The organism is Streptomyces sp. NPDC056296, from assembly GCF_042268605.1.
Lineage (GTDB): Bacteria > Actinomycetota > Actinomycetes > Streptomycetales > Streptomycetaceae > Streptomyces.
Window position 1 is genome coordinate 56,237 of the sequence record NZ_JBHJRX010000001.1, and the last position, 111,008, is coordinate 167,244.

General features: G+C 71.4%; 109 protein-coding genes and 1 pseudogene (2 of these 110 running past the window's edge). 32 read left to right on the forward strand and 78 right to left on the reverse strand.

Translation table 11 applies throughout. The features are described from left to right. Together ACFCZF_RS00265 and ACFCZF_RS00270 are read right to left on the reverse strand one after the other, a co-directional pair. Nucleotides 1-1,044, reverse strand: the 5' end (the start) of a protein-coding gene (locus tag ACFCZF_RS00265; protein WP_376669751.1) for a DUF5682 family protein. Its footprint begins 1,854 nt before the window's first position; only the first 1,044 of its 2,898 coding nucleotides appear in the window; it begins with the start codon at nucleotides 1,042-1,044; its stop codon lies beyond the left edge, outside the window. A 102-nt stretch (nucleotides 1,045-1,146) separates the two neighbouring features. Continuing rightward, entirely contained in the window at nucleotides 1,147-2,346 is a 1,200-nt protein-coding gene (locus tag ACFCZF_RS00270; RefSeq protein WP_376669752.1) for an AAA family ATPase, read from the reverse strand. Between the two features lie 131 nt (nucleotides 2,347-2,477). Here ACFCZF_RS00270 and ACFCZF_RS00275 point away from each other — a divergent pair, with 131 nt between their 5' ends. Next, entirely contained in the window at nucleotides 2,478-3,857 is a 1,380-nt protein-coding gene (locus ACFCZF_RS00275) for an SWIM zinc finger family protein (protein ID WP_376669753.1), read from the forward strand. Between the two features lie 45 nt (nucleotides 3,858-3,902). Further along, nucleotides 3,903-5,525 (forward strand): DUF5691 domain-containing protein, encoded by a 1,623-nt coding sequence (locus tag ACFCZF_RS00280; RefSeq protein WP_376669754.1) that lies wholly within the window; start codon nucleotides 3,903-3,905, stop codon nucleotides 5,523-5,525. A 557-nt stretch (nucleotides 5,526-6,082) separates the two neighbouring features. Here ACFCZF_RS00280 and ACFCZF_RS00285 read toward each other — a convergent pair. Further along, nucleotides 6,083-6,499, reverse strand: coding sequence for a cobalamin B12-binding domain-containing protein (locus ACFCZF_RS00285; RefSeq protein WP_375907231.1), 417 nt, complete (start codon nucleotides 6,497-6,499; stop codon nucleotides 6,083-6,085). Between the two features lie 464 nt (nucleotides 6,500-6,963). Here ACFCZF_RS00285 and ACFCZF_RS00290 point away from each other — a divergent pair, with 464 nt between their 5' ends. Then, nucleotides 6,964-7,911, forward strand: a complete 948-nt coding sequence (locus tag ACFCZF_RS00290; protein WP_376669755.1) for an esterase/lipase family protein — start codon at nucleotides 6,964-6,966, stop codon at nucleotides 7,909-7,911. A 240-nt stretch (nucleotides 7,912-8,151) separates the two neighbouring features. Further along, the gene (locus ACFCZF_RS00295) at nucleotides 8,152-9,843 is read left to right on the forward strand and encodes a M23 family metallopeptidase (RefSeq protein ID WP_376669756.1); all 1,692 of its coding nucleotides are present in this window, start codon (nucleotides 8,152-8,154) and stop codon (nucleotides 9,841-9,843) included. Between the two features lie 79 nt (nucleotides 9,844-9,922). On the opposite strand, the gene pcrA is transcribed toward ACFCZF_RS00295, so the two are convergent. Further along, entirely contained in the window at nucleotides 9,923-12,409 is a 2,487-nt protein-coding gene (pcrA, locus tag ACFCZF_RS00300; protein WP_376669757.1) for a DNA helicase PcrA, read from the reverse strand. 462 nt (nucleotides 12,410-12,871) lie between these two features. On the opposite strand from pcrA, the gene ACFCZF_RS00305 reads away from it, so the two are divergent. Next, complete coding sequence (locus ACFCZF_RS00305; RefSeq protein ID WP_376669758.1) at nucleotides 12,872-14,062, forward strand: NlpC/P60 family protein; 1,191 nt, start codon at nucleotides 12,872-12,874, stop codon at nucleotides 14,060-14,062. A 27-nt stretch (nucleotides 14,063-14,089) separates the two neighbouring features. After that, nucleotides 14,090-15,112, forward strand: a complete 1,023-nt coding sequence (locus tag ACFCZF_RS00310) for a tellurite resistance/C4-dicarboxylate transporter family protein (protein WP_376669759.1) — start codon at nucleotides 14,090-14,092, stop codon at nucleotides 15,110-15,112. On the opposite strand, the gene ACFCZF_RS00315 is transcribed toward ACFCZF_RS00310, so the two are convergent. Continuing rightward, nucleotides 15,090-15,443 (reverse strand): hypothetical protein, encoded by a 354-nt coding sequence (locus tag ACFCZF_RS00315; RefSeq protein ID WP_376669760.1) that lies wholly within the window; start codon nucleotides 15,441-15,443, stop codon nucleotides 15,090-15,092. The two genes, ACFCZF_RS00310 and ACFCZF_RS00315, sit on opposite strands and share 23 nt — an antisense overlap. A 328-nt stretch (nucleotides 15,444-15,771) precedes the next feature. Between ACFCZF_RS00315 and ACFCZF_RS00320 the strand changes: the two genes are divergently transcribed. After that, nucleotides 15,772-16,830, forward strand: coding sequence for an NlpC/P60 family protein (locus ACFCZF_RS00320; protein ID WP_376669761.1), 1,059 nt, complete (start codon nucleotides 15,772-15,774; stop codon nucleotides 16,828-16,830). Nucleotides 16,831-16,860: 30 nt separating this feature from the next. Here the strand turns inward: ACFCZF_RS00320 and ACFCZF_RS00325 are convergent, their stop codons facing one another. Beyond that, the gene (locus ACFCZF_RS00325; RefSeq protein ID WP_376669762.1) at nucleotides 16,861-17,607 is read right to left on the reverse strand and encodes a LuxR C-terminal-related transcriptional regulator; all 747 of its coding nucleotides are present in this window, start codon (nucleotides 17,605-17,607) and stop codon (nucleotides 16,861-16,863) included. Continuing rightward, complete coding sequence (locus tag ACFCZF_RS00330) at nucleotides 17,604-18,893, reverse strand: PspC domain-containing protein (RefSeq protein ID WP_376669763.1); 1,290 nt, start codon at nucleotides 18,891-18,893, stop codon at nucleotides 17,604-17,606. Before ACFCZF_RS00330 ends, ACFCZF_RS00325 begins: the two co-directional genes overlap by 4 nt. A 180-nt stretch (nucleotides 18,894-19,073) precedes the next feature. Between ACFCZF_RS00330 and ACFCZF_RS00335 the strand changes: the two genes are divergently transcribed. Further along, nucleotides 19,074-20,507, forward strand: coding sequence for a PspC domain-containing protein (locus ACFCZF_RS00335; RefSeq protein ID WP_376669764.1), 1,434 nt, complete (start codon nucleotides 19,074-19,076; stop codon nucleotides 20,505-20,507). Next, nucleotides 20,494-20,739 (forward strand): hypothetical protein, encoded by a 246-nt coding sequence (locus tag ACFCZF_RS00340; protein ID WP_376669765.1) that lies wholly within the window; start codon nucleotides 20,494-20,496, stop codon nucleotides 20,737-20,739. Before ACFCZF_RS00335 ends, ACFCZF_RS00340 begins: the two co-directional genes overlap by 14 nt. Nucleotides 20,740-20,805: 66 nt before the next feature. Here ACFCZF_RS00340 and ACFCZF_RS00345 read toward each other — a convergent pair whose 3' ends face one another. After that, nucleotides 20,806-21,324, reverse strand: a complete 519-nt coding sequence (locus tag ACFCZF_RS00345; RefSeq protein WP_376669766.1) for a DoxX family membrane protein — start codon at nucleotides 21,322-21,324, stop codon at nucleotides 20,806-20,808. 172 nt (nucleotides 21,325-21,496) lie between these two features. Beyond that, nucleotides 21,497-22,792 carry a hypothetical protein gene (locus tag ACFCZF_RS00350; RefSeq protein ID WP_376669767.1) on the reverse strand — a complete coding sequence of 432 codons (1,296 nt, stop codon included), beginning with the start codon at nucleotides 22,790-22,792 and terminating at the stop codon, nucleotides 21,497-21,499. 238 nt (nucleotides 22,793-23,030) lie between these two features. On the opposite strand from ACFCZF_RS00350, the gene ACFCZF_RS00355 reads away from it, so the two are divergent. Next, a complete protein-coding gene (locus ACFCZF_RS00355) occupies nucleotides 23,031-23,996 on the forward strand; it encodes a DUF4429 domain-containing protein (protein WP_376669768.1) in 966 nt (321 codons plus the stop codon). A 107-nt stretch (nucleotides 23,997-24,103) separates the two neighbouring features. Next, complete coding sequence (locus ACFCZF_RS00360) at nucleotides 24,104-24,601, forward strand: pyridoxamine 5'-phosphate oxidase family protein (protein ID WP_376669769.1); 498 nt, start codon at nucleotides 24,104-24,106, stop codon at nucleotides 24,599-24,601. Between the two features lie 9 nt (nucleotides 24,602-24,610). Here ACFCZF_RS00360 and guaA read toward each other — a convergent pair whose 3' ends face one another. Next, nucleotides 24,611-26,191, reverse strand: coding sequence for a glutamine-hydrolyzing GMP synthase (gene guaA, locus ACFCZF_RS00365; RefSeq protein ID WP_376669770.1), 1,581 nt, complete (start codon nucleotides 26,189-26,191; stop codon nucleotides 24,611-24,613). Nucleotides 26,192-26,534: 343 nt separating this feature from the next. Between guaA and ACFCZF_RS00370 the strand changes: the two genes are divergently transcribed. Together ACFCZF_RS00370 and ACFCZF_RS00375 are read left to right on the forward strand one after the other, a co-directional pair. Further along, on the forward strand, nucleotides 26,535-26,822 hold the full coding sequence (locus ACFCZF_RS00370; protein ID WP_121748747.1) for a chorismate mutase: 288 nt from the start codon (nucleotides 26,535-26,537) through the stop codon (nucleotides 26,820-26,822). 680 nt (nucleotides 26,823-27,502) lie between these two features. Beyond that, on the forward strand, nucleotides 27,503-28,525 hold the full coding sequence (locus ACFCZF_RS00375) for an LAETG motif-containing sortase-dependent surface protein (protein ID WP_376669771.1): 1,023 nt from the start codon (nucleotides 27,503-27,505) through the stop codon (nucleotides 28,523-28,525). 82 nt (nucleotides 28,526-28,607) lie between these two features. Here the strand turns inward: ACFCZF_RS00375 and ACFCZF_RS00380 are convergent, their stop codons facing one another. The 8 genes from ACFCZF_RS00380 to ACFCZF_RS00415 all read right to left on the reverse strand — a co-directional run bounded on the left by ACFCZF_RS00380 (nucleotide 28,608) and on the right by ACFCZF_RS00415 (nucleotide 44,146). Continuing rightward, complete coding sequence (locus ACFCZF_RS00380) at nucleotides 28,608-30,398, reverse strand: GMC oxidoreductase (protein ID WP_376669772.1); 1,791 nt, start codon at nucleotides 30,396-30,398, stop codon at nucleotides 28,608-28,610. Nucleotides 30,399-30,471: 73 nt separating this feature from the next. Then, nucleotides 30,472-32,085 carry a succinic semialdehyde dehydrogenase gene (locus ACFCZF_RS00385; RefSeq protein WP_376669773.1) on the reverse strand — a complete coding sequence of 538 codons (1,614 nt, stop codon included), beginning with the start codon at nucleotides 32,083-32,085 and terminating at the stop codon, nucleotides 30,472-30,474. A 104-nt stretch (nucleotides 32,086-32,189) separates the two neighbouring features. Beyond that, complete coding sequence (locus ACFCZF_RS00390) at nucleotides 32,190-33,908, reverse strand: protein kinase (protein ID WP_376669774.1); 1,719 nt, start codon at nucleotides 33,906-33,908, stop codon at nucleotides 32,190-32,192. A 115-nt stretch (nucleotides 33,909-34,023) separates the two neighbouring features. Next, nucleotides 34,024-34,953, reverse strand: coding sequence for a serine/threonine-protein kinase (locus tag ACFCZF_RS00395; protein WP_376669775.1), 930 nt, complete (start codon nucleotides 34,951-34,953; stop codon nucleotides 34,024-34,026). A gap of 116 nt (nucleotides 34,954-35,069) precedes the next feature. Beyond that, the gene (locus tag ACFCZF_RS00400) at nucleotides 35,070-36,830 is read right to left on the reverse strand and encodes a serine/threonine-protein kinase (protein ID WP_376669935.1); all 1,761 of its coding nucleotides are present in this window, start codon (nucleotides 36,828-36,830) and stop codon (nucleotides 35,070-35,072) included. A 145-nt stretch (nucleotides 36,831-36,975) separates the two neighbouring features. Beyond that, nucleotides 36,976-40,113, reverse strand: coding sequence for a protein kinase (locus ACFCZF_RS00405; RefSeq protein ID WP_376669776.1), 3,138 nt, complete (start codon nucleotides 40,111-40,113; stop codon nucleotides 36,976-36,978). Between the two features lie 153 nt (nucleotides 40,114-40,266). Continuing rightward, nucleotides 40,267-42,279, reverse strand: coding sequence for a protein kinase (locus ACFCZF_RS00410; protein ID WP_376669936.1), 2,013 nt, complete (start codon nucleotides 42,277-42,279; stop codon nucleotides 40,267-40,269). A gap of 160 nt (nucleotides 42,280-42,439) precedes the next feature. After that, nucleotides 42,440-44,146 (reverse strand): glycerol-3-phosphate dehydrogenase/oxidase, encoded by a 1,707-nt coding sequence (locus ACFCZF_RS00415; RefSeq protein WP_375907164.1) that lies wholly within the window; start codon nucleotides 44,144-44,146, stop codon nucleotides 42,440-42,442. Nucleotides 44,147-44,453: 307 nt separating this feature from the next. Between ACFCZF_RS00415 and ACFCZF_RS00420 the strand changes: the two genes are divergently transcribed. Then, nucleotides 44,454-45,662, forward strand: a complete 1,209-nt coding sequence (locus ACFCZF_RS00420) for a nucleotide sugar dehydrogenase (RefSeq protein WP_375907161.1) — start codon at nucleotides 44,454-44,456, stop codon at nucleotides 45,660-45,662. A gap of 551 nt (nucleotides 45,663-46,213) precedes the next feature. On the opposite strand, the gene ACFCZF_RS00425 is transcribed toward ACFCZF_RS00420, so the two are convergent. The 4 genes from ACFCZF_RS00425 to ACFCZF_RS00440 all read right to left on the reverse strand — a co-directional run bounded on the left by ACFCZF_RS00425 (nucleotide 46,214) and on the right by ACFCZF_RS00440 (nucleotide 50,593). After that, entirely contained in the window at nucleotides 46,214-47,338 is a 1,125-nt protein-coding gene (locus ACFCZF_RS00425) for a GuaB3 family IMP dehydrogenase-related protein (RefSeq protein WP_375907158.1), read from the reverse strand. 126 nt (nucleotides 47,339-47,464) lie between these two features. Next, nucleotides 47,465-48,973 (reverse strand): IMP dehydrogenase, encoded by a 1,509-nt coding sequence (guaB, locus tag ACFCZF_RS00430; RefSeq protein ID WP_376669777.1) that lies wholly within the window; start codon nucleotides 48,971-48,973, stop codon nucleotides 47,465-47,467. 139 nt (nucleotides 48,974-49,112) lie between these two features. Beyond that, on the reverse strand, nucleotides 49,113-49,700 hold the full coding sequence (locus tag ACFCZF_RS00435; RefSeq protein ID WP_019329587.1) for a sigma-70 family RNA polymerase sigma factor: 588 nt from the start codon (nucleotides 49,698-49,700) through the stop codon (nucleotides 49,113-49,115). Between the two features lie 281 nt (nucleotides 49,701-49,981). Then, a complete protein-coding gene (locus tag ACFCZF_RS00440; protein WP_003948568.1) occupies nucleotides 49,982-50,593 on the reverse strand; it encodes a response regulator transcription factor in 612 nt (203 codons plus the stop codon). Between the two features lie 390 nt (nucleotides 50,594-50,983). Here ACFCZF_RS00440 and ACFCZF_RS00445 point away from each other — a divergent pair, with 390 nt between their 5' ends. Further along, a complete protein-coding gene (locus tag ACFCZF_RS00445) occupies nucleotides 50,984-51,316 on the forward strand; it encodes a WhiB family transcriptional regulator (protein WP_121748736.1) in 333 nt (110 codons plus the stop codon). Between the two features lie 60 nt (nucleotides 51,317-51,376). Here ACFCZF_RS00445 and ACFCZF_RS00450 read toward each other — a convergent pair whose 3' ends face one another. Continuing rightward, nucleotides 51,377-52,297 (reverse strand): LysR family transcriptional regulator, encoded by a 921-nt coding sequence (locus ACFCZF_RS00450; protein WP_376669778.1) that lies wholly within the window; start codon nucleotides 52,295-52,297, stop codon nucleotides 51,377-51,379. Between the two features lie 91 nt (nucleotides 52,298-52,388). Here ACFCZF_RS00450 and ACFCZF_RS00455 point away from each other — a divergent pair, with 91 nt between their 5' ends. Together ACFCZF_RS00455 and ACFCZF_RS00460 are read left to right on the forward strand one after the other, a co-directional pair. Then, the gene (locus ACFCZF_RS00455; RefSeq protein ID WP_376669779.1) at nucleotides 52,389-53,057 is read left to right on the forward strand and encodes an MOSC domain-containing protein; all 669 of its coding nucleotides are present in this window, start codon (nucleotides 52,389-52,391) and stop codon (nucleotides 53,055-53,057) included. Between the two features lie 41 nt (nucleotides 53,058-53,098). Further along, the gene (locus tag ACFCZF_RS00460) at nucleotides 53,099-53,872 is read left to right on the forward strand and encodes an SDR family NAD(P)-dependent oxidoreductase (protein WP_376669780.1); all 774 of its coding nucleotides are present in this window, start codon (nucleotides 53,099-53,101) and stop codon (nucleotides 53,870-53,872) included. A gap of 70 nt (nucleotides 53,873-53,942) precedes the next feature. On the opposite strand, the gene ACFCZF_RS00465 is transcribed toward ACFCZF_RS00460, so the two are convergent. From ACFCZF_RS00465 to ACFCZF_RS00475, 3 genes are all read right to left on the reverse strand, one after another. Beyond that, complete coding sequence (locus ACFCZF_RS00465; protein WP_376669781.1) at nucleotides 53,943-54,149, reverse strand: DUF397 domain-containing protein; 207 nt, start codon at nucleotides 54,147-54,149, stop codon at nucleotides 53,943-53,945. Beyond that, nucleotides 54,146-54,274, reverse strand: a complete 129-nt coding sequence (locus ACFCZF_RS00470) for a hypothetical protein (protein ID WP_376669782.1) — start codon at nucleotides 54,272-54,274, stop codon at nucleotides 54,146-54,148. Before ACFCZF_RS00470 ends, ACFCZF_RS00465 begins: the two co-directional genes overlap by 4 nt. An 81-nt stretch (nucleotides 54,275-54,355) precedes the next feature. After that, nucleotides 54,356-54,538 carry a hypothetical protein gene (locus tag ACFCZF_RS00475; protein ID WP_376669783.1) on the reverse strand — a complete coding sequence of 61 codons (183 nt, stop codon included), beginning with the start codon at nucleotides 54,536-54,538 and terminating at the stop codon, nucleotides 54,356-54,358. A gap of 183 nt (nucleotides 54,539-54,721) precedes the next feature. Here ACFCZF_RS00475 and ACFCZF_RS00480 point away from each other — a divergent pair, with 183 nt between their 5' ends. Both ACFCZF_RS00480 and ACFCZF_RS00485 read left to right on the forward strand, forming a co-directional pair. Next, nucleotides 54,722-55,966 carry a hypothetical protein gene (locus tag ACFCZF_RS00480; RefSeq protein ID WP_376669784.1) on the forward strand — a complete coding sequence of 415 codons (1,245 nt, stop codon included), beginning with the start codon at nucleotides 54,722-54,724 and terminating at the stop codon, nucleotides 55,964-55,966. Nucleotides 55,967-56,064: 98 nt separating this feature from the next. After that, nucleotides 56,065-56,412 (forward strand): ATP-binding protein, encoded by a 348-nt coding sequence (locus ACFCZF_RS00485; RefSeq protein ID WP_376669785.1) that lies wholly within the window; start codon nucleotides 56,065-56,067, stop codon nucleotides 56,410-56,412. A 125-nt stretch (nucleotides 56,413-56,537) separates the two neighbouring features. Here ACFCZF_RS00485 and groL read toward each other — a convergent pair whose 3' ends face one another. From groL to ACFCZF_RS00505, 4 genes are all read right to left on the reverse strand, one after another. Next, nucleotides 56,538-58,163, reverse strand: coding sequence for a chaperonin GroEL (gene groL / locus ACFCZF_RS00490; protein WP_376669786.1), 1,626 nt, complete (start codon nucleotides 58,161-58,163; stop codon nucleotides 56,538-56,540). Between the two features lie 118 nt (nucleotides 58,164-58,281). Further along, a complete protein-coding gene (groES, locus tag ACFCZF_RS00495) occupies nucleotides 58,282-58,590 on the reverse strand; it encodes a co-chaperone GroES (RefSeq protein ID WP_003974211.1) in 309 nt (102 codons plus the stop codon). Between the two features lie 284 nt (nucleotides 58,591-58,874). Next, the gene (locus ACFCZF_RS00500) at nucleotides 58,875-59,594 is read right to left on the reverse strand and encodes a polysaccharide deacetylase family protein (RefSeq protein WP_376669787.1); all 720 of its coding nucleotides are present in this window, start codon (nucleotides 59,592-59,594) and stop codon (nucleotides 58,875-58,877) included. After that, complete coding sequence (locus tag ACFCZF_RS00505) at nucleotides 59,591-60,532, reverse strand: polysaccharide deacetylase family protein (protein ID WP_376669788.1); 942 nt, start codon at nucleotides 60,530-60,532, stop codon at nucleotides 59,591-59,593. Before ACFCZF_RS00505 ends, ACFCZF_RS00500 begins: the two co-directional genes overlap by 4 nt. Here ACFCZF_RS00505 and ACFCZF_RS00510 point away from each other — a divergent pair. Together ACFCZF_RS00510 and ACFCZF_RS00515 are read left to right on the forward strand one after the other, a co-directional pair. Further along, a complete protein-coding gene (locus tag ACFCZF_RS00510; RefSeq protein ID WP_376669789.1) occupies nucleotides 60,515-61,852 on the forward strand; it encodes a methyltransferase domain-containing protein in 1,338 nt (445 codons plus the stop codon). The genes ACFCZF_RS00505 and ACFCZF_RS00510 overlap by 18 nt on opposite strands. Before the next feature lie 141 nt (nucleotides 61,853-61,993). Next, nucleotides 61,994-63,283 (forward strand): RNA-guided endonuclease InsQ/TnpB family protein, encoded by a 1,290-nt coding sequence (locus tag ACFCZF_RS00515; RefSeq protein WP_376669790.1) that lies wholly within the window; start codon nucleotides 61,994-61,996, stop codon nucleotides 63,281-63,283. 44 nt (nucleotides 63,284-63,327) lie between these two features. Here ACFCZF_RS00515 and ACFCZF_RS00520 read toward each other — a convergent pair whose 3' ends face one another. From ACFCZF_RS00520 to tsaB, 6 genes are all read right to left on the reverse strand, one after another. Continuing rightward, nucleotides 63,328-64,356 carry an LCP family protein gene (locus tag ACFCZF_RS00520; protein ID WP_376669791.1) on the reverse strand — a complete coding sequence of 343 codons (1,029 nt, stop codon included), beginning with the start codon at nucleotides 64,354-64,356 and terminating at the stop codon, nucleotides 63,328-63,330. A gap of 119 nt (nucleotides 64,357-64,475) precedes the next feature. Continuing rightward, complete coding sequence (locus tag ACFCZF_RS00525; RefSeq protein ID WP_375907109.1) at nucleotides 64,476-65,534, reverse strand: LacI family DNA-binding transcriptional regulator; 1,059 nt, start codon at nucleotides 65,532-65,534, stop codon at nucleotides 64,476-64,478. 117 nt (nucleotides 65,535-65,651) lie between these two features. After that, nucleotides 65,652-65,912 (reverse strand): hypothetical protein, encoded by a 261-nt coding sequence (locus ACFCZF_RS00530; protein ID WP_375907107.1) that lies wholly within the window; start codon nucleotides 65,910-65,912, stop codon nucleotides 65,652-65,654. Further along, complete coding sequence (tsaD, locus tag ACFCZF_RS00535; protein ID WP_376669792.1) at nucleotides 65,909-67,012, reverse strand: tRNA (adenosine(37)-N6)-threonylcarbamoyltransferase complex transferase subunit TsaD; 1,104 nt, start codon at nucleotides 67,010-67,012, stop codon at nucleotides 65,909-65,911. The genes ACFCZF_RS00530 and tsaD overlap by 4 nt, the downstream gene beginning before the upstream one ends. Further along, nucleotides 67,005-67,490, reverse strand: coding sequence for a ribosomal protein S18-alanine N-acetyltransferase (rimI, locus tag ACFCZF_RS00540; RefSeq protein WP_376669937.1), 486 nt, complete (start codon nucleotides 67,488-67,490; stop codon nucleotides 67,005-67,007). Before rimI ends, tsaD begins: the two co-directional genes overlap by 8 nt. Nucleotides 67,491-67,540: 50 nt before the next feature. After that, entirely contained in the window at nucleotides 67,541-68,194 is a 654-nt protein-coding gene (gene tsaB / locus ACFCZF_RS00545; protein ID WP_375907101.1) for a tRNA (adenosine(37)-N6)-threonylcarbamoyltransferase complex dimerization subunit type 1 TsaB, read from the reverse strand. A gap of 171 nt (nucleotides 68,195-68,365) precedes the next feature. On the opposite strand from tsaB, the gene ACFCZF_RS00550 reads away from it, so the two are divergent. Beyond that, the gene (locus ACFCZF_RS00550) at nucleotides 68,366-68,920 is read left to right on the forward strand and encodes a hypothetical protein (protein WP_376669793.1); all 555 of its coding nucleotides are present in this window, start codon (nucleotides 68,366-68,368) and stop codon (nucleotides 68,918-68,920) included. A 22-nt stretch (nucleotides 68,921-68,942) separates the two neighbouring features. Here the strand turns inward: ACFCZF_RS00550 and ACFCZF_RS00555 are convergent, their stop codons facing one another. The 4 genes from ACFCZF_RS00555 to alr form a co-directional block, all read right to left on the reverse strand. After that, nucleotides 68,943-69,122 carry a hypothetical protein gene (locus tag ACFCZF_RS00555; RefSeq protein ID WP_376669794.1) on the reverse strand — a complete coding sequence of 60 codons (180 nt, stop codon included), beginning with the start codon at nucleotides 69,120-69,122 and terminating at the stop codon, nucleotides 68,943-68,945. A 179-nt stretch (nucleotides 69,123-69,301) separates the two neighbouring features. Beyond that, a complete protein-coding gene (gene tsaE, locus ACFCZF_RS00560; protein ID WP_376669795.1) occupies nucleotides 69,302-69,835 on the reverse strand; it encodes a tRNA (adenosine(37)-N6)-threonylcarbamoyltransferase complex ATPase subunit type 1 TsaE in 534 nt (177 codons plus the stop codon). 90 nt (nucleotides 69,836-69,925) lie between these two features. Then, complete coding sequence (locus ACFCZF_RS00565) at nucleotides 69,926-71,170, reverse strand: alpha/beta fold hydrolase (RefSeq protein ID WP_376669796.1); 1,245 nt, start codon at nucleotides 71,168-71,170, stop codon at nucleotides 69,926-69,928. Nucleotides 71,171-71,294: 124 nt separating this feature from the next. Next, the gene (alr, locus tag ACFCZF_RS00570) at nucleotides 71,295-72,461 is read right to left on the reverse strand and encodes an alanine racemase (protein ID WP_375907086.1); all 1,167 of its coding nucleotides are present in this window, start codon (nucleotides 72,459-72,461) and stop codon (nucleotides 71,295-71,297) included. A 112-nt stretch (nucleotides 72,462-72,573) separates the two neighbouring features. Between alr and ACFCZF_RS00575 the strand changes: the two genes are divergently transcribed. After that, entirely contained in the window at nucleotides 72,574-72,945 is a 372-nt protein-coding gene (locus ACFCZF_RS00575) for a holo-ACP synthase (protein ID WP_375907083.1), read from the forward strand. Nucleotides 72,946-73,043: 98 nt separating this feature from the next. After that, entirely contained in the window at nucleotides 73,044-73,715 is a 672-nt protein-coding gene (locus ACFCZF_RS00580) for a formylglycine-generating enzyme family protein (RefSeq protein ID WP_376669938.1), read from the forward strand. On the opposite strand, the gene ACFCZF_RS00585 is transcribed toward ACFCZF_RS00580, so the two are convergent. Next, complete coding sequence (locus tag ACFCZF_RS00585; RefSeq protein WP_376669797.1) at nucleotides 73,697-74,299, reverse strand: helix-turn-helix domain-containing protein; 603 nt, start codon at nucleotides 74,297-74,299, stop codon at nucleotides 73,697-73,699. The genes ACFCZF_RS00580 and ACFCZF_RS00585 overlap by 19 nt on opposite strands. A gap of 72 nt (nucleotides 74,300-74,371) precedes the next feature. Between ACFCZF_RS00585 and ACFCZF_RS00590 the strand changes: the two genes are divergently transcribed. Together ACFCZF_RS00590 and ACFCZF_RS00595 are read left to right on the forward strand one after the other, a co-directional pair. Then, a complete protein-coding gene (locus ACFCZF_RS00590) occupies nucleotides 74,372-75,859 on the forward strand; it encodes an NAD(P)H-hydrate dehydratase (protein ID WP_376669798.1) in 1,488 nt (495 codons plus the stop codon). 41 nt (nucleotides 75,860-75,900) lie between these two features. Next, nucleotides 75,901-76,356, forward strand: a pseudogene (locus ACFCZF_RS00595) (ASCH domain-containing protein); the annotation flags it as partial. Between the two features lie 7 nt (nucleotides 76,357-76,363). Here the strand turns inward: ACFCZF_RS00595 and ACFCZF_RS00600 are convergent. Together ACFCZF_RS00600 and ACFCZF_RS00605 are read right to left on the reverse strand one after the other, a co-directional pair. Further along, nucleotides 76,364-77,359, reverse strand: coding sequence for a hypothetical protein (locus tag ACFCZF_RS00600; protein ID WP_376669799.1), 996 nt, complete (start codon nucleotides 77,357-77,359; stop codon nucleotides 76,364-76,366). A gap of 80 nt (nucleotides 77,360-77,439) precedes the next feature. Next, nucleotides 77,440-77,862, reverse strand: a complete 423-nt coding sequence (locus ACFCZF_RS00605; RefSeq protein WP_376669800.1) for an ATP-binding protein — start codon at nucleotides 77,860-77,862, stop codon at nucleotides 77,440-77,442. Between the two features lie 218 nt (nucleotides 77,863-78,080). On the opposite strand from ACFCZF_RS00605, the gene ACFCZF_RS00610 reads away from it, so the two are divergent. Continuing rightward, nucleotides 78,081-78,932, forward strand: coding sequence for a helix-turn-helix transcriptional regulator (locus ACFCZF_RS00610; RefSeq protein ID WP_376669801.1), 852 nt, complete (start codon nucleotides 78,081-78,083; stop codon nucleotides 78,930-78,932). Between the two features lie 7 nt (nucleotides 78,933-78,939). Continuing rightward, complete coding sequence (locus tag ACFCZF_RS00615; protein ID WP_376669802.1) at nucleotides 78,940-79,161, forward strand: DUF397 domain-containing protein; 222 nt, start codon at nucleotides 78,940-78,942, stop codon at nucleotides 79,159-79,161. On the opposite strand, the gene glmS is transcribed toward ACFCZF_RS00615, so the two are convergent. Both glmS and ACFCZF_RS00625 read right to left on the reverse strand, forming a co-directional pair. Then, nucleotides 79,122-80,969: a glutamine--fructose-6-phosphate transaminase (isomerizing) gene (gene glmS / locus ACFCZF_RS00620; protein WP_375907057.1), complete on the reverse strand. Its 1,848-nt coding sequence runs from the start codon at nucleotides 80,967-80,969 to the stop codon at nucleotides 79,122-79,124. The genes ACFCZF_RS00615 and glmS overlap by 40 nt on opposite strands. A gap of 150 nt (nucleotides 80,970-81,119) precedes the next feature. Beyond that, the gene (locus ACFCZF_RS00625) at nucleotides 81,120-81,911 is read right to left on the reverse strand and encodes a hypothetical protein (protein WP_376669803.1); all 792 of its coding nucleotides are present in this window, start codon (nucleotides 81,909-81,911) and stop codon (nucleotides 81,120-81,122) included. 228 nt (nucleotides 81,912-82,139) lie between these two features. Between ACFCZF_RS00625 and coaA the strand changes: the two genes are divergently transcribed. Together coaA and ACFCZF_RS00635 are read left to right on the forward strand one after the other, a co-directional pair. Continuing rightward, nucleotides 82,140-83,108, forward strand: a complete 969-nt coding sequence (coaA, locus tag ACFCZF_RS00630; RefSeq protein ID WP_219184275.1) for a type I pantothenate kinase — start codon at nucleotides 82,140-82,142, stop codon at nucleotides 83,106-83,108. A gap of 31 nt (nucleotides 83,109-83,139) precedes the next feature. Further along, a complete protein-coding gene (locus tag ACFCZF_RS00635; RefSeq protein ID WP_376669804.1) occupies nucleotides 83,140-84,081 on the forward strand; it encodes a DUF389 domain-containing protein in 942 nt (313 codons plus the stop codon). Between the two features lie 111 nt (nucleotides 84,082-84,192). On the opposite strand, the gene glmM is transcribed toward ACFCZF_RS00635, so the two are convergent. The 4 genes from glmM to ACFCZF_RS00655 form a co-directional block, all read right to left on the reverse strand. After that, nucleotides 84,193-85,551, reverse strand: a complete 1,359-nt coding sequence (glmM, locus tag ACFCZF_RS00640; RefSeq protein ID WP_376669805.1) for a phosphoglucosamine mutase — start codon at nucleotides 85,549-85,551, stop codon at nucleotides 84,193-84,195. 200 nt (nucleotides 85,552-85,751) lie between these two features. Then, nucleotides 85,752-86,276: a 30S ribosomal protein S9 gene (rpsI, locus tag ACFCZF_RS00645; protein WP_153178381.1), complete on the reverse strand. Its 525-nt coding sequence runs from the start codon at nucleotides 86,274-86,276 to the stop codon at nucleotides 85,752-85,754. A gap of 42 nt (nucleotides 86,277-86,318) precedes the next feature. Further along, the gene (gene rplM, locus ACFCZF_RS00650; protein ID WP_003974239.1) at nucleotides 86,319-86,762 is read right to left on the reverse strand and encodes a 50S ribosomal protein L13; all 444 of its coding nucleotides are present in this window, start codon (nucleotides 86,760-86,762) and stop codon (nucleotides 86,319-86,321) included. A gap of 207 nt (nucleotides 86,763-86,969) precedes the next feature. Beyond that, on the reverse strand, nucleotides 86,970-88,175 hold the full coding sequence (locus ACFCZF_RS00655; protein WP_376669806.1) for a glycosyltransferase family 87 protein: 1,206 nt from the start codon (nucleotides 88,173-88,175) through the stop codon (nucleotides 86,970-86,972). 74 nt (nucleotides 88,176-88,249) lie between these two features. Here ACFCZF_RS00655 and ACFCZF_RS00660 point away from each other — a divergent pair, with 74 nt between their 5' ends. Then, nucleotides 88,250-89,149, forward strand: a complete 900-nt coding sequence (locus ACFCZF_RS00660; RefSeq protein ID WP_376669807.1) for a hypothetical protein — start codon at nucleotides 88,250-88,252, stop codon at nucleotides 89,147-89,149. A gap of 73 nt (nucleotides 89,150-89,222) precedes the next feature. Here ACFCZF_RS00660 and ACFCZF_RS00665 read toward each other — a convergent pair whose 3' ends face one another. From ACFCZF_RS00665 to ACFCZF_RS00685, 5 genes are all read right to left on the reverse strand, one after another. Next, on the reverse strand, nucleotides 89,223-90,314 hold the full coding sequence (locus ACFCZF_RS00665) for a C40 family peptidase (protein ID WP_376669808.1): 1,092 nt from the start codon (nucleotides 90,312-90,314) through the stop codon (nucleotides 89,223-89,225). A gap of 55 nt (nucleotides 90,315-90,369) precedes the next feature. After that, the gene (locus ACFCZF_RS00670) at nucleotides 90,370-90,852 is read right to left on the reverse strand and encodes a poly-gamma-glutamate biosynthesis protein PgsC/CapC (protein WP_184761006.1); all 483 of its coding nucleotides are present in this window, start codon (nucleotides 90,850-90,852) and stop codon (nucleotides 90,370-90,372) included. After that, a complete protein-coding gene (gene pgsB / locus ACFCZF_RS00675; RefSeq protein WP_376669809.1) occupies nucleotides 90,849-92,375 on the reverse strand; it encodes a poly-gamma-glutamate synthase PgsB in 1,527 nt (508 codons plus the stop codon). The genes ACFCZF_RS00670 and pgsB overlap by 4 nt, the downstream gene beginning before the upstream one ends. A 6-nt stretch (nucleotides 92,376-92,381) precedes the next feature. Beyond that, nucleotides 92,382-94,637 (reverse strand): HAMP domain-containing protein, encoded by a 2,256-nt coding sequence (locus tag ACFCZF_RS00680; RefSeq protein ID WP_376669810.1) that lies wholly within the window; start codon nucleotides 94,635-94,637, stop codon nucleotides 92,382-92,384. A gap of 207 nt (nucleotides 94,638-94,844) precedes the next feature. Beyond that, nucleotides 94,845-96,038, reverse strand: coding sequence for a CapA family protein (locus ACFCZF_RS00685; protein ID WP_376669811.1), 1,194 nt, complete (start codon nucleotides 96,036-96,038; stop codon nucleotides 94,845-94,847). A gap of 17 nt (nucleotides 96,039-96,055) precedes the next feature. Here ACFCZF_RS00685 and ACFCZF_RS00690 point away from each other — a divergent pair, with 17 nt between their 5' ends. Continuing rightward, nucleotides 96,056-97,039, forward strand: a complete 984-nt coding sequence (locus ACFCZF_RS00690) for a hypothetical protein (protein WP_376669812.1) — start codon at nucleotides 96,056-96,058, stop codon at nucleotides 97,037-97,039. A gap of 25 nt (nucleotides 97,040-97,064) precedes the next feature. On the opposite strand, the gene truA is transcribed toward ACFCZF_RS00690, so the two are convergent. The 24 genes from truA to rpsC form a co-directional block, all read right to left on the reverse strand. Beyond that, nucleotides 97,065-97,922 carry a tRNA pseudouridine(38-40) synthase TruA gene (gene truA / locus ACFCZF_RS00695; protein WP_376669813.1) on the reverse strand — a complete coding sequence of 286 codons (858 nt, stop codon included), beginning with the start codon at nucleotides 97,920-97,922 and terminating at the stop codon, nucleotides 97,065-97,067. 141 nt (nucleotides 97,923-98,063) lie between these two features. Further along, nucleotides 98,064-98,570 (reverse strand): 50S ribosomal protein L17, encoded by a 507-nt coding sequence (gene rplQ, locus ACFCZF_RS00700; protein WP_376669814.1) that lies wholly within the window; start codon nucleotides 98,568-98,570, stop codon nucleotides 98,064-98,066. 160 nt (nucleotides 98,571-98,730) lie between these two features. Beyond that, a complete protein-coding gene (locus tag ACFCZF_RS00705; protein WP_003966937.1) occupies nucleotides 98,731-99,753 on the reverse strand; it encodes a DNA-directed RNA polymerase subunit alpha in 1,023 nt (340 codons plus the stop codon). A 143-nt stretch (nucleotides 99,754-99,896) separates the two neighbouring features. Further along, nucleotides 99,897-100,301 carry a 30S ribosomal protein S11 gene (rpsK, locus tag ACFCZF_RS00710; protein WP_003948617.1) on the reverse strand — a complete coding sequence of 135 codons (405 nt, stop codon included), beginning with the start codon at nucleotides 100,299-100,301 and terminating at the stop codon, nucleotides 99,897-99,899. A 66-nt stretch (nucleotides 100,302-100,367) separates the two neighbouring features. Then, nucleotides 100,368-100,748, reverse strand: a complete 381-nt coding sequence (gene rpsM / locus ACFCZF_RS00715) for a 30S ribosomal protein S13 (RefSeq protein ID WP_279560360.1) — start codon at nucleotides 100,746-100,748, stop codon at nucleotides 100,368-100,370. 220 nt (nucleotides 100,749-100,968) lie between these two features. Next, nucleotides 100,969-101,082, reverse strand: coding sequence for a 50S ribosomal protein L36 (gene rpmJ, locus ACFCZF_RS00720; RefSeq protein ID WP_003974245.1), 114 nt, complete (start codon nucleotides 101,080-101,082; stop codon nucleotides 100,969-100,971). A 68-nt stretch (nucleotides 101,083-101,150) separates the two neighbouring features. Next, the gene (infA, locus tag ACFCZF_RS00725; protein ID WP_004927214.1) at nucleotides 101,151-101,372 is read right to left on the reverse strand and encodes a translation initiation factor IF-1; all 222 of its coding nucleotides are present in this window, start codon (nucleotides 101,370-101,372) and stop codon (nucleotides 101,151-101,153) included. A gap of 356 nt (nucleotides 101,373-101,728) precedes the next feature. After that, nucleotides 101,729-102,565, reverse strand: a complete 837-nt coding sequence (gene map / locus ACFCZF_RS00730) for a type I methionyl aminopeptidase (protein WP_376669815.1) — start codon at nucleotides 102,563-102,565, stop codon at nucleotides 101,729-101,731. A 132-nt stretch (nucleotides 102,566-102,697) separates the two neighbouring features. Continuing rightward, nucleotides 102,698-103,351: an adenylate kinase gene (locus ACFCZF_RS00735; RefSeq protein ID WP_376669816.1), complete on the reverse strand. Its 654-nt coding sequence runs from the start codon at nucleotides 103,349-103,351 to the stop codon at nucleotides 102,698-102,700. Further along, a complete protein-coding gene (secY, locus tag ACFCZF_RS00740; RefSeq protein ID WP_375907011.1) occupies nucleotides 103,351-104,664 on the reverse strand; it encodes a preprotein translocase subunit SecY in 1,314 nt (437 codons plus the stop codon). Before secY ends, ACFCZF_RS00735 begins: the two co-directional genes overlap by 1 nt. Before the next feature lie 243 nt (nucleotides 104,665-104,907). After that, nucleotides 104,908-105,363, reverse strand: a complete 456-nt coding sequence (rplO, locus tag ACFCZF_RS00745) for a 50S ribosomal protein L15 (protein WP_043381011.1) — start codon at nucleotides 105,361-105,363, stop codon at nucleotides 104,908-104,910. 2 nt (nucleotides 105,364-105,365) lie between these two features. Then, entirely contained in the window at nucleotides 105,366-105,548 is a 183-nt protein-coding gene (gene rpmD, locus ACFCZF_RS00750) for a 50S ribosomal protein L30 (RefSeq protein WP_006140898.1), read from the reverse strand. A gap of 2 nt (nucleotides 105,549-105,550) precedes the next feature. Next, nucleotides 105,551-106,156 (reverse strand): 30S ribosomal protein S5, encoded by a 606-nt coding sequence (gene rpsE / locus ACFCZF_RS00755; protein WP_004927232.1) that lies wholly within the window; start codon nucleotides 106,154-106,156, stop codon nucleotides 105,551-105,553. A gap of 43 nt (nucleotides 106,157-106,199) precedes the next feature. Beyond that, nucleotides 106,200-106,583 (reverse strand): 50S ribosomal protein L18, encoded by a 384-nt coding sequence (gene rplR, locus ACFCZF_RS00760; protein WP_121748663.1) that lies wholly within the window; start codon nucleotides 106,581-106,583, stop codon nucleotides 106,200-106,202. 3 nt (nucleotides 106,584-106,586) lie between these two features. Next, on the reverse strand, nucleotides 106,587-107,126 hold the full coding sequence (gene rplF, locus ACFCZF_RS00765; protein WP_003974253.1) for a 50S ribosomal protein L6: 540 nt from the start codon (nucleotides 107,124-107,126) through the stop codon (nucleotides 106,587-106,589). Nucleotides 107,127-107,150: 24 nt separating this feature from the next. Next, a complete protein-coding gene (gene rpsH, locus ACFCZF_RS00770; RefSeq protein WP_026248232.1) occupies nucleotides 107,151-107,549 on the reverse strand; it encodes a 30S ribosomal protein S8 in 399 nt (132 codons plus the stop codon). A gap of 235 nt (nucleotides 107,550-107,784) precedes the next feature. After that, nucleotides 107,785-107,970 (reverse strand): type Z 30S ribosomal protein S14, encoded by a 186-nt coding sequence (locus ACFCZF_RS00775; protein ID WP_003948630.1) that lies wholly within the window; start codon nucleotides 107,968-107,970, stop codon nucleotides 107,785-107,787. 5 nt (nucleotides 107,971-107,975) lie between these two features. Next, complete coding sequence (rplE, locus tag ACFCZF_RS00780; RefSeq protein WP_123625782.1) at nucleotides 107,976-108,533, reverse strand: 50S ribosomal protein L5; 558 nt, start codon at nucleotides 108,531-108,533, stop codon at nucleotides 107,976-107,978. Beyond that, a complete protein-coding gene (gene rplX / locus ACFCZF_RS00785; RefSeq protein ID WP_003974256.1) occupies nucleotides 108,533-108,856 on the reverse strand; it encodes a 50S ribosomal protein L24 in 324 nt (107 codons plus the stop codon). The genes rplE and rplX overlap by 1 nt, the downstream gene beginning before the upstream one ends. Nucleotides 108,857-108,858: 2 nt before the next feature. Beyond that, the gene (rplN, locus tag ACFCZF_RS00790) at nucleotides 108,859-109,227 is read right to left on the reverse strand and encodes a 50S ribosomal protein L14 (RefSeq protein WP_003974257.1); all 369 of its coding nucleotides are present in this window, start codon (nucleotides 109,225-109,227) and stop codon (nucleotides 108,859-108,861) included. Between the two features lie 103 nt (nucleotides 109,228-109,330). Continuing rightward, nucleotides 109,331-109,618, reverse strand: a complete 288-nt coding sequence (gene rpsQ / locus ACFCZF_RS00795) for a 30S ribosomal protein S17 (protein ID WP_055418364.1) — start codon at nucleotides 109,616-109,618, stop codon at nucleotides 109,331-109,333. Continuing rightward, nucleotides 109,618-109,842, reverse strand: a complete 225-nt coding sequence (gene rpmC, locus ACFCZF_RS00800; protein ID WP_003998824.1) for a 50S ribosomal protein L29 — start codon at nucleotides 109,840-109,842, stop codon at nucleotides 109,618-109,620. Before rpmC ends, rpsQ begins: the two co-directional genes overlap by 1 nt. Further along, on the reverse strand, nucleotides 109,842-110,261 hold the full coding sequence (gene rplP / locus ACFCZF_RS00805) for a 50S ribosomal protein L16 (RefSeq protein ID WP_004927269.1): 420 nt from the start codon (nucleotides 110,259-110,261) through the stop codon (nucleotides 109,842-109,844). The genes rpmC and rplP overlap by 1 nt, the downstream gene beginning before the upstream one ends. 5 nt (nucleotides 110,262-110,266) lie before the next feature. After that, nucleotides 110,267-111,008: the 3' portion of a 30S ribosomal protein S3 gene (gene rpsC / locus ACFCZF_RS00810; RefSeq protein WP_376669817.1), read on the reverse strand. It continues 110 nt past the right edge of the window; the window shows 742 of its 852 coding nt (coding positions 111-852); its start codon lies beyond the right edge, outside the window; its stop codon occupies nucleotides 110,267-110,269.

The window sequence follows — 111,008 nt, forward strand, 5'->3', positions numbered from 1 at the left end:
TGCCTCGATGACGTGCGCCGAGGAGACCATCCGGTCCTCCTCCCGCAGCAGCCCGGCCACCTTGGTCAGCCACCGCTCGACGGGCCGGTCCGCCGCGCCGAACAGATGCCCGTACCAGCCCGGCGACTCGATGCCCGCCCCGTACCCACTGGCCCGGGACAGCCGGCGGTGCGTCCAGGGCACCCAGGTCATGTCCACCTTGGTCCTGGGCAGCCCCTTCAGCAGCGCCCGGTCGGCGGCGACGGTGACCTTGCGGCGGAGCGCGGGCACGTGCCAGGCCCCGCAGACCACGGCGACGCCCTGGGCGAACTCGCGCCGCGCCGCCCGTATCTGGAGGCGCATGTACGCCTCCCGCACGAGGTCCCGGTCGCGCCCGCCGCCCTCCTCCGTCTCCCGCAGCGCCCCCATGGCCTCCTCCAGCGCCGTGAACGGGGCGAGCGCGTCCCCGTCGCCCGTGCCCCGGTGCTCGACGACGTCCTCCCACCAGCGTTCGGGATCGTCGTGACCGGCGGCCTCGGCGAGGGCGGCCAGCGGATCCGCCCGGACGCCGGGGACGTCGGTACTGGGCTCGTCCCCCTCCTCGGAGCCTGGCTTCCCCGGCTCCGGCTCCTCCCCCTCCTTTCCCTCTTTCCCCTCGTCCCCGGCACGCTCCGCCACCTGCCACGCAAGCGTGTGCGTGGCCGGGAGGTCGATGAAGCGGGCCGGGACGTCGTGTTCCAGGGCCCAGCGGAGGACCACCCACTCCGGGGAGAACTCGGCCAGCGGCCAGAAGGCCGAGCAGCCGGGCTCGTCCACGGCGTGGGCGAGGAGCGCGACCGGCGGCCGCATGTCCTCGTCGGCGGCCAGCGGGATCAGGGCGTCGGCCTCCGGCGGCCCCTCGATCAGCACGACCCCCGGCCGGGCCGCCTCCAGCGCGGCGCGGACCGCCCGTGCCGACCCCGGACCGTGGTGGCGTACGCCCAGCAGCAGTGGTCCACCACCGGAACCCCCGGCCCCGCCCGGCGTGCCGGACCCTCCGCTCCCGGCCCTGTCAGTGCCCGTCACACCGTCCCCCTCGCCTACGGGTCCAGGTCGAGTCATCGTCGTCCCCCGTCGCGCCGGCCATGGGGGCACCCGTCCGCAGCGGCGTCCGCATCCGCATAGCGTTCACAGGCTCACCTCCCGGCACGCCCGGTAGAAGTCCTTCCAGCCGTCGCGCTCGCGGACGACCGTCTCCAGGTACTCCTGCCAGATGACGCGGTCGGCGGCCGGGTCGCGGACGACGGCGCCGAGGATGCCCGCGGCGACGTCGCCGGACCGCAGCACCCCGTCGCCGAAGTGGGCGGCCAGCGCGAGGCCGCCGGTGACCACGGAGATGGCTTCGGCCGTCGACAGCGTGCCGCTGGGCGACTTCACCTTCGTACGCCCGTCGCTCGTCAGTCCGTCGCGCAGCTCGCGGAAGACGGTGACGACACGGCGGATCTCGTCGATGCCGTCGGGCGCCGACGGCAGGTCGAGGGAACGGCCGATCTCGTCGACGCGGCGGGAGACGATCTCGACCTCGGCCTCGGCGGTCTCCGGCAGCGGCAGCACCACGGTGTTGAAGCGGCGGCGCAGGGCACTGGACAGCTCGTTGATCCCGCGGTCGCGGTCGTTGGCGGTGGCGATCAGGTTGAATCCGCGGACTGCCTGCACCTCCTGGCCCAGCTCCGGTATCGGCAGGGTCTTCTCCGACAGGATCGTGATGAGCGTGTCCTGCACGTCGGCCGGGATACGGGTCAGTTCCTCCACCCGGGCGGTCATGCCGTCCGCCATGGCCCGCATGACCGGGCTGGGCACGAGCGCGGCGCGGCTGGGGCCGTGGGCGAGGAGCTGCGCGTAGTTCCAGCCGTAGCGGATCGCCTCCTCGGGTGTGCCGGCCGTGCCCTGCACCAGCAGGGTCGAGTCGCCGCTGACGGCCGCCGCGAGGTGTTCCGACACCCAGGTCTTCGCCGTGCCGGGCACGCCGAGCAGGAGCAGGGCGCGGTCGGTGGCGAGCGTGGTGACGGCGACCTCGACGATGCGGCGCGGGCCCACGTATTTCGGGGTGATCACCGTGCCGTCGGGCAGGGTGCCGCCGAGCAGGTAGGTGGCGACGGCCCACGGCGACAGCCTCCAGCGGGCCGGACGCGGGCGGTCGTCCTGCGCGGCCAGCGCGGTGAGTTCGGCCGCGAAGGCGTGCTCGGCGTGCGGCCGCAACGCTTCCGCCTCGGACGCTGCCCCACTCCGGCCCGGATCGACGGACGTCGGGTCGACGGACGTCGGTGCCACGGACGGCGGTTCCACGGGCCTCGGTCCCACGGGCGTCGGTTCTACGGACACAGGCATGGCTGATTCCCCCTCCAGCTCGGCCGGTTCGATCTGTCATCCACGGTGCACCACGCCACTGACAATCGCTCTGACCTGCAGAAACGCTCTCGATCGGTCGATTGTCAGTGGTGGGACCTACCTTCGATGGCATGACTCAGCAGGGGGTGCGCTGGACCGTGGACCAGGTGCTGGCACTGGCGCCTGACGCCGCGTCACGCAGAGCGGGCGGCAAACTCGGCGCGGCAGGGCCGTGGTCCGAGGTGGGGAGTTCCGACGAGGGGACGGTGTGGGGGCTGTGCAAGGGCAGCGGCAGCGAGCCGTATCAAACGGTCGTCGACATCGCGGACATGTCCGGGCCCGCGTACAAGTGCGGTTGCCCGAGCCTCAAGTTCCCGTGCAAGCACGCGCTCGGGCTGCTGCTGCTCTGGGCGGGCGGCGACGGTGTGATGCCGGGGGCGAAGGCGCCGGACTGGGCGGAGCGGTGGATCGCCGGACGGCGCGAGCGCGCGGAGGAGAAGAGGACGGCGGACTCGTCCGGCTCCGCCGCCGGGACCGCCGATCCGGCGGCGGCGCGGCGCCGGGCGGAGCAGCGGGCCGGGCGGATCACCGCGGGCGCGACGGAGCTGGAGCAGCGGCTGACGGACCTGCTGCGCGGCGGTCTGGCCGGCGCGGAGCAGACGGGCTATGAGCTGTGGGAGGAGACGGGCTATGAGCTGTGGGAGGAGACGGCGGCCCGCATGGTCGACGCCCAGGCATCGGGGCTGGCCTCGCGGGTGCGGGAGCTGGGCGCCATACCGTCGTCCGGCTCCGGATGGCCGGTCCGGCTGCTGGAGGAGTGCGCTCTCCTCCATCTGCTCGACCAGGGCTGGCTGCGCCGTGAGCAGTTGCCGGACGGCCTGGCGGCGACGGTCCGTGCACGCGTCGGCCTGTCGGCGTCCGCGGACGGCCCCGCGGTCCGGGACCGCTGGCTGGTCCTCTCCCAGTACGACACCGCGGACACCCGGCTGACGACCCGTCGCATCTGGTTGTACGGCGCGGAGACGGACCGCATCGTGCTGCTCCTCTCCTACGGCGCCGCGGGCCGGGCCCCGGAACCGGCGCTGCCGGTGGGACTGGCCCTCGACGCGGAGGTGTCGGCGTATCCGGGCGCCGGGCAGCAGCGGGCCGCCCTGGGCGAACAGTTCGCGCCGCCCATCCCCACGGAGCTACGCCCGAAAGGGCTGACGACGTCCCAGGCGGCCGTCCGTTACGGCGAGGCTCTCCGCGACGACCCGTGGCTGGAGTCGGCGCCGGTGACTCTGGATCAGGTCGTCCCGGTACCGGACGGCGGCCACTGGCAACTGGCGGACGCCGACGCGGACACGGCGCTGCCGCTCGCCCCGGCGGCCGGAAACCGTCCGGGCCTGTGGCGCCTGGTCGCCCTGTCGGGCGGCGCGCCCGTCAAGGTCTTCGGCGAGTGCGGCCACCGGGGCTTCACTCCGCTGACGGCATGGCCGGCCGGACCGGGCCCGGCGGTGCCGCTGTGCTGACCCGTCCCATGTAAAGGAAACGGAATGCGAGCGGAAGGGAACCGCATGACCACGACGCCCGCTCCCGCGGACGCGCCCGTGCCGGGCGTCTGGGAGGAACTCGTCACCTCGGCGCTGCTCGGCACGGACCGGCGCACTCCCCCGGGCTGCGAGCCCGGCCCGCGCGCACCGGCGGCGCTGCTGGACGCGGCGGCGGCGGAGACCGTTCGCCGACGCGCCGGACTGTGCCCGGCCCGCGCGGCCCGGCGCCCGGAACCGGCTCCCGAGGATCCCCGCCCACGGTTGCCGGCCGCGGCCGCTCGCCGACTCACGATGCTGCTCACCGATCGCCCCGGGACGGCGGGCGGCGGCCGGAGAGGCACCGCGCCCGACCTGATGGAACTGCTGCCCCAGTGGCTGGCGACGGCGAACGCCCGCGGTTACGCGGCACCGCCCCAGGCGGTCCCGGCCCTGCTGGACGCGGCACGGGGGCGTACGGACCTGCGTCCGGCGGCGCTGACGTTCGCGGGGCCCCGCGCCCTGTGGCTGGCCCGGCTGAATCCGGACTGGCGGTTCGCCCTGCGCGCGACGCCGGGCGGAGGCACCGCGCTGCCCGGCCCCGAGGCCACGGAGCGGGTGCGTGGGCTCTGGGAGGAGGGCCTGTTCGCCGAGCGGGTCGCCCTGCTGGCGTCCCTGCGCGCCCGCGATCCCGCCGCGGCGCGCGAGCTGCTGGCCTCGACCTGGGCCACCGAGCGGGCCGAGGACCGGCTGATGTTCCTCGACTCGCTGCGGACGGGGCTGGAACCGGCGGACGAGCCGTTCCTGGAGCAGGCCCTGGCCGACCGCAGCCGCAACGTACGGGCGACGGCCGCGGAGTTGCTGTCGGCGCTGCCGGATTCGGCGCTCGCCGCGCGGATGGCGGCGCGGGCCGTGACGTGCGTGTCCCTCGACCGCGCGCTGTACCCACCGGCGATCGCCGTCGAAGCACCCCACGAGTGCGACGCGGGCATGGAGCGGGACGGCGTCGTGGCCAAGCCGCCCGCGGGGCGGGGGGAGCGGTCCTGGTGGTTCGGCCAGTTGGTGGAGGCGGCCCCGCTCGGGACCTGGTCGGCCCGGCTGGGTGGACGTACCCCCGAGGAGATCGCCGCCCTGCCGGTGTCGGACGACTGGCGGAGCGACCTGCACGCCGCGTGGTGCCGAGCCGCGGTACGGCAGCGGAACGGCGCGTGGGCGAGGGCGCTGCTGGGAGCGCCCACGGCACCCGAGGCAGGGGGCCCGGGCGCGGTGTCCCTGGCCGAGCGAGCCAAACTGCTCGGCACCCTCGACGCCGGAGAACGGGCCGAGTGGGTCGCCGGGTTCATAGCGACGCACGGTCTGTCCGAAGCGTTCCAGTTGCTCGGGATGTGCGGGGTGCCGTGGGCCCCGCCGCTCGGGCGGGCGGTGGTCGACGCACTCAACATCGCCCGTGACGCCGGAAGCTACCCGTGGAGTTTCAGCGGAGTCATGGGGCTGGCCGAGCGCTGCCTCGACCCCTCGGAGGCGGGCCGCCTCGACGGTCTGCTGGCGATACCGGACGAACCGGAGGACGCGTCGCCGGGGGCCGGGGGGTATTGGGCGGAGGCGTTCCAACGGCTCGTGACCACGTTGCGGTTGCGTGCCGCGATGGCGGAGGAAATGGGGCCGGGTTAGGAGGTGCGCGGCGTTGGGGCCGAGGACGGACCGCCTCCGCCGTCCGGCGCCCAGGGGTGCCACACTCTGACCAGCAGGCCCGTGGGCTGTCGGCAGCGCCTTGGACATCGGCACCGACCGTGCGCTGCCCAGCATCACCCGAGGCCCATGGGCACCGGTGACTGTCGCCGCCGCCTGTGCACTGTCGTAACCGCCCGAGGCCTATGCGCACCGCCCGTGGACCGTCGGGCCCCGCCCCTGGACCGTCGGGCACCGCCCGTGCGCTGCCGACGCCAGCCGTGGGCTGTCGACGGCGCCGGAGGACTGTCGCCGCCGCCTGTGCACTGTCGTAACCGCCCGAGGCCTATGCGCACCGCCCGTGGACCGTCGGGCCCCGCCCGTGCGCTGCCGGCGCCAGCCGTGGGCTCTCGGCACCGCCCGAGGACTGCCGACACCGCCCGAGGGCTGTCGATGGTCCGCACCGGCCGTCGTGCGCGATCCGCACCGACTGAGACCGGGTGGCTGAGCCGCGCCGACGGAGACCGGGTGACTGAGCCGCGCCGACGGAGGCCCGGTGGCTACGCCTCCGCGGGCTCCCGCACGTTCGCCCGTACCCAGTCCACGATCGACGCCGTCGTCGCGCCGGGCGTGAAGATCTCCGCGACGCCCTTCTCCTTCAGCGGGGCGATGTCCGCCTCGGGGATGATCCCGCCGCCGAAGACCAGGATATCCGCCGCGTCCCGCTCCCTGAGCAGGTCGATCACGGCGGCGAAGAGCGTGTTGTGCGCACCGGAGAGGATGGACAGCCCGATCGCGTCGGCGTCCTCCTGGATCGCGGTGTCCACGACCTGCTCGGGTGTCTGGTGGAGCCCGGTGTAGATGACCTCCATACCGGCGTCGCGCAGCGCCCGCGCGATCACCTTGGCCCCGCGATCGTGGCCGTCGAGCCCCGGCTTGGCCACCACCACGCGGATCGGACCGGCTGCCACACCCATCACTGCCTCCATGAAGCGACTACATCCATCCGTACCGACAAGTACCGCACACTTCGCCGACGCCGTACACAGCAGCACGGGCACAGACGCCCCGCACCACATCGTCCGGGGAAGTGAACGAACGTTATCGCCAGCATCCCGCAACCGGCAGTTTCACGGTGGATACAGAGGGGGAAATCACACGGTGGGACACGTTCGCCGCGAGCAGTTACGGGGCGCGGCGGCAACACGCGCACGGAGAGCCGCAGCGAGGGCAGGACAGGCCAGCAGCGGGGCCTCGTCGCCGTATCACCGACACCACAGGGCACACGGGCCACACAGGGCTCACAGAGCGCTGACGCGTCGCTTCGGCACGCCCATACGGGCAAACCTCGCAAACATCACCAATCACTGGTGTCACGGCTCTCCACGAGGGCACACGGGGGACAGAGGCGTCCCTGCGCGTGCCGACAGGAGGTCGGCCCATGAAGGTCACCACGGCAGCACTGCCCCTTCTCCCGCTCTGTCAGCGTCTTCTGCCAGGACTACCGGGACTGCCAGGACTGCCGGGGATACCGGAGCTGGCGGCCCTCCCGGGCCGGCTGACCGGGCTTTCCCTGACCCTCCTGAAGGCAAGCGCCCTGGAGGTCGCGATCCTCGCCGGGCACCTTCTCCTCTACCCCTCGGGGATCATCCAGGAGCGCCGCCCGGTGTGCACCCTCCCGACGACGGAGTCCCAGGACCCGCAGCCCTCCCCTCCCCCTCCCCGCCTCCCGGCCCGCACCAGCCCCCCGGTCGTCCTGCTGCACGGCTTCATCGACAACCGCTCGGTCTTCCTCCTCCTGCGCCGCAGCCTGGCCCAGCACGGCAGACACCAGATCGAGTCACTGAACTACTCCCCGCTGACCTGCGACATCCGCACCGCGGCCGAGTTGCTCGGCCGGCACGTGGAAGAGATCTGTGAGCGGACGGGCAGCGAGCGGGTCGACATCGTGGGACACAGCCTCGGCGGGCTGATCGCGCGGTACTACGTGCAGCGCCTCGCCGGAGACCTCCGCGTCCGGACACTCGTGACGCTCGGCACCCCGCACACCGGCACCCGAGTGGTCCCGCTGGCGAACGCGCACCCGATCGTGCGCCAGATGCGCCCCGGCTCGGCGGTACTCGAGGAACTGACCCGCCCCTCACCCGGCTGCCGTACGCAGTTCGTCAGCTTCTGGAGCGACCTGGACCGCGTGATGGACCCGCTGGAGACGGCCTGCCTCGACCACCCCGACCTGACCGTGCAGAACGTACGGGTGAGCGGCATCGGCCACCTCGCCCTGCCCGTGCACCCCGCCGTGGCCACCGGAATTCGCCAGGCGCTCGACACCGACGCGCCGGAGGCGGACACGGAAACCGGCAAGCGGGACGGTGGCCTGACGGTCGCCTGAGAGGCCCTGAGAGGTCCTGAGAGCGCGCGAAGACCGCGGAACTCGGCGGTCACAACCTGTTCAGCATCGAACAAACCTCGAACACAAAGCCAAACTCGTGCCCGCCGTCCCCCAAAACACGGCCGATTGCCCGTTTCCTTCGCGCGTGAAACCTGACGAAGATTGTCGTGCCCGTATACCGCCGGGTACAGTCGCCGCACTGCTCTGGCAGCCCCTGTTGTCGAGGCGAAAGAGAAGTTGGTGAACGACCGTCACCCGTCGGGGACCATGACCACCCCGGCCTCGGCTTCCGACGCCGATCCGGCGCAGTACGCGTCGTACGGCACAGGGGAGGCCCAGTACGGCGACCTCACCACGTACGGCGGCTACGACACCACCGGTTTTTCCACCGGCGCCACCGCCACGGCGACCTTCGACGCCGACCCTCTCTTCGGCAGCCTCCCGGGGCAGGACACCGGCGGCTACGACGCCACGGGCTCGTACGACACCACGGGTTCCTACGACGCCACCCAGTGGTCCACCGGCAGCGGACAGGCCCTGAACTACGACCCGTACGCGGCCCAGCACCACGCCGCCGCCTACGACACCGGCGCCTACGACACGACCGCGTGGGCGGCCGACGCCCAGCAGCCCGCCTCCGTGCCACCGCAGGCCACGAGCGTCGAGGCCACCGGGCAATGGGACACCGGCGCCTGGGCCCAGCCGGACCAGTCGGGCGATCCGGCCGACCGGACCCAGCAGTGGGCCTGGGACACGCAGACCTTCGAAACCGGCACCTTCACCACCGGCACCTTCGAAACCGGCACCTTCACGACCGGTACTTACCCGACCGGCACCTTCGCGACCGACGCCTACGAAGGCGGTACCTACGGGACCGGCACCTTCGCGACCGGCACGTTCGACACCGGCGCCTACGACGCCACGCAGTGGAACTCGGACGGCACCACGGCGCAGACACCGCAGACACCGCAGGCCCCGGACGCACCGGAGACGCCGCGGACACCGGAGAGCGCCGCGCCGGACGCCCCACCCGCCGCCGATGAACCCGGCCCGCACGACGACGGGTTGGCCGCCACCGGCGAACTCCCCACCGTGGGCGTTCTCCTGGAAGGCCAGGAAGAGGTCACCCCGGCCGCCCGCATCCCGGCCGCACGCACCGCCTCCCGCGGCGGGTCGCGTTCCCGCCGCCGCCAGCCCGCCAAGCGCTCGGCATTGATGACCATCGCCGTACCGTCGGCCTGCGTGATGAGCGTCGCCGGCATCGCCGCCGCCTCCGTCAGTGGCCTGACCGGCGACGACGGCACGGAGACCACGGCCTCCGCGGCGGACGCGGGCGGCGGCGCGGAAGCCGCGCCGGTGAAGCCGTCCACCGCCAACAACAAGCTGGACACCCAGCTCACGAGCCTCGCCGCCGGAGCCGACGACTTCGCCGACCGGGCCAGCCGCACGCAGGAACGCATCGACCTCAAGGCCCAGCAGGCCGCCGAGAAGAAGCGGGCGGCGGAGGAGGCGGCCCGCAAGGAGCGGCTGCGCCCCAAGTTCGCGCTCCCGGTCGCCCAGCACGGCCTCAGCGCGTACTACGGCCAGGCCGGCATCAACTGGATGTCCGTGCACAGTGGCATCGACTTCCCCGTCTCGTACGGCACGACGGTGATGGCCGCGACCGACGGCACGGTCCGCACGCAGTACAACAGCGCGTACGGGAACATGATGATCGTGACCGCGAAGGACGGCACGGAGACGTGGTACTGCCACCTCTCCAGCTACCAGGTCCCCTCCGGTACGACGGTGAAGGCCGGCGACGCGATCGCGTTCTCCGGCAACTCGGGCAACTCGACCGGCCCGCACCTGCACTTCGAGGTGCGCCCCGCGGGCGGCTCGGCGATCGACCCGCTCTCGTGGCTGCGCAGCCACGGCCTCAACCCGTCGTGACACCGTAACGTCTCCAGCAGGACCCGGACGACGTACGGGCCGCTCAAGCCGCCCGCACGCGCCCGCGAGTCACGCACCCTCAGAGTTTCTCCACCGGCGCGTACCGCAGCAGCAGCCGCTTCGGCTTGGTGTCCCCGAAGTCGATGGTCGCCTCGGCGTTCGACCCGGTGCCCTTGATCCCGACCACCGTCCCGAGCCCGAACTGGTCGTGCGTGACGCGGTCACCGACCGACAGCGCGACCGTCGCCTGCTCGGCGGAGGCGGACCGGCGCGTGGCGAAGCCGGACGCGCCCGACGCCGAGGAACGGGAACGGGACGACGACAGCGAGGCCGCCACGCCCGAGACCGGCGCGGAGGGCGCGGGTCCGTTCGCCCCGGTCCGCTTCCACTCCAGGTGAGGTGCCGGGATCTCCTCCAGGAAGCGCGAGGGCGGGTTGTACGACGGCTGCCCCCAAGCGCTGCGCAGCGTCGACCGGGTCAGGTACAGCCGCTCGCGGGCGCGCGTGATGCCGACGTACGCGAGGCGCCGTTCCTCCTCCAGCTCCTTGGCCTGGCCGAGGGCGCGCATGTGCGGGAAGACGCCGTCCTCCATGCCGGTGAGGAAGACGACCGGGAACTCCAGGCCCTTGGCGGTGTGCAGGGTCATCAGGGTGACGACGCCGTCGCCGTCCTCTTCGTCGGGGATCTGGTCGGAGTCGGCGACCAGCGCGACCTTCTCCAGGAAGTCGGCCAGCGTCCCGGCCTCCTCGCTCTCGGCCCGCTCCTGTTCGAACTCCAGGGCGACGGCCGCGAGTTCCTGGAGGTTCTCGATGCGGGTCTCGTCCTGCGGGTCGGTGGAGGCCTGCAACTCGGCGAGGTAGCCGGTGCGTTCGAGGATCGCCTCAAGGACGGTCGCCGGTCCGGCGCCGGACTCGACGATCGTACGGAGGTCCTCCATGAGGGTGTTGAACCGCTTGACGGCGTTGGCGGAGCGCGCGGCCATGCCGTACGCCTCGTCGACCCGCTTGAGGGCCTGCGGGAAGCTGATCTTCTCCCGCTGGGAGAGGGCGTCGATCATGGCCTCGGCACGGTCGCCGATGCCGCGCTTGGGGACGTTGAGGATGCGGCGCAGCGGCACCGAGTCCTCGGGGTTGGCCAGCACCCGCAGGTAGGCCAGGACGTCCCGGACCTCCTTGCGCTCGTAGAAGCGGACGCCGCCGACGACCTTGTAGGGCAGGCCGACACGGATGAAGACCTCTTCGAAGACACGGGACTGCGCGTTGGTGCGGTAGAAGACGGCGACGTCGCCGGCCTTCGCCTCGCCCGCGTCGGTGAGGCGGTCTATCTCGTCGGCGACGAACTGGGCCTCGTCGTGCTCGGTGTCGGCGACGTACCCGGTGATCTGCGAGCCGGCGCCCTGGTTGGTCCACAGGTTCTTGGGGCGGCGGGACTCATTGCGCTCGATGACCGCGTTGGCGGCGGTGAGGATCGTCTGGGTGGAGCGGTAGTTCTGCTCCAGGAGGATCGTCGTCGCGTCCGGGTAGTCCTCCTCGAACTGGAGGATGTTGCGGATGGTGGCGCCGCGGAAGGCGTAGATCGACTGGTCGGCGTCGCCCACCACGCAGAGCTCGGCGGGCGGGACCTCGGCCTCGGGCGGCACGTCGACGGCGTGCTCGGTGGTGCCGACGAGCTCGCGGACCAGGGAGTACTGGGCGTGGTTGGTGTCCTGGTACTCGTCGACCAGGACGTGCCGGAAGCGGCGGCGGTAGTGCTCGGCGACGTCCGGGAAGGCGCGGAGCAGGTTGACCGTCGTCATGATCAGGTCGTCGAAGTCGAGGGCGTTGGCCTCGCGCAGCCGCGACTGGTACATGGCGTACGCCTGCGCGACGGTCTTCTCGAAGCCGTCGGCGGCCTGGGCGGCGAAGTCCTCCTCGTCGATCAGCTCGTTCTTCAGGTTGCTGATCTTGGCGCTGAAGGACTTGGGCGGGAAGCGCTTGGGGTCCAGGTCCAGGTCACGGCAGACCAGCGCCATGAGCCGCTTGGAGTCGGCCGCGTCGTAGATCGAGAAGGACGACGTGAACCCGAGCTTCTTCGACTCGCGGCGCAGGATGCGGACGCACGCGCTGTGGAAGGTCATCACCCACATCGCGTTCGCGCGCGGGCCGACGAGCTGTTCCACGCGCTCCTTCATCTCGCCCGCGGCCTTGTTGGTGAAGGTGATGGCGAGGATCTGGCCGGGGTGGACGCTCCGCTCGGCCAGCAGGTGGGCGATGCGGTGGGTGAGCACGCGGGTCTTGCCCGAGCCGGCTCCGGCAACGATGAGCAGCGGGGAGCCGGAGTGGACGACGGCGGCGCGCTGGTTCTCGTTCAACCCCTCCAGGAGCGCGGCCGCGTCCAGGGCGGGGCGCGGGGCGCCGTCCCGGTAGTGGGTGTCCCGGTCCGGCGGCGCGTCGAACTTCCCGGCGAACAGATCGTGCGGAACCGGCTCCGGTCCGTGATCGTCCTCGGGCGGCGGCGGAGGTTCCTCCTCGTGACCCCGGGGGGTCTGGAGGCTCGCCAGGAAGCTGTCGTCAAAGAGGCTGCTCATCGCTCTCCGAGTCTAGGGCGCCCCACCGACAACCCGGTGCCACCCCGGAAAATGGCCGGGATCCGGCCACCGGGCACGCCCTGCGACAGAACGGGCCACGAAGAGTGACCGACGAGGGGCCGCACACCGAAGGTCACGAAAATGTATCGGGCATATCACCCACCAACCTTCACAGCCGCCACACGAGTTGGCTACGGTGCGGGCAGGCCGCACGACCCCCTCCGGCGAACGTCGCCGGGCCGCGCGGCCTCCGCCGAGTCCGGCGTGCCCGCACGGCGCCCGGAGCCGGGGACCCGACCGAGAACCTTGGGGTGAATCGGCCGCACCGCCCTCCAGGGGGGCGGATCCGCCGTAGGGCAACCCTTCCGCGCCACACCGCCCGAACCCTCCCCCAGGGCCCGAAAGGCCTGGGGGTACCCCCACCGCTAACCCGGTAGGCGGAGATCGGAAGGAGTCGCCTCCTTGGCGTCGCACCGCAAGTCGCGTCCCACGGGTACGCGCGTCGCAGGCATACGGACCCCCGCCCTCGCCACGGCGGCCCTCACCTCCGTCGCCCTGCTGTCCCAGACGGCCACCGCCGCGCCGTCGGACGACGACAGGCCGAGCCTCGAAGAGGTCGAGAAGAAGGTCGACGACCTGTACCGCCAGGCGGGGTCGGCGACGGAGAAGTACAACGCGGCCAAGGAGAAGACCTCCAAGCAGCGCAAGCGCGTCGACACCCTCCTCGACGACGTCGCCAAGCGCACCCAGAAGCTCAACGAGGCGCGCGAGGAGCTGGGTTCCTTCGCCTCCGCCCAGTACCGCACGGGCTCCACGGTCCCGGAGACCGCGACCTTCCTGCTCGCGGACTCGCCGCAGGACTACGTCGACCGGACCCACCTGATGGACCGGCTCACCGGCCGCCAGAAGGACGCGGTCGACGACTACGCCACGCAGCAGTCCGAGACGATGGAGAAGCGCCGGGAGGCGACCGAGAGCCTCGAGACGCTCACCGAGTCGCAGAGCGACCTCAAGACGGCCAAGGCCACCGTGCAGAAGAAGCTCGCCACCGCGCGAGAGCTGCTGTCGGAGCTGACCGCCGAGGAGAAGGCCCGGCTCGCGGCGATCGAGAAGAAGAAGCAGGAGGAGGCCGCCCGCAAGGCCGCGGAACTCGCGAAGCGGCAGGCCGAGGAGCGGAAGCGGCAGGAGCAGGCCGACCGGCAGGAGAGCGACGCCTCCTCGAGTTCCTCCGGATCATCCGACTCCGGCGGCACCGGTACGGAAACCGGGCCCACCACGCCCGACCCCTCCTACGGCACCAAGGCCGAGAAGGCACTCGCCTTCGCCCGCGCCCAGATCGGCAAGCCGTACGTCTGGGGCGCCACCGGCCCCGACTCGTACGACTGCTCGGGCCTGACCCAGGCCGCCTGGAAGGACGCGGGGGTGACACTGCCGCGCACCACCTACGACCAGGTCGACGCCGGCACGACCGTCCCGGTCTCCCAGGCCCAGCCCGGCGACCTGGTCTTCTTCTACGACGACCTCAGCCACGTCGGCCTCTACATCGGCAACGGCATGATGATCCACGCCCCGAAGCCGGGCGCGTACGTCCGCGAGGAGTCGATCTTCTACGACGGCGAGTCGTCGATCCACAGCGTGGTGCGCCCCGCCTGAGCCGCGCGGGTCCTTAGCATCGGGCGCATGTCATCCGGCACCTCTCCCACCTCCCCGTATCCCCGGCGCGCCTGGTGGGCGCAGCGTCCGCCGGCGGCCGGGGCCGCGGTCATGGCGACCGGCATCCTGTCGGTCGCCCTGCACCTGACGGGCCACGAGGTCCTGTCCCGGATCGCCCTGGTCCTGGCCTGCGCCGCCTGGCTGACGCTGGCGGCGAACTTCGTCTACCTGCTGCTGGTCGAGCGGACGCAGTGGGTGACGCGGGCGGGGACACCGGGCGCGCTCACCGCCGTGGCCGCGACGACCGTGCTCGGCACCCGCGTCTCCCTGTTCGGCTGGTCACCCGTGGCGGCGGCGCTGCTGGCGCTGGCGGCGCTGCTGTGGCCGGGGCTGCTGTACCTGGTCGTCACGCACTGGGGGCGCCGGATGCCCGGGGCGGTGTTCCTGGGGTGTGTGGCCACGGAGGGGGTGGCCGTGCTGGGCGCCACGCTGGCCGCGGCCACCTCGACGGCCTGGCTCGCGCACGCGTCCCTGGTGCCGTTCTGGCTGGGGATCGTGCTCTACCTGATCGCGTTGTTCCGCTTCGATCTGCGGCAGGTGGCCCGGGGGTCCGGCGACCACTGGGTGGCGGGCGGCGCGCTCGCCATCTCGGCCCTCGCCGGCGCCAAGCTCCTCGCGGCGGCCGGGACGGGCATGTACCTGTGGAACAACGACGACTACGCCGTCCTGCACGACGTGACCGTCTTCCTGCTCGCCCTCGACCTCGCCTGGTACGCCGTACTGCTCGCCGCCGAGATCGCGTGGCCCCGGATCCGCTACGACGTGCGCCGCTGGTCGACCGTCTTCCCCCTCGGCATGACGGCGGCGGCGACGCTGTCCGTCGCCGCCGTCCTCGACGTCCCGTGGCTGGACGCGCCCGGTCAGGCCCTGCTGTGGATCGCGGTGGCCGCGTGGCTGGCGGTCGCGGCGGGGGCGGTCCTCCAGGCCAGGGCCGGGCTGCGGTCCGCGGGCGCGGACGCCGGGCAGATCAGGTCCACAGCACCGCGATGAAGATGTTCGCCACGGTCAGCAGGCCCACCAGGCCGAACAGCGGCTTCTCCACCTTCTCGTCGTCCCGCTTCACGTAGACCAGGCCGAGGATCACGATCAGCAGGGCGAGCTTCACGCCCATCTTGACGTTGTCGACGGACTGGTCGTCGGCCTGGTTGAGGCCGATCAGGATGACGCCGGTGACCAGCATGGTCAGCGCGCCGTGCAGCATCGCGGGGACGAAACGGCCCGTGCCCTGGCCCATCGCCTTCATCTGGGTCAGGAAGCCCCCGAGGAGCGACGCGATGCCGATGATGTGCAGACCGACGAAAATGTGGATGAGTACGTCCATGGGGCCGGAGCCTAATCAGGGGTCCGGACACCCTCGGACACCGGCCCGGCGGAGGCACTGACCGGGGTGCATATATGCGCCCCATAACACCTCACGCCCCTCGTGCGTCTCCGATCCGGGACATCGGTCATCACCCTGCGTGAAGGCGACGGCCGCCGGGCGGGCTCCTGATCACATACGGTCGCCGGCCGATCCGGTGCCGCCACTTCCGCGCATCCCGTCACCCAGCCGTTACCGCCGCGCCTAGCGTCCTCCCCCAGGCAACCGGCCACCGGCAGCCGACAACCGGCAACCGGAGTCGAGTCGTACGGAAGGACGTGGATCGCAGGTGGGAACGCACCGCAGGCCGCGACAGCGCGCGACGGGCGGCGGGAGGGCCCGTACGGCGGCCACGATCACCCTCGCGGGCGCGGCAACGGCGACCGGGCTGGGCGCCGGCACCGGGCACGCCGATCCGGAACCGACGCCGGCGCAGGTCGAGGCCAAGGTGGACAAGCTCTACCAGGAGGCGGAGGTCGCCACCGAGAAGTACAACGGCGCGAAGGAGAAGGCGGACGCCGCCGAGCAACGCCTGGAGAAACTGCGGGACGAGGCGGCCCGCAAGGCGGACCGGCTCAACTCCACCCGGGAGCGACTCGGTTCGGTCGCGACGGCCCAGTACCGCAGCGGCGGCCTGGACCCGGCCCTGCAACTCGCGCTCTCCGCCGACCCCGACCGGTATCTCGACGGCGCCGCCTTCATCGAGCGGGCGGGCAGCCGGCAAGCGGCCACCGTGGGCCGGGCGCGCAAGGAGCTGCGGGAGATCGAGCAGTTGCGCGGAGCCGCCCGCGTCGAGGTCACCTCGCTCACGTCACGCCGGGCCGAGCTGAAACGTCACCGCGAGACCATCACCGGCAAGCTGGACACGGCCCGCCGCCTGCTGTCCCGGCTGACGGCCGAGGAACGCGCCCGCCTCGGCCACGGCACGGGCGACCGCGCCTCGCGCTCGTCGGCGGGCTCCCGGGACGCCCTGCCCGCCCCCTCCGCCCAGGCCCCCGACTCCCGCGCCGCGACGGCCGTCGCCTACGCCCACCAGAAGCTCGGCAGCCCCTACGTGTGGGGCGCGACAGGCCCCGACGCCTTCGACTGCTCGGGCCTCATCCAGGCCGCCTACCGCGCCGCCGGTGTCTCCCTCCCCCGCACGACCTACGCCCAGATCGACGCGGGCCGCCGCGTCTCACGGCCCGAACTGCGTCCTGGGGACCTGGTGTTCTTCTACTCGGGCATCAGTCACGTCGGCCTCTACATCGGCAACGGCCGGATGATCCACGCCCCGAACCCGTCGGCACCGGTCCGCGTGGCCCCGATCGACGAGATGCCGTTCGCGGGGGCTACGCGGGTGGCGTAGCGGCCGGTGCGTGTACCCGCCTCCGCCCGGTCACACCAGCCGTCGGGCCGTCGCCCACCGCGTCAGCTCGTGCCGGTTGGACAGCTGGAGCTTGCGGAGCACCGCCGAGACGTGGGACTCGACCGTCTTCACCGAGATGTACAGCTGCTTGGCGATCTCCTTGTACGCGTAGCCGCGGGCGATCAGACGCAGCACCTCGCGCTCGCGCTGGGTGAGGCGGTCGAGGTCCTCGTCGACCGGCGGGGCGTCGGTGGAGGCGAAGGCGTCGAGGACGAAGCCGGCCAGACGCGGGGAGAAGACGGCGTCGCCCTCCTGGACGCGGAAGACGGAGTTCACCAGGTCCGTGCCGGTGATCGTCTTGGTCACATAGCCCCGGGCGCCGCCGCGGATCACGCCGATCACGTCCTCCGCCGCGTCCGAGACGGACAGGGCGAGGAAGCGGACGGGCTGATCGGCGTCGCTCATCAAGGGGGCGCACCGGCGCAGGACTTCGACACCGCCGCCGCCCGGGAGGTGCACGTCGAGCAGGACCACCTCCGGCCGAGTCGCGGTGATGACCGTGACGGCCTGGTCGACGTCGGCGGCCTCGCCGACGACCTCGACCCCGGTCTGCGCGGTCTGGCCGATCTCGGCCTGGACGCCGGTGCGGAACATGCGGTGGTCGTCGACGAGCACCACGCGCACGTGACGCTCCCCCGCGCCGCCGTTCGCCGGCTGTGCGGGCTCGGCCGCCTCGCCCGCTCCCGCCGTTCCGTTCGCCTCGGTCGGGTCGCTCACGTGTTCTCCGCCCTCTCCATCTCCAGCTCGACCTCCGTGCCGCCGTCCGGCACCGCGCGCAGCCGCGCCGTGCCGCCGTTGCGCTCCATGCGGCCGATGATCGATTCTCTGACGCCCATGCGGTCGGCGGGTATCGAGTCGAGGTCGAAGCCGGGGCCGCGGTCCCGGACGGACACGAAGACCGTCCTGCCCTCGACTTCGGCGAAGACCTGTACGGCGCCGCCCTCGCCACCGTACTTGGCGGCGTTCACCATCGCCTCGCGTCCGGCCTGCATCTGTGCGCTGATTCTCTCGTCGAGGGGGCAGTCGCCGACGACCACGACCTCGATGGGGACGCCGTGCTTGTCCTCGACCTCGGCGGCATTGCGCTTCACGGCCTCGGCGAGGGTGGTGGGTTCGTCGTCCTCGTCCTTGCCGTTGCCCTCCGGCTTGTAGAGCCAGGCGCGCAGGTCGCGCTCCTGGGCGCGGGCCAGGCGGCGCACCTCGCCCGGGTTCTCCGCGCTGCGCTGGATCAGGGTCAGGGTGTGCAGCACCGAGTCGTGGACGTGGGCGGCGACCTCGGCCCGCTCCTGGGCCCGGATGCGCATCAGCCGCTCCTCGGAGAGGTCCTGCGTCATGCGCACCAGGTAGGGGCCGGCGAGGAGCGTTATACCGACGAGGACCGCGAGGGCCGCCTGGAGAACGGAACCGAGGTGGGCGGCGGACCCCTGGAGGACGAAGATGCCGGTGGCACCGGCCGTCACCAGCAGGACGCCGGCCACGGAGCGCAGCAGGGTGACCGTGCGCCGGTGGCGCCCGACCTCGGCCCAGCGGGCCCGGCGGGCGTTGTCCGCCTGGCGCCAGACGAGGGCGACGCCGGCGCCGACCAGCACGGTCGGCCAGAGGTAGGCCTTGGCTCCGCCACCGAGGTCGACGTTGCCCACGAAGACCAGGGCCACGACGACCATGAGGAGCAGGGCGACGATCTGGCCCTTGTCCGGCTTGCGGGCGACGAGTCTGCGGCGGCCGTCCGGCGCGGTCTCGGAGGTGACGAGGGACGGCGGCCGCTGCGCGTCGACCCCGCCGACGCCCAGCGGTACGAAGAACCAGAAGGCCGCGTACAGCAGCGCGCCCAGGCCGTCGGCCATGAACAGGCCGACGAAGGCGAACCGTACCCAGATGACGGGCAGCCCGAGGTGTCCGGCGAGCCCCCGCGCCACGCCACCGAGCCAGCGTCCGTCGCTGCTGCGGTAGAGCTTGCGCGGCGGCCGCGGTTCGACGAGTGGCGCTGCTGCGGCTTCCGGCATGACACAGATGGTCACACGGCCGCGGGAGCCGAGGCATCAGGGTCGGTCCCCGAGACTCCCCTGATCTTCCGGCCCGGGGGTCTTCGAACGCTCCCCCGGCGTCGTGTCAGGGCCGATATCAGGGTCCGACCAGGGTCGAACCGACTGCCGTCACGGCGCCGCGCCCGTCACCATGGACTCATGACAGATCACGAGCACGCCGCGACGGGTCCGGGACCCGGTCCCGGCCCGCGCCCTCCCCTGGGCGCCGGGCCGCAGGGCGCCGCGCCCGCCGCGGATGCCGCGGATGCCGCGGGTGGTGCCGCAGCCGACGCGGGCGCCCCCGTCGGCACCGATGTCCCCGGGCCGCCCCACAAGTTCCGGCGCGACCGGCGGCACAAGACGCTCGCCGGGGTGTGCGCGGGCCTCGGGCGGCAGTGCGACATGGATCCGGTGATCTTCCGGATCACCCTCGCCGTGCTCTCCGCGACCGGCGGTATCGGCCTCATCTTCTACGGCTTCGCCTGGCTCTTCGTCCCTTACGACGACGAGGACGAGAACGAGGTGCGCAAGCTGCTGACCGGCCGGGTCGACGGCCAGGCGCTGACGGCCGTGCTGTTCGCCCTGGTCGGCTGCGGAGTTTTCCTGACCATGCTGAACAACGGCGGGGTGCTGACCTTCGCCGTCGTCCTCTCCCTCGTCCTCGCGGGCGCCGGGTACTGGTCCCGGCAGCGGAAGGCTCCCGCCCCCGACCCGCTCTCCGCCCAGGCCGCGGCCGACGCTCCACCGGAGGCCCAGGCACCCCCGGTCATGATCACTTGGCCCTCCTGGTGGCGCGACCCCATAGTCAAGGACGGCACCCACATCGGCGGGACGGGCTATCTGTGGGGCCCACCGGACTCCGAGGACCGCGACATCGCGGCGGCCGTCAACATCGGCCGGGGCCAGGGCCGTGCCCGCTCCGCCGCGAGCGACCGGCGCTCGCGGTCCCCGCAACAGCGCGGTCCTCGCGGAATCGGCGGCTGGGTGTTCCTCCTCGCCCTGCTCGCGGCGTTTCTCGGCACCCGGCTGACCTGGGACGAACGCCCGCTCGGCACCAGTCTGCAGACCGGCCTGGCCTGCGCCCTCGCCGTCTTCGGCGTCGGCATCGCGGTCAGCGCCTTCCTGGGGCGCACAGGGGCCGGCTCGGTCTTCCTGGCGATCATGACGGCGGGCCTGCTCGCCGGGTCGGCGGCCGTGCCCAAGGACGTCGGCACCGATTGGGTCCGGACCACCTGGGAGCCCACGACGGTGGCCGGCGTACGCGAGCAGTACGACATAGGTACCGGCAGCGGCACCCTCGACCTGTCCCGGCTCGATCTGGCCGAGGGGCAGACACTGACCACCCGGGCCGACGTGGGCATGGGCCGCATACGGGTCGTCGTGCCGCAGGACGTGACCGTGCGGCTGAGCGTCGAGGTGGGCGTGGGCGACATCCAGCTGCCCGGTGACGACAAGAAGGACGTGGACGTGGCACCGGGCAAGCACAAGGAGATCACCCTGCCCCCCACCACGGGCGGCAAGAACGCCGGCACCCTCGACCTCGACCTCCAGGTCGGCGTCGGACAGGCGGAGGTGGCCCGTGCTGCGTCATAGGTTCCAGCCCGGACGACTGGTCGCCGGCTTCTTCCTGACCCTTGCCGGTGTCATCTACGCCGGCGACGCGGGCGGTCTCTGGGAGACGCCGTGGTTCGTGGTGATCCCCCTCGTCGTGGGCGGCCTCTGCACCGCGGGAGCGGTCGGGGTCCTGGACCAGGCCGTGCACCGACGCCGCGAAGCACTCCGCGCGGCGAAAGGGGACGCGCCCCGGGCGGACCTCCCCGGCTGACGGAGCTCGGGGCGGCGGTGGGAGGGTTCGCGGCTGGAAGGCCACTCGGCGGGACCCGAGGGCTACTTACCGGTAACCGACCGTTCGCTGTCGTCGCCGGGAGCGCAGGGCGGCGTCCAGGGACAGCAGCGGGGCGCCCGCGAGGACGAGGGGAGTCCAGGCCATGAGGTAGGCGAGGTCGTTGCCGTAGTAGTACGGGTCGGAGGCCCAGCTGACGGTCAGCCACAGGCTGAGCGAGATCAGCGCGCCGCCGAGCGCCGCCAGCCGGGTCAGCAGTCCGAGCAGGGTGCCGATGCCGACCGCCAGCTCGCCCAGGGCGATGGCGTAGCCGAAACCGGCGGGGCTCTTCAGTGCCAGGTCGACCAGGGAGGGGATGGCCGAGGAGTCGCGGACGGTACGCATCATGTCGCCGACGGAACCGGCGCCCGCGTCCTTCATGAAGGCACTGTCCGTGAGTTTGTCCAGGCCCGCGTAAATGAAGGTGACGCCCAGAAAGATCCGTAGCGGCAGGAGCGCGTACCGGGTGGCGTGATCACGCCAGTCTCCGCCGCCGCCCGGATGCGAGGTGTACGCATCCGTCCGCATGCCGTGAGTCATCACTGCCAGCCGCCTCTCGCCCGCGCGTGCCGAGACCCCACCAGACCATACGTACGACGCGGGGGCCTCTCTCAACCCTTCTGCGACCGGTTTCTTCCTATCGGTTTCGACAGGTAGCGGTTTCGACAGGCCGACGGTCGGCAGCGGGGTCGGTGGGGCGTCAGTCCGTCACGTCGATCGCGTACCGGTTGGTTTCCACGCCCGCGCTCGTGACCACCTGGACGTCCACCCGGCCCGGTTCCACGTCCGCCGGTACCGGGACCGTCAGCAGGTCGTCCGTGGGGTTGCTGAAGCCGCCGGTCACCGGGACCAGAGGTACGTGGACGTTGACCGCGCCGATACGGACGACCATCCGGGACAGTCGGTCCGCGCGCTGCGCGCCCGGCGGTACGAAGCCGGCGCCCCGGATCTCGATGTCGTCGCCGGTGCGGATCGGGGCGTCCAGGTCGCCGGCCTCCCGTGCCCGGACCACGGAGAGGATCACGGGGCGCCCGCCCTCCGCGTACTTACCGGCCACGTAGGTCGCCGCCGACACCAGCACCACGACCGCCAGCCCCCACGGCAGGTCCGGCAGTTGTTCCGGGCGCCTGGCCAGCCGCACGGCCGCGAAGACCAGCGCGACGGTGCTGATCACCACGTACTGGATGTCGGCGAAGGCCCCGCGGCCCGCGTCGTCCGTCAGCAGGTCGGCCGCGCGCGGCCGGTCCGCCCGTACCTTCTGCAGCCGCTGCCCCAGCACCCGCAGTCCGACCACCCGCCGCACCAGGACCGCGATCCCGCACACCACCGCGAGCACGGTCACCGCACCGGCGCCACGGGCGAGTTCGAGCCCGGAGATCAGCGCGTCCCGGCGGCCGGGGCCCGAGGCCACCGCCAGTTGCCCGGCCAGGACGAGCACCGCGTAGGCGACGAGGAGCACCCAGGCCGCCGCCACGGCCCGGGACGTGGACAGGCGGTTGTCCTCGCCGATGACCGGGGCCAGCGCCCCGCCCCGCGCGCGGTGGAACCACGACGCCGCCGTCAGCGCACCGGCCACGACCAGTGCCGCCGCGAGCCCGGCCGTGCGTGCCGCGGTCCAGCCGGCACCGATGGCGGTGAGCGACTGCCCGAGCAGCAGCAGTACGACCCCGGCCCACACGACGGTCGCCGTGCGGCGCCCGAGTGCCGCGAGCCATGCCTCGCCCTCGGCGCGACCGCGTTCGGCGACGTCTTCCGCCGACTGGGTCAACTCCTCCGAGACCCACTGCCGGGAAGCGGAGGCCGAGTGGGCCACCGCGGCCGGCAGGCCCTGTCCGGCCGCGAACTCGTCCCGCCGCAGCAGGAACGCGGCGACCGCCCGGCGGTGCCCCTCACGGGCGCCGTGCGGGCAGTCCCCGCAGGTGCAGCCACCGCCGTGCGCCGCCTCGTACGCGCCTTTGTCCGAGCCGCTCCCGCGTCTCGCCTCCTGCACCGCCACGCCCGACGCCCGCCTTCCCGAACCCCTGCTGAGAACCCAGTGACAACATCCGCGCGACATCCGCGGCACCGTCCGCGACAGCATCTGCCGCGCCACCCGTGATGAACCCGTAAGTCCCTTGGGACGACAGCGAATTGTGCCGTACACCACCCCCCGCGCGCCCGGCGCCCCCGGTCCGCTCTGCTCAGCGCGGGTGATGCGCGGACCGCCGTGTTGACCCGGCTGCGAGAATTCCCTTATGGCCGAGATCATCCAGCGCGACGGGACCTGGGCGTTCGACGGCAGTACGGTCCGGATCACACCGGGCCTGCATCGCTCGGTGCCGCTGTTCCGGCAGACGTACGGAGAGGTCTCGGTGCCGCTGGAGGCCGTCGCGGGCGTCGGCTTCGAGCCGGAACGCAAACGCGGGCGGCTGCGGTTGCGGCTGCGCGAGGGCGCCGACCCCCTCCTCCAGGCAACCGGCGGCCGGCTGCCCGACACGGCGGACCCGTACCGGCTGACGGTGGAGATCGACCGCTGCGGGGTCGCGGAGTACGTCGCCGAGGAGATCCGCCAAGCGCTGCTTCTCGACCAGATTCCCAAGGAGCCCACCGAGGGCTATCTGCTGCCCGGGCCGCCGGTGCCGGTCTCGGTGCGTTCCTCGGACGGCACGGTCTCCTTCGACGGCACCCAGGTGCGGATCGACTGGGCCGACACCTCCGACCGGGTCAAACGCGCCACCGGTCCGCGGATCATCGACGTCGAGGACCTGGTGCGGGTCGAGTGGCTGCCCAACTCCGGTGCCGAGGAGGGTTTCCTGCGGTTCGTGACCCGGGAGACGGTGTTCTCCAAGCTGCCGCCGGAGAAGGACCCGTACGCCCTGGACCTGTGGGGCAGCGCCCGCCGCGATCTGCTCACCGCGCTGATCGCCACCGCGGTCACGGCCCGGCTGCCGCATCCGTCGGCCCGTACGGGTGACGCGGACGGCACCGCTCCGGAGGAGTCGGCCGGGAGCGGACCGAGGCCCCGGCTCTCCGATGCTGTGCCGACACCACCAACGACGACGACGCCGCCGCATCCACAGCCGCAGCCGCAGCCGCAGCCGCCCGACCATCACGACGTCCTGCTGCGCCGGCTGCGCGAGCTGGGTGAGCTGCACCGAGGCGGCGTCCTCACGGACGCGGAGTTCGCCATGACGAAGGCGGCGGTGCTCCGGGGCTTCTGAACACGACCACGCTGACCACGACCATGCCGAACACGACCACGCCGAACACGACCCCGCGAGGCGCAATACCGACAGAAGGTGTCGGGTTTCGGCTGGAGACTAGGCGTATGACACCACGAACCGCCGCGACGAGCGCCGCCGCCAACTGGTCCGACTTCGCCACCGCCGAACCCGCACTGGCCGCCACCGTCGAGGCACGTTTCGGCGCGTACACCCACCACACCCTCGCCACCCTGCGCAAGGACGGCTCGCCTCGCACCACCGGCCTGGAGGTGCGCTTCCTGAGCGGCGAGCTGTGGCTCGGCATGATGCCGGGCTCGCTGAAGGCGCTCGACCTGCGCCGCGACGCACGGTTCGCGTTGCAGGCGAACCCGGGGGACGGCACCGGCATGGGCGGCGGCGACGTGCGGATCGGCGGCCGGGCGGTGGAGGTCGAGGACGCCGAGGCACGGGCCGGATACGTGAAAGAGGTGAAACCGCCGGAGCCGTTCCACCTCTTCCGTACCGAGCTGACGGAGGTCGTGCGGACCTACGTCGAGGGCGAGAATCTGGTCGTCCAGATCTGGCAGCCCGGGGAGCCCTTGCGCACGGTCAGGCGCGCGTAGGGCCGGGGATCACTCCCACTCGATCGTCCCCGGCGGCTTCGACGTCACGTCGAGGACGACCCGGTTGACGTCCTTGACCTCGTTGGTGATGCGGGTCGAGATCTTGGAGAGCACGTCGTACGGCAGCCGGGACCAGTCGGCCGTCATCGCGTCCTCGGAGGAGACGGGACGCAGCACGATCGGGTGGCCGTAGGTGCGGCCGTCGCCCTGTACGCCGACGGAGCGGACGTCCGCGAGCAGCACCACGGGGCACTGCCAGATGTCGCGGTCGAGGCCGGCCGCGGTCAGCTCCTCACGGGCGATCGCGTCGGCCTCGCGGAGCAGGTCGAGCCGCTCCTTGGTGACCTCGCCGACGATCCGGATGCCGAGGCCCGGGCCGGGGAAGGGCTGGCGCTGGACGATCTCGTCCGGCAGGCCCAGCTCCTGGCCGACCATCCGGACCTCATCCTTGAACAGCTTGCGCAGCGGCTCGATGAGCTGGAACTCGAGGTCCTCGGGGAGCCCGCCGACATTGTGGTGGGACTTGATGTTCGCCGCGCCGGTGCCGCCGCCGGACTCGACCACGTCCGGGTAGAGGGTGCCCTGCACGAGGAACTCGACCGCGGGACCCTCGTCGGCGATGATCTCCACCTGGGCCTGCTCGAAGACCCGGATGAACTCGCGCCCGATGATCTTCCGCTTCTCCTCGGGGTCGGAGACCCCGGCGAGCGCCTTGAGGAACCGCTCCTGGGCGTCCACGACCTTCAGCTGTACGCCGGTCGCGGCGACGAAGTCCTTCTCGACCTGCTCGGTCTCACCCTGGCGCATCAGGCCGTGGTCGACGTAGACGCAGGTCAGCTGGGAGCCGATGGCCTTCTGGACGAGGGCGGCGGCGACGGCGGAGTCCACGCCGCCGGACAGGCCGCAGATGGCGCGCTTGTCGCCGACCTGCTCGCGGATGGCCGCGACCTGCTCCTCGATGACGCTGCCCGTGGTCCAGTCCGGGCGCAGGCCCGCGCCTCGGTACAGGAAGTGCTCCAGCACCTGCTGGCCGTGCGTGGAGTGCATCACCTCGGGGTGGTACTGGACGCCGTAGAGCTTCTTCTCGTCGTTCTCGAAGGCGGCGACCGGCACGACGGAGGTGGAGCCGGTGACGGTGAAGCCCTCGGGGGCGGCGGAGCAGGCGTCGCCGTGCGACATCCAGACGGCCTGCTCGGCCGGGGTGCCCTCGAAGAGGGTGGAGGACGGCCTGGAGACCGACAGGTCGGTGCGGCCGTACTCACGGGCGCCGGAGTTGTCGACGGTGCCGCCGAGGGTCTGCGCCATCAGCTGGAAGCCGTAGCACATGCCGAAGACGGGGACGCCGGCCTCGAACAGGGTGCGGTCGAGGGTGGGGGCACCCGGCTCGTACACCGACGAGGGGCCGCCGGAGAGGATGATGGCCGCCGGGTTCTTGGCGAGCATCTCCGCGACCGGCATGGAGCTCGGCACGATCTCGCTGTAGACCCGCGCCTCGCGGACACGACGGGCGATGAGCTGGGCGTACTGCGCGCCGAAGTCGACGACCAGGACGGTGTCGGGGGCGGCGGCAGCGGGAGTCGCTGATGACACGGGGTGCCTTCCGGCGGTCGGGCGGGGGTCTTGTACTGCCGATTCTACCGAGGTGGGCGGGTGGCCCCGTCCCGCCCACGGCGTCGCGGTCGCCCCTCCCTCCGAGTCTCACCATGCGAACCGGCTTGGACACCGTCCGCCCCCGGGGCATACTGGCCCCATGCTCACGCACCAGACCTTCCTGTTTACCTATGGCAACCGGCCCACCGGCTGCCATGGTCGTGCTGCTTGAGCAACTGACAAGCGACTTCCCAGGCGCCCCGGGCCGACAAGGTCCGGGGCGCCTGGCGTTTGCGGATCCCGTCGGCCGGGGGCACCGCCCCTTCGGCGAGGAGACACCGACATGACCGTCACCGCAGCAGACAAGACCGGCGCCCGCACCACCGAGGCGGCCGACGTGATCACGGGCGCCCGGGAGCGCATCGACGCACTGGACGACCGGATCATCGGGCTGATCCAGGAACGGATGGCCGTCTCCGCGGTCATCCAGGAGGCGAGGATCACCTCCGGCGGCCGGCGCGTGAACCTCTCCCGCGAGATGGAGGTCCTCGACCACTACCGGCACGCGCTGGGCAAGCCGGGTACGGCGCTGGCGATGACGATGCTGGAACTGTGCCGCGGGCGCGTCTGAGCGTCGGGTCCGGGCATCGTGTCCGAGAGCGTCGGGGTCGAGCGTCGCATCTGAGTTCGGGCGCGTTCTCACCCGTACGGCGCGTGACCGGCAGGCGAGCGGCTTCGTTGGTCCCGGTGTCCGTGTCAGCCAGGGGCGGGCCCGAAAGAACCACGCGTGGCTCGCTGGAGCGATGAGATGTGCGGATCGTGCCGTACGTCGTGGGACCTCGCTCCAGGAAAGTGACCGGACGGCAGGGGACAGCAGCCCGGTCACCCAAGAGAACGGCCGGCTCCGGGGACGCCCGGGGTCGGCCGACGGGGCGGCCGAGTCCCCCGGCCCACTCAACCGCACGGCCATTCGCCACCACATGCCATTCGAATCAAGCGGCGCAACCCCCCGGCGCCGCTTACGAGGCACCGGCGCTGCCCTGACGCCGGTGCTGGCCGAGGAAGGGCCCCGCGACGCACATCCCGCGGGGCCCTTCGCCATGCCCGGACATGCCCGCCGACCCTCCAACCGGGTCCGCGAGTGACGCACGCCACATAAAAGTTCTGTGAGTTCGAGGACAACCATTCACAGCTTTCACAGATCAAACAGGCGTACGGACCGAACCAAGGGCCACACCCGCGCCCCACACGCGGAGGCCTCCCTGACCCCCGTATCGCCTTGCGCGGTACGCCGGACTACCCGAGGTCTTCATGAAGCTTCGTCGCGCCATGGCAGCAGCGGCCGCCACGGCAGTGATCGCCCCGGTGGCACTGCTCGCGGCGCCGGCCGCCTACGCGACCGGTGACACGTCACCGTCCCCGTCCGCCTCGTCCAGCAGCTCCACGAGTGAACCTGCCACGAGCCCCTCCGCCGAGGAGTCGCCGTCCCAGAGCGAGTCGGCGGACGAGACCGCGCCCGCGCCGAGCGACTCGACGAGCACGTCCCCGAGCGAGACGGAGAGCGAGGGCACCCCCGCCCCCGGCGAGTCGGAGACGACCACGACCGCGCCCGCGGACCCGTCGCCGAGCACCTCCGCGCCCGAGGAGTCCGAGACCCCGGACCCCGAGCCGTCGGTGTGCGAGGACACCAAGGTCGACGTCAACATCTCGGGTCTGCCCGGCGAGATCGCGGCCGGCAGCGGCTGGCACAAGTTCTCGCTGAACGTGGCCAACAACTCCGGCTCCACGCTCCAGAACCTCGAGTACCTGGCCGGCGCCTCCGCCGACCGGAACGGCGAGGAGCTGTTCGAGAGCAAGAAGGTCAGCCTCCAGGCCTGGAACCCCGCCGACAAGATCTGGGAGGACCTCAACGAGCTCGGCTACGCGGTCGGCTACATCGGTTACACCGACGAGCTGGCGCCCGACTACGAGGTCGACATCCCGATGCGGATCAACGTGAGGTCCGACGCCCCGGTCGGCGCCGGCTTCACGCTCGGCGCGACCATCTACGGCGACGCGGACGGCGAGTGCACCGGCTTCGGTGACGTCGCCTACAAGTTCCAGATCGTGGCCGCCGGCACGGACACCGAGGGCACGAAGCCGCAGGAAGGCGGCAAGGCTCCGGTCGCCGTCGAGAAGCCGGCCGCCAACACGCCCGAGGTCACCGGCAGCCTCGCCGAGACCGGTTCCAGCTCCGCGCTGCCGATGATCGGCCTCGTCGGCGGGCTCGCCGTCGTCCTCGGTGGCGGCGCGGTGTTCGTGGTGCGGCGGCGCAAGGCCGGCGCGGACGCGTGACACTGCGCGAACCGGCCTGACACAGGCTGGGTGAGAGGGACCTGCGCTCGGAGGGGGGCGCAGGTCCCTCTCGCCTTTCCCGCTACTTCTTCGGCGGTACCGCGGGCATTCCCAGGAACGGCAGCCGCAGCGAGCCGAAGGCCTCCGCCGGGACCGCCGGGGACTTGGGCTCGACGGGGGCCAGGCGCTCGTAGGCCGTTCCCTGCGCCGGGCGCGGGTCGCTCTCGCCCTTGTTCGGCCAGTACGACATCGCCCGCTCGGCCTGCGCCGTGATGGTAAGGGACGGGTTGACGCCCAGGTTGGCGGAGACCGCGGCGCCGTCGACGACCAAGATGCCGGGGTGGCCGTAGAGCCGGTGGTACGGGTCTATGACGCCGGTCTCGCGGGAGGCGCCGATCGGGCAGCCGCCGAGGAAGTGGGCGGTGAGCGGGGTGCCCATCAGCTCGCCGACGTTGGAGCCGGCGAAGCCGTTGATCTCGGCGGCGAGTGCGGAGGCGCCCTCCGTGGCCGCCTTGATCTGCTTGGGGTTGGGCGAGCCGTGGCCCTGGCGGGCGGTGAGCAGGCCCTTGCCGACGCCCGTCGGTTTCAGGTGCGTGGTCAGGGAGTTGTCCAGGGACTGCATCACCAGACCGATGATGGTCCGCTCCGACCAGCGCCGGTTGGACAGGGAGCGCAGGACCAGCATCGGGTGCTTGGCCGCGTGGCCCAGGAAGCCCAGGACACGGGACGCGCCCGAGGCGGTGTGCCCGGCGTACGGGACCTGGAGGATCGACAGGCCGCCCATCGAGTTGGAGCCCTTGCCGTAACGGACCGGTTCGATGTGGGTGTTGGCGTCGGGGTGAATCGAGGACGTTATGGCGACGCCGCGCGTGAAGTCGGCCCGTGACTCGCCGGTGCGCTTGCGGTATCGGCGGTCGTCGGTCTGGGCGCCGACCAGGGCCTCGGAGTTGGTGCGGGTCAGCTCGCCGAGCTTGTCGGATATGTGCGGGAGCTGGCCGTTCGCCTTCATGCGGTGCAGCAGGGTCTGGGTGCCGTAGGTGCCGGCGGCGACGACGACCCGGCGGGCCGTGTAGGTGCGGCCCGCGCCCTTCTTCTGCCGGTCGGTGGGGAGGGTGGCGATCGCGAACCCGCCGCGCGAGTCGTCGGTGAGGGAGACGACCGTCGTCATCGGGTGCACGACGGCACCCGCCTTCTCCGCGAGGTACAGGTAGTTCTCGTTGAGGGTGTTCTTCGCGCCGTGCCGGCAGCCGGTCATGCACTCGCCGCATTCGTTGCAGGCCTTGCGGTCGGGGCCCGCGCCGCCGAAGTAGGGGTCGGGCACCCGCTCGCCCGGCTTCGCCTTCGTCGTGCCGTCGGCGTCCTCGCCGTCGCCGAAGAAGACGCCGACCGGCGCCATGTGGAAGGTGTCGCCCACGCCCATTCGCTCGGCGGCGGCCTTCAGGTGCACGTCGGACGGGGTCATGCTCGGGTTCAGCCGGACCCCGAGCATGCGCTTGGCCTGGTCGTAGTACGGCGTCAGTTCGTCGTGCCAGTCGGTGATGTCACGCCACTGGGGGTCGTCGAAGAAGGGCTTCGGCGGTACGTAGAGGGTGTTGGCGTAGTTCAGGGAACCACCGCCGACCCCGGCGCCTGCCAGGACCATGACATTCCCGAGCAGGTGGATGCGCTGGATGCCGAACATGCCGAGCCCCGGGGCCCAGAGGTAGTTCTTCAGGTCCCAGGAGTTCTTCGGCAGCGACTCGCCGGTGAAGCGGCGGCCGGCCTCCAGGACGCCGACGCGGTAGCCCTTCTCGGTGAGGCGGAGGGCGGAGACGGATCCGCCGAAGCCGGAACCCACGACGAGGACGTCGTAGTCGTAAGCGTCCTTGGGCACGGGGGTCTCCTCTTTGAACTTCGTCTGCGGGCGGTCATGGTTTCTCGCGCAGTTCCCCGCGCCCCTAGGTTGGTTACCTGAACCGGAATGCCTTCATCAGGCGGAGACTGCGGCTCATGAACTGGGCGTACTTCTCGTCGTCCATCCCCAGCGAGGGCGCCATCGGCAGCAGCCGCTGGTGGGCGACCGTCTGGGCCTCGGTGTACTTGAGGATGCCCTCGGAGCCGTGCCGGCGGCCGAGGCCGGAGTCCTTCATGCCGCCCATCGGGGACTGGACGCTGCCGTAGGCGGGCGCGTACCCCTCGTTGATGTTGACGGTGCCGGTGCGCATTCGGGCGGCGACCTCGTGGCCGCGCCGGGCGTCCTTCGTCCAGACCGAGGAGTTCAGGCCGTACGGCGTGGAGTTGGCGTGCTCGACGGCCTCGTCCTCGGTCTTGAAGCGGTAGACGGAGACGACCGGGCCGAAGGTCTCCTCGGTGCACACGGTCATGGGGGCGGTGACACCGTCGAGGATGGTCGGCTCGTAGAAGTACGGGCCGATGTCCGGGCGGGCGACGCCCCCTGCGACGAGCTTCGCGCCCTGCTCGACCGCGTCCGCCACGTGCCGCTCGACGGTCTCCAGCTGCCGCTCCCCCACCAGCGAGCCCATGTCGGCGCCGTAGGAGAGGGAAGTGCCGAGCCGCATGGCCTTGGTGCGGGCGGCGAAGCGCTCCAGGAAGGCGTCGGCGACCGACTCGTGGACGTAGAGCCGCTCGATGGATATGCAGAGCTGGCCGGCGGAGGAGAAGCAGGCGCGGACGGCGCCCGCCGCGGCCTTCTCGATGTCGGCGTCCTCCAGGACCAGCATGGCGTTCTTGCCGCCGAGTTCGAGGGAGACGCCGACCAGGCGGGCGGCGGCGCCCTGGGCGACCTCGCGGCCGGTACGGGTGGAGCCGGTGAAGGAGACGTAGTCGGCGTGCTTGACGACCTCGGGACCGACGACCGGCCCGTCGCCGAGGACGACCTGGAAGACCTCGGCGGGCAGGCCGGCCTCGATGAGCAGGTCACGGGCCCACAGGGCGGTCAGGCAGGTCTCGGTGTCGGGCTTCATGACGACCGCGTTGCCCGCGACGAAGGCGGGGAGCGCGTCGCCGACGGACAGCTCCAGGGGGTAGTTCCAGGGGGCGATCTGGCCGACGACGCCGCGCGGGTGGCGCAGCTCGGTGACCTTCGTCAGGGTCGGTACGGCGCCGGTGTGCCGCTTGGGACGGAGGTAGGCCGGGGCCTTGCGGCCGTAGTGCCGGGCGGCGACGGCGACGGCCTGGACCTCCTCGTGGGCGTGCAGACGGGCCTTGCCGGTCTCCAGCTGGATGAGGTCGAGCACCTCGGCCTGGCGTTCCAGGACCAGGTCGTGGAAGCGCAGCAGGACCGCGGCGCGCTGCCGTGCCGGGATGCGCGCCCACACGGCCTGGGCGGCGCGGGCCCGCTCGAAGGCGCCGGCCACGTCCTCGGGCGTGGACTCGGGCAGGTCGGCCAGCTTCTCACCGGTGAACGGCGTGTGGTTGGCGGTGCGGCCGGAGCCGGTCACGCCCTTGGTGAGCTGGGCGACCAGCTCGGGCGTGACCACGTCGGCAGCGGTGCGGGCGCCCTCGGGGGCGGGGGCGAGAGGGTTCGTGCCGGTGATTTCCGGGGCCTGCGCATCCGTCATGAGCCGCAGGGTATGACGCCGCGGCGCCTTTGTGTACCCGTCGGTAATAGTGATTCACCGAGTGCTCACATGACGCCAGTGATCGCTGGCAACGAACCCGCTGATCAGGGCGTTGCGACGTCCCAGTTGGCGACCACCGTCCGGGCGATCTCCCGTCCCTCGTCGGCGAAGTAGCCCTTGCGGGGGTAGTCGATCGACACCTTGTACATGTCGCCGTTCCCGGCCCGGTAGTAGACGATGTGGAACTCCCGCTCGCGGGGGTTCTGCGTGTCCGAGGTCGTGTAGGCGATGGTGTTCTCGGCGGCCTTGCCGTCCTTGTACTCGGTCGCGACCGGTTCACCTTCGGGAGCGGGCTTGTCGGCGAAGTTCCAGGAGTACTCACCGTCCTTGAGCACGTCCCAGTCCGCCCACGCGTTGGCGATCGCGGTGTCCGGGAGCTCGTCGTCCTTGTCGTCGGCCTTGATGTCGCGGTCCACCACGACGGTGACCGCACCGCTCGGGTCGGCGAACGTCTCGTTGGTGCCGTCCCAGTCGTCCGCATGCTTCTGCTTCACGAAATCGGTCGGTACGCCGACGCTCACGCCGACCTTGTCGTCGAGCCGCTGCTGCTTCCAGCCCTCCGGCAGGGGCCCCGCGAAGGGGTCCGCGATCACCAGGTACGACGCCACCGCCGCCGCGACGACCGCCGCGCCGAGGGTGATCCAGGCGTTGCGGCCCAGCCTGACGCTCCACCGGGAGCCGGTCCCGGAGCCGTCGCCGGGCCCGTCCGTGGCGCCGAGCCGGACCACCTGGGTGGGCGGTGGCGCGGGCGGATTGGCAGCCGCGTCCAGCAGGGCGCGGACCCGGGCGGCGTCCGGACGGCGCGCCGGGTCCTTGTCCAGCAGGCCGGTGATCACCTCGGCCAGCGGCCCCTGCGCGGAGGCGGGCGGCGCGGGCGCGGCGTTGAGCACGGACTGGAGCGTGGCGGGCGTGTTGCCGCGCCGGAACGGCGAGACGCCCTCCGTCGCCGTGTACAGCACCACGCCCAGCGACCACAGATCGCTCGCCGGGCCGGGGCGCTGGCCCAGCACCCGCTCCGGGGCGATGTACTCGGGCGAGCCGACGAAGCCGCCGGTGTCGGTCAGATCGGTCTCGCCCTCGATCTGGGCGATGCCGAAGTCGGTGAGGACGACCCGGTCGTGCCGGCCGAGCAGTACGTTGTCCGGCTTCACGTCCCGGTGCAGGATGCCGGCCGCGTGCGCGGCCTCCAGCGCGCCGAGCACCTCCAGGCCGATGCGGGCCGCCTCCCGCGCGCCCAGCGTGCCCTCCTGCAACGCGTCGCCCAGCGAACGGCCCCGCACCAGCTCCATCACGATCCACGGCTGGTCGTCCACCACCGCCACGTCGTGCACGTTGACCACCGCCGGGTGGTCGAGCCGGGCCGCGGCGCGCGCCTCGCGGCGCATCCGTTCGAAGGCGTTGTCCCGTTCGCGTTCGGGAAGGTGGTCGGGTACGCGGGGCTCCTTGACGGCCACCTCGCGGTCCACGGTCTCGTCCTTCGCCCGCCACACCGTGCCCATGCCGCCGTGCCCGAGCTTGGCGATCAGCCGGTAGCGGCCGGCGATGAGCCGCCCGGCACCCGCGTCCTGCGCGGACGACTCCGCGTGCCCGGGCCGCGGCGCCGCCTGCCCGGGCCGCGGCGCCGGCGACCGGGGCGGCACGACCTGGGTGGGTGCCGCGTACGGGTTGCCGGGATGCGGCACGGCGACGGGCGGATTCGGTGGTCGCAGGCCAAAACTCGTCGGCTCGTCCGACCCGTTGCGGGGTCCCCCGTTGCTGCTCATGGGTCCATCCATACCGTGCCCGGCACGCCCGGATCCACCAACCGTGCTCCCCGGTCACAGACCCGTGACGCACGCTGCCGCTTATCTCCTGTTTAGGTGCGTTGCGAAGACGGCGTCACGGACGTCGAACCCGTCGGCGTACCGCGAGCACCACCGCCCTGAGCACGCCCCGCGGCACGCGCCGGGGCTCACCGGTCCGGGGCGGCGCGGGAGTCCGGCCCGTGGCCAGGAAGGCGCGCAGCATCCGCTCGGCCTCCAACGCGTCCAGCCGCCGTTCCGGGTCGCGTTCGAGCAGGCCCTGTACGACCGGAAGGATGGGCCCGGCCTGAACGGGCGGACGGATCTCCTCGGTGACCACGGCGTGCAGGACGCCGCCCAGCGAGTCGCGGTGGAAGGGCGAGGTGCCGCTGAGGACCGCGCACAGCAGCACGCCCAGCGACCACAGGTCGGACTCCGGTCCGGTCCCGGCGCCGGACATCCGCTCGGGGGCGGTGTACTCGGGGGAGCCGACGAAGGAGCCGGTCTCGGTGAGCGTGGTGGCGCCCGCGACCTGGGCCACGCCGAAGTCGGTGAGGACGACCCGGCCGTCCTCGGCCACCAGCACGTTGGACGGCTTCACGTCCCGGTGCAGGATCCCGGCCGCGTGCGCGGTACGCAGGGCGTCGAGCAGGGCGACGCCGATCCGGGCGGCCTCGGTGGCGTCGACCGGGCCGTGGGCGAGGACGCGGTCGGCGAGCGAGCCGCCGTCGACCAGCTCCATGACCATGTACGCACGTTCGTCGTCCTCGACGACGTCGTGCACGACGATGACGTGCGGGTGCCTCAGCTGTGCGACCGCGCGGGCCTCGCGCAGGGTGCGCTCACGGCGCCGCCGGGCCTCGGCGGCGGAGAGGGTCTCGCCGAGGGGAAGCGCCTTCACGGCCACTTCGCGGACGAGCAGTTGGTCGGTCGCCCGCCACACGATGCCCATGCCACCGCGGCCGAGGCGTTCATGGAGCCGGTAACGGCCCGCGATGACACGCCCGCCCGCCCCCTCGGTCACCATGCGCCCATCATGCCCCACCGGACGGACCGGCTCCGGACCGCCGTAACCCGGGTGGCCGACAACCGACGGATGTGCGGGCGTCGTTGCGACGGCTTCCGGCCATCACCCGGCACGGGTCAGGCGGTCTTCTCCTGCCAGCTCTGCAGCACCGTCCGGAACTGCTGCCGCGTCGTCTCCCAGTCCTCGGCCGGCGCCGACATGTAGATGACGTACTCGACGCCGTCACGGGACATGTACGTCTCCTCGACCGCGCGGCGCGGACCGGGGAAGGGGGTGTCCTTGGCCAGCGCGGTCCAGGTGTACTCCCACCGGGCGCTCTTGTGGTCGCGGTAGGTGGTCCGCTCCAGGGTGACGCGCCGGTAGTCGACCAGCCGCTGGAGCTGGACCTCCAGGTCGCGCTGATGGGCGTACGGGTCGTTGTAGTCGGGGGCGGTGTCGACGGCGATGCGGATGAAGTGCTCGCCTCCGTCGGGGGTGTAGTCGATCTGCCGGAGCTCGCCCTGGTCGTCGTACACCTTCCGCTGCCAGTTCTCGGGCAGGTAGAGGCTGAAACCCACCGGGTCGTCCCGGCGCACCCAGCCGGCCGGGACGGACCCGCCGGGACCCTTGCCGGTCGTGGCGGAGGCGGAGGGGGCAGGGGACGGCGAGTGGGTGGGGTCCGGCCCGGCCGTCGAGCCGCCTCCGCCCCGTTGTTGCAGCACCACGGCGGTGCCCGCGCCGATGAGGGCGGCGACGGCGACGACCAGGGCGAGTGTGCGCAGGCGGCGGCGCCGGGACCGTACGGGAGCGACGCCCGTGGGTCCGGTCGGCGCGTACCCCGCCGCCGTGGGGCCCACCGGCCCGGGACCCGCCGCCGCGTGGCCCATCGCCGCGTGGCCGACCGCCGTGGGTCCGACCGCGGACGGACCGACCGCCGTCGGACCGGTCATCGGCTGGTACGGCGAGGCGGCCGTCCCGCCCGTCGCCACCGGACCCTGCCCCGGCGTCCCTTGGTGGGCCGTGTCGCTCTGCCCCCGCGGGCCCGAGTACCGCGTCGGCACATACGCCTGGGCCGCGTTCGGCCGCCGTCCCTCCGCGGCCTCCGCGAGCATGTGTTCCGTCTCGGTCACGTCGGGCCGCGAGGCCGGGTCCTTGCGCAGCAGGGCGCTGATGACGGGCGCGAGCGGACCGGCGTACCGGGGCTCGGTGGCCTCCTCCTCGACGACCGCCTGCATGGTGGTGAGCGGTGAGGTGCGGCGGAACGGCGACCTGCCCTCCACCGCCGTGTACAGCGTCGCGCCGAGCGCCCACAGGTCGGAGGCGGGGCCGGGATCGTGGCCGCGGACGCGCTCCGGCGCCAGGTAGTCGACGGAGCCGACGACCTCTCCGGTCCGCGTGATGGTGGAGTCGCCCTCGATCTGCGCGATGCCGAAGTCGGTGAGCAGCACCCGGCCGTCGTCGCCGAGCAGTACGTTGCCGGGCTTGACGTCGCGGTGCAGGACACCGGCGGTGTGCGCGGCGCGCAGGGCGCGCAGCACCCACAGGCCGACACGGGCCGCCTCCCGCGGCTCGACCCGCTCCTCGTCCTTGACCGCGTCGGCCAGCGAGCGGCCCTCGACCAGCTCCATCACGATCCAGGGGCGGCCGTCGTGTTCGAGTACGTCGTGGACGGTGACGACGGCCGAGTGGTTGATCCGTGCCGCCGCGCGCGCCTCGCCCCGGGTGCGCGCCAGCAGTATCGCCTGGTCGCTCTCGGAGACGTAGAGCGCGGCGGTCAACTCCTTGATGGCGACGGTCCGGTGCAGCACCTCGTCGTGTGCGCGCCACACCCGGCCCATGCCGCCGCTGCCGATGGCGTCCCCGAGCCGGTATCGGCCCGCGACGAGCCGGCCCTGCATCTGATTCACGTTGCCCCGCAATGGTCTTGTCAGGGTCAGACTAGGGACCGGCCCCCGTCCGGGGAACGGGCGGGGTGACATGGAATCCGCTCTGTGACGGTTGTCGCTTTCCGTGACAGGACGCAACCATCGGGCCGAACTGCCGTCAGCGGGTGTACTGGTAGGTCGCCGACGCCTGTTCGAACAGTCGGCTCACCTCGTCCCGTTCCGCCTCCGGGCCACGGACCTGCACCACGTGGTAGCGCCCGTCGATCAGGATCGCGACGTTGCGCACGAACAGCTCACCGCCACCGGCGCCGGTCCAGGTGAACTGCCCCTCCGCCATGGTCCGTCCGCCGACCTCGATGGTCTTCAGCCCGCTGGAGGTGGCCCAGCTGGAGGCGCGGTACGGCGCCAACTCGGGCTCGCTGTCGCGCTGGTAGGCCATCGGGTCGTCGCCGAACTCGGCCGCGCGGTCCCGGCCCGGTACGACGACGAGCTCGAAGTCGCCCTTCGCGTAGACGACCTGGCCGCTGCCGTTGCGGGGCGTGCGGTTCCAGCCCTCGGCTACGGCGACGTGGAAGCCCTCGGGGTCCTTGCGGAGGGTGAACCCGTCGGCGACGTCGGGGTCGTTGGTCTGCGTCTCGGTGGAGCCGGTGCCCGTCTCCGAGGCACTGGGGTCGTCCTTCGGCGTCGTCTGCTCCGGCCGGGGTTCGCCGCCGGCGTCCGGGGACCGTTCGGGCGGCGCCTGGCTCGCCTCGCCGACGGCGCCCGTCCGGTCGGTGGCCCCGTTGCCGTTCGTGTCGCTCTTCGGCATGAGGAACATGGCGTAGGCGACCGCTCCGGCCAGGGCGAGCAGTATCAGCAGGAGCAGCGTCCGGCCGAGGCTGCGCGGGGAACGGGCCGTCTCCTGCTTGCCACGCTTGTGCCGGCCGTGGTGCGCGGGCAGTCCGGCACGCCGCCTGCGCACCAGCTCGCCGCGGCGGCGCACGATGGGCAGCCGGCCGGTCTCGGCGGGCGGGGCCGAGACGACGTGCAGGCCGGCCTCCGGCTCGGGTGCCGACCGCACCAGTGAACGCAGCCAGCCGCGCAGTTCCTCGAAGTCGATGCGGTCGGTGGGGTCCTGACGCAGCAGCGACTCCACGACCGGTCGCAGCGGCCCGCACTCCTCGGCGAAGGCCGGGGGCTCCGCGCACACGATCTGCACCAGTTCGGCGGTCGACTCCTCCGGGTAGGGCGCATGCCCCTGGACGGCACGGTAGAGCAGCGCGCCCAGCGCCCACAGGTCGGTGGCGGGGCCGATGGGCGCGGCCAGCTGCCAGTTCTCGTGCACCGGCCCGGCCTGTTCCGGCGCCCAGCGCTCGGTCACCGGCCCGACCACGGCCATCCGCGTCTGCCGTGCCCGCTCGGCGGCGAGCGCGGTGGCGGGACCGCGCGGCGCGGGGGTGCGGGCGACCAGGTCGTCCCAGTGCCCGGCAGGCGCGGTGGTGGCCTCCTGGTGGGGGGCGGCGGCGGGCAGGGCCCGTCCGGCAGCGGAAACGGGGTACGCGGCGGGGGCCGGATCGCCGGTGGGGCGGGGCGTGGCGCCGTGCCATGAGGTCGTGCGTACGCCGTAGGGGTCGGCGATCTGCCCGGGCGGGGCGGCGCCGGGCGAGGCGCCGGGGCCCGCGGAGTAGGCGGAACGCGCGGCCGCGGAGGGGCTGCCCGGGCCGGCGGAGTACGGAGGGCCGGACTCCGTGCCGGGGCCGAGGGCGTGCGGCGCCTGCTCGGGGCCGGCCGCGGAGGGGGCGCCCGGACCGGCGGAGTACGGAAGACCGGGCTCCATGTCGGGACCGAGGGCGTGCGGCGCCTGCTCGGGGCCGGCCGCGTAGGAAGGCCGCGCCCCGACGGGTCCGGTGCCGGGGGTGCCGGGGGCCCTGCCGGTGTCGTCGTCGGGGGCGGGGCGGGCGCCGGGCAGGGCTGCGCGGCCGTTCTGTGCCTCCTGGACGCGGGCCGCGGCCCGGGCACCGGCGCGGTACGCGGCGATCGCTCCGGCGCGTGCGGCGCGGGCGTCCCCGCCGCTGTCGAGCGGCGTGGGGGCGAGCCCGGCGGAGGCCCCGCCCGGCCCCTGAGCCCCGGCCACCGGCAGCCCGCCGGCCGTCCGCGCCTCGATGGCGGCCCGCCGTGCGGCCTCGGGATCGGCATCGCCGGGCCCCAGCATCCCGGTCTGCACGACCCCGGCGTCTCCGGCGCCGAACCCGGCACCACCGGGGCCGGGGAATCCGGAGCCGGCACCACCGGGACCGGGGAGCCCGGAGCCAGCACCACCGCGACCGGCGGCCGTAACCTCGGCACCACCGGGACCGGCCGCCGTAACCCCGACACCACCGGGACCAGGGCGCCCGGAACCGACACCACCGCGACCGGCGGCCGTGATCCCGGCGCCACCGGGACCGGAGCGCCCGAGACCGACACCACCGGAACCGGGGAGCCCGGAACCGACACCACCGGGGCCAGGGAGCCCTGAACCAACACCACCGGAACCGGCGGCCATACCCCCCGCGCCACCGCGACCGGGAAGCCCAGCCCCGCCCTCGGCCCCCCAAGGCCCGAGGGCGGCGGTCTCCGCGCCGCCACCCCGGCCGAAGGTCCCGTCAGGGGCGACCGGGGAACCGGGGCCTTCCTCGTTCTCGGGGGCGGGCACCGGGTCGTATCCGCACAGCGCCTCCTCCGCCGCGCCGACCGCCAGGCCGGTCAGCATCACGCGCCCGTCGTCGCAGACGAGCACCGTGCGCGCGGTGATGTTGCGGTGCACCCAGCCGTAGGTGTGCAGCACCCGCAGCGCCAGGAGGATGTCGGAGGCCACCTCGGCCGCCCGGTACGGCGTCAGCGGCTGCTCGGCGAGCAGAGCGGCCAGCGGCCTGGCGGCCACCAGCTCGCTGACGACCCACAGCGAACCGCCCTCGGCGAACACGTCGAAGACCTGGTCCAGGCGCGGATGGTCGGGGACGGCGGCCGCGGCCTGCGCCGCCTCGACGGCACGGCGTACCACCGGGTCGGCGGGCCGCCGCTGTCCGCCGTGCGCGGCCGACGACCGCCTGCCGGGGGGCCGCCCGGCGCCGTCCCGGGCCGTGAAGCCGTCGGGCAGGCCGTCCGCGTCGAGCACCTCCGCCTCGACGACCTCCGGCAACGGCACCTGCCGGACCAGCACTTCCTGACCGCTGTAGGTGTCGAAGGCCCGGGTCTCGGTGAGTTCGTACTCGTCGGACGGCGGCAGGGGCAGGCGGTAGCGGTCGGCGAGTACCCGTCCCGCGTAGTCGTCCACGTCGACACCCCCGGCAGCCCGTCGGTCAATTCCGTTCGTCCGGCGGGCCGTTCCGGCTGCGTACGGTCCGCAAGCACTCACGATACGTGCCGGAGGCAACCCGCAAAGAGGGGATGCCAGATATCCGACCGCTCAAACCCGGACGCCGCCGGCTCAGGACTTGGGTTCGAAGGTCTTCGTCAGGGTCCGCCAGGTGTCCCGGCGCAGGTCACTGTCCCAGTCGGCGGCCTTGGCGGTGTACATGAGCGCGTAGCCCTGGTGGTCGTTGACGACGAACCCCCGGTCCACGGTCCGGTACTTGGTGCCGTCGTCCGTGTAGGTGAACTCCCAGTCGGCCGCGTTCCAGCCCCGGTAGCCCACCTTCTCTATGCGGATCTTCTTGTACTGGGAGCGCTGCATGTACCGCTCCTGGTTCTTCCAGTCGGCGACCGGGTCGCCCTTGGGCGTGGACGTCCAGGCGACGAGCAGCTTCTGCCCGTTCGGTCCGGTGAAACGGTCCCCCGCGGAGCCCGTGGACTGGTACTTCCAGCCCTCGGGCAGTCCGATGCCGTAGCCCTGCTTGCCCTGGTGGGTGGCGGCCGCGCCCTCGTCGTCGTCCGACTTCCCGGCGTCGTCCGACCCGGTTCCGGCGTCGCCGGACTCGCTCGCTCCGGAGTCCGGGGCGCCGCCCGAGGCCCCGTCCGTCGCCGGGTCCGAGGCGGAGCCGTCGGTGCCGGTCCCGCTCTCCTCGTCCTGCTTGGTGTCGCCGGTCGTGCCGGCGGAGGGGACGGTCTTGTCGCCGCTGCCGCCCTTGGCGCCGTTCTCGTCCCCGCCGCCGAGCGTGAGGGCGAGCACGGTGCCGAGCACGGCGAGCGCCACGATCACCGCGATGATCACCAGCGTCCTGCGCGGCACGACGTCGGTGAGCGGCGCCCGGGGCACGGACCGGGGCGGCAGGTCCGGCGGCGGTACGACGGGCCAGCCGGAACTCCGGGTTCCGGCGGGCGCGTTCGCCCCGCCGTGGCCCGAGCCCACTCCGGCACCGGCCCCGGCCCCGGCACCCGCACCCGAGGCGGCGGAGGCCCCCGCGGCGCCCGAGGCGGCCCGGTCGGCCCCGCCCGGCTTGGTGCGGGAGGCAGCCGCGGCACCGGCCGCACCGGCCCCCACGGCGGCCTTGCGCACGGAGCGCAGCGCCCCGCGCAACCGCTCCCCGGCCTCCTCGCCCCGCTTGCCCCCGGCGCCCGCCGAACCGCCCCGGCGGGTCCGCTCGTCCGGCTGCGCCGGCAGCGGCACCACCTTGGTGGCGTCGGCCGGTTCGGTCTCGGCCGCCTTGTCCGGGGCGTGGATGACCTTGTTGAGCAGTGCGCGGGCGCCCGCGTCGTCGAGGCGCTGGGCGGGGTCCTTGTTGAGCAGTCCGTAGATGACGTCCCGCAGCGGGCCGGCGTTCTTCGGCTCCTCCAGGTTCTCCGTCATCACCGCGGTCAGCGTCGCGATCGCGGAGCCCTTGTCGTAGGGCGGGGCGCCCTCCACCGCCGCGTACAGCAGTCCGCCGAGCGACCACAGGTCGGCGGCCGGCCCCGGCTTGTGGCCGCGGGCCCGCTCCGGGGAGATGTAGGAGGGGGCGCCGACGAGCATGCCGGTGGAGGTGATGGACGGGTCGCCCTCCACCTGGGCGATGCCGAAGTCGGTGAGCACGACCCGGCCGTCCTCGGCGATCAGTACGTTGGACGGCTTCACGTCGCGGTGCAGGATGCCCTCGCGGTGCGCGGAGCGCAGGACGTCGAGGACGGCGAGGCCGACCTCCGCCGCGCGCTTCGGCTCCAGCAGGCCGTCCTCACGGATCGCCTCGGCGAGCGACTTGCCCTCGACGAGTTCCATCACGATCCACGGCCGGTCGTCCTCCTCGACCACGTCGTAGACCGTCACGGCGCTGTTGTTGCGGATCCGCGCGATGGCCTTGGCCTCGCGCAGCGTGCGCGTGATCAGGCGCCGCTTCTCCTCCTCGTCGATGTTCCCCGGGAACCGCAGCTCCTTGACGGCGACCGTGCGTCCCAGGGTCTCGTCCTCGGCCCGCCACACCGTCCCCATGCCGCCGCGGCCGAGCACGTCTCCCAGCCGGTACCGCCCGGCGAGGAGACGTGCGCTCTTGTCCGTACGGGATGTCCCCGCCCGCTCCGCCTCCGACATGCGTCCCCTCATGCAACCCGCCCTGACAGAGCCTTCATTGTCCCTCACCCGACAAGTGCTCGACGCCCAGGGTGCCCCTGGGGCCAACCGGGCGAGCGGGCAGGGAGCATGGCGGGGTGACCCTGCGTCACACCCGCCCCGGCAGCCCCTGCCACCTGCCCTATCGCGGCACGATGTCCGGCGCTCCCAGCCGGGCCGCGTCCGCCGTCAGGTCGTCCGGCTGGCGCTGCGACTCCCGCTCGGCCTCGACCCGCTTCTCGTAGTGCTGGACCTCGCGTTCGACCTGGTCCTTGTCCCAGCCGAGCACCGGCGCCATCAGTTCGGCGGCCTCGCGGGCGCTGCGCGTGCCCCGGTCGAAGGTCTCGATGGAGATGCGGGTGCGCCGGGTCAGTACGTCGTCCAGGTGGCGAGCGCCCTCGTGGGAGGCGGCGTAGACGACCTCGGCGCGCAGGTAGTCGTCGGCGGCGTGCAGCGGTTCGCCGAGGGAGGGGTCGGCGGCGATGAGCTCAAGGACCTCCTCCGCCATGGCGCCGTACCGGTTCAGCAGGTGCTCCACGCGTACGACGTGCAGGCCGGTGCGTGCGGCGACCCGCTTCCGCGCGTTCCACAGCGCCCGGTAGCCCTCGGCGCCGAGCAGCGGCGTGTCCTCGGTGACGCAGTCCGCGACCCGCAGGTCGAGCCCGTGCACCGCCTCGTCCACGGCATCCTTGGCCATCACCCGGTACGTCGTGTACTTGCCGCCCGCCACGACGACGAGACCGGGCACCGGGTGCGCGACGGTGTGCTCGCGCGACAGCTTGCTGGTGGCGTCCGACTCGCCGGCCAGCAGCGGGCGCAGACCGGCGTACACGCCCTCGACGTCGTCGCGGGTGAGCGGCACGGACAGCACGGAGTTGACGTGCTCCAACAGGTAGTCGATGTCCGCGCTGGACGCGGCCGGGTGCGCCTTGTCCAGGTCCCAGCCGGTGTCCGTGGTGCCGATGATCCAGTGCCGGCCCCAGGGGATGACGAACAGCACGGACTTCTCGGTGCGCAGGATCAGACCGGTGCTGGAGTGGATGCGGTCCTTCGGCACGACCAGGTGGATGCCCTTGGAGGCGCGCACGTGGAACTGGCCGCGCTCGCCCACCATCGACTGGGTGTCGTCGGTCCACACGCCGGTCGCGTTCACGACCTGCTTGGCGTGGATCTCGTACTCCCCGCCCGCCTCGACGTCCTGCACGCGCGCGCCGACCACGCGCTCGCCCTCGCGCAGGAAGGAGGTGACTCGTGCGCGGTTGGCGACCGGGGCGCCGTACGCCGCCGCCGTGCGCACCAGCGTCGTCACGAACCGGGCGTCGTCCATCTGGGCGTCGTAGTACTGCAGCGCGCCGACCAGCGCGTCCTTCTTCAAGGCGGGCGCCACCCGCAGGGCGTGACCGCGGCTCAGGTGCCGGTGCATCGGCAGCCCCCTGCCGTGTCCGCGGGCCATCGACATGGCGTCGTAGAGCGCGACGCCCGACCCGGCGTACAGCCGCTCCCACCCCTTGTGCTGCAAGGGGTAGAGGAACGGCACCGGCTTCACGAGATGCGGTGCGAGCCGCTCCAGCAGCAGCCCGCGTTCCTTCAGCGCCTCCCGTACGAGGGCGAAGTCGAGCATCTCCAGATAGCGCAGGCCCCCGTGGATCAGCTTGCTGGACCTGCTGGAGGTGCCCGACGCCCAGTCCCGGGCCTCGACCAGGCCGGTGGACAGGCCACGTGTCACGGCGTCGAGCGCGGTGCCCGCACCGACCACGCCCGCGCCCACCACCAGTACGTCAAGCTCGCGCTCGGCCATGGCCGCGAGCGACTCGGCGCGCTGCGCCGGCCCCAGGGTCGCTGTCCTCACTGCTGCCTCCCGCTGTCGGTCGCGTCGGCCGCACCCGTCGGGGGCGAAGCCCGGTTCCTGGTACCCACCATGCCCAGATTCTGACCGGCCTGCCCGACATCGGCCGCCGCACGCCCCCAGCCTGTGGACAACTCTTCCCGTGAATCCCGGCGCATCACCCCGGGCGGTGTCGACACCACCGAAACTCGGCCGACCAATCCCACAAATCGGTCATATTTACTCCTAGTCTGACGTTGTGCTCGCCCATCCTGTCCACCGGGCTTGCGCACCTGTCCCGCTTCGGCTACTGGGAAGGACGGCCCACGCCATGCCCGCAGATCTCGCCGTCATCGGACTCGGCCCGTACGGCCTGCCCCTGGCCCAGGCCGCCGTCGCCGCGGGCATCCCCACCCTCGGCTACCGCACCGGCCCCGAGGCCGACCCGCTCACCCCCGCCGAGGTGCGCCGGATGCTCGCGACGGGCTTCCGCACCCCCGCCGGACCGGCCGAGCTGGGCCGCGTCCGCACCGCCGTCATCTGCGCCCCGACGCCGCCCGGCGCGGACGGCGGCCTGGACCTCAGCCAGGTGGAGGCGGCCGCCCGCACCCTCGCCGCCCACATGCGCCCGCACACCACGGTCATCCTGGAGTCGCCCGTGCGGCCCGGGACGACGGAGGATTTCCTGCGCCCGATCCTGGAGCAGGGCTCCGGCCTGCGCGCCGGCCGCGACTTCCACCTCGCCTACTCCCCCAGCCGCGTCGACCCCGGCAACCGCGACTTCACCCCGGCCACCACACCGAAGGTCATCGGCGGCCTCACCCCCGCCTGCACCGAGTCGGCCGCCACCTTCTACGGCCGGCTCACCGACAAGGTGGTCCGCGCGCGCGGCACCCGCGAGGCCGAGACGGTCCAGCTCCTGGAGACCAACTTCCGGCACGTCAACATCGCCCTGGTCAACGAGATGGCCGTGCTCTGCGACGACCTCGGCGTCGACCTGTGGGACGTCCTGCGCTGCGCGGAGAGCAAACCGTTCGGCTTCCAGGCCTTCCGCCCGGGACCCGGCGTCGGCGGCCACTCCGTCCCCCAGGACCTGACCGGCCAGGCCCCGCACAGCCTGCGCATGGTGGAGCTGGCCCAGCAGGTCAACTCCCAGATGCCGCGCTACGTCGTCCAGCGCGCCGCCGCCCTCCTCAACGAGCACGGCAAGTCCGCGCGCGCCGCCCGCGTCCTCCTCCTCGGCGTCACCTACAAGGCCGACCTCGCCGACCAGCAGGCCACCCCGGCCGAGGAGATCGCGACGCGCCTGATGTCGATGGGCGCCGCCGTCAGCTACCACGACCCGCACATCCCGTCCTGGAACGTCGCCGACCGCCCCGTCCCCCGCGCCGACTCCCTCTACGAGGCCGCCGCCGACGCCGACCTGACGATCCTCCTCCAGCAGCACCGCACGTACGACCTCCAGGGCCTGTCCGTGAAGGCCCAGCTGCTCCTGGACACGCGAGGGGCCACGCCCACGGGGGCGGCGCACCGGTTGTGAGGAGGGGGCGCGCGGGGGTGACCGCGCCACGGGGTTGGTGGTGGACGGGCCGCTTCGTGGGTACCGTAGGACGCGGGTGGAGCCCACCGCAGGGGTGCTGCGGCAGGCTCCTGAGAAGTGAACGGAGTGTCCACCCCTATTTCTCTTAGGGGTGGCCGCTCACTTCCCGTAGATCCGCAAAATCCACCTCCTCCGGAACTTCACCATCCGCAGACGGATCCGGTCCCAGCGGGTGGGCTTGCGGTGACGGCCCATGGCGCGCCCCCTTCCACGATGCCGCCGTCAGCCCGGTAGGCGGTCCGTCTGGATTTCGGGCCGGGCCCCGAGAGCCCGGGTCCGGAACCGATTCCTTGGAAGGGGGCGCCCCAGAGAACTGGGTCGCCGGACACGGACGTTACCGGCCCCGCACGGCCCTCCCCCGCGTATTCGCCCCGAAGGCCACCGTGCGCCCCCGCACCGCGCCAACGCCCCCGCGCACGCCCCTGAACACGCGAAAGAGGCCGGTCGCCCCGTCAAGGGCGACCGGCCTCCTCAGAGCCGTGGAGCGGCTGCTACCGCCGGTGCTGCGAGTCCGCCACCGTCACCTCGACGCGCTGGAACTCCTTCAGCTCGCTGTACCCGGTCGTCGACATCGCCCGGCGCAGCGCGCCGAAGAAGTTCATCGAGCCGTCGGGGTTGCGGGACGGGCCGGTGAGGATCTCCTCGATGGTGCCGACCGTGCCGAGGTCGACCTTCTTGCCGCGGGGCAGCTCCTCGTTGACGGCCTCCATGCCCCAGTGGTTGCCCTTGCCCGGCGCGTCGGTGGCGCGGGCCAGCGGCGAGCCCATCATCACCGAGTCGGCGCCGCAGGCGATCGCCTTGGGCAGGTCGCCGGACCAGCCGACCCCGCCGTCGGCGATGACGTGCACGTACCGGCCGCCGGACTCGTCCATGTAGTCGCGGCGGGCCGCCGCCACGTCCGCGACCGCCGTCGCCATGGGCACCTGGATGCCGAGCACGTTGCGCGTGGTGTGGGCGGCGCCGCCGCCGAAGCCGACGAGGACACCCGCCGCGCCGGTGCGCATCAGGTGCAGGGCGGCGGTGTAGGTGGCGCAGCCGCCGACGATCACCGGGACGTCCAGCTCGTAGATGAACTGCTTCAGGTTCAGCGGCTCGTGCGAACCGGAGACGTGCTCCGCCGAGACCGTGGTGCCGCGGATGACGAAGATGTCGACGCCCGCGTCCACGACCGCCTTGGAGAACTGGGCGGTGCGCTGCGGGGAGAGCGCGGCGGCCGTGACCACGCCCGAGTCGCGCACCTCCTTGATGCGCTGTCCGATCAGCTCCTCCTTGATGGGAGCCGCGTAGATCTCCTGGAGGCGGCGGGTCGCGTTGTCGGTGTCCAGCCCGGCGATCTCGTCGAGCAGCGGCTGGGGGTCCTCGTGCCGCGTCCAGAGCCCTTCCAGGTTCAGGACGCCGAGGCCGCCCAGCTCGCCGATCCGGATGGCGGTGGCCGGGGAGACGACCGAGTCCATGGGAGCGGCCAGGAACGGCAGCTCGAAGCGGTAGGCGTCGATCTGCCAGGCGATCGAGACCTCCTTCGGGTCCCGCGTACGGCGGCTGGGGACGACGGCGATGTCGTCGAAGGCGTACGCCCGGCGGCCGCGCTTGCCGCGCCCGATCTCGATCTCAGTCACGTCTGTGGCCTTTCCCTGATGCGTTGCAGCGCCTTCCAGTATCCCCGACCGGCGCGGCGGGTCTCCCCGACGGGCACGCCGAGGGCGGCCCCGGATGGTCCCGGGGCCGCCCTGGAAGGCTGCTGCCTACTTGCTGCGGCTGTAGTTCGGTGCCTCGACCGTCATCTGGATGTCGTGCGGGTGGCTCTCCTTGAGCCCGGCGGAGGTGATCCGCACGAACCGGCCGTTGTCCTGGAGCTGGGGCACGGTCCGGCCGCCGACGTAGAACATCGACTGGCGCAGGCCGCCGACCAGCTGGTGGACGACCGAGGAGAGCGGGCCGCGGTAGGGCACCTGGCCCTCGATGCCCTCGGGGACCAGCTGCTCGTCGGAGGCGACGCCCTCCTGGAAGTAGCGGTCCTTGGAGAACGACCTGCGGTCGCCGCGGGTCTGCATGGCGCCCAGCGAGCCCATGCCGCGGTACGACTTGAACTGCTTGCCGTTGATGAACATCAGCTCGCCCGGCGACTCCTCGCAGCCCGCGAGGAGCGAGCCCAGCATCACCGTGTCGGCGCCCGCGACCAGGGCCTTGGCGATGTCGCCGGAGTACTGGAGGCCGCCGTCGCCGATGACCGGGATGCCGGCCTCCTTGGCGGCGAGCGACGCCTCGTAGATGGCCGTGACCTGGGGGACGCCGATGCCGGCGACGACGCGGGTGGTGCAGATGGAGCCGGGGCCGACACCGACCTTGATGCCGTCCACACCGGCGTCGATGAGCGCCTTGGCGCCGTCGCGGGTGGCGATGTTGCCGCCGATGACGTCGACGTCGGCCGCATTCGACTTGATCTTGGCGACCATGTCGCCGACCAGGCGGGAGTGGCCGTGCGCGGTGTCCACGACGATGAAGTCGGCGCCCGCCTCGATCAGCGCCTGGGCGCGCTCGAAGGCGTCACCGGCGACGCCGACGGCGGCGCCGACCAGCAGCCGGCCCTTGGCGTCCTTGGCGGCGTTCGGGTACTTCTCGGCCTTGACGAAGTCCTTGACCGTGATCAGGCCCTTGAGGACGCCGTTGTCGTCGACCAGCGGCAGCTTCTCGATCTTGTGGCGGCGCAGCAGCTCCATGGCGTCCACGCCGGAGATGCCGACCTTGCCGGTGACCAGCGGCATCGGGGTCATGACCTCGCGCACCTGCCGGGAGCGGTCGGTCTCGAAGGCCATGTCACGGTTGGTGACGATGCCGAGCAGCTTGCCGCCGCCGTCGGTGACCGGCACGCCGCTGATGCGGAACTTGGCGCACAGCGAGTCGGCCTCGGCGAGCAGGGCGTCCGGGTGGATGGTGATGGGGTTGGCCACCATGCCCGACTCGGAGCGCTTGACCAGGTCGACCTGGTTGGCCTGGTCCTCGATGGACAGGTTGCGGTGCAGGACGCCGACGCCGCCCTGGCGGGCCATCGCGATCGCCATGCGCGACTCGGTGACCTTGTCCATGGCGGCGGACAGCAGCGGGATGTTGACCCGCACGTTCCTGGAGACGTACGAGGCGGTGTCGATCTCGTCGGGTGCCATGTCCGACGAGCCCGGCAGCAGCAGCACGTCGTCGTAGGTCAGCCCGAGCGTCGCGAATTTCTCGGGCACTCCGTCGACGTTGGCAGTCATGACACCTTCCCCAAATGGCCTTGATCGGTGCGGATGTCCATGCTAACGGGAAGTGGACGTGGCTCATTCCACGATCAAGGACGCCCGCGACCTTCGTAGTTTCGTACGGACACCCGTCACCGTCCGTTCACGCCCGGCGCTACTGCTCCGCCAGGGCCCGCAGCCGGCTCAGCGCGCGGTGCTGGGCGACCCGCACGGCACCGGGTGACATTCCCAACATCTGCCCGGTCTCCTCCGCCGTGAGCCCCACCGCGATGCGCAGCAGGAGCAGCTCGCGCTGGTTCTCGGGCAGGTTGGCCAGCAGTTTCTTGGCCCAGGCGGCGTCGCTGTTGAGCAGCGCGCGCTCCTCCGGGCCCAGTGAGTCGTCCGGCCGCTCGGGCATCTCGTCGGACGGCACGGCCGTCGAGCCGGGGTGCCGCATCGCCGCGCGCTGGAGGTCGGCGACCTTGTGGGCGGCGATGGCGAAGACGAACGCCTCGAAGGGGCGTCCGGTGTCCTTGTAGCGGGGCAGCGCGAGCAGCACCGCGACGCAGACCTCCTGAGCGAGGTCCTCGACGAAGTGCCGGGCGTCGCCGGGCAGGCGGGACAGACGCGTGCGGCAGTAGCGCAGCGCCAAGGGGTGGACATGGGCGAGCAGGTCGTGCGTGGCCTGCTCGTCCCCGTCGACGGCACGATGGACGAGCCCACCGACCGTCCCTTGATCAGGGGCCGCCTCGTCGTCACGCATCGGTCCATGGTGCCTTGCGGCCGTCCGATCCGTGGCTCCGCGCCCGTTGTTGTGCACCGAAGCGTTATGAGTAGGTGCGCCGGAACTCATCCCCTGCGCCCTCCCCTTCCGCTCGACCGACTCGTCCCCGAGGAACTCCACACCTCAAGGATGCGTCATCCGCGCCGAAACGAGCAGCGGGCACCCGGCGGGTCGCCTTGTCACCCCCGCCCACCTCGCGATAAGCGGGGATCGCCGCCTCCCCGACGGGCCCTTTCGGCCTCCATCGCACCGGGGTGCTCCTAGCGGACCAGGCCCCACCGGAAGCCGAGCGCCACCGCGTGCGCCCGGTCCGAGGCGCCGAGCTTCTTGAAGAGCCGCCGGGCGTGGGTCTTGACGGTGTCCTCGGAGAGGAACAGCTCGCGGCCGATCTCCGCGTTGGAGCGGCCGTGACTCATGCCCTCCAGGACCTGGATCTCACGCGCGGTGAGCGTCGGCGCGGCACCCATCTCGGCCGAGCGCAGCCGACGCGGGGCGAGCCGCCAGGTCGGGTCGGCGAGGGCCTGCGTGACCGTGGCGCGCAGTTCGGCGCGCGAGGCGTCCTTGTGCAGGTAGCCGCGGGCACCGGCGGCGACGGCGAGGGCCACGCCGTCCAGGTCCTCGGCGACGGTGAGCATGATGATGCGCGCGCCGGGGTCGGCGGAGAGCAGCCGCCGGACGGTCTCGACGCCGCCGAGGCCGGGCATGCGCACGTCCATCAGAATCAGGTCCGAGCGGTCGGCACCCCAGCGGCGGAGGACTTCCTCGCCGTTGGCGGCCGTCGTCACGCGCTCGACGCCGGGCACGGTCGCGACCGCGCGGCGGAGCGCCTCTCGGGCAAGCGGGGAGTCGTCGCAGACGAGGACGGAAGTCATGGCCGTCCTCCGCAGCTGATGCGCGTCACGTTGAGCCTCCAGGCTGGTACGAAATCGTCACCTGTGCGGTCGACCGTCCCGGACGCCCGCCCGAGCACTTGTTCCTTCAACCGCCTCCGCACTCTCAACGACGGTCACTCGAAAGAGTTACGGGGCTGTGTGTCGTCTTCGGCACTCTACGTGAGGGGGCCGCCACGCAGCAGACATGCGCGACGGACCCGCCCCGTTTCATCACAACCGGTGCCCCATTTAGCCGCTTTTCTTCCACTTCGCTGGTGTCTGCGGCTAGATTCGCAATGAGTCATATTTTCATCTCCTTAGATCGTAGTTGTACGGTCGTGGACGCTGCGTCACCGGCATCTACCCATATCGGCTACAAGGGGTCACGCAATGGCAGATTTCTCCCGCCTTCCCGGACCGAACGCGGACCTGTGGGACTGGCAGCTCCTGGCCGCGTGCCGCGGGGTGGACAGCTCGCTCTTCTTCCATCCGGAGGGGGAACGCGGTGCGGCGCGGAGTGCTCGCGAGAACTCGGCCAAGGAGGTCTGCATGAGGTGCCCGGTCCGCGCCGAGTGCGCGGCGCACGCGCTGGCGGTGCGTGAGCCGTACGGCGTGTGGGGCGGGCTGACCGAGGACGAGCGCGAGGAGCTCATGGGACGCGCCCGAAACCGCCTGGTGGCGGCGACGGCATCGGCCGGCGGGGAGGCGGCCGCGCATCACTGAAGCCGCACATCACTGAAGGAACGTTTCTCTGAAACACGGGCGCGCAGGTGCGCCCGTACCTCAGTGCGTCGCCGACAGGCGCGCCCCCGCCCGGGCCAGCTCGTCCAGCGTCGCCGTCACCGCCGGGACCTGGGCCAGGTCGGGCAGGGTGAGCGCGACGATCTCCCGCCGCACCGCCGGCTCCAGCGCCACCGTGCGCACCCCCCGGGGTCGTACGGACTCGACGGCGAGCTGGGGCAGGACGGCCACACCCAGGCCGGCCCCCACCAGACCGGCGACCGCCGGGTAGTCGTCGGTCGCGAAGTCGATGCGCGGCGTGAAGCCGGCCCCTTCGCACACCTCGACCAACTGTCCACGGCACCGCGGGCAGCCCGCGATCCACGGGTCCCGGGCCAGCTCCCCGATGGCCACCGACCCGCCGGGTTCCGTGCGCGCGAGCCGGTGCCGTTCGGGCACCAGCGCCACGAGGCGGTCGGTCAGCAGCGGCCGTACGACGAGGTCGTCCCACTCCTCCGCGCCGGCCGCGCCCTCGTAGCGGAAGGCGAGCGCCACGTCGCAGTCGCCCTCGCGCAGCAGCTCGACGGATTTCGGCGGCTCGGCCTCCTCCAGGAAGACCCGGGTGCCGGGGTGCGCGGCGCGCAGCGCGGCCAGGGCCGTCGGTACGAGGGTGGAGCTGCCGCTGGGAAAGGAGACCAGGCGGACCCGTCCGGCGCGCAGTCCGGCGATGGCGGCGACCTCTTCCTCGGCCGCGGCCAGTCCGGCGATGATCCCGGCGGCATGCCGCACCAGCGCCTCACCGGCCTGGGTCAGCCGCATCTCGCGCCCGGTGCGCACGAGCAGGGGTGTGCCGACGGAGGCCTCCAGGGCCTTCATCTGCTGACTGACGGCGGGCTGGGTACAGCCCAGCTCGCGCCCCGCGGCGGAGAAGGAACCGGTCGATGCCACGGCGCGCAGGACACGGAGATGACGAGCCTCGATCACCCTCCCGAGGATAGGCGACGATAAGCGACTCTTTGACTGGCCGCCGAATAACGCGTCGACGCTTTGACGCGGCTTGTCCTACCGTTCCGCCATGAAGCTTCTGTCTGTCAACCTGGGCCGCGCGACGGCCGTGCCGTACACGGACCACCCCCAGGGCGTCACCGGCATCGACAAGCGGCCGGCCGACGGGGCCGTACGGGTGGCGGCGCCCGGGCCGAAGGGGGCCGGGGCGAGCGGGCTGGCCGGGGACACGGTGTGCGACATGCGGCACCACGGCGGCGCCGACCAGGCCGTGTACGCGATGGCGCGCGAGGACATGGACGACTGGGAACACGAGCTGGACCGGCCGCTGCCGAACGGCTCCTTCGGCGAGAACCTCACGACGACGGGCCTGGACGTCTCCGGCGCCCTGATCGGCGAGCGCTGGCGGATCGGTCCCGATCTGGTGCTGGAGGTCACCAGCGGCCGTATCCCGTGCCGCACCTTCCAGGGCCATCTGGACGAGAAGCGGTGGGTGCGGCGCTTCACGGAGAAGGGCGCGCCGGGAGCGTACCTACGGGTGATCGAACCCGGTGGGATACGGGCGGGCGACGCCGTCGAGATCGTGCACCGGCCCGCCCACGAGGTGACGGTGGCCTTGCAGTTCCGGGCGGTGACGAGGGAACGCGACTTGCTGCCCCGGCTGCTCGCGGCGGGCGAGGCGCTGCATCCCGAGTCGCTGGCGGCCGCGCGGAAGTACGTGGAGACGCACGGCGCCTGAGCCAAACGGACCTGCTCGGTCCGGGCCCATAACCTTGCGCCATGACAACGGCATTGATTACCGGATCGACGGCGGGCATCGGCGCCGCGTTCGCGCGGCGGCTGGCGGCCGACGGACACAACCTGGTGCTGGTGGCCCGCGACACCAAGCGGCTGCGCGAACAGGCGACCGAACTGCACGACCGGCACGGAATCGAGGCGGAGGTCCTGACGGCCGACCTGGCCACGGACGCCGGCATCGAGGCGGTGGCCGCCCGGCTCGGTGAGCGCAGGAGCCCCGTCGACCTGCTGATCAACAACGCCGGCTTCGGCAACAAGGGCCGCTTCCTCGACGTCTCCATGGCCGACGAGCTGACGATGCTCAAGGTGCACTGCGAGGCGGTGCTCCGGCTGACCTCGGCGGCGACGGAGACGATGCGGGACCGGGGCCGCGGCGGCGTGGTCAACGTGGCCTCGGTAGCGGCCTTCGTCCCGCGCGGCACCTACGGCGCGTCCAAGGCGTGGGTCGTGCAGTTCACCCAGGGCGTGGCGAAGGACCTGGCCGGCAGCGGCGTACGCCTGATGGCCCTGTGCCCCGGCTTCGTGCGCACGGAGTTCCACGAGCGCGCCGGCATGGGCACGGACAACATCCCGGGCTGGATGTGGCTGGACGCCGACAAGGTCGCCGCAGCGGCCCTGACCGACCTCTCCCGCGGCAAGACCCTCTCCATCCCCGACCCCCGCTACAAGACCCTGATGGGCGCGGCGAAGCTGGTACCGCGGGGGATGCTGGGCGGACTCACTTCCCGGACGGGGCGGAAGTACGGGCCGCAGTAGGAGTGCCGGCCACACCCCTTCCGTTCTCCTCAGGGCGGCCGGTGCGCACCGCCCGCCCCTCGTCGTCGTATCAACCGCGCGCGGCCATCCGTACGAACGCCGTCCATTGAGCAGTGGGGACGGCGAGGAGCGCCGCGTCCGGCTGCTTGGAGTCGCGGACCAGCATCGCCGTACCGGTGTCCGCGACCTCCACGCAGTCGCCTCCGTTTCCCGCGCTGTGGCTGCTCTTGAACCAGCGCAGTTCGCCTGCGGCAGGCGCGGGGCTGCCTGTCTTCATAGCTCTCCCAGCACTTTCTCGATGAAGGCCGGCGACTCCCTGGGCGTCAGCGCCTCGGCTCGCAGCACGCCGTACGTCGCTTCGAACGGGCTGACCTTCTTCGGTTCCGAGTACAGGGCGCTCACGTCCTGCACCTCCCTGACCGCGCCAAACGTCCCGTCCGCCCAAGGGCCTGCGCAGGGCCTGTTCGACCGCTTGCCGCCCGGCTACTCGGGGTCCATGGTGACGGCCGTGAAGCGGAGCAGCAGGCTTTTGAGGGCGCATTCCACCGCCACTCCGAAGTGGTGGTCCGCGTTCGGCAGCCGTGCTCCGTCCGTCAGGAAGACGGCGTCCTTGTAGTGGCGCACGGCTGCGTGGGCGAAGTGGTGCTGTTCTGGATTCACCTGCACGGCACGGGTCTTAAGGGCTCACGTCACTCGGATGGCCCAGTTCTGTGCACGCACGGGATCGTCACCCGAACGTGTGGTCCATTCCGGTCCCGCCCCGGCGGAGGCGGCGGGAAACATAGCGTCAGGTGGTTGCGCCCGCAGCGGGCGGGAGGTCACAGGCCGACAAGGGAGAGGTGGCATCGGGTGAGCGCGGGCACGGGTGACCGGGGCGGACTGTTCGTCGACGGCGCCGACAGCGGGCGTACGGAAAAGGGGAAGCCGGGCCGGGGGGTGGTGAGCGGCGGGGGGACAGCGATGTTCTCCGACGCGCCCGGCGGTGGGTGGCCGTCGGCGGCTCCCGCCTCGGGTCGTCCCGGTGCGGTCGGCGCCGGAGCTGCTCCCGTCCCGCGCGCCCGGCCCACCCCGCGTCCCCGGCCCGGCGGTGTCCCCGCCGGGCACCTGGGTGCGGGGCGATGGGCGAAGATCGCGCAGCGGATCGTGCCGGACGACCTCCAGCCCGAGGTGCTGCGCCTGGAGCTGACCGAACTCGGGGACGCGTTCCGCGCGTATCAGCGGCGCCCCGAACCGGATCTCGCCGTCCTCGCCGAACTCCACGACCGCAAGGCCCGTGCCTTCGCGTTGTGGGCCGACGTCACCGGCGATGCGTCCCTGCGCGAGGAGGCGGAGCGGGCGGAGGCGGCGGCGCGGACCACCCGCGAGATGAACGCCAACCGGCGCGGCATCGAGGTGGACGGGGACGGGCCGGCCATCGAGCGGTTGCTGGCCCGGGCCCAGGGCGTTCACGCCCGTGGTGTGTTGGAGTACGTCCGGGCCCACGCCCCGTCCCCCGGGCCCGAGGCGCGGCTCGCGGTGCTCATGCTCACCCTCCGGGCCGCGCGCGCCGGCACGGGGAACGTCACCGGGCAGGATCTCAGCGGCTGGTTGCAGGGCGATACCGAGCGGGTGCTCAAGGAACTCGTCGACGTCGGCTGGCTGCGTCTGCCGGAGGCGGTCACCGTCGCCGACGCGCTGGACTCAAGGCCCGAGGAACCCACCCAGGTCACCGTCCCCTCGCTGCTGCCCGCCGAGCCCCGCCCGTTCTCCTTCGGCAAGGTCACCCGGGCGCGGCTGTCGGGGTGGGCGCAGAGGGTGGTGGGCGACCGGAAGCTGCGGAAGAAGAAGGCGGGCGCCGCCACCCGGCTCCTCGCCGTGTACACGGCCGCCCACAGCCGCCCCGACGGGCTTCTCGGCGAGCGGGTCGAAGGCGCCGAGGACGACGGTCTCGGTCTCGACGCGGTCGCCTCGTTCTGTTGTCTGCGACCCGAGGACGTCACCGAGCACGCCGAGCTGCTGGTCGCCGCCGACTGGCTCGCGGAGGCCGACACCTCCGGGGGCAGGCTGCGGGGGCGGCTCGGCGAACGGGTCCTGGCACTGAGCGGGCTGCTGTGACCGACCACCCCGACAGCCGGCGGACCGACCGCTACAGATGGCGGCCGTAAGGCCGAAACACCTGGTCAGGCAGGCGGGCGAAGCGGGATCTTCGAGGCATGACCACCGCTTTCCATGACGCCGTGGAGCTGATCGTGGGCGAGCTGGCGGCCAACGCCATCACCCACGGGCGGGCGCCCGGGCGGGATGCCGAGCTGCGGCTGGCCCACGATGGCGCGGGGCGCGTCCTGGTGGAGGTGAGTGACGTGCGCGGGGAGCGTCGGCCGGTACTCGCGCCGGACGGGCGGCGGCTCGCGGAGAACGGGCGGCAGCTCGCGGAGGACGGGCGCGGGCCGGCCCTGGTGGCTGCGCCGGCCGAGGAGTGGGGCGTGGCCGAGCGGCCGAGTGCGCCGGGGAAGACCGTGTGGGCGGTGGTGGCGTCCTGCTCCCGCCACCACGTCCCCTGAGTCGGCATCGAGGAGGACGTGTACGCCGGCGGTTTCAAGGCCGGACGAACGCACGGTGCCCAGCACCCCCGCAGGGGTACTGGGCACCGCCGGCTCGGTCGGCCGGGTTCAGCTCAGCGCAGCGCCTAGTGGGCGTGCCCGTGGCCGTGGCCCGCGGCGGCCGGCTCTTCCTCTTCCTTCTTCTCGACGACCAGGGTCTCGGTCGTCAGGAGGAGGGAGGCGATGGAGGCGGCGTTCTCCAGGGCCGAGCGGGTGACCTTCACCGGGTCGATGACGCCGGCCTTGACCAGGTCGCCGTACTCGCCGGTGGCGGCGTTGAAGCCCTGGCCCTTGTCGAGCTCGGCGACCTTGGAGGTGATGACGTAGCCCTCCAGGCCGGCGTTCTCGGCGATCCAGCGCAGCGGCTCGACGGCGGCGCGGCGGACGACCGCGACACCGGTGGCCTCGTCGCCGGTCTTGCCGAGGTTGCCCTCGAGGACCTTGACGGCGTGGACCAGCGCGGAGCCACCACCGGAGACGATGCCCTCCTCGACCGCGGCGCGGGTCGCGGAGATGGCGTCCTCCAGACGGTGCTTGCGCTCCTTCAGCTCCACCTCGGTGGCGGCGCCGACCTTGATCACGCACACGCCGCCGGCCAGCTTCGCGAGGCGCTCCTGGAGCTTCTCGCGGTCCCAGTCGGAGTCCGTGTTCTCGATCTCGGCCTTGATCTGCGCGATGCGGCCCTGGACCTCGTCACGCTTGCCGGCACCGTCGACGATCGTGGTGTCGTCCTTGGTGACGGTGATGCGACGGGCGGTGCCGAGCACCTCCAGGCCGACCTGGTCGAGCTTGAGGCCGACCTCCTCGGAGATGACCGTGGCGCCGGTGAGGACGGCCATGTCCTGCAGCATCGCCTTGCGGCGGTCGCCGAAGCCGGGGGCCTTGACGGCCACCGCGTTGAACGTGCCGCGGATCTTGTTGACGACGAGGGTGGAGAGCGCCTCGCCCTCCAGGTCCTCGGCGATGATCAGCAGCGGCTTCGAGGCACCCGCCTGGATGACCTTCTCCAGCAGCGGCAGCATGTCCGCGATGGAGGAGATCTTGCCCTGGTTGATGAGGATGTACGGGTCCTCGAGGACGGCCTCCATGCGCTCCTGGTCCGTCACGAAGTACGGCGACAGGTAGCCCTTGTCGAAGGCCATGCCCTCGGTGAAGTCCAGCTCCAGACCGAAGGTGTTGGACTCCTCGACGGTGATGACACCGTCCTTGCCGACCTTGTCCATCGCCTCGGCGATCAGCTCGCCGACCTGCTGGTCCTGGGCGGACAGACCGGCGACGGCCGCGATGTCGGACTTCTCGTCGATCGGGCGGGCGGTGGCGAGGAGCTCCTCGGACACGGCGGCGACGGCCGCGTCGATGCCCTTCTTGAGGAGCGCCGGGGAGGCGCCGGCGGCGACGTTGCGCAGGCCCTCGCGGACGAGCGCCTGGGCCAGCACGGTGGCGGTGGTGGTGCCGTCACCCGCGATGTCGTTGGTCTTGGTCGCCACCTCCTTCACCAGCTGGGCGCCGAGGTTCTCGTACGGGTCCTCGATCTCGACCTCGCGGGCGATCGTGACACCGTCGTTGGTGATGGTCGGGGCGCCGAACTTCTTGTCGATGACGACGTTGCGGCCCTTGGGGCCGATCGTCACCTTCACCGTGTCGGCAAGCTTGTTGACGCCGCGCTCGAGGGCGCGACGGGCGTCCTCGTCGAACTTCAGGATCTTCGCCATGGGAGCGTGAGCCCTCTTCCGGAAATCTTGGGGTTATACGGCACTGCGCCCCCGACACCCGGCTTTTTATGGACGCGGGAGCCAGGGGCGCAGCTGGAAAGCAAGGTGCTTCGGTGAACTACTTCTCGACGATCGCGAGCACGTCGCGGGCCGAGAGGACGAGGTACTCCTCGCCGTTGTACTTCACCTCGGTGCCGCCGTACTTGCTGTAGAGCACGACGTCGCCGACGCTGACGTCGAGCGGAAGACGGTTGCCGTCCTCGAAGCGGCCCGGGCCAACGGCCAGGACGACGCCCTCCTGGGGCTTCTCCTTGGCGGTGTCCGGAATGACCAGGCCTGAAGCCGTGGTCTGCTCGGCGTCGAGCGGCTGGACCACAATGCGGTCCTCGAGCGGCTTGATGGCAACCTTGGAGCTGGTGGTCGTCACGATCCGACCTCCCCCTTCGGAGATCTCACGGGGTTAACTGTCTGAGGTGGCGACCAGGTGGATCCGTCGTCGCGGGTGCCGGACCTGCCCGTCGCGTAGTTGGCACTCTCCAGTGGGGAGTGCCAGGGCCGAGACTATGACCGCGATTAGCACTCGGTCAAGCGGAGTGCCAATGCCGGCGGCGCGTCGGGGGTATTTCGGCGGAAGCGGGGGCCCGGGGGCCGCCCCCTCGGCATCAAGAAGTCAGAGCGGGAAGTCCCGGCATCGAGACGTCACGCAGGACGTCAGAGGTAGTCCCCCAGGCGTCCCACCCTCAGCCCCTGCTCCTCGATCGTCTCCAGCAAACGTTCCGTGCGGGCGCTCAGGCCCAGGCCCGTCGGGTGGTCCGGGTCGACGGACACGATGTCGCCGGGGTGGAGACGGTGCTCGCCGCGGGTGTAGGTCAGGTCGCCGTCGGCGTTCAGGGTCGCCCGCCACAGGACGACCGCCGCGATACCGCAGTCGGCGGCGGCGCGCAGGGTCGTGGCGTCGTACGTGCCGTAGGGCGGGCGGAAGAGGTGGGGGCGGACGCCGAAGCGGGACCTGAGCTTGGTCTGCTGGCCGCAGATCTCGGCGCGCTGGCCGGCGTAGGGCAGACCGCGCAGGGAGCGGTGGTCGAGGGTGTGGTTCTGCAGGCTCGCGCCGACCGAGCGGAGCCGGGCGAAGTGGCCGTACGCGGGGCCGGCGACGGTGTCGGTGAGGAACAGGGTGACGGGGAGCCGCCGCTCTCGGACCAGGTCGGCGAAGTGCGGGTCCCGCTCGGCGCTGTCGTCGAAGGTGAGGAAGACGACCCGGTCCGTGGTGCGGACGTGGTCCACGACGGGCGGCAGGTTCTGCCCCCGGTCGCTGCCCTGGGCGGGCTCTCCGGCCGCCGGCTGCTGGGCGGGGCCGGCGAACTGGGCGCAGCCGGTGAGCAGTACGGCTGCCAGGGCGGCCCCGGCCGGCCGGAACCGCCCGCGCCTCACAGGTAGTCCTCCAGCCGGGCCACGGCGTATCCCTCGGCGGTGACCTTGTCGAGGAACTCGCGGACCATGTCGCGCATGGTGCCGCCCCAGTCGTCCTCGCCCCGGAAGTGGGTGAGGACGATGTCGCCGGGGTGGATCTCCCGGTCCCACTCGCGGTAGTCCCAGTGGTCGGCGAAGACCTCCTCGTTCCAGATCGGGGCGTATTCGATGCCACAGGCCTTGGCGGCGCGCAGGGTGTCGCGGTTGTAGTTGCCGTAGGGCGGCCGGAAGAGGGTCGGGCGCTTGCCGTAGCGCTTCTCGATCACGTCCTGCATGCCGCAGATCTCGCGCTTCTGCTCGGCGTAGGACAGGCCGGGCAGGTAGGGGTGGTGGAGGGTGTGGTTGTTGAGGGTGACGCCCCGGTCCTGCATCTTCTTGAAGTAGCCGTAGTCCTCCTTCGCCAGGTAGTCGCTGAGGAAGGCGGTGTACGGGATCTTCAGCTCGCTCATCATCCGCAGGAACGCCGGGTCCTTCTCGGCGCCGTCGTCGATGGTGAGGAAGACGATCTTCTCCTTGGTGGGGATCGAAGTGAAGACCGGCGGGAGGTTCTTCTGGCCCCTCACCTCGAAGCCCTTGCGTGCCTTGATCTCCGGCTTCTTCGCGGGGGGCGGCGGGGCCGTCAGCGGGACCTTCTTCAGGTTCCAGCGCTCGGCGGCGGCGACCCGGGCCGCGTGTGCGGCGCGCAGCTTGGACGCGTAGGCGTCGAGCGCGCGGGCCGGGGGCGCCTGGAGGGGCTGCCGGCCGGCGGCGCCCCGCACCTCGGAGGCGTCCTGCGCACAGCCGGAGGCGAGGGCGGCGACGGCGAGCGCGGCGACACCGCCGCGCGTCCGGAGCCCTGGGGAGGACGCCCGGAACACCCTGGACGCCCGGATTTTGTCATTTTGTACGACTGCTCGCATGGTGCCGGATCCTCGCAGTCCCCGGCCGCCGAACCCGGCCCGACACCGCGCCGGAGGCACACCGTCCACCGACTGGCCCACAATGTTCCGGTGAACGACCTCGACGCCCTCCTCGCCCTGCTCACCCCCGAGGGCCGCGCCCTCCTCGACGAGGTGCGCGACACCGACCCCGCGCGGGAGTTGGCGGTCGCGACCCGGCTGCGGCGCACGCACCCCGCCGAGCTGGTGTCGGCCGCGCTCGGACAGGCGCGGCTGCGGCAGCGGGCGGTGGCGAAGTTCGGGGCCGAGGACGCCGGGCGGATGTTCTTCACGTCCAACGGGGTCGAGCAGTCGACGCGGGCGAGCGTGGCCGCGTACCGGGCCGAGCGGATGTCGGCCCTGGGCGTGGCCTCGGTCGCCGACCTGTGCTGCGGGATCGGCGGCGACGCGATCGCGTTGGCCCGGGCCGGGATCCGGGTGCTGGCCGTGGACCGGGACCCGGCGACGGCCGCCGCCGCCCGCGCCAACGCCGAGGCGCTGGAGCTGGGTGAGCTGATCGAAGTGCGCGAGGCGGATGTCACGGAAGTCGACACCGGTGGGTACGACGCCGTGTTCGTCGATCCCGCGCGGCGGGGCGGGCCATCAGCAGGGGCCGCGCGAAGCGCGTCGGTGAGGGGCGGCGGTCGGGCGACGGGTGGGCGGATCTTCGACCCGGAGGCGTACTCACCGCCGCTGTCCTGGGCGGTCGAGGCGGCCCGTACGGCTGCCCGCGCCGCCGCGTTGAAGGTCGCGCCGGGCATTCCGCACGAGGCGGTGCCGGACGACGCCGAGGCCGAGTGGATCTCCGACGGCGGCGACGTGAAGGAGGCGGTGCTGTGGTTCGGCGGCGCGCCGGGGGCGGTGCGGGCCACGCTGCTGCCCGGGCCCCGCACCCTGCTCGGCACCGGCCTGCCCGACCCGGAGGTCCGCACGCCCGGCCGGTACCTGTACGAGCCGGACGGCGCCGTCATCCGCGCCCATCTGGTCGCCGAGGTCGCCGAACAGGTCGGCGGGGGGCTGCTCGACGCGACCATCGCGTACGTCACCGCGGACGAGCTGGTGCCGACGCCGTACGCCACGGCGTACGAGATCACCGACCGGATGCCCTTCAACGTCAAGAAGCTGAAGGCGCTGCTGCGGGAGCGCCGGGTCGGCAACCTGACCGTGAAGAAGCGGGGCTCGGCGGTGGAGCCGGAGGAACTGCGGAAGAAGGTCAAGCCACAGGGGCCGAACGCGGCGACCGTGTTCATGACCCGGGTGTCGGGGGCGCCGACGATGCTGATCGGGCATCCGGTGCGCTAGCTGTCGGGCGAGTCGTCGGCACCCGATCTCCGGCCAACTCGGAGGCGTCAGAACGCCACCCCCAAGGCGATCCGGCCACTCGTTCGAGTGAGGGGCACCGAATGTGAAGAGGGAGGCCGATAGGGCGGCTACGTTGGCGGCATGTCACGGTTCCGGCTGTATCCGACGAACGAGCAGGCGGGCATCATGCTCGGACACTGCGCGCACGCCCGGTACGTGTGGAACCTGGCCGTCGAACAACACGCGCACTGGCGCAAGGGGCGCATAGCCGCCCCAGGCTTCGCCGAGCAGTGCCGTCAGCTCACCGAATCCCGCCGGGACAACGAATGGCTGCGTTCGGGGAACGCAGATGTGCAGCAGCAGGCGTTGAAGGACTTCGCCAAGGCCAAGAGTGCCAGGTTCACATCCGGTTTCGGTAAGCCGACCTGGCGCAAAAAATACCGGCACGAGGGCTTCCGGGTAATCGGCACCCACCGCATCCCGGAGTGGGAGCAGGACGGCACGCCGAAACTGAGCGCGAAGACCGGCCGGCAGGTCCAGGGAAGGTCGGTACTGGTGCAGAAGCTCAACCGGCGCTGGGCTCAGGTGAAAGTACCCGGCTGCGGCTGGGTCCGTTTCCGCCTCACCCGGCGCGATCTGCCCTCGGCGAAGACCTTCCGGGTCACTTTCCATAACGATCAGTGGCACATCGCCTTCGCCGTGATCCCCGACCCCATCAAGACACCCAGCACGGACAACGTCATCGGTGTCGACCGGGGTGTGACGATCACCGCCGCTCTGTCGGACGGGCGGGCACTGAACTGTCCGCAACTCACCGCCCGGGAAAGGGCGCAGATCCGTAAACACCAGCGCCGCGCGGCCCGCGCGCCCAAGGGCAGCGACCGCAAGCGGGAAGAGTACGCGAAAGTCGCCAGATTGAAGGCCCGGGAGACGGCCCGACGCAAGGACTGGTGCGAGAAGACCTCGACGATTCTCGCCCGCACCTACCGCCTCGTGCGCTTCGAGAAGTTGAACGTCAAGAGCATGACCGCCTCGGCGAAAGGAACGGCAGAGCGGCCCGGCACGCTGGTGCGACAGAAGGCCGGGCTGAACCGGGCGATCCTCGCCCAGGGCTGGGGCCTGCTCCGCAGGCGTACCGAGGAAAAGGCCCCCGGCCGGGTCGAGGACGTGCCAGCGCCGTACACGTCGTTGCGGTGCAGCACCTGCGGCTGGATCGAGAAGGACTCGCGCAAGAGCCAAGCCGAGTTCGTCTGTGTGTCCTGTGGGTTCAGTTGCAACGCGGATGAGAACGCAGCAGTCAACGTCGCGGCAGGACAGGGCGGGATCCCCCGCCCCCGGCGTGCAGCCGGTGCCGGAGGGGTGACAGCGGCCACCAGCCGTTCGAACGCCCGTGAACCTCAACCCACTCGGGTTGAAATCCCCCTCTTCTAGAGGGGGAGGATGTCAAAGCCCACCATGCAGCACAGAAGTTCCGATCAACGCAGCGATTCCCACAGGTCACCGGCGTCCGGTTCCTGGGCCACCACCCGGTTGGCGTCCCAGGGCGCCGGTACGACGGGCATCGTCACCGTGCGTACGTCGTCCGCCGACAGGCCCCCGAGGCTGCGGCCGAGGCTCATCAGCTCGCCCAGCGAGTCCAGGCCGGTGTCGGTGGTGAGGCTGCCGGTGACCGCGTCGGTGACCTGGTACAGCCGGGCGGGGTCGGTGAGCAGGTCGGTGGCGGAGATCTGCTCCAGCAGCGCCTTCACCAGCTTCTGCTGGAGCTCTATGCGGGCGAGGTCGCTGCCGCCCGCCAGGCCGTACCGGGTGCGGGCCAGGCCGAGGGCCTCGGTGCCGTCGAGGTGGTGGGTGCCCGCGTCCAGGTGGAGGTGGCTCTTGTCGTCGTCGATGTCCACGTCCGTGGTGACCGTGACCCCGCCGAGCGCGTCGACCAGCTTGGCGAAGCCGGAGAAGTCGATCTCGATGTAGTGGTCCATGCGGACGCCGGTCATCGACTCGACGGTCTTGACCGCGCAGACCGGACCGCCCAGCGCGTAGGCGGTGTTGAACATCGCGCCGCTCGCTTCCCGGGACTCACCGCCGGACGGCAGCGGGCAGGACGGGCGGGTGACGAGCGTGTCGCGCGGGATGCTCACGACGGTGGCGGCGGCCCGGCCCGCGTCGAGGTGGACGACCATCGCGGTGTCCGAACGGGCGCCCTCGCTGTCGCCGCCGCCGAGCTCCTGGTTCTCCTCGCCGCTGCGCGAGTCCGAGCCGAGGACCAGGATGTTCAGGGCTCCGGTGGGCACGGGCGACGCCGACGGCCCGGCGGAGGGGGCCGTGACCGGCCGCGCGGGGCGGTCGTCGCCGAGCGCGCCGTTGATGTCGACGCTCTTGATGTTGCCGTTCAGGTGCCAATAGGCCCAGCCCGCCGCGGCGACCCCGAGCAACAGGGCGCCGACCAGGGCGAGGCCGGCCGCCTTCAACCCCTTCGCGCGCCCGCCCCGCCCAACCCGCGCAGCCATGCGTCCGCCCCCGCCCCTGCCGGTCCCGTCCACGTCCCCACCCGAATGCCCCGTCGGAAGGAACATAAGTCCGAATTGTTGGGGACGGACATACGTGGGCCGTCATTCTGCGGAAATTCTCAGATTGAGGGCGCCCCGGGCGCCCCCGTACTGCTGCGCACCTCCAGGCTCGTGGCCAGCTCCACCCGGGTCGCCGCCGCGGACCCGTCGTCCCGCCCCAGGTCCAGCACCAGCCGGGCCGCCGCCTCGGCCATCTCCATGAGCGGCTGCCGTACGGTCGTCAGCGGCGGCCCCACCCAACGGGCCACCGGAAGATCGTCGAACCCGACCACGCTCAGGTCCTGCGGGATGCGCAGCCCCAGCTCGCGCGCGGCCTCGTACAGCCCGAGCGCCTGCAGGTCGTTGCCGGCGAAGACGGCGGTCGGCCGGTCGGGACGGCGCAGCAGTTCCAGGCCCTGCCGGTAGCCGGCCTCGTGGTGGAAGTCGCCGGTCATGACGAGATCCGGGTCGACGGGCAGCCCGGCCGTCTCCAGGGCGGCCCGGTAGCCGTCGACGCGGGCGCGGCTGCACATCATCCGGGTGGGTCCGCTGATCGCGCCGATCCGGGTGTGGCCGAGGTCGACCAGGTGCCGGGTGGCGGCGAGTCCGCCCTGCCAGTTGGTGGCGCCGATGGACGGCACGTCGGCTCCCGGGTCGCCGGCCGGGTCCATCACCACGAACGGGATGGAGCGGCTGGTGAGCAGGGCCCGCTGGGACTCGTCGAGGCCGGACAGGACGAGGATCACGCCGTGCGGACGGCGGGCGGCGACCTGGTCGGCCCAGGTCCGGCCGGGCGTGAGGCGCCCCGCGCTCTCGGAGAGGACGACGCTGAGCCCCGCGTCCCGCGCCACGTTCTCCACGCCCCGGATGACCTCCATCGCCCAGGCGCTCTCCAGCTCGTGGAAGACCAGGTCGATCAGGGGGGAGCGGCTCGCCTCGGCCCGCCGTCGCCGGTAGCCGTGGGTGCGCAGCAGCTCCTCCACGCGGGCCCGGGTCGCGGGGGCGACGTCGGCGCGGCCGTTGAGGACCTTCGAAACAGTCGGCGCCGACACACCGGCCTCTCGCGCGATCTCGGCGAGGGTCGCGGTCTGCGCGGACCGCCTTTGCGTCCGGGTTTCAGCGGGCTGCGGGGATGTCATGGCGGCGATCGTATCCCTGCGGGCTCTCCTGACGAAGAGGCCGGAGAGTCATGGGCCCTCGGAACATTCGCCACTCACAGCGAAAACTTCGGGACTCCCAGGGCTCGCACGCCCGGGTCAGTCCCCGTCCGCCACCGACTCGAAGCGCCACCGGTGGACCGCCCGCGTGACCAGGCCCCCGTCCGGCTCAGGAAGTTCCGGCAGCTCGGCGTCGTAGTCGGCGTCCCACCAGGTGATGACGAGGACCCGGTCCTGCGGGGCACGCAGGACCTCCCTGCGCAGCGGGGTGCCGCCGAGCGGCTGTGCCCGTGCCCAGGCCAGCAGTTCCTCGCCCCGGCCGGGCACGGCCCGCGCCTCCCACATAAGCGCGACGGTCACGAGTACAAGTTCTCCTTGCTGACCTCGTGGACGTGGTCGTGAGCGTGCGTGTGGCCGTGGCCCGGCACGTGCGGTTCCGTCACCGGCAGGGACGAGTCGGCCGACAGGTCCCAGTCGGAGGCGGCCCGGTTCCGGGCGACCATCTCGGCGCCGAGGGCGGCCACCATCGCCCCGTTGTCCGTGCACAGCTTGGGGCGCGGCACGCGCAGCCGGATGCAGGCCGCCTCGCAGCGCTCCTGGGCCAGGGCCCGCAGCCGGGAGTTGGCGGCCACGCCGCCGCCGATCATCAGGTGGTCGACGCCCTGGTCCTTGCAGGCCCGTACCGCCTTGCGGGTCAGCACGTCCACGACCGCCTCCTGGAAGGACGCCGACACGTCGCGCACCGGCACCTCCTCCCCCGCCGCCCGCTTGGCCTCGATCCAGCGGGCCACGGCCGTCTTCAGCCCGGAGAAGGAGAAGTCGTACGCCGGGTCGCGCGGGCCGGTCAGTCCGCGCGGGAAGGCGATCGCGTTGGGGTCGCCCTCGCGCGCGTACCGGTCGATGACCGGGCCGCCGGGGAAGCCCAGGTTCAGCACGCGGGCGATCTTGTCGAAGGCCTCGCCGGCCGCGTCGTCGATGGTGGCGCCCATCGGGCGGACGTCGGAGGTGATGTCCGAGGAGAGCAGGAGGGAGGAGTGGCCGCCGGAGACCAGCAGCGCCATCGTCGGCTCGGGCAGCGGGCCGTGCTCCAGCTGGTCGACGCAGATGTGCGAGGCGAGGTGGTTGACGCCGTACAGGGGCTTGCCGAGGGCGTAGGCGTACGCCTTCGCCGCCGAGACGCCGACCAGCAGGGCGCCGGCGAGGCCGGGGCCCGCGGTGACGGCGATGCCGTCGAGGTCGCGCGCGCTCACCCCCGCCTCCTTCAGGGCGCGGTCGATGGTGGGGACCATCGCCTCCAGGTGGGCACGGCTGGCCACCTCCGGCACGACGCCGCCGAAGCGGGCGTGCTCGTCGACGCTGGACGCGACGGCGTCGGCCAGCAGGGTGGTGCCCCGGACGACACCGACACCGGTCTCGTCGCAGGAGGTCTCGATCCCCAGGACCAGCGGTTCGTCAGGCATGGTTGTCGGTTCCTCGTTCGGTTCCCGGTACGGAGGTGGAGGGGTCGGTCAGGCGCATCACCAGGGCGTCCACGTTCCCCGGCTGGTAGTAGCCGCGTCTGAAGCCGATGGGCTCGAAGCCGAAGCGCTCGTACAGCCGTTGGGCGCGGGTGTTGTCCACCCGGCACTCCAGCAGCACCTCGGCGCACTCGAAGGCGGTCGCCGCCCGCAGCAGTTCGGTCAGCAGCCGCGCGCCGAGGCCGGTGCCCCAGTGGTCGCGGGCGACGGCGATGGTCTGCACGTCGGCCTGTTCCCCGGAGGTGACCAGGCCCGCGTAGCCGACGACCCGGTCGTTCTGCTCGGCGACCAGGTACCGCCGGGTCGCACCCGATCCGCGCGCGTGGGCCAGCTCGGACCAGAACATGCCCCGCGACCAGGCGTCCTCCGGGAACAGCTCCCGTTCCATCCGGAGCACGGGGTCGATGTCCCACCAGCGCATCTCGCGCAGTTCGGCGTGGACGGGCGGGGTCACGGGCTCGGTCGCTCCGGTCACTTGGGGGTGACCACCTTGTAGTTCTTGGGGACCTGGGCGTCGGGCCGGCGCAGGTACAGCGGCCGGGGCGCGGGCAGCTCCTCGCCCGCCGCGAGCTTCTCGGCGGCCAGACACGCGAGGGCGGCGGCGGACACGTGCTCGGGCTCGTGCGCCTTCGGGAAGGTGTCCGGGTACAGGAGCGCGCCCGCGCCGACGGCCGGGAGTCCGGCCACCTGCTCGGCGATGTCGGCGGGGCGGTCGACCGCCGGGTCGGTGAGGCGGGTGCGGGAGTCGGCGTACCGGGCCCAGTAGACCTCCTTGCGGCGGGCGTCGGTCGCCACCACGAAGGGGCCCTCCAGGTCGGCGGCCCGGGCGAGGCCGTCCAGCGTGCACACTCCGTGCACGGGCACACCGAGCGCGAGTCCGAAGGTGTCCGCGGTCATCAGGCCGACGCGCAGCCCCGTGTACGGGCCGGGGCCGATGCCGGCGACGATGCCCGTGACGGCGTCGAGCCGCAGACCGGCCTCGGCGAGCACCCGGTCGACGGCGGGCAGCAGCAGCTCACCGTGCCGGCGTGCGTCCACCTGGCTCGACGAGGCGATGACGTCCGTACCGTCGTGCAGCGCGACGGTCACGGCGGGCGTGGCGGTATCCAGAGCGAGCAAGAGCACGCAAACAGCCTACGGCGCCGCGGGGCCGGCGGCGGACGCCCGGTCGACGGGCCGGGTGCCGGTGCCGGTGCCGGTGCCGGCACCCCGTGTCGCTCGCCGCGTCCACACGGTCACGGACTGCTACGGTCGCCCGGAAAGGACGCACGACGTACGACGACGAGGTGGTCGCCAGTGGCAAGCAGCAGCGCCGGTCTCGTCACCGGCCTCACCGCGGCGGCCCTCGCCACGATCGGCTACCTCGGCCACCAGGCGTCGGTCAGCGCCCCCGCCGACCTCGGCCGGACCCGAGCGAGCAGCACGCCCGCCCCCGGCGCCTCCAAGGCCCCCCGCGACCGGCGGCATCCGAACGCCCTTCCCGCGGGCTCCGGAAGGGGTGAACGGGTGGTGTACTCGGTGGACGACGACCGGGTGTGGCTGGTCGGCGCGGGCAACAAGGTCGGGCGCACTTTCGAGGTCACGCCCAGCACGGTCGACCCGGCGCCGGGCACCTACGCGGTCACGTCCCGCTCGAACCGGGTCACCGGCTCCGACGGCATCCCGGTCGAGCACGTCGTGCGCTTCACCAGCGTCGAGGGCGTGGTCATCGGGTTCAGCGCGGCGGTGGACGGCTCGACGGCGAAGCCCGACGCGGGCGAGCGCACCGGCGGCATCCGGGAGACGCGCGCGGACGGCGACGCGATGTGGCGGTTCGCGACGATCGGGCAGCGGGTCGTCGTCGTTCCCTGACGAAGTGCCGCGGACGCGGAGGTCAGGCGGCCTCGCGGTGTTCCCGGACGGGGTGGCACGTCTCCGGCTCGGGCGCGCGTGGCGGCGTCGAGACGGCCGCCGCGGCGGCGCAGGACGCGAGCAGGTCGTGCATGGACACCCCGGCGAGCGCGGGCGACTGCGGCTGCCGCCCGGCCTGCTGCTGCGGCTCGGTCTCCGGCATGGACGCCTCCTGAAGGTCGGGGGCGGGCGTAGTTAGGCATGCCTAACTACGAGTTGGATACCATGTGACCACGCGCGGGTCCCCGAACGCAATATCTTCCCGACGCCTTGTCGGAACGTCCCCCGGACGGGGAGGGTCGGCCCGAACCGGGGGCGCCGGCTCGGACCCGGGGCGCCGGCTCAGACCGCGAGCACGCTCAGGTCGGCCGCTGTCCAGCGCTCGCCGACGCCCGTCAGCGTCACGTGCCGCACCTCGTCGGTGGTGTCGCCCACGGCCCGGTGGATCCGGAGCTGCAACCGGTCGTCGGTCAGCTCCTCGACCTTGCCCTCCCCCCACTCCACGACGATCACCGAGTCGGGCAAGGAGACGTCGAGGTCGAGGTCCTCCATGTCGTCCAGACCGCCGGAGAGCCGGTAGGCGTCCACGTGGACGAGCGGCGGACCGTCGCCGAGGGAGGGGTGCACGCGCGCGATCACGAAGGTCGGGGAGGTGACGGCGCCTCGGACGCCCATGCCCTCGCCGAGTCCCCGGGTCAGCGTCGTCTTGCCCGCGCCCAGCTCCCCGCTGAGCATCAGCAGGTCACCGGCGCGGAGCAGCTTGGCGAGCCTGCGGCCCAGTTCCCGCATCTGCTCGGGGGAGGTGACGGTGATCTCGGTGTCGCGGGCGGGCTCGGACGGCTCGGCGGGGACATGCGGCTTAGCGGATTCTTCCATCGTCACTCACTTGCAGTAGTAGAATGGACACGCCCCGCAAGGGGTTGGTTCGGGCTGGACCGCAGCCGGAAGGCTGGAAGCCGCTTCCATCTAGGAAGAGGCGGAGTCACAGCCATCCACGGTAGCCGTGGACGGCACCGCCCCAGCGCGGGCGAGCAGATCAGCGAGGCGGTCGGTGACGACCGCTGGGTGCTCCAGCATGACCAGGTGCCCGGCGTCCGGCACCAGTACCAACTCGGCGCCCGGCAAGATGTCGGCGATCGCCTCGCTGTGCTCGCTGGGCGTGACCATGTCCCGCACCCCGGCCAGCACGAGGACCGGCAGGCCGGCGAAGTGGGCGAGGGCCGCGGTCTTGTCGTGGTCGTTGAAGGCCGGGTAGTACTCGGCGACCACGTCGATCGGCGTCGACTCGATCATCCGCTCGGCGAACCGGGCCACGGCCGGATCGACGTCCCGGGACGCGAACGAGTACCGCTTGATGATCCCGGCGAACAGGTCCGCCGTCGCCCGCCGCCCCTTTTCCACCAGGTCGGCCCGCTGCCCCAGCGCCTTGAGCACACCCGGCAGCACCCGCCGGACCGCGTTGACGCCGGCCACGGGCAGCCCGAAGTTGACCTCGCCGAGGCGGCCGGAGGACGTACCGACGAGGGCGGCGCCGACGACCCGGTCGCGGATCAGTTCGGGGAACGCGTCGGCCAGCGCCATCACGGTCATGCCGCCCATGGAGTGTCCGACCAGCACGATCGGGCCCTCGGGCACGGCCGCGTCGATGACGGCCTTCAGATCGCGGCCCAGCTCGTCGATGGTGACCGGCCGGTCTTCCCGCACCTGGGACACGCCCCGCGCGGAACGGCCGTGGCTGCGCTGGTCCCAGTGCACGGTGCGGACGACGCCCCTGAGGGCCGCCCGCTGGAAGTGCCAGGAGTCCTGGTTGAGGCAGTAGCCGTGGCTGAAGACGACGGTCACGGGGGCGGGCGCCTTACGGCCGAACAGCCGCCGGCGGCGCCGCGTGAGCGCGGACTCCTTCTCCGGATCGACGTCGTCGACCTCGTAGTACAGCTCCGTGCCGTCGTCGGCGTACGCCTTGCCGGGGGTGCCGCGCAGCCCGCCGTAGGGTCCCGTCGAGTCGAGGGCGAGACGTGCCTTCTGGCGCATCCCGCGGCCGACGGTGAGCCGTTCTATCGCCACGCCGGCCGCGGCGCCCGCCGCGACCACGCCTATCGCGACACCCGCGATGCCGGTCGCCCGGCGCCAGCCGCCGGCGGCGACCTCGGTGGCCGCTTCCGTGGCGGAGGCGACGGCCGACACGACGGTCTCCGCGTTTCCCTCGCTCACGTACACCGCTCCTCTTCGCCGGGCCGCTGTGCGGATACCCGCTGGTTGCCGATTCACCTGCACGCGCGTCACGCCGTGTGCGGGCGTCACGCCGTGTGCGGGCGTCACGCCGTGTGCGGGCGCGTCACTCGTTCACATAGACGCGCGGAACGCGGGATCCGATCCGGGTGACGATCTCGTAGCCGATGGTGCCCGCCGCCTGGGCCCAGTCCTCGGCCGTGGGTTCGCCGCGGTCGCCGGGCCCGAACAGCACCGCCTCGGTGCCCGGCTCCGGCCGGTCCCCGCCCAGGTCGACGACGAACTGGTCCATCGCGATCCGCCCCGCCACCGTGCGCCACTTGCCGTCGACCAGGACGGGCCCGGTGGAGGAGGCGTGGCGGGGGACGCCGTCCGCGTAGCCGAGGGGGACGAGGCCGAGGGTCGTCTCGCCGGGGGTCGTGTAGTGGTGCCCGTAGCTGACGCCGTGGCCGCCGGGGACCTGCTTGACCAGGGCGAGCGAGGCGGCCAGCGTCATCACGGGGCGCAGTCCGAAGTCGGCGGGGGTGCCGATCTCGGGGCTGGGCGAGACGCCGTACATCGCGATACCCGGCCGTACGAGGTCGAAGTGGGCCTCGGGGAGGGTGAGCGTGGCCGGCGAGTTGGCGATGTGCCGCACGTCGGGGCGCACGCCCTGCTGCTCGGCGTAGGCCGTCATCTCCCGGAAGCGGGTGAGCTGGGCGGCGATGGAGGGGTGTCCGGGCTCGTCGGCGCAGGCGAAGTGCGACCAGAGACCGGTGACGCGGAGCAGCCCTTCGCCCTCGGCCCGCAGGGCTTCCCGGACCAGCTCCGCCCAGTCCTCGCCCGGCTGGCAGCCGTTCCGGCCGAGTCCGGTGTCGGCCTTGAGCTGCACGCGCGCGGGGAGCCCGGCCCGCCGTGCCGCCTCGGTGACCTCGTCCAGGGCCCACATCCCGCTGACGGACACGTCGAGGTCCGCCTCGACGGCCTCCTGCCAGGGGCCGCCCGGCGTCCACAGCCAGCACATGATCCGCACGTCGTCCGGCAGTCCCGCCTCCGCGCGCAGCGCGAGGGCCTCCTGCGGGGTGGCGGTGCCCAGCCAGGTCGCGCCCGCCGCGACGGCCGCGCGGGCGCACGGGAGCGCGCCGTGGCCGTAGGCGTCGGCCTTGACCACGGCCATGAGAGCCGCCCCGGGAGCCCGTTCGCGCAGTGCGCGGACGTTGGCCCGCAGGGCGGCCAGGTCGATCTCGGCACGGGCCCGCGTCACCGCGGCCCGCCGAGCAGCTGTCTCACTCATCGTGCCCCCAGTGTCTCAGAGCACCCGGGCCCCGCTTCCGCCGCAGCGCGCCCGGGCCCGCGCGCGCCCGCCAGTCGTTTCCGTGCGCCCACCAGTCGTTAGGGTGCCTCGCATGAGCATCATCGGGGTCGGGATCGACGTGGCCGAGATCGAGCGGTTCGGGCTGTCCCTGGAACGCACGCCGGCCCTGGCACGACGGCTCTTCCTGGAGAGCGAGTTGCTGCTGCCGAGCGGGGAGCGTCGGGGCGTCGCCTCGCTCGCCGCCCGGTTCGCGGCGAAGGAGGCCCTGGCGAAGGCGCTCGGCGCACCGGCGGGGCTGCACTGGACGGACGCCGAGGTGTACGTCGAGGACACCGGACAGCCACGGCTGCGGGTGACGGGGACGGTGGCGGCGCGGGCGGCGGAGCTGGGCGTGACGTCGTGGCACGTGTCGCTGAGCCATGACGCGGGGGTGGCGTCGGCGGTGGTGATCGCGGAGGGGTAGGGCACACGCTTCGAGCCCACTGGGATCATCCGTCCATGGACGTGAGCGACGTGAGCGACGTGAGCGCGGAAGCCGATGACGTACGTGCGGAGAACGGCATGGTCTCCGTTCCGCCGGGACGGGTGACCCTGTCGGACCGGCGGACGCGGCGCAGCTGGCCGGTGGAGGTCGCGTCCTGTCGGCTGGCGGCGTTCCCGGTCACGCGGGCCGAGTACGCGCGGGTCACCGGGCGGCGGCCCGTCGCCGCCCGGGAAGGGCGGCTGCCCGCCGCGGACGTCTCCTGGGCGGACGCGGTCGCCTTCTGCAACTCCCTGTCGCGGCACGAAGGGCTCCGCCCGGCCTACCGCTTCACCGACGGCGACGACGGCGTCGTCTGGGACACCTCCGCCGACGGGTACCGGCTGCCGACCGAGGCCGAATGGGAACACGCCTGCCGCGCCGGGACGGAGGGGCCGCGCTACGGCGCCCTGGACGACATCGCCTGGTACCGGGGCAACTCCCGCGAGCGCGTCCACGAGGTGGGCGGCAGGCGGCCGAACGCCTGGGGCCTGTACGACATGCTCGGCAACGTCTGGGAGTGGTGCTGGGACGTCTACGACGCCGAGGTCTACGGCGCCTACCGGGTGCTGCGCGGCGGCGGCTGGTTCGACGAGCACTGGAGCTGCCGGGCCTCCGTACGGCGCCGCAGCCACCCGACGTTCCGGGTCGACGACGTGGGGTTCCGCGTCGCCCGTTCGGTCGGCGGAGCTGGTCAGGGCCCCGTCGGCTGAACCCGGATGTGCATCCGCTCGCCCTGCGCCCCGTACAGGGCGAGCCACTCGACGGGCCCGTCCCCGGCGTTGGCGATGCCGTGCGGGACGCGGGTGTCGAACTCCGCCGTCTCACCCGCCGTCAGGACGAGGTCGTGCTCGCCCAGGGCGAGGAGCAGGCGCCCGGAGAGCACGTAGATCCACTCGTGGCCCTCGTGGGAGCCCTGGTCGGGGCGCGGGGCCGTTCCGGTCCGCGCGACCGGCGGGGCGGGGAGGATCTGCTTGTAGGCGTGCAGCCCGTCGTTGGGGTTGCGGGTGAGGGGAATCCAGGTCTGGCCGTGCCGGGTGAAGGGGCGCGGGTGGACGCGGGGGTCGCCGGTCCGGGAGCCGACCAGTTCGTCCAGGGGCAGGCGGTGCGCCCTGGCCAGCGGCAGCAGGTGCCGCAGCCCCGGTTCACGCTGTCCCGACTCCAGCCGGGACAGCGTGCTGACGGAGATGCCGGTGGCGGCGCCGAGCTGGGCCAGCGTGAGACCGCGGGCCTGCCGGATGGCGCGCAGGCGTGCCCCGAGTGAGGTCATCACCTGCGCCGTCTCGTCGTCGCCCATGGGACAACTGTCCCTCACGACGCGGATGGCGGAGTCGGGCGTGTTCCCGGCGGACGGGGAAGACTCGACGGCATGCGGACTGCGTACAGCGTGGAGATGGTCAGGACGGCCGAACGGGAGCTGATGGCACGGCTGCCGGAGGGGGCGTTGATGCAACGGGCCGCGGCCGGGCTCGCCGCCGCCTGTGCCGAGGTGCTCGGGCGGGTGGCCGGCCGGGTCTACGGCGGCCGGGTGGTGCTGCTGGTCGGGAGCGGGGACAACGGCGGCGACGCCCTGTACGCCGGGGCACGGCTCGCCCGGCGCGGGGCGGGCGTGACGGCGGTGCTGCTCACGCCGGAGCGCGTGCACGGCGGGGGGCTGGCGGCGTTGCGGCGGGCGGGTGGACGTGTCGCGGAGTGCAGGACCGGAACCCCGGCCGGGACCGGCACCGGGACCCGGACCGCCGGGGAGCTGATCGCGCGGGCCGATCTCGTCGTCGACGGCATCGTGGGGATCGGCGGCAAGGGCGGGCTGCGGGAGGAGGCGGTGCCGCTCGCCGACGCGGCCGCCCGGTCGCGAGCCGCCGTCGTCGCCGTCGACCTGCCGAGCGGCGTGGACGCGGACACCGGGCAGGTGCGGGGGACGGCCGTGCGGGCCGACCTGACGGTGACGTTCGGGGCACACAAGCCGGGGCTGCTGGTCGATCCGGCGCGCGAGTACGCGGGGGCGGTGCGGCTGGTGGACATCGGGCTGCCGCTGCCGAACGACGCGGCCGGGCTGGAGGCGTTGCAGCACGCCGACGTGGCACGGCTGCTGCCGGTGCCGGGCGCGGAGAGCGACAAGTACCGGCGAGGGGTCGTGGGCATCGCCGCCGGGTCGGCCCGCTATCCGGGCGCGGCCGTGCTCGCCGTCGCCGGGGCGCTGCGGGGCGGGGCCGGGGCGGTGCGGTACGTCGGTCCGGCCGGGGACGCGGTGATCGCCCGCTACCCGGAGACGCTCGTGTCCGACCAGGGGCCGAAGCAGGCGGGGCGGGTGCAGGCGTGGGTCGTCGGTCCGGGCGCCGGTGACGACGCCGGGACCGTGGCTCAGGTGCTGGCGGCGGAGGTGCCGGTGCTGATCGACGCGGACGGACTGCGGTTGGCCGACGCGGGTGCCGTACGGGACCGTACGGCGCCGACGCTGATGACGCCGCATGCCGGGGAGGCGGCGGCGCTGCTCGGGGTGAGCCGGGAGGAGGTCGAGGGTTCGCGTCTGGCCTCGGCAGGTGAGCTGGCGGAGCGGTACGGGGCGACGGTGCTGTTGAAGGGGTCGACGACAGTGGTGGCCGGGGCGGAGGGTGGCCCGGTGCGGGTCAACTCGACGGGGACGTCGTGGCTCGCCACGGCGGGGAGCGGGGACGTGCTGTCCGGCCTGGCGGGGTCGCTGCTGGCGGCGGGGCTGTCGGCGCGGGACGCGGGGAGTGCGGGGGCGTACGTGCACGGGCTGGCGGGGCGGTTCGCGGCGGAGGGGGCGCCGGTGGGGGCGCACGACGTCGCCGAGGCGATTCCGGGGGCGTGGCGGGATGTGGCTGGGGTGGGGTGAGCGGGGTGTTTCGTGGGGCGCCGGGTCGTTACGGTGTTCGCATGCCCTCCGACTCCGCGTCACTGTCCACGGATTTCGCCTCGTTGCCCAGGGCAGAGTTCGCGTTTCCCGGCCCGCTGCGCGACCAACTCGTCGCGGCGATCCTCGAGGGCTCGAAGACCTCGACGACCGGGCTCGTCGTCGACTACGAGCACGAGGACGAGCCGCTGCCGGAAGTTGGGAGCCGCGAAGTGGTCGTCGACTCCCACGACCGCCCGGTCGCCGTCATCGAGGTGACAGAGGTGCGGGTCGTCCCGCTGGCCGAAGTGGACCTCGCCCACGCGGTGGACGAGGGCGAGGGTTACGCGAGCGTGGCCGAGTGGCGGGCGGGGCATGAGCGGTTCTGGCACAGCGAGGAGATGCGTGCGGCTCTGAACGACCCGGGCTTCACGGTGGACGACACGACACCGGCAATCCTGGAACGCTTCCGCCTGGTCACCGTGGCGCACTCGGCCGACGGGTGGCTCACTCCGATCGGCGCTCCTCCTGCGGCTCGTCCGGCATGCCCGCGAAGAGTTCTTCGACCCGAGCGACCGTTCCGGCGCGGTCGAGCCAGTCGTCGAGGCGGGCGAGATCCATGCAGCCGGTGATGCGTGCGCGCGCCTCGTCGGAAACGGTCAGGCCACGGACTTCGAGCACCCGCAGGACACCCTGAGCCTTTCCTTCGGCCCTGCCCACGGCCTCCCCCTCGGCCCTGCCTTCAGCCCTGCCTACAGCCCTGCCTTCAGCCCTGCCGTCGGCCTCTCCCTTGGCCCTGCCTTCGTAGTACGTCTCCTCCCAGACCGTTCCCCTGCCCGGGAAATATGAAATGACCATCTTCTCCAGCTCCCTCCATGTCTCTCGGGCCGGAGTATCCTCCAGGCCCACTTCCAGCAGTTCCGACCAGTACTTGGCTGTGGGTTTGTCGAACGACCGCATTCCGCGGGCCAGCAGATTCAGTATGGCGTCGATGCCCTGACTCTCGCTGTGCACAATGGCGGAGAACGTCGCCAGCGCCGGCTGTCGCGCCACCACCGCTTCGTCGCTGATTTCCGGAACACTGTCCGGACCCAATACGAAGGGGCGCGTGACCTGGGACACCCAGGGCCCGACCCGGCACTCGAAGGGCCCGGCGGCCCAGGCCGCCGTGGACCGATTGCGGCAGACCGCGACAAGCAGTACCGGCAGGTCGAACTTCGCACGCAAGTACGCCACGTAGTACGGCCAGTTGGTTCCCTTGTCAGCGGCTTTCCGCGTCTGAGCCTCGACGGCGAGCAGGAAGCTCTCCCCGTCGGACGGCTCGACCCTCAGCACCGTGTCCACACGGCGCTCAAGCGGTTTCAGCTCCGTGGCGTCGGGAGTCATGAGCTCGATCTCCGCCTTGGCGGGCGGCGGCATGCCCAACGCCTCGAAAATCGGCGTGAGAACCTCCGGATGATCCTGGAAGATCCGGTGCGAGGTCTCGTGGGTGGATGTGACCATGCGCGCAACCTATTTCGGGAGTAGGGCGGGATTTCCGTGCGACCGGGATGCGTTCACCCTTTCGAGCGGCGAGGAAACGTTCACGCCGCCCGCGCCGCAGCGCCCAGTTCGCACCAGATGTACTTGCCCCGGTTGCCCTCCCTGGCCAGCGGCTGCCAGCCCCACACGTCGGCGCAGGCCCGCACCAGGGCCAGACCCCGCCCCTCCTCGGCGTCCAGGCCCCGGTCGAGGGAGAGCGGAGGCTCCGGCGGCGTCGGGTCCGCGTCCCAGGCGCCGATCCGCAGCACGCCGTTCCCCGACCAGCGCACCCGCAGGGCGGCCGGTCCCTTGGTGTGCCGTACGGCGTTGGACACCAGCTCCGTGGCGAGCAGTTCCGCCACGTCGACCATGCCGATCAGGCCGTGCATCGTGAGGATGAGGCGGAGGGTGCGGCGGCAGACGGTGACGGCGCGGGGGTCGTTCGGGATGTAGAGGGAGTACTCCCACGAGTTGTTTTCGGGCATGCGGACTCCTGTCAGATGCAGGGGGTTGGTGGCAGGTGGCGGTGTCACTGCCGCGTTCGCCACAGCAGGACGAAGCGGTGCACTTCCGACACCCGGGCACTGCGCAGAGTGCGCGTCGCATCACCGAAGGTAGGTCTAGCCGATTAGGTTTTGCAAGCGGCTCGCGTAATCTGTCCCCGAACGAGTCGCGCCCACAGGCGCGTTGGAGGGAGCGGTACATGGCGTTGCGGCGCGAACCAACAGCACGTCAGATGCGTCTGGCAATCGAACTGCGCAGGCTCCGCGATTCCGCAGGGCTCGCGACCCGCGAGGCAGCAGCACTACTGGGGGTCAGTTCCGCGCAGATCAGCCAAATCGAAATGGGCCTTGCCGGAGTCAGCGAAAAACGCCTGCGCCGCCTCGCCGGCAATTACGCCTGCACGGACCAGGCGCTCATCAACGCCTTGGTCGCCATGGCGACCGATCGGACGCGCGGGTGGTGGGAGGAGTACAGAGGGCTGCTACCCACGCCGTTTCTCGATCTCGCCGAACTGGAGCACCACGCCACGTTTCTCCGGGAGGTCCAGTTCATGTACATCCCCGGCCCTCTGCAGACTGAGGACTACGCCCGCGCCATCTACACCGACAGGGTCCCCGAACTTCCCGACGAAGATCTGGAGTCGCGCGTACGGCACCGAATGCAGCGCAAGGTGGTCCTCGACGGTGACGAGCCCACACCCTATGAAGCGATCATCCACGAGGCGGCGCTGCGCATCCGGGTCGGAAAGCGCGCCACGCTGCGCGCCCAACTCGCCGACCTCCTCGAACGCTCCGCAGCGGACCGCACCACCGTGCGGGTCATCCCCTTCGACCTGGAGGGCTTCGGCGGGTCCTGGCGGCCCATGATGGTGGCGAGTGGCGCCGTCCCCAAGCTGGACACAGCCGTCGACGACTCACCTCACACCGCAGTCTTCATCAATTCCGACGCCCAGCTCAGCGTTCTTCGAACACTTCTACGTAGACTGGAAGCCGCGTCGCTGGACCCGGCGCGTTCGCGTGACTTCATCCACAGCCTGGCCAAGGAAGTGTGACCACGTCGTGACCACCCCCGACAACTGGCGTAAGTCCTCCTATTCCGGCGCCGGTGACGGCAATTCCTGCGTGGAAATAGCGAACGACCTCGCCCGAGTGGCCGTACGGGACTCCAAGGACACGGCGTACGCCACCCTCACCTTCCCGGCCGGAACCTTCGCCACCTTCCTCGACGCCCTGAAACCCGCTCACTCCACCGTCACCGACTTCGCCAGGTTCCGCGGCTGATCCACCTCGTTGCCCCGGGCCGTCGCCAGCTCGCACGCGAAGACCTGCAACGGCACCGTCGCCACCAGCGGTTGGAGCAGCGTCGGGGTCGCCGGGATGCGGACGAGATGGTCGGCGTAGGGGACGACCGCCTCGTCACCCTCCTCGGCGATGACGATGGTGCGGGCGCCGCGGGCCCGGATCTCCTGGATGTTGGACACGATCTTGTCGTGGAGCACGGAACGCCCACGCGGGGACGGCACGACCACGACGACCGGCAGGTCCTCCTCGATCAGCGCGATCGGCCCGTGCTTCAGCTCGCCCGCCGCGAAGCCCTCGGCGTGCATGTACGCCAGCTCCTTGAGCTTGAGGGCGCCTTCGAGGGCGACCGGGTGGCCGACGTGCCGGCCCAGGAACAGCACCGTGTTCTTGTGGGCGAGGGAGCGCGCCAGTTCCCGTACGGGCTTCATCGTCTCCAGGACCTGTTCGACCGCGCCGGAGATCCGTGCGAGGTCGCGGACGACGTCGCGGATCTCGTCCCCGTACTTCGTGCCGCGCACCTGCCCGAGGTACAGGGCGACCAGGTAGCAGGCCACCAGCTGGGTGAGAAAGGCCTTGGTGGAGGCGACGGCGACCTCGGGGCCGGCGTGCGTGTAGAGCACCGCGTCGGACTCGCGCGGGATGGTGGAGCCGTTGGTGTTGCAGATGGCGAGCACCTTGGCGCCCTGCTCGCGGGCGTGGCGCAGGGCCATGAGGGTGTCCATGGTCTCGCCCGACTGGGAGATCGCGACGACCAGGGTCTGCTGGTCGAGGATCGGATCGCGGTAGCGGAACTCACTGGCCAGCTCCACCTCGCAGGGGACCCGCGTCCAGTGCTCGATGGCGTACTTGGCGATCAGCCCCGCGTGGAAGGCCGTACCGCACGCGACGACGACGACCTTGTCGACCTCGCGCAGCACCCCCGGAGGGATGCGCACCTCGTCCAGGCTCAGCGTGCCGGAGCCGTCGATGCGGCCCAGCAGGGTGTCGGCGACCGCCTTCGGCTGCTCGGCGATCTCCTTGAGCATGAAGTAGTCGTAACCGCCCTTCTCGGCTGCCGAGGCGTCCCAGTCGACGTGGTAGGAGCGGACGTCGGCCGGGGCGCCGTCGAAGCCCGTGACCGTCACACCGTCCCGGCGCAGCTCGACGACCTGGTCCTGGCCCAGCTCGATGGCGTCCCGGGTGTACGCGATGAAGGCCGCGACGTCCGAGGCGAGGAAGGACTCGCCCTCCCCCACGCCCACCACGAGCGGCGAGTTGCGGCGCGCGCCCACGACCACGTCCGGCGCGTCCGCGTGTACCGCGACCAGCGTGAAGGCGCCCTCAAGGCGCCGGCACACCAGCCGCATCGCCTCGGCGAGGTCGGCGCAGCCGGAGAACTCCTCGGCGAGCAGATGGGCGACGACCTCGGTGTCGGTCTCGGAGGCCAGTTCGTGGCCGCGCTCCGCCAACTCGGCCCGCAGCGGCGCGAAGTTCTCGATGATGCCGTTGTGGACCACGGCCACCCGGCCCGCGTTGTCGAGGTGCGGGTGGGCGTTGGCGTCGGTCGGGCCGCCGTGTGTGGCCCAGCGGGTGTGGCCGATGCCGGTGACGGCGGTCGGCAGTGGCCGTTCGGACAGTTCCTTGTCCAGGTTGACGAGCTTTCCGGCGCGCTTGGCGGTGGCGAGGCCGCCGTCCGCGAGCACGGCGACGCCCGCCGAGTCGTATCCCCGGTATTCGAGCCGCTTCAGCCCGGCCATCACGACATCGAGCGCCGACTGAGATCCCACGTATCCCACGATTCCGCACATGACGGGCAGCCTACGATCAGTTCCGGTCACGAACCGGCCTTCCCGTGCCCGAAATCGGAAATTCCCACCGGGGTACGAACGCCCCGGTGGGAACTTAAGCGGATCAACGGATCGGCGGACGAGCGAATCGGCGGATCGCCGACGCCGGGCTCAGCCGAGCTTGGCGAGCTGGGCGTCGCTGATCTCCGCGGGGAACGGGAAGTCCTTGCCGGTGCCGGCGGAGGCGAGGTTCAGCACGGTGAAGGAGGCGACGGTGGAGCCCTTGCGGGTGACGACCACCTTGACCGGGAACTCGTCGCCCTCGTCGCCGACCATCGTCATCGTCATCGCGACGGCCTCGTCGGCACCGCCGGGCGCCTTGTCCTCGGCCACCTTGGCGATCTTCGCCGTTTCACCGACCGCGGTGAAGGTGAAGCCCCCGGCGCACTTGCCGGCGGCCTCCTTCACGTCCTTCAGGACGGCCTCGGCGCCGCCGTCGTCGTAGCTGGCCAGCGTCACCAGGGCCTTGTCCAGGTCGAACGCGGCACCGATGGCCTCCTCGGTGGTCTCGTCGCCGGACGGCTTCTTCGGCCCCTCCGTCCAGGTGCGCTTCGCGGTCGCGGCCGGCTCGCCCAGCGGGACGCCGGTCTCGGCGAAGGCGAGCGGCTCGCACGCCGCGTCGCCGCCCTTCACCTTGTCCTTCGTCACGTCGTCCGTCGCGGACGTCTTGGTGACCTTGCCGTTGTCGACGTCCGCCTGCGCCAGGGCGGCCTTCTCCAGCTCGGCGGCGGTGAGCGCCTTGGCGGCCGCGGGGTCCGCCGAGGCGGTCGTGCCACCCTCCGCCTTGTCGCCGCCGGACTTCTTGCCGTCGTCGTCGGAGGAGCCGCCGCAAGCGGTGACGAGGAGGGCCAGGGCGGCGGCGGAGGCCGCGAGGGCGGTACGGCGGACGGCGGTCAGTCTCACGTTGGACTCTCTCTTCCAGACGGCGGACGTTCCGCACGTATGTGCGAGGAACTGTATGCACAGCCGACTGACAGATGATCAGTGATGCGCCACCCGGTATCCGACCGTGACGCCGACGTGATCTTCCGCCATTAGGGCCTGTCCGGCGGCGGGCGGGAGTGACACACCCCACCTGCCGCCCCGTTCGAACTCCGTTAACAATGGACTGTGATCTCTCCGGTCTCCTCGATGCCCCGGAGCGCCCACCGGCAGCGGCCGGAGGCGACTCCCTACGTCGACCTCACCCGCCCCGAGTGGAGCGCGCTGCGCGACAAGACGCCGCTGCCCCTCACCGCCGAGGAGGTCGAAAAGCTGCGCGGCCTCGGCGACGTCATCGACCTCGACGAGGTGCGGGACATCTACCTGCCGCTGTCCCGGCTCCTCAACCTCTACGTCGGCGCCACCGACGGCCTGCGCGGCGCGCTGAACACCTTCCTCGGTGAACAGGGCTCGCAGTCCGGCACCCCCTTCGTCATAGGGGTCGCCGGCTCGGTCGCGGTCGGCAAGTCCACCGTCGCCCGCCTGCTCCAGGCGCTGCTGTCGCGCTGGCCCGAGCACCCGCGCGTCGAACTGGTCACGACCGACGGCTTCCTGCTGCCCACGAAGGAGCTGGAGGCCCGCGGCCTGATGTCCCGCAAGGGCTTCCCCGAGTCGTACGACCGCCGGGCCCTCACCCGCTTCGTCGCCGACATCAAGGCGGGCAAGGCCGAGGTGACCGCCCCGGTCTACTCACACCTCATCTACGACATCGTCCCGGACCAGAAGCTCGTCGTCCGCCGCCCCGACATCCTGATCGTCGAGGGCCTCAACGTGCTCCAGCCCGCACTGCCCGGCAAGGACGGCCGCACCAGGGTCGGTCTCGCCGACTACTTCGACTTCAGCGTGTACGTCGACGCGCGCACCGAGGACATCGAGCACTGGTACCTCAGCCGCTTCCGCAAGCTGCGCGAGACCGCCTTCCAGAACCCGTCCTCGTACTTCCGCAAGTACACCCAGGTGTCGGAGGAGGAGGCCCTCGACTACGCCCGCACCACCTGGCGCACTATCAACAAGCCCAACCTGGTGGAGAACGTGGCCCCCACCCGCGGCCGGGCCACCCTCATCCTGCGCAAGGGACCCGACCACAAGGTGCAGCGGCTGAGCCTGCGCAAACTGTGACGGCGCCCGTCCCAGCCGGTAGAAATACCGGATGCTGCATCTGCGCCTGATCACCCCGGCGGACCGTACCGACGAGGTGGTCCATCTGATCGACCGGACGGTCGGCACCACCCACCTGGTCGTCATTCCGGGCTGCGCCCGCGATCCCGAGGGCGACGTCGTCATGTGCGACGTGGCGCGCGAGGCCGGCGACGAACTCATCAGCCGGCTCCGGTCGTTGGGCATCGACAGCTGCGGCGCCATCACCGTCGAGAACATCGACCTGTCGTTGTCCGAGCGCGCCGACAAGGCGGAGCGGGACGCGCCGGGCGAGCCCGCCGACGCGGTGCTGTGGGAGCAGCTGGAGGAGGCGACACACGAGGAGTCGACCCTCTCCATCACCTACGTCGCCTTCATCACCCTCGCCACGATGATCGCGGCCTGCGGTGTGGTGCTCGACAACGCGATCCTGATCGTGGGCGCGATGGCCGTCGGACCGGAGTTCGGTCCGCTGGCCGGCATCTGCACCGCGATCGTGCAGCGCGCACCTCGGTTGGCGCTGCGCTCGGCGATCGCCCTGCTGGTGGGGTTCGCGGCGGCGATGGCGGTGACGGTGGCGTTCAGCTGGATGATGGACGCCTTCGACCTTTTCAGCGAGAGCAAGCTCGACGCCGAACGGCCCAACACCGGCTTCGTCTACGCCCCGGACTGGTTCTCGTTCGTGGTGGCCCTCCTCGCCGGAGTGGCGGGCACGCTCTCGCTGACCTCCGCCAAGTCCGGCGCCCTGGTCGGCGTCGCCATCTCCGTCACCACGGTCCCGGCCGCCGCGAACGCGGCCGTCGCCCTCAGCTTCGGCGACACCGACCAGACGGTCGGCTCCACCGAGCAACTCCTGCTGAACCTGGGAGGCATCATCCTGGCCGGCACCCTGACGCTGCTGGCCCAGAAGGCCCTGTGGGCGACCCAACGACGCCGGATGACCAAGCCCACCTAGGGGCGCGGGGCTCTGTCGATGTGCGGCTCCGCCGCGTGGGCGCGACCAGCCACAACGAAACCCGCAGCCCGCAACGACACAGAACCCCCACCCCGAACCCGGCCCCGGAAACTACCCCAGCGCCGACTTAACAGAATCCGCCAGCCGCCCGGCCACAGCCCGCGCCTGCTCGATATCCGCCGCCTCCACCATCACCCGCACAAGCGGCTCCGTCCCGGAGGGACGCAACAGCACCCGCCCGGTACTCCCCAGCTCCCGCTCGGCCTCGGAAACCGCCGTCGCCAGCTCGGCAGAGCTCGTCACCCGGGACCTGTCCACGTCCGGCACATTGATCAGCACCTGCGGCAGCCGCTCCATGACGGACGCGAGGTCCCGGAGCGTACGGCCGGTCTGCGCGACCCGCGCCGCCAGCATCAGGCCGGTCAGCGTGCCGTCGCCGGTGGTGGCGTGGTCGAGGATGATGACGTGGCCGGACTGCTCGCCGCCGAGGGCGTAGCCGTGCTCCTTCATCTCCTCCAGGACGTACCGGTCGCCGACCCCGGTCTGCGCGAACCGGATGCCCTCGCGCTCCATGGCGAGCTTGAAGCCCAGGTTGGACATGACGGTCGCCACGACGGTGTCGGAACGCAGCGCGTCGCGTTCCCGCATCGCCAGCGCGAGCACGGCGAGGATCTGGTCGCCGTCCACCTCCGCGCCGGTGTGGTCCACGGCCAGGCAGCGGTCGGCGTCGCCGTCGTGGGCGATGCCCAGGTCGGCGCCGTGCTCGACGACGGCGGCCTTGAGCAGGTCGAGGTGGGTGGAGCCGCAGCCGTCGTTGATGTTGAGGCCGTCCGGCACCGCACCGATGGTGACCAGCTCGGCGCCGGCCCGCGCGAACGCCTCGGGCGAGACGCGGTGGGCCGCGCCGTGCGCCTCGTCGAGGACGATCTTCAGTCCGTCGAGGCGGTTCGGGAGGACGCCGACGAGGTGGGCGACGTACTGGTCGAGCCCCTCGTCGTAGTCGCGGACGCGGCCGACCCCGGCTCCGGTCGGGCGGTCCCAGGGGGCGCCGGTGCGGTGCTCGGCGTAGACGGACTCGATGCGGTCCTCCAGCTCGTCGGCGAGCTTCTGGCCGCCGCGGGCGAAGAACTTGATGCCGTTGTCGGGCATGGCGTTGTGGCTCGCGGAGAGCATCACGCCGAGGTCGGCGCCGAGCGCGCCGGTCAGGTGGGCCACCGCGGGCGTCGGCAGCACGCCGACCCGCAGCACGTCCACACCGGCGCTGGCCAGGCCCGCGACCACGGCGGCCTCCAGGAACTCCCCGGAGGCGCGCGGGTCCCGTCCGACCACCGCGGTCGCCCGGTGCCCGGCGAAGGTGCCCGCCTCCGCCAGTACGTGCGCCGCGGCGACGGAGAGACCGAGCGCCAGCTCGGCCGTCAGATCCGCGTTGGCGACACCGCGCACGCCGTCCGTGCCGAAGAGTCGTCCCACTTGTCCTCCTGAGGAAACGTCAATTCCGGAAGCGGCCGGCCGGTGCGGCCCACGCCATCCGATCACACAAGCATTTGAGCCTCTGAGCTTCTCAACGCTTGAACGTCTTGTGCCGTTATACGCCCAACGACGGGGATAAACGAACGCCCCGGCAGCACAGTGGCGTGCCGCCGGGGCGTTCGGAGTACAGCCGGTGCGACTCAGCGCTTGCTGTACTGCGGAGCCTTGCGGGCCTTCTTCAGACCGGCCTTCTTGCGCTCGACCGCACGGTCGTCGCGCTTGAGGTAACCGGCCTTCTTGAGCGCGCCGCGGTTGTTGTCCACGTCGGCCTCGTTCAGGGCGCGGGCGACACCGAGACGGAGCGCACCGGCCTGACCGGAGACGCCGCCGCCGGAGATTCGGGCGATGACGTCGTAGCGGTTGTCCAGTTCGAGCACCTTGAAGGGCTCGTTGACTTCCTGCTGGTGCACCTTGTTCGGGAAGTAGTCCTCGAGCGTGCGCCCGTTGACCTTCCACTTGCCGGTGCCCGGGACGATCCGGACACGGGCGATGGCGTTCTTGCGACGGCCCAGGCCGGCGGCCGGCTGCGGCTCGCCGAACGCGGAGGCCATCGACTCCGAGGTGTACTCGCCCTCGACGGGCACCTCGGACTCGGTGGTGTAGCTGTCGATGTCGAGCTCTTCGAGCGGCTGCTCGGGAGTGGTCTCGGGAGTGGTCTCGGCCACGATGCTCCTCAGATTCTCTTCAGTCTTAAAGGGTGGCCGGAACTACTGCGCGACCTGGGTGATCTCGAACGGCTGCGGCTGCTGCGCGCCGTGCGGGTGCTGGTCACCCTTGTAGACCTTCAGCTTCGAGAGCATCTGACGGCCCAGGGAGTTCTTGGGGAGCATGCCCTTGATGGCCTTCTCGACGGCCTTCTCGGGGTTCTTGTCCAGCAGCTCGTCGTAGCGCACCGAGCGCAGACCGCCCGGGTAGCCGGAGTGGCGGTACGCCATCTTCTGGGTCCGCTTGTTGCCGGAGAGGTGCACCTTGTCGGCGTTGATGATGATGACGAAGTCACCGGTGTCGACGTGGGGCGCGTAGATCGGCTTGTGCTTGCCGCGCAGGATGGAGGCCGCAGTGGTGGCCAGACGACCCAGGACGACGTCCTGAGCGTCGATGACGTGCCACTGGCGCGTCACATCGCCGGGCTTGGGGCTGTACGTACGCACGGTTCGTAGCCTTCGCTTCTTCAGTGAGTGGTCCTGACATGGTCACCGAAGACGATCACGACAGCCCTGACCGCACCGCGGTGACGCATACCGCGTGCAGGTCGCTGGTCATCGGTCCCGGTGGACCGGTGTAAGGGCCCCTCACGTGAGAATGAGCAAGCCAATACACATACGACTGTGCAGAGTACCCGGGGTCCCATAGCCCGGTCAAAACGGAGTCGCCGGGGCCGGCGCGGGCTCCGGCTCCGGCCTCGCGCGCGCGTGATCGTCGGCGGCCACCGCGCCGGGCCGGGACCGTCGCGCGATCGTCACCGCCAGCACACACAGCGTGACCGCGTCCTTGAAGGCCCGCCGCCGCTCCGACTCCAGCCAGGGCCAGGTCAGCCCCGGCACCTGGGGCACCAGGGCGACCCAGAACCAGGCCCCGCGGGCCACCGACCCGGCGTACGGCAGCCCGGCGAGCAGCAGTGGCAGGGCGACCAGGAGGTAGTGGTCGTAGGAGGGCCGGGAGACGAGGAACGCCGAGAGCATCAGGCCCGCGCCGGTCTCCGCGAGCCGCAGCGGCCCGGGGTCGGCGCGCCGCCAGCGGACGTACGCGCACAGCACCCCGGCACCGGCCGCCACCACCGCGAGCCCCTGGGCGAGCGCCCCCGGCACCCCCAGCCGGGGCAGTACGGCCGCCGGGGACGCCTCGTAGAGCCGTACGAACCCGTCGTCGCCGTGCAGCAGGAACGGCAGGGTGCGGGTGAAGAAGCCCGCCGGGTCGGGCATCAGCAGCGCCGCCGCCCCGCAGGCCAGCGCGGGCACCAGGACGGCCGCCACCAGCGCCCGCCACCGCCCGGCGAACAGGAAGAGCAGGAGGACGGGCGCGAGCAGCGGCTTGAGCGCCACGGCGGCACCGATGACCACGCCCGCCGCCGTCCACCGCCCCCGCCCCGCCAGCAGCAGGGCCAGCGGCAGGGCCACCGCCGCCGTCACGGTCCAGTTGCCGAGGCGCACCAGGTGCCCGAAGGGCGCGAAGCCCACCGCGAGCCCGGTCAGCCCGAGGACCGCCAGCCGGCTGCCGAGCGGCACGCGGTGCAGCCGCAGCGCACAGGCCCAGCCCAGCGCCAGCAGGGCCGTCACCACGCACGGCACCAGCACCCGCAGCACCTCCGGGGGCAGCAGTGCCTGCGGGGCGGCGGCGAGCACCGCGCTCGGGAAGTAGAGGAAGTGCGGATCGTCGTACGGGGAGCCGCCGGCCAGCCAGGTGCGGGCGGCCCGCACGACGATCGCGTTGTCCATCCCGCCGTCCGAGGTCACCCGCCCCGCGTGCACGGCGGACGCCGTCAGCACCACCACCAGGACCGCCCACGCAGGCCCGCCCGCCGGTCGCACCAACCACCCGGAGATGTCGCTTTTGCCCGTCCGCATGACCGGAACGCTAGGCGCTGCGCGGCCTTCGGAGGCGCACCAGCACGCCACTTCGCCCGTCTAAGATGCGGCCCATGAGCTTTGGGCAGGGGGGACCTCAGTCGCAGTGGGATCCCTGGACACCGCAATCGCAACAGCAGCCGCAGCAGCAGCAGCCCTGGAACGGTGGCGACGGGGGCGCCGCCCCGGACTGGGCCGCCCTGGCCGAGGCCTCCGAGGCCCGCGCCAAGCGGCGCCGGCTGCTCTTCATCGGTGGCGGCGCGCTGGCCACCGTGGCGATAGCCAGTGCCGTCGCCGTGGCCGTGGTCTCGGCGAACGGCTCCGGCCAGGCGTCCGACGGCCCCTCCTCGCAGCTCCCCGCGACGGCGGACATACCCAGCTCGACGGCGACCGAGCCGTCCTTCGCCCCGACCAGCGCCCCGCCGCCGCTGGACCCGAAGGACTTCGTCTCCAGCGCCAAGAAGGACAAGGCCCCGCTCAGCCCCGACCTGCTCTTCCCCGGCACCCAGCTGACCATGGGTGACACGGTCTACAAGAAGGGCCCGACGGCCGACACCCGCACCTGCGGCTCCGCCGCCCAGGGCACCCTGCCCAAGGTCCTCGACGCCAATGACTGCACCCGGCTGCTCCGCGTCACCTACACCAAGGGCGACACCGCCGTGACGGTCGGCGTGGCCGTCTTCGACACCGAGGCGCAGGCCGCCAAGGCCAAGAAGCAGGCCGACAAGAAGAGCATTGTGCGCTCCCTGTCCGGCGGCGGCGTGAAGTCCTTCTGCACCGGCGCCGTCTGCCGCTCCACCACCAACTCCTACGGCCGCTACGCCTACTTCACCGTGGCCGGCTTCACGGGCGGCAAGAACGTCACGGAGAAGTCCACGGAGGTGTTCCGGGCCGGCGACGACCTGGCCGAGTTCGCCTTCCGGCAGATCCGCAGGCGCGGCGAGGCCCAGGCTTCGGCGGCGGCGGAGGGCTGACGCCCGCCCGCTGGCGGGGCCCTCGCCGTCGGGGCCCTCGCTGTCGGGGCCCTCGCCGCCGGGGCCCTCGCCGTCAGAGCCGCTTGGCGCTGCGCAGCGTCTTGGCGTAGTAGCCGTTTCCGTCCAGGCGGGAGACGCCGCCCATGTCGCCGATGGTCGGTCCGTTGACCTCCTCCCGGCTGGAGACGAAGATCAGGTGGCCCTCGGTGTCGTAGCCGAGCACCATGCCCACGTGGTCCAGCCGCTCCTTGGTGCGCGTGTCGAGCTTGAAGAAGACGAGGTCGCCGGGCTGGAGCTGGTCGATGGCGGACGGCCGGTCGTCCGGCGACACCCCGGCCAGCGGGAGCACGTCGACGCCCTCCTTGGAGCGGGCCATGCCGTTGGCGGTGCGCGGCAGGCCGTCGCCGGAGGTGTCGGAGGACATCAGCGGGTAGCGGGCGCGGTAGCCGAGCACCATGCGGATGAAGCCGGAGCAGTCCAGCGCCTTGGCGCGCATGGCCTCCGGCGTGCCGATCGAGCCGTCGCGGAACGGGTACTGGACGCCGAGGTAGTCGTAGAAGTCGGACTGCTCCAGGCGCAGGTCGCCGCCGTCGGCGCCGGTGGTGTTCAGCGGGCCGAAGTCCGCGTCACCGGCGTAGACGATGCCCTGCTCGTCCTTCTTCTGCGGGGCGCCCGCCACGTACTGGAAGGCGAAGGCGAACAGGTCGTCCTCCTTGCTGTCCTTGTACTCGGCGTACCACTCCTTGAACCACTTCTTCTTCTCGGCGCCCTTCTCCCAGGCCTCGGGCATGAGCCGGACCCAGTCCGTGGTGGAGACCTTGGAGGAGGTCGAGGCGGGCTCCTCGAAGGTGCGCGCCGGTCCGGTCAGGGTGGCGGTGCGCGCCCCGTCGGTGAGCACGGCCCTGATCCGGCCGTCCGCGTCGCGCAGCACGGAGCGCGCCGGGTTCTCCAGCCGGGACCAGCTCTCCTCGCCCTCGCCCTTCGAGGTGGCACCACCTTCGGAGCCGCGGGACCCGTCCAGGACGCCGACGTTCCTGACCTCCGTGACTCCCGTCTCCTCCTGCTTGCGCAGCTCCAGGGTGAGGTAGCCGGAGGTGCCGACGAGTGCCAGCACCACGAGACCCGAGACGACCGGACGTGACTTCTTCTTGGCTTTCGCTGCCATGGTTTGCTCCTCCTCGTTGGCAGATTCGTTCGCGGACTCGTTCGCAGGCTCGTTCTCAGACGGTGGGCATAACGCCGAGCAGCAGTCCGGCGGCGACGACGATGTACGCCATGAGGGAGACCGTGCCGGTGGCCAGCAAGGTGGCGCCCTTGGGCTGGCGCACCATCTGGTAGGCGACGAGGCCGGGCACGATGAAGCCGAGGGTCTGGTTGCCGTACAGGAGCGGGAACTCGATCGAGAGCACGATCATCACCGTGGCCTGGAGCAGTACGCCCAGCAGCACCACCGCGGCGAACAGCCGCTTGCCGTAGAGGATCACCAGCCGCTGCATGATCTTGGTGCCCGCGTAGGTCAGCGCGGTGACGCCCACCATCATGGCCGCGCGCTGGAGGTCCTCGATGAGGGTCAGCGCGATCCAGCCCGGCGTGATCATGCCACCGGGCGACAGATTGGTGGTGAGGTAGCACAGCAGCGAGAAGAACAGGCCTATGGCGATGCCGAGGGCGGCCATCTCGGGGGTGAGTGCGGCGGTGGTCAACGGGGTCTCCGGGCAGGTGGGCGGGGGGTCCCGCCGTAGGGGTCGTCGTGCGCTTCGTCGTGGGGCGGCCAGGGCTCCCGGTCGGGGGCGTACTGCCCGTACTGCTGCTGTCCGTACTCCGGCTGCTGTCCGTACTCCGGCTGCTCGTACTCCTGCTGTCCGTACCGCTGCTGCCGCTCGTACTGACCGTGCTGCTGCCCGTACGGGCCCGTCGGCTGGGCCGGGACGCGGACCACCGGGATCTCCTGGGTCTGCGAGGCCTGGTAGCGCTCCTCGTACGCCGTCGGGTACGAGGCGAACGGGTCCAGGCTCGGCGCCGCCGCGCCGGTGTCGCCGTCGCTGTCGTCCGCCGGGAGCTCGGCCAGGTACTCCAGGAGTTCCTCGCCCTGGCCGTGGATGTTGCCGATGGCGACCAGGGAGGAGCCGTCGGACATCCGGCCGAGCAGCGCCGGCATGAACTCGTCGGCCGACCGTCGCTCGCCGCCCAGGTCCACCGCCCTCTCGCGCCACTGGGCGGGGATGGCGTCGATGGCGCTCTTGGACGGGTGCCCGATCACGAAGACGTTGTCGGGCTGGAGGTCGGGGATGATCTCGCCCATCTGCCCGTTGCGCTCCACGCGGTCCGGACGGCAGTTGATCACCACGTTGAGCGGGCGGCGGATCGCGCCGAGATCGAGCAGCTGGTTGATGTTCATCAGCGTCGACTCGGGGTCGTTGGCCGCGAAGACGTTGGCGAAGGCGAGGCGCTTGCCCTCGGGGGCCACGTAGCGCTCCACGGAGAGCACGCCCGGGTCCGGCGGGGCGTCGTACATGCCCTGGAGGGCGACCTGCCGCTCCACGCCGACCAGTTCGGCGACGACCAGGGCGATCGCGACGTTCTCCTTGAAGGTGAACCAGCTGAACCCGCGCAGCTCCTCGTCGCTGACCATCTCCGGGTCCGCGTAGACCAGCCGGCAGTTACGGGCGTCCGCCTCCTCCTGGAGGATGTGGAAACGCTCCTTCTCGGCGGTGACGCAGATGCCGTTCTCGGGCATCGAGCGGCACAGCGAGCGCGCCACGTCGTCCAGGGTCGGGCCCATCTCGGCGAGGTGGTCCTCGCGGACGTTGCACAGCACGCCGATCGTGGAGCGGATCAGCTTGCTCTGGTTGACCTCCTGGAGCGCCGGCATGACCGCCATGCACTCGATGACCAGCGCGTCGGGACGGTAGGTGGCGGCGCGGCGGACGATGCCGATCTGCTCGACGACGTTGGCGATGCCGAACTTGCGGTAGACCGGCTCCTCGGTGGCGTCGGGGTGGATGAAGCGCGCGGCGGTACCGGTCGTCTTGGCCACGGTGACCAGGTCACCGCCGCGCAGCGCGCCCGCGCACAGCCGGGTGATGGAGGACTTGCCGCGGATGCCGTTGACGAGCACGCGGGAGGGGATGGAGTGCAGGGCCGCGTAGTGCCGGCGCTGCTCCACGATGCCCGCGACGAGCAGGAACAGGCTGCCGGCCAGCAGGACGAAGTACAGATAGAGCACTCGGGATCACCTTCCTCCGGCGCCGAGCCGGGGCTCGGCGGGCCGGCGGGCCTGGTTCTGTCGGCGGGCCTGCAACTGCTGGCGGAGCAGTTCGAGGCTGCGGACGACGGCCCCGACCTCGTCCTGGTAGCGCGGGTAGTGCACGGTCTTGAGGTCCCCGTCGGCGAGCTTCTCGGCGCTGGTGGCCAGGGCCCGCAGTGGCCGTGCGACGACCAGGTACACCCAGCCCAGGCAGACGACGATCGCGGCGAGGCCGAGCATCCCGGCGAGCACGCTGCGGTCCTCGCGCTCGTAGGCGGCGATCTCGAAGTGGTCGGCGTCCTGGCTGCTGACCACGGTCCAGCCGAGGTCGGAGGCGATGCCGCCGCCGGAGAAGGGGGCCGCGGCGGCCACGGTGACGTCGCCGCCGTCCCGGATGAGCAGGCCGTTCTCGACGGGGCCGGCGCCGACCCGTACGTTGCCCGCGCGGACCAGGTCGGTCAGGGCGTCGCCGGGCAGCTTCTCGAAGGCCAGGAAGCCGTCGCTGCCGGCGACGGTCCGCGCGTCGGCGTTCACCACGCGGACCTCGCCGAGGCCGGGCCGCTTCAGCAGCGAGTTGAGGAACTCCACCCGTACCTCGCCGACCAGGGTGGTGCCCTTGTGCTCCGGCACGGGGGCGGCGGCCTGGATCACCGGCTTCCTGTCTCCCTTGCCGGAGACGCGGACGGGCGGCAGGTCCTCGTCGTCGCTCCAGTCGTGCGGGTCTCCCCCGGCCCGGGCGACGACCTCGCCGTCGGCGTCCACGACGTACAGGGCCTGGTAGCGGGTGTGCTCCTCCAGGGCGTCCGACAGCAGGGTCTCGGCGGCGTCGGGGTCGTCCGCGTCGATCAGCCGGGAGGTGGAGACGAGGTCCGCCTGGGCTTCGTTGAGCGCCCGGCGGACGCGGTCGGCGATCAGGTCGGTGCGGTCCCGCTGGTCGTTGACGATGGTGGCGGGCACGCTGACCGAGCCGTCGGTGCGGTTCAGCAGCAGGCCGACCGGCACACACCACAGCAGCAGCAGAACGGCGGTCACCCCGAGCGGCACGCGCATGCCGAGGCGGACCTTGCCGCTCTTGGCGCCGGGGCCTTGGTCGGGGCCTTCGCCGGTGCCGTGGAGCTGGGTCCGCAGGCGTTCCAGCGCGGCGCCGATCCGGGCGGCCTCGCCCCAGCGGGGCACCGCGACGGGCCGGGTCAGATCGCCGCGGGCGAGCCGGCGGGACTCCAGGAACAGCCGCAGCAGCGGGCGCTGCACGGCCGCCCACAGCACGGCCGCCGCCAGCAGCCCGAGCACGACCAGCGCCCCGGCCGCGAACAGCCCGTACAGTTCCCGGCCCGTCTCGGCGGCACCCTGCTGCTGGACCACGGGCAGCATCGCCACCACGGTGAGCCCGAGGCCCGCGGCGACGCTGTCCTTCTCCTCCGGGTCGGAGGAGGCGAGGGAGGCGTACCCGGCGGTGGTGACCCGGCCGTTGTAGTCGTCGCCCAGCAGGGTCCCGCTGACGCCGGGGTAACCCCGGGAGCCGGGCTCCCGTGCGGTGACGGGGTGCTCCTCGGTGCGTTCGGCGGCCTGGTCGGAGATGTGGGACATCTGCTTCTGGAGGAAGACGAGTTCCTTGCGCTCCTGGTCGGAGTTGAGGGCCTCGGACTGTTCGAAGCCCTCGGTCGCGAGGACCTCACCGTCCCGGGCGACGACCGCCATGCTGCGGAACGGACCCAGGTTGATGGCGGGTACGGACAGGCTGTTGGAGGCGATCAGCAACTGCTGCGGCCGGTCCTTCGCTTCGAGGAGCGCCATCGTCATCAGCCGGACGTCACCGGTCTCCAGCCGCACCATGCGGGGCGTGAGGGCGTGCTCGCCGGTGAGGACGTCCTTGTCGAGCCAGGCGAGAGGAATCCTTTCGCCACGCGCGGCGAGGACCTTGCCGCTCTCCAGGTCGATCACTGTGGTGCCGGTCCACTTCTGGTAGGTCCGGCCCAGGTCGGACAGGACGCGCTCCGGCTCCTCGGGCTTCTGGGCGTTCAGCGCGGCGGCGGTGCGCTCCAGGTCCGTGACCCGCTCGTCGATCGAGGCGCGCAGCGCGATCGCGCCGTCCTCCGCGAAGTGCTGCTGCGAGGACAGCACGGCCTTGGGCACCACGGTGTCCTCGCCGGGACCGAGCACCTTCGCCGTGAGCGCCGCCAGGGCGACGATCAGCAGACACAGCACCGCGATCGGGGGACGGATGCCGCCCAGGAGGGGCATGTCCGCACGCCTGCGGCTGCGTCGCCGCCCTTTCCGCCCGGAGTTCGCGGCACGACTCGATGTCACCGGTCTTCTTCCTTGGTTGCTACGGGGATGCCCAGCGCGCGCTGGACGCACCGCTGCCGCGGTCGTGCGACGCCGTCACTACAAAGACTGATAAATGCCGTCAAGGTTGTGTCCTCGACGCGGAACGCGGTGTGGCGCTGCTCACTCCTCCAGGGACAGCGACTTCAGGCCGTCGCCGCCGGGAGCGCCACGGTTGTAGAGGAATCCGCGCGTGCGGTCGGCGGCCAACCGGTAGCGGGCGAGCCGCTCCTCGGACAGGCCGTCCGGGTGGTCGAGCTGGTGCTGCACGTCCACCAGCCGGTGGTCCTCGACTGCGCCGTCGGGCAGTTCCTCACCGGGCTCCACCTCGGGCGGGATGTCCACCAGCGTGGTGCGGTAGCGGGCGGTGACGTCCCAGCCGCCCTCGGTCGTCTCCCGGAACTCGAACCAGCCGATGGCCCCCTCCTCGGTCAACCCGGTCGGGGACGAGTGCCGGGCCACCTGGTTGCCGAGGCCGTAGGCGATCCAGGTGCCGTTCACCTTCTGGATCGGCTGGACCACGTGGGCGTGGTGTCCGATCACCAGGTCGATGCCGGTCTCCTCGGTGATCCGCCGGGCCAGCTCCAGCTGCGGCACGCTCGGCTCGTTGTAGTGCTCAAGACCCCAGTGGACCGAGAGGATCACCACCTCGGCCCCCGCCTTCCGGGCCCGGCCCTCGTCCTTCTTGATCTCCTCGGTGCTGCTCCGGTTGAAGGCCCAGCTCTGCTTCTCGGGCGTGGGGTTGAGGAAGGACTCCCAGGAGTACGCGAGATGCGCGACCTTGACGGCGTTGACGTCACGGACGTTGATCTGCTCTGCTTCCTCGGACGTACGCGCCGACCCGGCGTGCCCGAGGCCCACCTCGTCCATGGCGTCCAGCGTCCGCCGTACGGCCTTGAGGCCGTGATCGAAGGTGTGATTGGAGGCCGTGGAGCAGGTGTCGTACCCCACGTCCTTCAGAGCCGTCAGGATCTGCGGCGGCACCAGGAACTCCGGGTACCCCTGGAAGGGACCCTTGGGCTTCCCGACGGGTGTCTCCATGTGACAGATCGCCAGGTCCGCCTCGCCGATGACCGGCTTCACGCCGGCGAGCAGCGGACCGAAGTCCAGTCCGGCCTCGCCCTCGCCGGTCTCCTCGGCGTCCTTGGCCGCCTGCTCCACCAGCTCGGGGTGGATCAGTACGTCACCCGCGGCGGCCACGGTGAACGAGCGTCCGCCGGGCTTCGCCTGCGGCTCCACGGACCCGTCGACGGACCCGGAGGCGCACGCGGTGGCCAGAGTGGCGGTAACCACCAGGATCGCCACGGCACGACCCATACGGAGAGACTTACGGAATGTCACCGAAACATGTTCACATGGGCCTCACAACTCACCCTGTCTTTACCATTACAAGACAGTCTCGCTTTGTGTTCGTTTTCGGTCTGATAGGTGTCTTCCTGGTGCTGACCGGGTGTCAGGCGTCCTCCGACTCCTCCACGGAGGCCTCGGAGCCGAAGGCGCGTGAGCTGGTCGACCTGCGCAGCCGCGTCCTGTCGTACACGAAGGATCTGGACCCCGACGACCCCTACTCGCCGCCCGGCGAGGCGCAGCGCGCCCAGCTGGCCCGAGGCGTCGGCAGTCTGCTGGAGGGCGACGCGCGCGAGGCCGAGCGGCTGCTCGCCCCGGTCGGTCTCGGCGTCACCCGGCTCACCGACACCGAGTCCGGCCGGCGCTACGACGAGGTCGCCGCCACCGGCTCGGGCGAGAGCGCCCGGTGGGGCCGGCTCTACCTGAACGCCGACTCCCGCGTCCGCTGGAGCGCGCAGGTGCCGCACCCCGTCTCCGACCGGGACACCGAGGAGCTGGGCGTGCGGCTGCTGGAGGACACCCCGGGCGGCGCGCTGGTGCTGGCCGGCGCCCACCGCCGGGCCGGGCGCGGGGACGCCGCCGACGTCGCCCACCGCGAGGACAGCGCCTTCCACGGCATCGTCCTGGAGCTGCAGGAGCGCGGTGTGCCCGGCATCCAGCTGCACGGCTTCGCCGAGTCGACCACGGACCGCTACGACGCCGTCCTGTCCACCGGCGCCGCGGAGAGCGCCCCCGGCGAGGTCTCCGCCCTGGCCGACCGGATGGAGTCGGAGGGGCTGCGGGTCTGCCGTGGCTGGTCGGCGCGCTGTCCACTGGAGGGCACGACCAACGTCCAGGGCCGCGCGGCCCAGCGGCAGCACGCGACCTTCGTCCACCTGGAGCTGGCACCCGACGCCCGGGGCGACGGCAGGGACGCCGACGAGGCCGCGGACACCTTGGCCGGACTGCTCAGCACCTGGGCGGGCGACTGACCGGCGCCCGCGGACGCCCGCCCGCTCAGCAGCAGCCGGCCGCCGGCAGGGACCGCCTGTTCCGCGCCTCCTTGTTCCGGGCCGCCAGCAGCTCGTCGGCCGGGTAGCCGACCTCCTCCAACGTCAGCCCGTGCGGCCGTACGACGTGCACGGCGGAGTCCCGTACGCCGGCCGCGAGCACCTTCCCCGGCCAGTCGGCCCCCCGGTGCCCGTCGCCGACGAACAGCAGCGCCCCGATCAGGGAGCGCACCATGTTGTGACAGAAGGCGTCGGCCCGCACGGTGGCGGTGATGATCCCGTCGTCCGCACCGCGCACCAGGCTCAGCTCCTGGAGCGTCCGGATGGTCGTGGCCCCCTCCCGCTTCTTGCAGTAGGCGGCGAAGTCGTGCTCGCCCAGCAGTCCGCCGGCGGCCTCGTTCATGGCGTCCACGTCGAGGGGCCAGTCGTGCCACAGGACATGGCCGCGCAGCAGCGGGTCGACGCCGCCGGGGTTGTCGGTGACCCGGTAGGCGTAGCGCCGCCAGATCGCGGAGAACCGCGCGTTGAAGCCGGCGGGCGCCTCGCGCAGGGCCCACACCCGTACGTCCGTGGACAGCCGGCCGGCGAGCCGCTTGAGCAGCTTCGCGTTGTGCTCGGCCCAGACCTCACGCGGCAGGTCGACATGGGCGACCTGGCCCCGGGCGTGCACCCCGGCGTCGGTCCGCCCGGCCACGGTCAGCTCGTACGTCTCACGGGACCGCGTGACCGTCCGCAGCGCGTCCTCGATCTCCCCCTGCACGGTCCGCCGCCCACCGGCCTGCTTGGCCCACCCGGAGAACTCGCTCCCGTCGTACGACAGATCCAGCCGCACCCGCACGAACCCGGGCTCCACTTCGTCACTCACCCAGAGATCCTCTCAGCAAAACGAAAGCGGGCCCGCCCCTCGAAAGGAACGGACCCGCGAACGCCCGTAAGGGGCGCGGGGAACTGCGCGACAAGCCACGACGAAGCCGCAGCCGCAATCACACAGCCCCCGGCAGAACGCTTACGCGTCCTTCGACTCCTCGGCCGCAGCCTCGTCGTCGGCCTTGGCCGTGTCGACCTTGGTCTCCTCGGCAGCCGGAGCAGCCTCGGCGTCCTTGGCGGAGCGCTTCGTCGCCGCCTCGGCCTCGCCGGTCGCCTCCTGCGCCACGGTCAGCGCCTCGACCAGCTCGATGACGGCCATGGGCGCGTTGTCGCCACGGCGGTTACCGATCTTGGTGATCCGGGTGTAGCCACCGGGACGGTTCTCGTAGCGCGGGCCGATCTCGGTGAAGAGCGTGTGCACGATGCTCTTGTCCGTGATCACCTGGAGCACCTGACGGCGGTTGTGAAGGTCGCCCTTCTTCGCCTTGGTGACCAGACGCTCGGCGTACGGACGCAGCTTGCGCGCCTTCGCCTCGGTGGTGGTGATGCGGCCGTGCTCGAACAGCGACTTCGCGAGGTTCGCGAGGAGCAGCTTCTCGTGCGCGGCACTGCCGCCCATACGGGCACCCTTGCTGGGCTTCGGCATGGTGTTTCTCCTAAGTGTCTGCCCCGGCCGTATCAGGTACCGAAGTCAGTATCCGAGCAGGCGGCCGCCTGTCGGAGACCCCGCGCCCCAAAGGGGCGCGGGGAACTGCGCGACCAGCCACAACCGGCCGGCAGCAAGAATCGAACCGTCGAACCCGAGCTCAGTACTGCTCGGTCTCGACGAAGCCCGCATCCGCGTCGTCGTCCGCGCCGAACGCGTCCGCCGCCGCGGTCGGGTCGAACCCGGGAGGCGAGTCCTTCAGCGCAAGCCCCATACCCGCGAGCTTGGCCTTGACCTCGTCAATGGACTTCGCACCGAAGTTGCGGATGTCCAGCAGGTCCGCCTCGGAACGCGCGACGAGCTCACCCACGGAGTGGATGCCCTCACGCTTGAGGCAGTTGTACGACCGAACGGTGAGCTCCAGCTCCTCGATCGGCAGCGCCAGATCGGCGGCGAGCGCCGCGTCCGTCGGGGACGGACCCATGTCGATGCCCTCGGCGTCGATGTTCAGCTCGCGGGCGAGACCGAACAGCTCGACCAGGGTCTTACCGGCCGACGCCATGGCGTCGCGCGGACGCATGGCCTGCTTGGTCTCGACGTCGACGATCAGCTTGTCGAAGTCGGTGCGCTGCTCGACACGCGTGGCCTCGACCTTGTACGTGACCTTGAGAACCGGCGAGTAGATCGAGTCGACCGGGATGCGCCCGATCTCCTGACCGACCTGCTTGTTCTGCACGGCGGAGACGTAGCCGCGACCGCGCTCGACGGTCAGCTCCATCTCCAGCTTGCCCTTGCCGTTGAGCGTGGCGAGGACGAGGTCGGGGTTGTGCACCTCGACACCGGCCGGGGGCGCGATGTCGGCGGCGGTGACCAGACCCGGACCCTGCTTGCGCAGGTACATCACAACGGGCTCGTCGTGCTCGGAGGAGACGACCAGCTGCTTGATGTTGAGGATGAGGTCGGTGACGTCCTCCTTGACGCCCGGCACGGTGGTGAACTCGTGCAGGACACCGTCGATACGGATGGACGTGACCGCCGCACCCGGGATCGAGGAGAGGAGCGTACGGCGCAGGGAGTTGCCGAGGGTGTAACCGAAGCCCGGCTCCAGCGGCTCGATGACGAACCGGGAGCGGAACTCGTCGACGACCTCTTCGGTCAACGAGGGACGCTGAGCGATCAGCATGTGGTGATCCTTCAGTCAGGGGCGCCCGCTATTTGACGCCCGACTAGTACTGCAAGGGTACGGGCGATACGACCCGAAAGAGCCGTACCGCCCGGAAAACCCTGGTGAAGCGAGATCAGACGCGTCCGGCAGGACGCGACGGATCAGACGCGACGACGCTTCGGCGGACGGCAGCCGTTGTGCGGCGTCGGGGTGACGTCCTGGATCGAGCCGACCTCGAGGCCGGTCGCCTGGAGCGAACGGATGGCGGTCTCACGACCGGAACCCGGGCCCTTGACGAAGACGTCGACCTTGCGCATGCCGTGCTCCTGCGCGCGACGGGCGGCCGACTCGGCGGCCATCTGCGCGGCGAAGGGGGTGGACTTGCGCGAGCCCTTGAAGCCCACGTGGCCGGCGGAGGCCCACGAGATCACGTTGCCGGTCGGGTCCGTGATGGACACGATCGTGTTGTTGAACGTGCTCTTGATGTGCGCGTGGCCGTGAGCGACGTTCTTCTTTTCCTTGCGGCGCACCTTCTTGGCAGCGCCCTGACGTCCCTTGGGGGGCATGTCGTTCTCCTACGGGAGGTGGTCGGTCCTACAGCGAAGACCGCTGGACGGCGAGTCCGCTGCGGACTACTTCTTGCCCGGCTTCTTCTTGCCGGCGATGGCGCGACGCGGGCCCTTGCGGGTACGCGCGTTGGTGCTGGTGCGCTGACCGCGGACGGGCAGACCGCGACGGTGGCGGAGACCCTGGTAGGTGCCGATCTCGACCTTGCGGCGGATGTCGGCCTGGACCTCGCGACGGAGGTCACCCTCGGTCTTGATGTTGTTGTCGACGTACTCGCGGATCGCGACGAGCTGCTCCTCGGTGAGGTCACGAACACGGGTGTTCGGGTCCACCTCGGTGGCAGCCAGCGTCTGCTGCGAGAGAGTCCGGCCGATGCCGAACACGTAGGTGAGGGCGATCTCGACGCGCTTTTCGCGCGGGATGTCAACACCGGAAACGCGTGCCATTCAATGGCTCCAGTTGATCTTCGGAGGTCTTCCACAGAACCGGTCTCCGGCCGCCGGCCTCTTCACGCTGTGGCACGGCCACAGTCGAAGATTAGGTACGGCACGGGTCCCCGGCCTCCGAACCGGGGGTGTCGGACGCCTGGGCGTCCGGGTTCTGCGTATGAACAATTCAGCTCGCGTCGCGCGAAGTCTTGCGAATCGCGGAGGGAACGGTCGTGCGTCAGCCCTGGCGCTGCTTGTGGCGCGGGTTGTCGCAGATGACCATGACCCGACCGTGACGGCGGATCACCCTGCACTTGTCGCAGATCTTCTTGACGCTCGGCTTGACCTTCATGGGTGTGAGGTTCTCCGGGTCAGTTGCCGGCGGCCCCGCGCGGAACACACGCGGGACGTGGGCAAGATCTACTTGTACCGGTAGACGATCCGGCCACGCGTCAGGTCGTACGGAGACAGCTCCACCACGACCCGGTCGTCAGGGAGGATGCGGATGTAGTGCATGCGCATCTTGCCGCTGATGTGTGCCAGGACCTGGTGGCCGTTCTGGAGCTCGACCCTGAACATGGCGTTCGGAAGAGACTCGACGACAGTGCCCTCGATCTCGATGGCACCTTGCTTCTTGGCCACGCTTCGCCCTTCGAATCGACTACCTTGATCGACTCCCCTACACCGTACGAGTGCATGCAGGCATGCGGGTGCACGAGAGCCGACGAGTCAGTCTACGTCAGCACACCCGGAAAGGCGAAACGAGGTAGCCTGCCCCACCGGGGTGATCGTTATGCGACGGAAACCGCCCCGGCAGCCGTAGCGCGGACCCGGATCAGGACAGCGGATCCGGCGCCGCCGTCACGCCCAGCTCCGCCAGCTTCGCCTTGCCTCCGTCCCCTCCTCCACGCCCTTCTCGCGGGCTCGGCGCCGGGGCGCCTCACAAGCTTCGAAGGGCTGCGCCGGCCTCCGACCGGCAGCCGTGGCGCGGGCCCGGATCAGGACAGCGGATCCGGCGCCGCCGTCACGCCCAGCTCCGCCAGCTTCGCCTTGCCGCCGTCAGGGGACGTCAGGACCAGTGGGCCCTGTTCCGTGAGGGCCACCGAGTGCTCCCAGTGGGAGGACCAGGTGCCGTCCGTCGTGATGACGGTCCAGTCGTCCTCCAGGACCTCCGTGCGCGGGGTGCCGAGGGACACCATCGGCTCGATGGCCAGGCAGAAGCCGGGGACCAGCTTCGGGCCCTTGCCGCGTCGGCGGTCGACGTAGTTCAGCAGGTGCGGGTCCATGTGCATCTCGGTGCCGATGCCGTGACCGCCGTAGTCCTCGATGATCCCGTACTTGCCGCCACCGGGCTTGGGCTGGCGGCGGATGTACGTCTCGATGGCCCGGGAGACGTCGACGAGTCGGTTGCCCTGCTTCATGGCCGCGATGCCCGCCCACATCGACTCCTCGGTCACCCGGGAGAGCTCGACCAGCTCCGGGGAGTGGCCGGAGCCGACGAAGGCCGTGTACGCGGCGTCGCCGTGCCAGCCGTCGATGATCGCGCCGCAGTCGATGGAGATGACGTCCCCGTCCTTGAGGACGACGTCGTCGGACGGGATGCCGTGGACGACGACCTCGTTCACGGAGGTGCAGATGGTCGCCGGGAAGCCGCCGTAGCCGAGGAAGTTCGGCTTGGCGTTGTACTCCGTGAGCACCTTGCGGGCGACCTGGTCCAGGTCCTTGGTCGTGGCGCCGGGCACGGCGGCCTCGCGCGTGGCCGCGTGGATGGCGGCGACGACCAGCCCCGCCTCACGCATCTTGGCGATCTGCTCGGGGCTCTTGATCTGCACCATGGGGACTGCGGCCTTTCTGGACCGGAGAGCAAGGGGAACGCTTCCAACGATACGGGGCAGGGATCGGCCCCACCCCACAGCACAGCCGCGGCCCCTGAGCGAGGGACCGCGGCTGCAGCCTGACTGTGAGAACTACTGGTCGCGCTTGAGCGCCTCCAGCGCACGGCCGGTGACCTCGGCCACCGGTCCCGTCGCCGCGATGGTGACGACCAGGCCCTGCGCCTTGTAGTAGTCGATGATCGGCTCGGTCTGCGTGTGGTAGACCTCGAGCCGCTTGCGGACCGTCTCCTCGGAGTCGTCGCCCCGCTGGTACAGCTCGCCGCCGCAGACGTCGCAGACGCCTTCCTTCTTCGGCGGCGAGTACGTCACGTGGAAGACGTGCGCCGAGTCGTTGCGGCAGACGCGCCGGCCGGCGATCCGCTTGACGACCTCGTCCTCCGGGGCCTCCAGGTCCAGCACCGCGTCGAGCTTCATGTCCTCGGTCTCGAGGAGCTCGTCCAGCGCCTCGGCCTGGGAGACGTTGCGCGGGAAGCCGTCCAGCAGGAAACCGCCCTCGGCGTCGGGCTGCTCCATGCGGTCCTTCGCCATGGCGATGGTCACCTCGTCCGGTACGAGGTTGCCGGCGTCGATGTACGACTTGGCGAGCTTGCCCAGGTCGGTCTGCTGGCTGATGTTCGCGCGGAACAGGTCACCCGTGGAGATGTGCGGAATGTGCAGCGTCTCGGCAAGGCGGGTGGCCTGCGTTCCCTTACCGGCACCCGGCGGCCCGACGAGGACGATTCGCATCAGCGGAGGAACCCTTCGTAATTGCGCTGCTGGAGCTGGCTCTCGATCTGCTTCACCGTCTCAAGACCCACACCCACGATGATGAGGATGCTGGTCCCGCCGAACGGGAAGTTCTGGTTTGCCCCGAAACCGGCCAACGCCATTGTCGGTACGAGAGAGATCAGGCCCAGATACAGCGAACCCGGCCAGGTGATCCGGTTGAGTACGTAGCTCAGGTACTCAGCGGTCGGTCGGCCAGCCCGGATGCCCGGGATGAACCCACCATACTTCTTCATGTTGTCCGCGACTTCCTCGGGGTTGAACGAGATCGCCACGTAGAAGAAGGCGAAGAACACGATCAGGAGGAAGTACAGAGCGACGTGCGACGCGGCCTCGGGGTCGGCCAGGTTCTTCTGGATCCAAACGGCCCAGCCCGCCTGCGAGCCGGAGAACTGGACGATCAGAGCCGGAATGTAGAGCAGCGACGAGGCGAAGATGACGGGGATGATGCCCGCCTGGTTCACCTTGAGCGGGATGTACGTGGACGTACCGCCGTAGGAGCGGCGGCCGATCATGCGCTTCGCGTACTGCACCGGGATGCGGCGCTGGGCCTGCTCGACGAAGACGACCAGGCCGACCATGACGAAGCCGACGAGCATGACGATGCCGAACTCGATCCAGCCGCCCGCCAGGGTGCCCTCCTGCTTGATGGCCCACAGAGCGGAGGGGAAGGTCGCGGCGATCGAGATGAACATCAGGATCGACATGCCGTTGCCGACGCCGCGGTCGGTGATCAGCTCGCCGAGCCACATGACGGTGGCCGTACCGGCGGTCATGGTGATCACCATGACGATGGTGGTGAAGATGGCCTGGTCGGGCACGATCTGACCGGCGACGGTGCAGCCGGAGAAGAGGGCGCCGCTGCGCGCGGTGGCCACCAGGCCGGTGCCCTGGAGGATGGCGAGCGCGATGGTCAGGTAGCGGGTGTACTGCGTGATCTTCGCCGTACCCGCCTGGCCCTCCTTCTTCAGGGCTTCCAGGCGCGGGATGACCACGGTCAGCAGCTGCAGAATGATGCTCGCCGTGATGTACGGCATGATGCCGAGCGCGAAGACCGTGATCTGCAGCAGGGCGCCGCCGCTGAACATGTTCACCAGACCGAAGATGCCCTGGTTGCCGGACGCCTGGTCCACACACTCCTGGACGTTCTTGTAGTCGACGCCTGGGATGGGGATGTGGGTACCGAGCCGGTACACCACGATGATGCCGAGCGTGAAGAGCAGCTTCTTGCGCAGGTCGGGCGTCTTGAACGCCCGGGCGAACGCGGTGAGCACGGTGCCTCCTGCGACCCCCGCGCTACTGCGTCAAGGGTGACGGTCTTGAGGATTCGACTGACGACATAAGTAAGTAACGGTCAACTGCCGCCCAGGGTGCCCCATGTGACGCACCCGTGAAAGAGGGCAGCGCAGGCCACCTTACCGGCGGGAGCACTTCCCTTGGAACGACCAACCGGGGATACCCCTTTTGTGGGGCATCCCCGGTTGGGATCGCTCAAGTCATCGAGACGCCTGAAGGGTTCAGACGAGCTCGGTGACGGTACCGCCGGCGGCGGTGATCTTCTCCTTGGCGGAGCCGGAGACGGCGTCGACCGTCACCTGCAGCGCCACGGAGATCTCGCCCTGGCCGAGGACCTTGACGAGGCTGTTCTTGCGAACGGCACCCTTGGCCACCAGACCCTCGACGGTGACCTCGCCACCCTCGGGGTAGAGCGCGGCCAGCTTGTCGAGGTTCACGACCTGGAACTCGGTCTTGAACGGGTTCTTGAAGCCCTTCAGCTTCGGAAGACGCATGTGGAGGGGCATCTGGCCACCCTCGAAGCGCTCCGGAACCTGGTAACGGGCCTTCGTACCCTTGGTACCACGACCGGCCGTCTTACCCTTCGACGCCTCACCACGACCCACACGGGTCTTGGCGGTCTTGGCGCCCGGGGCGGGACGGAGGTTGTGGATCTTGAGCGGGTTCTGCTCACCCATGATCAGTCGACCTCCTCGACCGACACGAGGTGGCGGACGGTGTGCACCATGCCGCGGAACTCGGGGCGGTCCTCCTTGACGACCTGCGTGTTGATCCCCTTGAGACCAAGGGAACGCAGGGTGTCACGGTGGTTCTGCTTGCTGCCGATGTAGGACTTGACCTGCGTAATCTTGAGCTGCGCCATGATTACGCACCCGCCCCGGCACGTGCACGGAGAAGAGCCGCGGGGGCGACGTCCTCGAGCGGCAGACCACGGCGGGCCGCGATCTCCTCGGGACGCTGCAGGCCCTTGAGGGCCTCCACGGTCGCGTGCACGATGTTGATCTGGTTGTCGGAGCCGAGAGACTTCGACAGCACATCGTGAATACCGGCGCACTCGAGCACGGCACGCACCGGACCACCGGCGATAACACCGGTACCCGGGGACGCGGGCTTGAGCAGCACGACGCCGGCAGCCTTCTCACCCTGGATGGGGTGCGGGATGGTGCCCTGGATACGGGGGACCTTGAAGAAGTGCTTCTTGGCCTCCTCAACACCCTTGGCGATGGCGGCCGGCACCTCCTTGGCCTTGCCGTAACCGACACCCACGGTGCCGTCACCGTCGCCCACCACGACCAGCGCGGTGAAGCTGAAGCGACGACCACCCTTCACAACCTTGGCGACGCGGTTGATCGCGACGACGCGCTCAACGTAAGCGGTCTTCTCGGCGGCAGCTGCGCCGCCGTCACGGCCCTTCCGGTCCCGCCGCTCGCCGCCACCGGCACCGCCACCGCGGCGCTGGGGTCCAGCCATTGGAATTACCTCTCTCTGTTTCCGCTAGCGATACGGAACCGGGTCAGAACTTCAGACCGGCTTCGCGGGCGGCGTCCGCCAGGGCGGCGATGCGCCCGGCGTACTGGTTGCCACCGCGGTCGAAGACCACGGCCTCGACACCCGCGGCCTTGGCGCGCTCGGCGACCAGGGCGCCGACCTGCTTGGCCTGAGCGGACTTGTCGGCCTCGCCGCCACGGATCGAGGTGTCCAGGGTGGACGCCGACGCAAGGGTGTGACCCTTGAGGTCGTCGATCACCTGGGCCACGATGTGGCGGTTCGAGCGGGTAACGACCAGACGGGGACGCTCCGCCGTACCCGAGAGATTCTTGCGAATCCGGATGTGACGGCGCTTGATCGCGGCGCGCTTGTATGCGTCGCCCTTGAGGATCTTCTGTCCGTATGCCATGGCTTACTTACCCGCCTTTCCGACCTTGCGGCGGATGACTTCGCCCTCGTACTTGACGCCCTTGGCCTTGTACGGGTCGGGCTTGCGCAGCTTGCGGATGTTGGCCGCAACCTCGCCGACCTTCTGCTTGTCGATGCCCTCGACCGAGAAGTGGGTCGGGTTCTCCACCTTGAAGGTGATGCCCTCGGGGGCCTCGACCAGGATCGGGTGGCTGTAGCCGAGGGAGAACTCCAGGTTCGAACCCTTGGCGAGCACGCGGTAACCGACACCGCTGATCTCGAGCTTCTTCACGTAACCCTGGGTCACGCCGGTGATCATGTTCGCCACCAGCGTGCGGGACAGGCCGTGCAGGGCCTTGCTCTGACGCTCGTCGTTGGGGCGGGTGACGTTCAGAACGCCGTCCTCACCCTTGGCGATGTCGATCGGCGCCACGACGGTGTGAGTCAGCGAGCCCTTCGGGCCCTTGACCGAGACCGTACGGCCGTCGATGGTGACGTCCACGCCGGCGGGAACCGCGATGGGGAGCTTGCCGATGCGCGACATAGCTGTTTCCTCCGTTCCCTTCCGCTACCAGACGTAGGCGAGAACTTCTCCGCCTACGCCCTTCTTGCCGGCCTGCTTGTCGGTGAGGAGCCCGTGCGACGTGGAGATGATCGCCACGCCGAGGCCACCCAGCACCTTGGGCAGGTTGGTGGACTTCGCGTACACCCGGAGACCGGGCTTGGAGATCCGCTTGATGCCCGCGATGGAGCGCTCACGGTTCGGGCCGAACTTCAGCTCGAGGACGAGGTTCTTGCCGACCTCGGCGTCCTCGGTCTTCCAGCCCGTGATGAAGCCCTCCTGCTGGAGGATCTCCGCGATGTGAGACTTGATCTTGGACGCCGGCATCGTCACGGAGTCGTGGTACGCCGAGTTCGCGTTCCGCAGACGCGTAAGCATGTCTGCGATCGGATCAGTCATGGTCATGAATTGGCCTTCGGCCTCTCTCGCCGTGGTTTCCTGATGCGCCATCCCTCTCCCCGATCCGAGACGGGACGGGTGCGGCGCGGTGGACCTACGGCGTAGTAAGCAAATGTTTGCAGGCACTGCCTGCGGGCGTACGGGTGGCAGACGCCCAACTCCACAAGCCTAAGGCATGCGGAGCCGGGCCTCTGCCGACCCGGTTGCTTACCGAGAGTCTGAATAACCCGGAATTACCGGATTACCAGGAGCTCTTGGTCACGCCCGGCAGCTCGCCACGGTGAGCCATCTCACGAAGGCACACGCGGCACAGGCCGAACTTGCGGTAGACGGAGTGCGGGCGGCCGCAGCGCTGGCAGCGCGTGTAGCCACGTACACCGAACTTGGGCTTGCGAGCAGCCTTGGCAATCAGAGCCTTCTTCGCCATCTCGCTCACGCCTCCTTGAAGGGGAAGCCGAGGTGACGAAGGAGCGCGCGGCCCTCAGCGTCGTTGGTCGCCGTGGTCACCACGGTGATGTCCATACCCCGGGTGCGGTCGATCTTGTCCTGGTCGATCTCGTGGAACATGACCTGCTCGGTGAGACCGAAGGTGTAGTTGCCACGGCCGTCGAACTGCTTGGGGGACAGACCACGGAAGTCGCGGATGCGCGGCAGCGCGAGCGACAGGGTGCGGTCCAGGAACTCCCACATGCGGTCGCCACGGAGCGTGACGTGGGCACCGATCGGCTGGCCCTCACGCAGCTTGAACTGCGCGATGGACTTACGGGCCTTGGTGACGGCCGGCTTCTGACCGGTGATCGTGGTGAGGTCCTTGATGGCACCCTCGATCAGCTTGGAGTCGCGGGCGGCGTCGCCCACACCCATGTTGACCACGATCTTGACGAGGCCGGGGATCTGCATGACGTTCTCGTACGAGAACTCCTCACGCAGCTTGCCCGCGATCTCCTCGCGGTACTTCGTCTTCAGACGCGGAGTGGTGGTGGTAGCCATCAGATGTCCTCACCCGTCCGCTTGGCAACGCGAACCTTGTTGCCCTCGTCGTCGAAGCGGTAACCGACGCGCGTGACGACCTTGTTGCCGTCCTTCTCCACGACCAGCTGGACGTTGGAGACGTGGATCGGGGCCTCGGTGGTCACGATGCCGCCGGCCTGCGAACCGCGAGCGGTCGGCCCGGCCTTGGTGTGCTTCTTGACCCGGTTGACACCCTCGACCAGGACGCGGTCCTCACGGGGGAAGGCCGCGATGACCTTGCCCTGCTTGCCCTTGTCCTTACCGGTGATGACCTGGACCAGGTCGCCCTTCTTGATCTTCATGCTCACAGCACCTCCGGCGCGAGGGAGATGATCTTCATGAACTTCTTCTCGCGCAGCTCACGGCCCACCGGGCCGAAGATACGGGTGCCGCGAGGGTCGCCGTCGTTCTTCAGAATGACGGCGGCGTTCTCGTCGAAGCGGATGTACGAGCCGTCGGGACGGCGGCGCTCCTTGACGGTGCGAACGATGACCGCCTTGACGACGTCACCCTTCTTCACGTTGCCACCGGGGATCGCGTCCTTGACGGTGGCGACGATGACGTCACCGATACCCGCGTAGCGGCGGCCCGAGCCACCGAGCACACGGATGGTGAGAATTTCCTTCGCACCCGTGTTGTCGGCGACACGCAGCCGCGACTCCTGCTGGATCACGTCTATCTCCTGATTGTCTGCCGGTTCCCGGCAGGGGCCTCAATACGAGGGCCCCTGCCGAGCCTGGCGGAACTGACCTGCGTGGGTTTGCCCCGCAGGAGGTTTACTTGGCCTTCTCGAGGACCTCGACGACGCGCCAGCGCTTCGTCGCGGACAGCGGCCGGGTCTCCATGAGGAGGACACGGTCGCCGACGCCCGCGGCGTTCTGCTCGTCGTGAGCCTTGAGCTTGTTGGTACGGCGGATGACCTTGCCGTACAGCGCGTGGGTCACGCGGTCCTCGACGGCGACGACGACGGTCTTGTCCATCTTGTCGCTGACGACCAGACCCTGACGGGTCTTGCGGAAGCCGCGGCCGGCCTTCGTCTCTTCAGTCACGTTGCTCTCGCTCATCAGGCGCTCTCCACCGTCTCGATGCCCAGCTCGCGCTCACGCATCAGGGTGTAGATCCGCGCGATGTCCTTGCGGACGGCCTTGAGCCGACCGTGGTTCTCGAGCTGACCCGTCGCCGCCTGGAAGCGGAGGTTGAACAGCTCTTCCTTGGCTTCGCGGAGCTTCGCGAGAAGCTCCTCGTCACCCAGTTCGCGCAGCTCGGACGCCTTGGTACCGGCCGACATCACGCTTCACCTGCCTCGCGCTTGACGATCCGGCACTTCATCGGCAGCTTGTGGGCCGCACGAGTCAGCGCCTCACGGGCGATCTTCTCGTTGGGGTAGGACAGCTCGAACATGACCCGACCCGGGTGCACGTTCGCGATCCACCACTCGGGGGAACCCTTACCGGAACCCATGCGGGTCTCGGCCGGCTTCTTCGTGAGCGGGCGGTCCGGGTAGATGTTGATCCAGACCTTGCCGCCACGCTTGATGTGGCGGGTCATCGCGATACGGGCCGCCTCGATCTGGCGGTTGGTCACGTACGCCGGCGTGAGGGCCTGGATGCCGTACTCGCCGAACGCAACCGTCGTACCGCCCTTGGCCTGACCACGGCGCTTCGGGTGGTGCTGCTTGCGGTGCTTGACCCTACGGGGGATCAGCATTTCGGTCAGGCCTCCGTTCCGCCAGTAGAAGAGGTCGGTGCCTCAGCCGGAGCGGCAGCGGCGGGCGCCTCGGCCTTGGGGGCCTCGGCGGCCGGAGCCGACTGCTGCTGCGGCTTGCGACCGCGACCGCCACGCTCGCCACCGCGGCCACCACGGGCCGGGCGGTCGTTGCCACCACGGGCCGGGCGGTTGCCGGCGCGGGCAGCGGCGTTCTCGGCGCGGACCTCGGCGATGTTCTTGACGTCGCCCTTGTAGATCCAGACCTTCACACCGATGCGGCCGAAGGTCGTCTTGGCCTCGAAGAAGCCGTAGTCCACGTTCGCGCGGAGCGTGTGCAGGGGCACACGGCCCTCGCGGTAGAACTCCGAGCGGGACATCTCGGCGCCACCGAGGCGGCCACCGCACTGGATCTTGATGCCCTTGGCGCCGGCCTTCATCGTGCCCTGCATGCTCTTGCGCATGGCACGACGGAAGGAGACGCGGGAGGAGAGCTGCTCGGCGACGGCCTGGGCCACCAGCTGAGCGTCCGTCTCCGGGCTCTTGACCTCGAGGATGTTCAGCTGGACCTGCTTGCCGGTCAGCTTCTCCAGGTCACCGCGGATGCGGTCGGCCTCGGCGCCGCGGCGGCCGATGACGATGCCCGGGCGAGCGGTGTGGATGTCCACCCGCACGCGGTCACGGGTGCGCTCGATCTCCACCTTCGAGATGCCGGCGCGCTCCATGCCGGACGTCATCATCCGACGGATG

Excerpts from the sequence above, each read along its gene's own strand:
- groL (WP_376669786.1), bottom strand. The coding sequence starts at position 58,163 with ATGGCGAAGATCCTGAAGTTCGACGAGGACGCCCGTCGCGCCCTCGAG.
- ACFCZF_RS00440 (WP_003948568.1), bottom strand. The coding sequence starts at position 50,593 with ATGACTTCCGTCCTCGTCTGCGACGACTCCCCGCTTGCCCGAGAGGCG.
- ACFCZF_RS00705 (WP_003966937.1), bottom strand. The coding sequence starts at position 99,753 with ATGCTGATCGCTCAGCGTCCCTCGTTGACCGAAGAGGTCGTCGACGAG.
- rpmD (WP_006140898.1), bottom strand. The coding sequence starts at position 105,548 with ATGGCGCAGCTCAAGATTACGCAGGTCAAGTCCTACATCGGCAGCAAG.
- ACFCZF_RS00580 (WP_376669938.1), top strand. The coding sequence starts at position 73,044 with ATGGTCTCCGTTCCGCCGGGACGGGTGACCCTGTCGGACCGGCGGACG.
- rpsH (WP_026248232.1), bottom strand. The coding sequence starts at position 107,549 with ATGACCATGACTGATCCGATCGCAGACATGCTTACGCGTCTGCGGAAC.
- rpmJ (WP_003974245.1), bottom strand. The coding sequence starts at position 101,082 with ATGAAGGTCAAGCCGAGCGTCAAGAAGATCTGCGACAAGTGCAGGGTG.
- ACFCZF_RS00600 (WP_376669799.1), bottom strand. The coding sequence starts at position 77,359 with ATGGTCACATCCACCCACGAGACCTCGCACCGGATCTTCCAGGATCAT.
- ACFCZF_RS00385 (WP_376669773.1), bottom strand. The coding sequence starts at position 32,085 with ATGACGGATGCGCAGGCCCCGGAAATCACCGGCACGAACCCTCTCGCC.
- ACFCZF_RS00330 (WP_376669763.1), bottom strand. The coding sequence starts at position 18,893 with ATGCCGGAAGCCGCAGCAGCGCCACTCGTCGAACCGCGGCCGCCGCGC.
- ACFCZF_RS00275 (WP_376669753.1), top strand. The coding sequence starts at position 2,478 with ATGACTCAGCAGGGGGTGCGCTGGACCGTGGACCAGGTGCTGGCACTG.
- ACFCZF_RS00445 (WP_121748736.1), top strand. The coding sequence starts at position 50,984 with ATGGCAGATTTCTCCCGCCTTCCCGGACCGAACGCGGACCTGTGGGAC.
- ACFCZF_RS00460 (WP_376669780.1), top strand. The coding sequence starts at position 53,099 with ATGACAACGGCATTGATTACCGGATCGACGGCGGGCATCGGCGCCGCG.
- guaB (WP_376669777.1), bottom strand. The coding sequence starts at position 48,973 with ATGACTGCCAACGTCGACGGAGTGCCCGAGAAATTCGCGACGCTCGGG.
- ACFCZF_RS00555 (WP_376669794.1), bottom strand. The coding sequence starts at position 69,122 with ATGCCGGAGACCGAGCCGCAGCAGCAGGCCGGGCGGCAGCCGCAGTCG.
- ACFCZF_RS00375 (WP_376669771.1), top strand. The coding sequence starts at position 27,503 with ATGAAGCTTCGTCGCGCCATGGCAGCAGCGGCCGCCACGGCAGTGATC.
- ACFCZF_RS00690 (WP_376669812.1), top strand. The coding sequence starts at position 96,056 with ATGTCACCGAAACATGTTCACATGGGCCTCACAACTCACCCTGTCTTT.
- rplE (WP_123625782.1), bottom strand. The coding sequence starts at position 108,533 with ATGGCTACCACCACCACTCCGCGTCTGAAGACGAAGTACCGCGAGGAG.
- ACFCZF_RS00270 (WP_376669752.1), bottom strand. The coding sequence starts at position 2,346 with ATGCCTGTGTCCGTAGAACCGACGCCCGTGGGACCGAGGCCCGTGGAA.
- ACFCZF_RS00680 (WP_376669810.1), bottom strand. The coding sequence starts at position 94,637 with ATGCCCCTCCTGGGCGGCATCCGTCCCCCGATCGCGGTGCTGTGTCTG.
- ACFCZF_RS00605 (WP_376669800.1), bottom strand. The coding sequence starts at position 77,862 with ATGCCCGAAAACAACTCGTGGGAGTACTCCCTCTACATCCCGAACGAC.
- map (WP_376669815.1), bottom strand. The coding sequence starts at position 102,565 with ATGGTGCAGATCAAGAGCCCCGAGCAGATCGCCAAGATGCGTGAGGCG.
- ACFCZF_RS00610 (WP_376669801.1), top strand. The coding sequence starts at position 78,081 with ATGGCGTTGCGGCGCGAACCAACAGCACGTCAGATGCGTCTGGCAATC.
- ACFCZF_RS00465 (WP_376669781.1), bottom strand. The coding sequence starts at position 54,149 with ATGAAGACAGGCAGCCCCGCGCCTGCCGCAGGCGAACTGCGCTGGTTC.
- rplF (WP_003974253.1), bottom strand. The coding sequence starts at position 107,126 with ATGTCGCGCATCGGCAAGCTCCCCATCGCGGTTCCCGCCGGCGTGGAC.
- ACFCZF_RS00420 (WP_375907161.1), top strand. The coding sequence starts at position 44,454 with ATGCCCGCAGATCTCGCCGTCATCGGACTCGGCCCGTACGGCCTGCCC.
- pcrA (WP_376669757.1), bottom strand. The coding sequence starts at position 12,409 with ATGAGCAGCCTCTTTGACGACAGCTTCCTGGCGAGCCTCCAGACCCCC.
- ACFCZF_RS00395 (WP_376669775.1), bottom strand. The coding sequence starts at position 34,953 with ATGGTGACCGAGGGGGCGGGCGGGCGTGTCATCGCGGGCCGTTACCGG.
- ACFCZF_RS00390 (WP_376669774.1), bottom strand. The coding sequence starts at position 33,908 with ATGAGCAGCAACGGGGGACCCCGCAACGGGTCGGACGAGCCGACGAGT.
- ACFCZF_RS00455 (WP_376669779.1), top strand. The coding sequence starts at position 52,389 with ATGAAGCTTCTGTCTGTCAACCTGGGCCGCGCGACGGCCGTGCCGTAC.
- rimI (WP_376669937.1), bottom strand. The coding sequence starts at position 67,490 with ATGCGCTGGTGGGACATCGACCCCGTGCTCCGGATGGAACGGGAGCTG.
- rplP (WP_004927269.1), bottom strand. The coding sequence starts at position 110,261 with ATGCTGATCCCCCGTAGGGTCAAGCACCGCAAGCAGCACCACCCGAAG.
- ACFCZF_RS00635 (WP_376669804.1), top strand. The coding sequence starts at position 83,140 with ATGCTGCATCTGCGCCTGATCACCCCGGCGGACCGTACCGACGAGGTG.
- ACFCZF_RS00290 (WP_376669755.1), top strand. The coding sequence starts at position 6,964 with ATGAAGGTCACCACGGCAGCACTGCCCCTTCTCCCGCTCTGTCAGCGT.
- rplR (WP_121748663.1), bottom strand. The coding sequence starts at position 106,583 with ATGGCATACGGACAGAAGATCCTCAAGGGCGACGCATACAAGCGCGCC.
- ACFCZF_RS00735 (WP_376669816.1), bottom strand. The coding sequence starts at position 103,351 with ATGCGAATCGTCCTCGTCGGGCCGCCGGGTGCCGGTAAGGGAACGCAG.
- ACFCZF_RS00685 (WP_376669811.1), bottom strand. The coding sequence starts at position 96,038 with ATGGGTCGTGCCGTGGCGATCCTGGTGGTTACCGCCACTCTGGCCACC.
- ACFCZF_RS00665 (WP_376669808.1), bottom strand. The coding sequence starts at position 90,314 with ATGGCAGCGAAAGCCAAGAAGAAGTCACGTCCGGTCGTCTCGGGTCTC.
- ACFCZF_RS00345 (WP_376669766.1), bottom strand. The coding sequence starts at position 21,324 with ATGCGGACGGATGCGTACACCTCGCATCCGGGCGGCGGCGGAGACTGG.
- glmS (WP_375907057.1), bottom strand. The coding sequence starts at position 80,969 with ATGTGCGGAATCGTGGGATACGTGGGATCTCAGTCGGCGCTCGATGTC.
- ACFCZF_RS00655 (WP_376669806.1), bottom strand. The coding sequence starts at position 88,175 with ATGCGGACGGGCAAAAGCGACATCTCCGGGTGGTTGGTGCGACCGGCG.
- rplX (WP_003974256.1), bottom strand. The coding sequence starts at position 108,856 with ATGAAGATCAAGAAGGGCGACCTGGTCCAGGTCATCACCGGTAAGGAC.
- ACFCZF_RS00520 (WP_376669791.1), bottom strand. The coding sequence starts at position 64,356 with ATGGCTGCGCGGGTTGGGCGGGGCGGGCGCGCGAAGGGGTTGAAGGCG.
- ACFCZF_RS00590 (WP_376669798.1), top strand. The coding sequence starts at position 74,372 with ATGCGGACTGCGTACAGCGTGGAGATGGTCAGGACGGCCGAACGGGAG.
- ACFCZF_RS00575 (WP_375907083.1), top strand. The coding sequence starts at position 72,574 with ATGAGCATCATCGGGGTCGGGATCGACGTGGCCGAGATCGAGCGGTTC.
- ACFCZF_RS00775 (WP_003948630.1), bottom strand. The coding sequence starts at position 107,970 with ATGGCGAAGAAGGCTCTGATTGCCAAGGCTGCTCGCAAGCCCAAGTTC.
- rplQ (WP_376669814.1), bottom strand. The coding sequence starts at position 98,570 with ATGCCGAAGCCCAGCAAGGGTGCCCGTATGGGCGGCAGTGCCGCGCAC.
- ACFCZF_RS00435 (WP_019329587.1), bottom strand. The coding sequence starts at position 49,700 with ATGCGTGACGACGAGGCGGCCCCTGATCAAGGGACGGTCGGTGGGCTC.
- ACFCZF_RS00515 (WP_376669790.1), top strand. The coding sequence starts at position 61,994 with ATGTCACGGTTCCGGCTGTATCCGACGAACGAGCAGGCGGGCATCATG.
- ACFCZF_RS00660 (WP_376669807.1), top strand. The coding sequence starts at position 88,250 with ATGAGCTTTGGGCAGGGGGGACCTCAGTCGCAGTGGGATCCCTGGACA.
- alr (WP_375907086.1), bottom strand. The coding sequence starts at position 72,461 with ATGAGTGAGACAGCTGCTCGGCGGGCCGCGGTGACGCGGGCCCGTGCC.
- rpsQ (WP_055418364.1), bottom strand. The coding sequence starts at position 109,618 with ATGAGCGAGAGCAACGTGACTGAAGAGACGAAGGCCGGCCGCGGCTTC.
- ACFCZF_RS00370 (WP_121748747.1), top strand. The coding sequence starts at position 26,535 with ATGACCGTCACCGCAGCAGACAAGACCGGCGCCCGCACCACCGAGGCG.
- rpmC (WP_003998824.1), bottom strand. The coding sequence starts at position 109,842 with ATGTCGGCCGGTACCAAGGCGTCCGAGCTGCGCGAACTGGGTGACGAG.
- ACFCZF_RS00485 (WP_376669785.1), top strand. The coding sequence starts at position 56,065 with ATGACCACCGCTTTCCATGACGCCGTGGAGCTGATCGTGGGCGAGCTG.
- ACFCZF_RS00360 (WP_376669769.1), top strand. The coding sequence starts at position 24,104 with ATGACACCACGAACCGCCGCGACGAGCGCCGCCGCCAACTGGTCCGAC.
- coaA (WP_219184275.1), top strand. The coding sequence starts at position 82,140 with ATGCCCCGGAGCGCCCACCGGCAGCGGCCGGAGGCGACTCCCTACGTC.
- rpsE (WP_004927232.1), bottom strand. The coding sequence starts at position 106,156 with ATGGCTGGACCCCAGCGCCGCGGTGGCGGTGCCGGTGGCGGCGAGCGG.
- ACFCZF_RS00355 (WP_376669768.1), top strand. The coding sequence starts at position 23,031 with ATGGCCGAGATCATCCAGCGCGACGGGACCTGGGCGTTCGACGGCAGT.
- rpsM (WP_279560360.1), bottom strand. The coding sequence starts at position 100,748 with ATGGCACGCGTTTCCGGTGTTGACATCCCGCGCGAAAAGCGCGTCGAG.
- ACFCZF_RS00335 (WP_376669764.1), top strand. The coding sequence starts at position 19,074 with ATGACAGATCACGAGCACGCCGCGACGGGTCCGGGACCCGGTCCCGGC.
- ACFCZF_RS00505 (WP_376669788.1), bottom strand. The coding sequence starts at position 60,532 with ATGCGAGCAGTCGTACAAAATGACAAAATCCGGGCGTCCAGGGTGTTC.
- ACFCZF_RS00410 (WP_376669936.1), bottom strand. The coding sequence starts at position 42,279 with ATGTCGGAGGCGGAGCGGGCGGGGACATCCCGTACGGACAAGAGCGCA.
- ACFCZF_RS00585 (WP_376669797.1), bottom strand. The coding sequence starts at position 74,299 with ATGGGCGACGACGAGACGGCGCAGGTGATGACCTCACTCGGGGCACGC.
- ACFCZF_RS00525 (WP_375907109.1), bottom strand. The coding sequence starts at position 65,534 with ATGACATCCCCGCAGCCCGCTGAAACCCGGACGCAAAGGCGGTCCGCG.
- ACFCZF_RS00310 (WP_376669759.1), top strand. The coding sequence starts at position 14,090 with ATGTCATCCGGCACCTCTCCCACCTCCCCGTATCCCCGGCGCGCCTGG.
- ACFCZF_RS00315 (WP_376669760.1), bottom strand. The coding sequence starts at position 15,443 with ATGGACGTACTCATCCACATTTTCGTCGGTCTGCACATCATCGGCATC.
- rpsK (WP_003948617.1), bottom strand. The coding sequence starts at position 100,301 with ATGCCCCCCAAGGGACGTCAGGGCGCTGCCAAGAAGGTGCGCCGCAAG.
- ACFCZF_RS00280 (WP_376669754.1), top strand. The coding sequence starts at position 3,903 with ATGACCACGACGCCCGCTCCCGCGGACGCGCCCGTGCCGGGCGTCTGG.
- ACFCZF_RS00285 (WP_375907231.1), bottom strand. The coding sequence starts at position 6,499 with ATGGGTGTGGCAGCCGGTCCGATCCGCGTGGTGGTGGCCAAGCCGGGG.
- ACFCZF_RS00400 (WP_376669935.1), bottom strand. The coding sequence starts at position 36,830 with ATGCAGGGCCGGCTCGTCGCGGGCCGATACCGGCTCGGGGACGCCATC.
- rplO (WP_043381011.1), bottom strand. The coding sequence starts at position 105,363 with ATGGGTGAGCAGAACCCGCTCAAGATCCACAACCTCCGTCCCGCCCCG.
- tsaD (WP_376669792.1), bottom strand. The coding sequence starts at position 67,012 with ATGCCTGACGAACCGCTGGTCCTGGGGATCGAGACCTCCTGCGACGAG.
- tsaE (WP_376669795.1), bottom strand. The coding sequence starts at position 69,835 with ATGGAAGAATCCGCTAAGCCGCATGTCCCCGCCGAGCCGTCCGAGCCC.